The sequence below is a fragment of the Streptomyces sp. NRRL WC-3626 genome (genome assembly GCF_000718785.1).
Taxonomy (GTDB): Bacteria; Actinomycetota; Actinomycetes; order Streptomycetales; family Streptomycetaceae; genus Streptomyces; species Streptomyces edwardsiae.
On the sequence record NZ_JOCA01000006.1, the window covers coordinates 1 to 113,721 of the forward strand.

Annotated in this window: 97 protein-coding genes, 4 tRNA genes and 1 pseudogene (1 of these 102 only partly in view); 40 read left to right on the plus strand and 62 right to left on the minus strand. The window is 70.0% G+C overall.

Annotated features, from left to right (window positions below):
• Positions 1-219 precede the first annotated feature (219 nt).
• Positions 220-999 (minus strand): HAD-IIA family hydrolase, encoded by a 780-nt coding sequence (locus IF28_RS0110660; RefSeq protein ID WP_030216950.1) that lies wholly within the window; start codon positions 997-999, stop codon positions 220-222.
• A gap of 135 nt (positions 1,000-1,134) precedes the next feature.
• Between IF28_RS0110660 and IF28_RS0110665 the strand changes: the two genes are divergently transcribed.
• Both IF28_RS0110665 and IF28_RS0110670 read left to right on the plus strand, forming a co-directional pair.
• Entirely contained in the window at positions 1,135-1,746 is a 612-nt protein-coding gene (locus tag IF28_RS0110665) for a sortase domain-bontaining protein (RefSeq protein WP_030216952.1), read from the plus strand.
• A gap of 273 nt (positions 1,747-2,019) precedes the next feature.
• Entirely contained in the window at positions 2,020-3,021 is a 1,002-nt protein-coding gene (locus IF28_RS0110670) for a glycoside hydrolase family 6 protein (protein ID WP_030216955.1), read from the plus strand.
• Between the two features lie 136 nt (positions 3,022-3,157).
• Here IF28_RS0110670 and IF28_RS0110675 read toward each other — a convergent pair whose 3' ends face one another.
• The 3 genes from IF28_RS0110675 to IF28_RS0110685 form a co-directional block, all read right to left on the minus strand.
• On the minus strand, positions 3,158-5,098 hold the full coding sequence (locus tag IF28_RS0110675; RefSeq protein ID WP_030216957.1) for a kelch motif-containing protein: 1,941 nt from the start codon (positions 5,096-5,098) through the stop codon (positions 3,158-3,160).
• A complete protein-coding gene (locus tag IF28_RS0110680) occupies positions 5,095-7,203 on the minus strand; it encodes a glycosyltransferase family 2 protein (RefSeq protein ID WP_030216964.1) in 2,109 nt (702 codons plus the stop codon). The genes IF28_RS0110675 and IF28_RS0110680 overlap by 4 nt, the downstream gene beginning before the upstream one ends.
• Before the next feature lie 466 nt (positions 7,204-7,669).
• Positions 7,670-7,743 (minus strand) — tRNA-Lys (locus tag IF28_RS0110685).
• A 206-nt stretch (positions 7,744-7,949) separates the two neighbouring features.
• Between IF28_RS0110685 and IF28_RS0110690 the strand changes: the two genes are divergently transcribed.
• The 3 genes from IF28_RS0110690 (at position 7,950) to IF28_RS0110700 (ending at position 11,236) form a co-directional block, all read left to right on the plus strand.
• A complete protein-coding gene (locus IF28_RS0110690) occupies positions 7,950-9,263 on the plus strand; it encodes a peptidoglycan-binding protein (RefSeq protein WP_030216966.1) in 1,314 nt (437 codons plus the stop codon).
• Between the two features lie 89 nt (positions 9,264-9,352).
• Positions 9,353-10,510 carry an SPFH domain-containing protein gene (locus IF28_RS0110695; RefSeq protein WP_030216969.1) on the plus strand — a complete coding sequence of 386 codons (1,158 nt, stop codon included), beginning with the start codon at positions 9,353-9,355 and terminating at the stop codon, positions 10,508-10,510.
• A 120-nt stretch (positions 10,511-10,630) separates the two neighbouring features.
• Positions 10,631-11,236, plus strand: coding sequence for a lytic polysaccharide monooxygenase auxiliary activity family 9 protein (locus IF28_RS0110700; protein ID WP_030216972.1), 606 nt, complete (start codon positions 10,631-10,633; stop codon positions 11,234-11,236).
• 50 nt (positions 11,237-11,286) lie between these two features.
• Here the strand turns inward: IF28_RS0110700 and IF28_RS0110705 are convergent.
• The 6 genes from IF28_RS0110705 to ehuB all read right to left on the minus strand — a co-directional run bounded on the left by IF28_RS0110705 (position 11,287) and on the right by ehuB (position 15,457).
• Positions 11,287-11,360, minus strand: a tRNA-Lys gene (locus IF28_RS0110705).
• Between the two features lie 87 nt (positions 11,361-11,447).
• Positions 11,448-12,206: an IclR family transcriptional regulator gene (locus tag IF28_RS0110710; RefSeq protein WP_030216977.1), complete on the minus strand. Its 759-nt coding sequence runs from the start codon at positions 12,204-12,206 to the stop codon at positions 11,448-11,450.
• 195 nt (positions 12,207-12,401) lie between these two features.
• Entirely contained in the window at positions 12,402-13,193 is a 792-nt protein-coding gene (ehuA, locus tag IF28_RS0110715) for an ectoine/hydroxyectoine ABC transporter ATP-binding protein EhuA (protein ID WP_030216978.1), read from the minus strand.
• Positions 13,183-13,833 carry an ectoine/hydroxyectoine ABC transporter permease subunit EhuD gene (ehuD, locus tag IF28_RS0110720; RefSeq protein ID WP_030216979.1) on the minus strand — a complete coding sequence of 217 codons (651 nt, stop codon included), beginning with the start codon at positions 13,831-13,833 and terminating at the stop codon, positions 13,183-13,185. The genes ehuA and ehuD overlap by 11 nt, the downstream gene beginning before the upstream one ends.
• Positions 13,830-14,546 (minus strand): ectoine/hydroxyectoine ABC transporter permease subunit EhuC, encoded by a 717-nt coding sequence (ehuC, locus tag IF28_RS0110725; protein ID WP_030216983.1) that lies wholly within the window; start codon positions 14,544-14,546, stop codon positions 13,830-13,832. The genes ehuD and ehuC overlap by 4 nt, the downstream gene beginning before the upstream one ends.
• Positions 14,543-15,457: an ectoine/hydroxyectoine ABC transporter substrate-binding protein EhuB gene (ehuB, locus tag IF28_RS0110730; RefSeq protein ID WP_030216984.1), complete on the minus strand. Its 915-nt coding sequence runs from the start codon at positions 15,455-15,457 to the stop codon at positions 14,543-14,545. Before ehuB ends, ehuC begins: the two co-directional genes overlap by 4 nt.
• A gap of 97 nt (positions 15,458-15,554) precedes the next feature.
• On the opposite strand from ehuB, the gene IF28_RS0110735 reads away from it, so the two are divergent.
• Positions 15,555-16,052: a DUF3830 family protein gene (locus IF28_RS0110735; RefSeq protein WP_030216988.1), complete on the plus strand. Its 498-nt coding sequence runs from the start codon at positions 15,555-15,557 to the stop codon at positions 16,050-16,052.
• A gap of 155 nt (positions 16,053-16,207) precedes the next feature.
• Here IF28_RS0110735 and IF28_RS0110740 read toward each other — a convergent pair whose 3' ends face one another.
• On the minus strand, positions 16,208-17,590 hold the full coding sequence (locus IF28_RS0110740; protein ID WP_030216990.1) for an amidase: 1,383 nt from the start codon (positions 17,588-17,590) through the stop codon (positions 16,208-16,210).
• 24 nt (positions 17,591-17,614) lie between these two features.
• Positions 17,615-18,562, minus strand: coding sequence for a D-2-hydroxyacid dehydrogenase (locus IF28_RS0110745; RefSeq protein WP_030216991.1), 948 nt, complete (start codon positions 18,560-18,562; stop codon positions 17,615-17,617).
• Between the two features lie 161 nt (positions 18,563-18,723).
• Between IF28_RS0110745 and IF28_RS0110750 the strand changes: the two genes are divergently transcribed.
• The 4 genes from IF28_RS0110750 to IF28_RS0110770 all read left to right on the plus strand — a co-directional run bounded on the left by IF28_RS0110750 (position 18,724) and on the right by IF28_RS0110770 (position 22,781).
• Positions 18,724-19,566: an aspartate/glutamate racemase family protein gene (locus IF28_RS0110750; protein ID WP_030216994.1), complete on the plus strand. Its 843-nt coding sequence runs from the start codon at positions 18,724-18,726 to the stop codon at positions 19,564-19,566.
• Positions 19,563-20,300: an aspartate/glutamate racemase family protein gene (locus IF28_RS0110755; RefSeq protein ID WP_030216995.1), complete on the plus strand. Its 738-nt coding sequence runs from the start codon at positions 19,563-19,565 to the stop codon at positions 20,298-20,300. The genes IF28_RS0110750 and IF28_RS0110755 overlap by 4 nt, the downstream gene beginning before the upstream one ends.
• Positions 20,301-20,402: 102 nt before the next feature.
• Entirely contained in the window at positions 20,403-21,206 is an 804-nt protein-coding gene (locus tag IF28_RS0110760; RefSeq protein WP_030216996.1) for a hypothetical protein, read from the plus strand.
• Positions 21,207-21,689: 483 nt separating this feature from the next.
• Positions 21,690-22,781: an LLM class flavin-dependent oxidoreductase gene (locus IF28_RS0110770; RefSeq protein ID WP_030216999.1), complete on the plus strand. Its 1,092-nt coding sequence runs from the start codon at positions 21,690-21,692 to the stop codon at positions 22,779-22,781.
• On the opposite strand, the gene IF28_RS0110775 is transcribed toward IF28_RS0110770, so the two are convergent.
• Positions 22,757-24,613, minus strand: coding sequence for a putative bifunctional diguanylate cyclase/phosphodiesterase (locus tag IF28_RS0110775; protein ID WP_030217002.1), 1,857 nt, complete (start codon positions 24,611-24,613; stop codon positions 22,757-22,759). The two genes, IF28_RS0110770 and IF28_RS0110775, sit on opposite strands and share 25 nt — an antisense overlap.
• Positions 24,614-25,169: 556 nt before the next feature.
• Between IF28_RS0110775 and IF28_RS0110780 the strand changes: the two genes are divergently transcribed.
• Entirely contained in the window at positions 25,170-26,387 is a 1,218-nt protein-coding gene (locus IF28_RS0110780; protein ID WP_030217010.1) for a M6 family metalloprotease domain-containing protein, read from the plus strand.
• Between the two features lie 46 nt (positions 26,388-26,433).
• Here the strand turns inward: IF28_RS0110780 and IF28_RS0110785 are convergent.
• From IF28_RS0110785 to IF28_RS0110820, 7 genes are all read right to left on the minus strand, one after another.
• A tRNA-Lys gene (locus tag IF28_RS0110785) sits at positions 26,434-26,507 on the minus strand.
• Positions 26,498-27,076 (minus strand): bifunctional DNA primase/polymerase, encoded by a 579-nt coding sequence (locus IF28_RS37255; protein WP_030217013.1) that lies wholly within the window; start codon positions 27,074-27,076, stop codon positions 26,498-26,500. Before IF28_RS37255 ends, IF28_RS0110785 begins: the two co-directional genes overlap by 10 nt.
• Before the next feature lie 104 nt (positions 27,077-27,180).
• On the minus strand, positions 27,181-27,558 hold the full coding sequence (locus IF28_RS0110795) for a hypothetical protein (RefSeq protein WP_030217018.1): 378 nt from the start codon (positions 27,556-27,558) through the stop codon (positions 27,181-27,183).
• Between the two features lie 224 nt (positions 27,559-27,782).
• Positions 27,783-28,151: a helix-turn-helix domain-containing protein gene (locus IF28_RS0110800; protein WP_030217023.1), complete on the minus strand. Its 369-nt coding sequence runs from the start codon at positions 28,149-28,151 to the stop codon at positions 27,783-27,785.
• Entirely contained in the window at positions 28,148-28,522 is a 375-nt protein-coding gene (locus IF28_RS0110805; protein WP_030217026.1) for a type II toxin-antitoxin system RelE/ParE family toxin, read from the minus strand. The genes IF28_RS0110800 and IF28_RS0110805 overlap by 4 nt, the downstream gene beginning before the upstream one ends.
• A gap of 271 nt (positions 28,523-28,793) precedes the next feature.
• Positions 28,794-28,997, minus strand: coding sequence for a DUF397 domain-containing protein (locus tag IF28_RS0110815; protein WP_030217029.1), 204 nt, complete (start codon positions 28,995-28,997; stop codon positions 28,794-28,796).
• An 8-nt stretch (positions 28,998-29,005) separates the two neighbouring features.
• Positions 29,006-29,857, minus strand: a complete 852-nt coding sequence (locus IF28_RS0110820; protein ID WP_030217031.1) for a helix-turn-helix domain-containing protein — start codon at positions 29,855-29,857, stop codon at positions 29,006-29,008.
• A gap of 211 nt (positions 29,858-30,068) precedes the next feature.
• Here IF28_RS0110820 and IF28_RS0110825 point away from each other — a divergent pair, with 211 nt between their 5' ends.
• The 4 genes from IF28_RS0110825 (at position 30,069) to IF28_RS0110840 (ending at position 42,667) form a co-directional block, all read left to right on the plus strand.
• Complete coding sequence (locus tag IF28_RS0110825) at positions 30,069-30,503, plus strand: ATP-binding protein (protein ID WP_051713702.1); 435 nt, start codon at positions 30,069-30,071, stop codon at positions 30,501-30,503.
• A 626-nt stretch (positions 30,504-31,129) separates the two neighbouring features.
• Positions 31,130-35,074, plus strand: coding sequence for a LamG-like jellyroll fold domain-containing protein (locus tag IF28_RS0110830; protein WP_234325129.1), 3,945 nt, complete (start codon positions 31,130-31,132; stop codon positions 35,072-35,074).
• 130 nt (positions 35,075-35,204) lie between these two features.
• Positions 35,205-42,095 (plus strand): polymorphic toxin-type HINT domain-containing protein, encoded by a 6,891-nt coding sequence (locus tag IF28_RS0110835; protein ID WP_051713703.1) that lies wholly within the window; start codon positions 35,205-35,207, stop codon positions 42,093-42,095.
• Positions 42,096-42,262: 167 nt separating this feature from the next.
• Positions 42,263-42,667: a hypothetical protein gene (locus IF28_RS0110840; protein ID WP_030217043.1), complete on the plus strand. Its 405-nt coding sequence runs from the start codon at positions 42,263-42,265 to the stop codon at positions 42,665-42,667.
• 165 nt (positions 42,668-42,832) lie between these two features.
• Here the strand turns inward: IF28_RS0110840 and IF28_RS0110845 are convergent, their stop codons facing one another.
• The 7 genes from IF28_RS0110845 to IF28_RS0110875 form a co-directional block, all read right to left on the minus strand.
• Positions 42,833-44,113, minus strand: a complete 1,281-nt coding sequence (locus IF28_RS0110845; protein WP_030217045.1) for a tyrosine-type recombinase/integrase — start codon at positions 44,111-44,113, stop codon at positions 42,833-42,835.
• A complete protein-coding gene (locus tag IF28_RS0110850; RefSeq protein ID WP_030217048.1) occupies positions 44,113-44,337 on the minus strand; it encodes a helix-turn-helix domain-containing protein in 225 nt (74 codons plus the stop codon). Before IF28_RS0110850 ends, IF28_RS0110845 begins: the two co-directional genes overlap by 1 nt.
• Positions 44,337-45,767: a replication initiator gene (locus IF28_RS0110855; protein WP_030217051.1), complete on the minus strand. Its 1,431-nt coding sequence runs from the start codon at positions 45,765-45,767 to the stop codon at positions 44,337-44,339. Before IF28_RS0110855 ends, IF28_RS0110850 begins: the two co-directional genes overlap by 1 nt.
• 150 nt (positions 45,768-45,917) lie before the next feature.
• Positions 45,918-46,652 (minus strand): DUF2637 domain-containing protein, encoded by a 735-nt coding sequence (locus tag IF28_RS0110860; protein WP_030217055.1) that lies wholly within the window; start codon positions 46,650-46,652, stop codon positions 45,918-45,920.
• 36 nt (positions 46,653-46,688) lie between these two features.
• Complete coding sequence (locus IF28_RS0110865; RefSeq protein ID WP_030217060.1) at positions 46,689-48,080, minus strand: cell division protein FtsK; 1,392 nt, start codon at positions 48,078-48,080, stop codon at positions 46,689-46,691.
• A 1-nt stretch (position 48,081) separates the two neighbouring features.
• Positions 48,082-48,270 (minus strand): hypothetical protein, encoded by a 189-nt coding sequence (locus IF28_RS0110870; RefSeq protein WP_030217062.1) that lies wholly within the window; start codon positions 48,268-48,270, stop codon positions 48,082-48,084.
• Entirely contained in the window at positions 48,267-48,620 is a 354-nt protein-coding gene (locus tag IF28_RS0110875) for a hypothetical protein (RefSeq protein WP_030217065.1), read from the minus strand. Before IF28_RS0110875 ends, IF28_RS0110870 begins: the two co-directional genes overlap by 4 nt.
• A gap of 155 nt (positions 48,621-48,775) precedes the next feature.
• Here IF28_RS0110875 and IF28_RS37695 point away from each other — a divergent pair, with 155 nt between their 5' ends.
• From IF28_RS37695 to IF28_RS37705, 7 genes and pseudogenes are all read left to right on the plus strand, one after another.
• Positions 48,776-49,639 carry a GntR family transcriptional regulator gene (locus tag IF28_RS37695; protein WP_051713704.1) on the plus strand — a complete coding sequence of 288 codons (864 nt, stop codon included), beginning with the start codon at positions 48,776-48,778 and terminating at the stop codon, positions 49,637-49,639.
• Between the two features lie 560 nt (positions 49,640-50,199).
• Positions 50,200-51,447, plus strand: a complete 1,248-nt coding sequence (locus IF28_RS0110890) for a helix-turn-helix domain-containing protein (RefSeq protein ID WP_030217069.1) — start codon at positions 50,200-50,202, stop codon at positions 51,445-51,447.
• 157 nt (positions 51,448-51,604) lie between these two features.
• Positions 51,605-51,943, plus strand: a complete 339-nt coding sequence (locus IF28_RS0110895; RefSeq protein ID WP_051713705.1) for a hypothetical protein — start codon at positions 51,605-51,607, stop codon at positions 51,941-51,943.
• A 460-nt stretch (positions 51,944-52,403) separates the two neighbouring features.
• Positions 52,404-52,751, plus strand: coding sequence for an EndoU domain-containing protein (locus IF28_RS40365; protein ID WP_078621055.1), 348 nt, complete (start codon positions 52,404-52,406; stop codon positions 52,749-52,751).
• A 5-nt stretch (positions 52,752-52,756) separates the two neighbouring features.
• Positions 52,757-53,170: a hypothetical protein gene (locus tag IF28_RS39160; RefSeq protein WP_158713671.1), complete on the plus strand. Its 414-nt coding sequence runs from the start codon at positions 52,757-52,759 to the stop codon at positions 53,168-53,170.
• A gap of 145 nt (positions 53,171-53,315) precedes the next feature.
• Positions 53,316-53,831 (plus strand): winged helix-turn-helix domain-containing protein, encoded by a 516-nt coding sequence (locus IF28_RS0110910; RefSeq protein ID WP_030217089.1) that lies wholly within the window; start codon positions 53,316-53,318, stop codon positions 53,829-53,831.
• A 296-nt stretch (positions 53,832-54,127) separates the two neighbouring features.
• Positions 54,128-54,511 (plus strand): annotated as a pseudogene (locus IF28_RS37705) (DUF4265 domain-containing protein); the annotation flags it as partial.
• An 811-nt stretch (positions 54,512-55,322) separates the two neighbouring features.
• On the opposite strand, the gene IF28_RS0110920 reads toward IF28_RS37705, so the two are convergent.
• From IF28_RS0110920 to IF28_RS0110935, 4 genes are read right to left on the minus strand one after another with little or no spacing between them, the layout of a single operon-like run.
• Positions 55,323-56,672 (minus strand): AAA domain-containing protein, encoded by a 1,350-nt coding sequence (locus IF28_RS0110920; protein ID WP_030217092.1) that lies wholly within the window; start codon positions 56,670-56,672, stop codon positions 55,323-55,325.
• Positions 56,669-58,270 (minus strand): hypothetical protein, encoded by a 1,602-nt coding sequence (locus tag IF28_RS0110925; RefSeq protein WP_030217100.1) that lies wholly within the window; start codon positions 58,268-58,270, stop codon positions 56,669-56,671. Before IF28_RS0110925 ends, IF28_RS0110920 begins: the two co-directional genes overlap by 4 nt.
• Positions 58,261-59,400 (minus strand): hypothetical protein, encoded by a 1,140-nt coding sequence (locus IF28_RS0110930; RefSeq protein WP_030217103.1) that lies wholly within the window; start codon positions 59,398-59,400, stop codon positions 58,261-58,263. The genes IF28_RS0110925 and IF28_RS0110930 overlap by 10 nt, the downstream gene beginning before the upstream one ends.
• Complete coding sequence (locus IF28_RS0110935; RefSeq protein WP_030217108.1) at positions 59,351-60,310, minus strand: phosphatase PAP2 family protein; 960 nt, start codon at positions 60,308-60,310, stop codon at positions 59,351-59,353. The genes IF28_RS0110930 and IF28_RS0110935 overlap by 50 nt, the downstream gene beginning before the upstream one ends.
• Positions 60,311-60,497: 187 nt before the next feature.
• Here IF28_RS0110935 and IF28_RS0110940 point away from each other — a divergent pair, with 187 nt between their 5' ends.
• Positions 60,498-61,094, plus strand: coding sequence for a histidine phosphatase family protein (locus tag IF28_RS0110940; RefSeq protein ID WP_030217109.1), 597 nt, complete (start codon positions 60,498-60,500; stop codon positions 61,092-61,094).
• 242 nt (positions 61,095-61,336) lie between these two features.
• Here the strand turns inward: IF28_RS0110940 and IF28_RS0110945 are convergent, their stop codons facing one another.
• Positions 61,337-62,788, minus strand: coding sequence for a hypothetical protein (locus tag IF28_RS0110945; protein WP_030217110.1), 1,452 nt, complete (start codon positions 62,786-62,788; stop codon positions 61,337-61,339).
• A 256-nt stretch (positions 62,789-63,044) separates the two neighbouring features.
• On the opposite strand from IF28_RS0110945, the gene IF28_RS39795 reads away from it, so the two are divergent.
• Both IF28_RS39795 and IF28_RS0110955 read left to right on the plus strand, forming a co-directional pair.
• Positions 63,045-63,431: a hypothetical protein gene (locus tag IF28_RS39795; protein WP_234325136.1), complete on the plus strand. Its 387-nt coding sequence runs from the start codon at positions 63,045-63,047 to the stop codon at positions 63,429-63,431.
• Positions 63,432-63,562: 131 nt separating this feature from the next.
• Entirely contained in the window at positions 63,563-64,426 is an 864-nt protein-coding gene (locus IF28_RS0110955; protein WP_030217117.1) for a spermidine synthase, read from the plus strand.
• Between the two features lie 195 nt (positions 64,427-64,621).
• Here the strand turns inward: IF28_RS0110955 and IF28_RS0110960 are convergent, their stop codons facing one another.
• Positions 64,622-65,173, minus strand: coding sequence for a hypothetical protein (locus tag IF28_RS0110960; RefSeq protein WP_030217128.1), 552 nt, complete (start codon positions 65,171-65,173; stop codon positions 64,622-64,624).
• A 109-nt stretch (positions 65,174-65,282) separates the two neighbouring features.
• Here IF28_RS0110960 and IF28_RS0110965 point away from each other — a divergent pair, with 109 nt between their 5' ends.
• The 3 genes from IF28_RS0110965 (at position 65,283) to IF28_RS0110975 (ending at position 68,963) form a co-directional block, all read left to right on the plus strand.
• Positions 65,283-65,990 carry a response regulator transcription factor gene (locus tag IF28_RS0110965; RefSeq protein ID WP_030217132.1) on the plus strand — a complete coding sequence of 236 codons (708 nt, stop codon included), beginning with the start codon at positions 65,283-65,285 and terminating at the stop codon, positions 65,988-65,990.
• The gene (locus tag IF28_RS0110970; RefSeq protein ID WP_030217135.1) at positions 65,987-67,399 is read left to right on the plus strand and encodes a sensor histidine kinase; all 1,413 of its coding nucleotides are present in this window, start codon (positions 65,987-65,989) and stop codon (positions 67,397-67,399) included. Before IF28_RS0110965 ends, IF28_RS0110970 begins: the two co-directional genes overlap by 4 nt.
• 109 nt (positions 67,400-67,508) lie before the next feature.
• Positions 67,509-68,963 carry a cellulose binding domain-containing protein gene (locus IF28_RS0110975; protein ID WP_030217138.1) on the plus strand — a complete coding sequence of 485 codons (1,455 nt, stop codon included), beginning with the start codon at positions 67,509-67,511 and terminating at the stop codon, positions 68,961-68,963.
• 188 nt (positions 68,964-69,151) lie between these two features.
• On the opposite strand, the gene IF28_RS0110980 is transcribed toward IF28_RS0110975, so the two are convergent.
• The 4 genes from IF28_RS0110980 to IF28_RS0110995 all read right to left on the minus strand — a co-directional run bounded on the left by IF28_RS0110980 (position 69,152) and on the right by IF28_RS0110995 (position 73,995).
• Positions 69,152-70,591: a GH1 family beta-glucosidase gene (locus tag IF28_RS0110980; RefSeq protein WP_030217145.1), complete on the minus strand. Its 1,440-nt coding sequence runs from the start codon at positions 70,589-70,591 to the stop codon at positions 69,152-69,154.
• 111 nt (positions 70,592-70,702) lie between these two features.
• A complete protein-coding gene (locus tag IF28_RS0110985; protein ID WP_030217149.1) occupies positions 70,703-71,608 on the minus strand; it encodes a carbohydrate ABC transporter permease in 906 nt (301 codons plus the stop codon).
• Between the two features lie 12 nt (positions 71,609-71,620).
• A complete protein-coding gene (locus tag IF28_RS0110990) occupies positions 71,621-72,631 on the minus strand; it encodes a carbohydrate ABC transporter permease (RefSeq protein ID WP_030217152.1) in 1,011 nt (336 codons plus the stop codon).
• 5 nt (positions 72,632-72,636) lie between these two features.
• Positions 72,637-73,995, minus strand: a complete 1,359-nt coding sequence (locus IF28_RS0110995; RefSeq protein WP_030217159.1) for an ABC transporter substrate-binding protein — start codon at positions 73,993-73,995, stop codon at positions 72,637-72,639.
• Between the two features lie 342 nt (positions 73,996-74,337).
• On the opposite strand from IF28_RS0110995, the gene IF28_RS0111000 reads away from it, so the two are divergent.
• On the plus strand, positions 74,338-75,393 hold the full coding sequence (locus IF28_RS0111000; RefSeq protein WP_030217162.1) for a LacI family DNA-binding transcriptional regulator: 1,056 nt from the start codon (positions 74,338-74,340) through the stop codon (positions 75,391-75,393).
• 63 nt (positions 75,394-75,456) lie between these two features.
• Here IF28_RS0111000 and IF28_RS0111005 read toward each other — a convergent pair whose 3' ends face one another.
• A complete protein-coding gene (locus IF28_RS0111005; protein WP_030217165.1) occupies positions 75,457-76,338 on the minus strand; it encodes an NAD(P)-dependent oxidoreductase in 882 nt (293 codons plus the stop codon).
• 97 nt (positions 76,339-76,435) lie between these two features.
• Here IF28_RS0111005 and IF28_RS0111010 point away from each other — a divergent pair, with 97 nt between their 5' ends.
• Positions 76,436-76,801: a winged helix-turn-helix transcriptional regulator gene (locus tag IF28_RS0111010; protein WP_030217168.1), complete on the plus strand. Its 366-nt coding sequence runs from the start codon at positions 76,436-76,438 to the stop codon at positions 76,799-76,801.
• Between the two features lie 53 nt (positions 76,802-76,854).
• Here IF28_RS0111010 and IF28_RS0111015 read toward each other — a convergent pair.
• From IF28_RS0111015 to IF28_RS0111025, 3 genes are all read right to left on the minus strand, one after another.
• Positions 76,855-76,927 (minus strand) — tRNA-His (locus IF28_RS0111015).
• 119 nt (positions 76,928-77,046) lie between these two features.
• Positions 77,047-77,649, minus strand: a complete 603-nt coding sequence (orn, locus tag IF28_RS0111020; protein WP_030217170.1) for an oligoribonuclease — start codon at positions 77,647-77,649, stop codon at positions 77,047-77,049.
• Between the two features lie 118 nt (positions 77,650-77,767).
• A complete protein-coding gene (locus IF28_RS0111025; RefSeq protein WP_030217173.1) occupies positions 77,768-78,991 on the minus strand; it encodes a helix-turn-helix domain-containing protein in 1,224 nt (407 codons plus the stop codon).
• 802 nt (positions 78,992-79,793) lie between these two features.
• Between IF28_RS0111025 and IF28_RS0111030 the strand changes: the two genes are divergently transcribed.
• Positions 79,794-80,321 (plus strand): universal stress protein, encoded by a 528-nt coding sequence (locus IF28_RS0111030; protein ID WP_030217176.1) that lies wholly within the window; start codon positions 79,794-79,796, stop codon positions 80,319-80,321.
• 330 nt (positions 80,322-80,651) lie between these two features.
• Here the strand turns inward: IF28_RS0111030 and glmS are convergent, their stop codons facing one another.
• The 11 genes from glmS to IF28_RS0111085 form a co-directional block, all read right to left on the minus strand.
• Positions 80,652-82,469: a glutamine--fructose-6-phosphate transaminase (isomerizing) gene (gene glmS / locus IF28_RS0111035; RefSeq protein WP_030217179.1), complete on the minus strand. Its 1,818-nt coding sequence runs from the start codon at positions 82,467-82,469 to the stop codon at positions 80,652-80,654.
• 12 nt (positions 82,470-82,481) lie between these two features.
• Positions 82,482-82,739, minus strand: a complete 258-nt coding sequence (locus tag IF28_RS0111040) for a hypothetical protein (RefSeq protein ID WP_030217181.1) — start codon at positions 82,737-82,739, stop codon at positions 82,482-82,484.
• 85 nt (positions 82,740-82,824) lie between these two features.
• Positions 82,825-83,709: a DUF4429 domain-containing protein gene (locus IF28_RS0111045; protein ID WP_030217185.1), complete on the minus strand. Its 885-nt coding sequence runs from the start codon at positions 83,707-83,709 to the stop codon at positions 82,825-82,827.
• Between the two features lie 179 nt (positions 83,710-83,888).
• A complete protein-coding gene (locus IF28_RS0111050; RefSeq protein WP_030217188.1) occupies positions 83,889-85,661 on the minus strand; it encodes an IucA/IucC family protein in 1,773 nt (590 codons plus the stop codon).
• A complete protein-coding gene (locus IF28_RS0111055) occupies positions 85,658-86,197 on the minus strand; it encodes a GNAT family N-acetyltransferase (RefSeq protein ID WP_030217191.1) in 540 nt (179 codons plus the stop codon). The genes IF28_RS0111050 and IF28_RS0111055 overlap by 4 nt, the downstream gene beginning before the upstream one ends.
• Positions 86,194-87,486 (minus strand): lysine N(6)-hydroxylase/L-ornithine N(5)-oxygenase family protein, encoded by a 1,293-nt coding sequence (locus tag IF28_RS0111060; RefSeq protein WP_030217203.1) that lies wholly within the window; start codon positions 87,484-87,486, stop codon positions 86,194-86,196. Before IF28_RS0111060 ends, IF28_RS0111055 begins: the two co-directional genes overlap by 4 nt.
• On the minus strand, positions 87,470-88,912 hold the full coding sequence (gene desA / locus IF28_RS0111065) for a lysine decarboxylase DesA (protein WP_030217206.1): 1,443 nt from the start codon (positions 88,910-88,912) through the stop codon (positions 87,470-87,472). Before desA ends, IF28_RS0111060 begins: the two co-directional genes overlap by 17 nt.
• Positions 88,913-89,065: 153 nt before the next feature.
• Positions 89,066-90,112 (minus strand): ABC transporter substrate-binding protein, encoded by a 1,047-nt coding sequence (locus IF28_RS0111070; protein WP_030217209.1) that lies wholly within the window; start codon positions 90,110-90,112, stop codon positions 89,066-89,068.
• Between the two features lie 203 nt (positions 90,113-90,315).
• Positions 90,316-91,074 carry a twin-arginine translocation signal domain-containing protein gene (locus tag IF28_RS0111075; protein ID WP_030217212.1) on the minus strand — a complete coding sequence of 253 codons (759 nt, stop codon included), beginning with the start codon at positions 91,072-91,074 and terminating at the stop codon, positions 90,316-90,318.
• Complete coding sequence (locus IF28_RS0111080; RefSeq protein WP_030217219.1) at positions 91,071-91,562, minus strand: hypothetical protein; 492 nt, start codon at positions 91,560-91,562, stop codon at positions 91,071-91,073. Before IF28_RS0111080 ends, IF28_RS0111075 begins: the two co-directional genes overlap by 4 nt.
• Positions 91,563-91,569: 7 nt before the next feature.
• Positions 91,570-93,816 carry a glycoside hydrolase domain-containing protein gene (locus IF28_RS0111085; protein ID WP_030217220.1) on the minus strand — a complete coding sequence of 749 codons (2,247 nt, stop codon included), beginning with the start codon at positions 93,814-93,816 and terminating at the stop codon, positions 91,570-91,572.
• Positions 93,817-94,142: 326 nt separating this feature from the next.
• Between IF28_RS0111085 and IF28_RS0111090 the strand changes: the two genes are divergently transcribed.
• Positions 94,143-94,382, plus strand: a complete 240-nt coding sequence (locus IF28_RS0111090; protein ID WP_030217221.1) for a LuxR C-terminal-related transcriptional regulator — start codon at positions 94,143-94,145, stop codon at positions 94,380-94,382.
• 119 nt (positions 94,383-94,501) lie between these two features.
• On the opposite strand, the gene IF28_RS0111095 is transcribed toward IF28_RS0111090, so the two are convergent.
• From IF28_RS0111095 to IF28_RS0111110, 4 genes are read right to left on the minus strand one after another with little or no spacing between them, the layout of a single operon-like run.
• Positions 94,502-95,662 carry an acyl-CoA dehydrogenase family protein gene (locus IF28_RS0111095; RefSeq protein ID WP_030217222.1) on the minus strand — a complete coding sequence of 387 codons (1,161 nt, stop codon included), beginning with the start codon at positions 95,660-95,662 and terminating at the stop codon, positions 94,502-94,504.
• 6 nt (positions 95,663-95,668) lie between these two features.
• Positions 95,669-96,616, minus strand: a complete 948-nt coding sequence (locus tag IF28_RS0111100; protein WP_030217224.1) for a hydroxymethylglutaryl-CoA lyase — start codon at positions 96,614-96,616, stop codon at positions 95,669-95,671.
• Positions 96,613-98,544, minus strand: coding sequence for an acetyl-CoA carboxylase biotin carboxylase subunit (locus IF28_RS0111105; RefSeq protein WP_030217227.1), 1,932 nt, complete (start codon positions 98,542-98,544; stop codon positions 96,613-96,615). The genes IF28_RS0111100 and IF28_RS0111105 overlap by 4 nt, the downstream gene beginning before the upstream one ends.
• Positions 98,545-98,558: 14 nt before the next feature.
• Entirely contained in the window at positions 98,559-100,175 is a 1,617-nt protein-coding gene (locus IF28_RS0111110) for a carboxyl transferase domain-containing protein (RefSeq protein WP_030217230.1), read from the minus strand.
• A gap of 87 nt (positions 100,176-100,262) precedes the next feature.
• On the opposite strand from IF28_RS0111110, the gene IF28_RS0111115 reads away from it, so the two are divergent.
• The 3 genes from IF28_RS0111115 (at position 100,263) to tesB (ending at position 103,106) form a co-directional block, all read left to right on the plus strand.
• Positions 100,263-100,862 carry a TetR/AcrR family transcriptional regulator gene (locus IF28_RS0111115; RefSeq protein WP_030217234.1) on the plus strand — a complete coding sequence of 200 codons (600 nt, stop codon included), beginning with the start codon at positions 100,263-100,265 and terminating at the stop codon, positions 100,860-100,862.
• 185 nt (positions 100,863-101,047) lie between these two features.
• A complete protein-coding gene (locus IF28_RS0111120; protein WP_030217237.1) occupies positions 101,048-102,205 on the plus strand; it encodes an acyl-CoA dehydrogenase family protein in 1,158 nt (385 codons plus the stop codon).
• 34 nt (positions 102,206-102,239) lie between these two features.
• Complete coding sequence (tesB, locus tag IF28_RS0111125; protein WP_030217245.1) at positions 102,240-103,106, plus strand: acyl-CoA thioesterase II; 867 nt, start codon at positions 102,240-102,242, stop codon at positions 103,104-103,106.
• Positions 103,107-103,166: 60 nt separating this feature from the next.
• On the opposite strand, the gene IF28_RS0111130 is transcribed toward tesB, so the two are convergent.
• Positions 103,167-103,955: a phosphatase gene (locus tag IF28_RS0111130; RefSeq protein WP_030217248.1), complete on the minus strand. Its 789-nt coding sequence runs from the start codon at positions 103,953-103,955 to the stop codon at positions 103,167-103,169.
• A 99-nt stretch (positions 103,956-104,054) separates the two neighbouring features.
• On the minus strand, positions 104,055-105,656 hold the full coding sequence (locus IF28_RS0111135; protein WP_030217253.1) for a PucR family transcriptional regulator: 1,602 nt from the start codon (positions 105,654-105,656) through the stop codon (positions 104,055-104,057).
• Positions 105,657-105,774: 118 nt separating this feature from the next.
• On the opposite strand from IF28_RS0111135, the gene speB reads away from it, so the two are divergent.
• Entirely contained in the window at positions 105,775-106,743 is a 969-nt protein-coding gene (gene speB, locus IF28_RS0111140; protein WP_030217256.1) for an agmatinase, read from the plus strand.
• On the plus strand, positions 106,740-108,425 hold the full coding sequence (locus IF28_RS0111145; RefSeq protein ID WP_030217259.1) for a thiamine pyrophosphate-binding protein: 1,686 nt from the start codon (positions 106,740-106,742) through the stop codon (positions 108,423-108,425). Before speB ends, IF28_RS0111145 begins: the two co-directional genes overlap by 4 nt.
• 9 nt (positions 108,426-108,434) lie before the next feature.
• Here the strand turns inward: IF28_RS0111145 and IF28_RS0111150 are convergent, their stop codons facing one another.
• Positions 108,435-109,274 (minus strand): helix-turn-helix domain-containing protein, encoded by an 840-nt coding sequence (locus tag IF28_RS0111150; protein ID WP_030217262.1) that lies wholly within the window; start codon positions 109,272-109,274, stop codon positions 108,435-108,437.
• Between the two features lie 114 nt (positions 109,275-109,388).
• Between IF28_RS0111150 and IF28_RS0111155 the strand changes: the two genes are divergently transcribed.
• Positions 109,389-109,985: an NADPH-dependent FMN reductase gene (locus tag IF28_RS0111155; protein WP_030217265.1), complete on the plus strand. Its 597-nt coding sequence runs from the start codon at positions 109,389-109,391 to the stop codon at positions 109,983-109,985.
• 10 nt (positions 109,986-109,995) lie between these two features.
• On the opposite strand, the gene IF28_RS0111160 is transcribed toward IF28_RS0111155, so the two are convergent.
• Positions 109,996-110,352, minus strand: a complete 357-nt coding sequence (locus tag IF28_RS0111160; RefSeq protein ID WP_030217267.1) for a peptidase inhibitor family I36 protein — start codon at positions 110,350-110,352, stop codon at positions 109,996-109,998.
• Between the two features lie 369 nt (positions 110,353-110,721).
• Here IF28_RS0111160 and IF28_RS0111165 point away from each other — a divergent pair, with 369 nt between their 5' ends.
• The gene (locus IF28_RS0111165; RefSeq protein ID WP_030217269.1) at positions 110,722-111,999 is read left to right on the plus strand and encodes an AAA family ATPase; all 1,278 of its coding nucleotides are present in this window, start codon (positions 110,722-110,724) and stop codon (positions 111,997-111,999) included.
• Positions 111,999-112,679: an RloB family protein gene (locus tag IF28_RS0111170; protein ID WP_030217272.1), complete on the plus strand. Its 681-nt coding sequence runs from the start codon at positions 111,999-112,001 to the stop codon at positions 112,677-112,679. Before IF28_RS0111165 ends, IF28_RS0111170 begins: the two co-directional genes overlap by 1 nt.
• A gap of 238 nt (positions 112,680-112,917) precedes the next feature.
• On the opposite strand, the gene IF28_RS37715 is transcribed toward IF28_RS0111170, so the two are convergent.
• Complete coding sequence (locus tag IF28_RS37715; protein WP_078621069.1) at positions 112,918-113,139, minus strand: DUF397 domain-containing protein; 222 nt, start codon at positions 113,137-113,139, stop codon at positions 112,918-112,920.
• Positions 113,132-113,721, minus strand: the 3' portion of a protein-coding gene (locus tag IF28_RS0111175) for a helix-turn-helix domain-containing protein (protein WP_030217274.1). It continues 202 nt past the right edge of the window; the window shows 590 of its 792 coding nt (coding positions 203-792); its start codon lies off the right edge, out of view — the gene reads right to left on this strand; the stop codon is at positions 113,132-113,134. The genes IF28_RS37715 and IF28_RS0111175 overlap by 8 nt, the downstream gene beginning before the upstream one ends.

Here is a 113,721-nt window from a genome sequence, read left to right on the forward strand (position 1 = left end):
GGGGTGAGGGCTGGGCGGGGGGTGTTCGCGCGGTCCGGCGCTTGCGGGGTGCCGTCGCGCCCACCCGTGCGGCGGGGGTGGGCGGTGGCCCGGTGTTGCGGTGGGGCGGGGGGTGTTCGCGCGGCCCGGCGCTTACGGGGTGCCGTCGCGCCCACCCGTGCCGCCCCAGCGGCACGACTGCCCGCGGATGGGCGCGGATGGGCGCGGAGTGCGAGGGGGCTAGATCAGGTCGACCAGGTCTGCGATCGAGTTGACCACCTTTGTCGGGCGGTACGGGTACTGGTCGATGTCTGCTTCGGTGGTCAGGCCGGTCAGGACCAGGAACGTTTCCATTCCCGCCTCCAGGCCGGCCAGGACGTCCGTGTCCATGCGGTCGCCGATCATGGCGCTGGACTCGGAGTGGGCGCCGATGACGTTCAGGCCCGTGCGCATCATCAGGGGGTTCGGCTTGCCGACGAAGTACGGGTCCTTGCCCGTGGCCTTCGTGATCAGGGCGGCGACGGAACCCGTCGCGGGCAGCGCGCCCTCGGGGGAGGGGCCGGTGTTGTCCGGGTTGGTGGCGATGAAGCGGGCGCCCGCGTTGATCAGGCGGATGGCCTTCGTCAGCGCCTCGAACGAGTACGTACGCGTCTCACCGAGGATCACGAAATCGGGATCGGCGTCGGTCATGACGTAGCCCGCGTCGTGCAGGGCCGTCGTCAGGCCGGCCTCGCCGATGACGTACGCGGTGCCACCGGGGTGCTGTGTGTCCAGGAACTTCGCCGTGGCCAGTGCGGACGTCCAGATGTTCTCGACCGGCACCTCGAGCCCGATCCGGTTGAGGCGTGCGTGCAGGTCACGGGCCGTGTAGATCGAGTTGTTCGTCAGGACCAGGAACGGCCGCCCCGAGTCGCGCAGCTTCTTGATGAAGGCGTCGGCGCCGGGTACCGGGACACCTTCGTGCATCAGTACCCCGTCCATGTCGGTGAGCCAGGATTCGATGGGCTTGCGCTCAGTCATGGGTGCTGACTCCTGCCGTACGTGGGCCATGGGACGCCTCATGCTATGCAGTCACCCGTACGGAGTAACCCCCGCACCTGCGAGGATGCGGCGCCGGAGCAGCCGCGGGACGCTCCAGATGTCTGGAGGTTCACGATGGGTTCCCCCTTCAACACACTCCGTACCGGCATCCGGTCCGGCGTCGGACGTCTCCTCGCCGGTGTGGTCTGGGTGGTCCTGCTGCTCGGCCTGTGGCTGTGGGGCGGCGCGCGGGCCGACGTACCCGCCGGGCTGTCCGGTACCGCGACCGGCGACATGGCGGCGGCCGGACGGCCGCCCAAGGTCGAGCTGCCCCCCGCGCACGACCCGCTGCGCGCCGCCGTACCGCGGCGCCTCGGCATCCCCGCCCTCGACATCGACCTGCCGGTGACCGACGCCGAGCGCGCGAAGCCGGACACGGTCGCCTGGTTCGCGGACGGGGTGACACCGGGCGAGTCCGGCATCGCGCTGATGGTGGCACCCGTCGCCCTCCCGCGCATGGAGACCCTCCAGCCCGGCCGCACCCTCCGGGTGGAGCGCGCCGACGACCGGACCGCCGAGTTCACCGTCGAGGAGGTCCAGGTCGTCGCCCCCAGCGAACGGCCCGACGCGCAGCGGGCCCGCGCGTCACGTCGTGCCGAACTCCGGCTGATCGCCTGCGCCGACGACGCCTGCACGGGCGGCGTGCTCGTCTCGGCGTACCTCACCGGAGACGCCAGGACTCCCTGATCCCCACCCCGCCGGAGTGACCCGGTGACCGCCGCGGGAGGCGGCGGTGCCCGGTGGCGCGCACGACTCCGGAGCGACAGCCGTGCCGCCAGCGGAGGTCGGACAACGTCAAGTTCCTTACCGGTCGCGGTCCGTGATCGTCGCAGGTTGCTCGGTGTCGGGCGCGCTGTGACAGCCTGCGGACAAGGTCCGGTCGGCCTCGTGGGCCTCGCGGGACGTATGTCAGGATTGGGGCTCGGAGCACATGGAACAAGTGCGCCCAAGGGGGGCTTGATGTACGGCAACAAGGGGGTCGGGGCGTCCGCGGTGGTGCTGGGGGCGGCGCTGCTGATGACCGGGTGTTCGTCCTCGGACGACAAGGGGAGCGGGGACGCGGGGGCGGGGATCACCCAACAGCCCAAGGGCGCCGACCCGTTCTGGGTCAACCCGGACGGCACCGCGGCACGGCAGGTCGTGGCACTGGAGGAGGACGGCAAGAAGTCGGAGGCCGACCACATCCGCCGGATCGCCGAGCAGCCCGTCGCCGAGTGGATCAGCCCGGAGAACCCGGAGGAGCAGGCCCGCGGTTTCACCGAGGGCGCGGAGGCGGCCGACCGCACCGCGCTGCTGGTGCTCTACAACATCCCGCACCGCGACTGCGACCAGTACTCGCGCGGCGGCGCCGCCGACGGCGACGCCTACCGCGACTTCGTGGACGGTGTCGCCAAGGGCATCGGGGACCGCGCGGCGACCGTCATCCTCGAACCCGACGCCGTACTGCACCTGGTGGACGGCTGCACGCCGGACGAGTTCCACGAGGAGCGCTACGACCTCCTCAAGGGCGCCATCGCCCAGCTGAAGGGCCTGAAGAACACCAAGGTCTACCTGGACGCGGGCAACGCCGGCTGGGGCGAGCCCGACCAGATCCACGAGCCCCTCAAACGGGCCGGCATCGACCAGGCCGACGGCTTCTCGGTGAACGTCTCCAACTACTACTCCACCGACGACTCCATCGCCTACGGCAAGCGGCTCTCCGCCAGAATCGGCGACAAGCACTTCGTCATTGACACCAGCCGCAACGGCAACGGCCCCTACACCGACGGAAACCCCGACGAACGCTGGTGCAACCCGCCGGGCCGAGCCCTCGGCGAAACCCCGACCACGAAGACCGCCGACCCCCTGGTCGACGCCTACCTGTGGGTGAAACGCCCAGGAGAATCGGACGGCGAATGCAAGGGCGGCCCCAAGGCGGGCGACTGGTGGCCCCAGTACGCCCTGAAGCTGGCGCAGGGGTAGAGGGGCCGGGTCAACTGCGCAGCGGGGGCCCGGGACCAACCCCCCAGGGGCGCGGGGCTGTGACAGGTGCGGCTACCGCCGCGCGGGCGCGACCAGCCACAGCGCGCCCGCGCCCGAACACCAACCCGCAAAAGGGCTACGGCACCCGCACCCACTGCGCCTTACTGGGCACCCCGGAACCGTCGTTCACGAACAGCATGTACCACCCGGACTGAACCAGGTTCTTGTTCTTGGGCACCGTCACGGTGATCTCATCCCCCTCGGCCTCGAAGTCCAGCGCGATGGACCGTTGATCGACGTCCGTGACGTGAGTGGAAGCGCTGGGCCGGATCAACCGCACGCTCTCCACGGACGCCGCGTCCGCCGACGTGAACGTCGCCGACCCGCCCCGCTCGACGGTCTTGGGCCCACCGGACAACTCGGGCTGCTCGTTGTCCCCGTAGAGGTACGGCGGCGTGTAGATCTCGATCCGCTGCTCGAACTCCCCCGGCTTCGTGTTCGCCTTGTCCGCGTACAGCGAGTCGGAGCCGAAGAACATCAGGCGCCCGTCGGGCAGCAGGATCGACCCGGAGTGGTAGTTGCGGCCCACCAGTGGATCGGCGACCCGCTTGAACTCGTTCTTCTCCGTGTCGTAGATCCGCGCCTCGAGGATGTTGGAGTCACCGCGGCCGCGGTAGTCCTCGGAGCCGCCGGAGACGAGCACGTCGTCGTTGGGCAGGACCGAGGCCTGCGGATAGCGCGTGCCCTTGTCCATGGACGGCCCGTCGGTGAACTTCGGTTCGTCGGCCTTGAGATCGACGATCCGGGTCTTCTCGCTGGCCTTCTCGGACTCGCCGACCCCGCCCCCGCCGATCACCATGTACTTCTCGTCCTGCGCGGGCGGCAGCAGCACCGTGCCGGACGTCTCCATCAGGTCCGCGTCGCTCAGCCCGGGGACCTTGGTGAACCGGTTGGTCTCTACGTCCCAGACGCCCGGGTCGCGGCCCACGTCGTCCGGTCCGTAACCCGCGTTGGAACCCGAGTAGAAGACCTTGCCGTTCTGCATCAGGAACAGCGCCGGGTACGTCGGGAACTGGCGGACCTTGTCGGTGTAGGTCCACTCCTTGGTCTCGGGGTCGTAGATCTCGTTCTTGCCCGGGACCAGCTGGCCGATGTCGTCGAGCCCGGAGACGCTGAGGATCTTCCCGTCGCTCAGGGTGGTGAGCGTCGGGTACCAGCGGGCCTCGTTCATCGGGTCGACCTTGATGTACTTCTCGGCGACCGGGTCGAACTCGTAGGCGTCCCGGATGCCCTGGAAGTCCTTCTTGTCCAGGGCGAGTTTCTCCGCGATGCCGTACGTGTTGCGGCCGTCGGCGCCGGACAGGCCCTGCACCTTGTAGTTGTCCTGGGTGCCGGTCTCGTACTCGGCGCCCTCCTTCTGCGCCTCCACGTAGATACGGCCGACGCCCGCGCTGTTGCCGAGGTACTCGCCGCTGACCGGGTCGTACTCCTTCTCGGCGCGCGGTACGAGCACCGGGTCCTTCGAGACGAAGGTCTTGCCGTTCTCCTTGCCGGTGAATCTGGTGCCGGCCGGGAGCGTGATCGGCTTGTCCGGGTTCTCGTTGTGGACGAGCATCAGGCCGCCGGCCTTCTTCACGTCACCCTTGAGCTTCTCGTACCGCTTGGTGCCGCCCGCGATCAGCAGATTGCCGTTGGCGAGCTGCGTGTGCCCGGTGCAGAACAGGTCCGTGGGCGTCGGCACCTTCTTGATGGTCCCCTTGACCGGGTCCCAGATCCGGGTGTCGTACCTCTTCGCGTCGAAGTTGTCCTGGTTGTTGCCCGACCCGGCGACGAGCAGCACCTTGCCGGTGCGCAGCAGCGCCGCGTGAATGGTGTTCTGCCGGTACTCCTCGGGGAACTCGACGATCTCCCACTTGCCGTTCTCGGCCTTGTACTCCGGCTGGTCGATCTTGTACTGGTGATATTTCTCGGTGCTGAAGCGGTACAGCCACGGCCCGTTCATTCCGGCCAGCGCCAGCACCACCGCCGTGCCTATCGCGACCCGACGGGCTCGACGGCGGCCTGCACGGTCCTTCATTCCTTACGTCCCCCAAGTCCACCAAGGGCGATCTGCATGGTCTGGTCGTCTCCGGGGTTGCCGCCCCCGGGTCCGCCCGGGCCTTCGGGGCCCCCTGTTCCGCCCGGCGCGCCGGGCGAACCGGCCCACTGGGCGCGGTCCTGCGGCTGCCGCGGGGCGTACCGCTGCTGCGGCATCTGCGGCGGCAGCTGCTGTGTCCGGTCATCCTGTGCCGGCGGCTGCTGTGTCCGGTCGTCCTGCGGCGGCGGCTGCTGTGTCCGCGGTTCCCGTGCGGCGGCCGGCCGGCCGCCCGCGGCGTGGGCGCCGGTCTTCCTGCGGTCCTGCCGCATGCCGTGCCGCCAGGCGAACATCGGCGCGGCGGTGATGAGGAGCGCGAAGGTCGCCCAGATCACCATCGCCGGGTGCGAGTGCCCGTAGACGAAGCCCGCGGTGATCGAACCGGCGAAGATCAGAATGAAGTACCAGTGGTACCGGAAGGTGCCGAACCAGGTGTCGGGGCTGGCCGAGTCGCCCTTCGGGGTGACGACGAACTTGCTCTTCCTGCGCAGGACGGAGTCGATCAGCGCCTTCGCGTACAGCGGCGCCGACAGCGCGGACATCACCATGCCGGCCACACCGCCGGAGCCCTCCGGCTCGTGCGGCGACACGTTGTGCCGCCGGTTCCAGACGTACAGGCCGATCTGCAGGGCGGAGGCGTTGCCGTAGAGCATCAGCCAGACCGCCGGGTCGATGTTCACACCCGAGGCGCCCAGACCCAGGAACAGCGCACAACTGACCGCCGCCAGGATCCAGTTCAGGGCCGACATCGGGTAGAAGATGATCATCATGGTGTAGTTGAAGAGCTTGCTCGGCGGAAGCGAGTAGAAGCCCTTCCAGTACTGCCCGATGATCGTCTCGTACGTACCGCGCGACCAGCGCATCTGCTGGGTGAAGAAGTCGGTCCAGGCGTTGGGGCCCTCACCGACGGCGAGTACGTCCGGGGTGTACACCGAGCGCCACTTCTTCCCCGTCTCCGGGTTCCTGTGGCGGTGCATCTCGAAGCCGGTCGCCATGTCCTCGGTGATCGAGTCGTACAGACCGCCGATCTGCTTGAGCGCCTTGATGCGTACGGCGTTGGAGGTGCCCACGAACATCGGTGAGCCGTAGCGGTTGCCGGCCCGCTGGATCAGCGCGTGGAAGAGGAACTGCTGGGACTCGGCGGCCTTGGTGACGAAGTTGTCGTAATTGCCGTACACCTGGGGGCCGATGACGAAGCCGACGTCCGGGTCGCGGAAGAAGCCGAGCATCCGCTCCAGGTAGTTGGGCAGCGGCACATGGTCGGTGTCGACGGAGGCGAAGTAGTCGTAGCGGTCGCCGTGCGCGTCCAGCCAGGCGTTGTAGTTGCCGTGCTTGGTCTTCGCGCGGTGTGCGCCCTTCTTCTGGTTCCACTTCGCGACGCCCTTGCGGGAGAAGTGGTGCACACCGAGGCGGGCGCAGACCTGCTTCACCTCGGGGTCGTCGCCCTCGTCGAGCAGCCAGACGTGCATCAGGCCCCGGTGGCGGATCTTCACGGCCGCCTCCAGGGTCTTCGTCACCATCTCCAGCGGCTCCTTGCCGGGCACGAAGGAGGTGAGGAAGGCGACCCGGGTGCCGGTCTCCGGCACGACGGGGATGGGGTCGCGGGCGACCAGGGTGGCGTGCGCGTTCGACAGCACGTTCATACAGCGGAAGAACTCGATCAGACCGATCGAGACGAGCATGACGATGTCGAGGGTCGGCAGCCACTCGAACTCGACGTAGTCCCGCTCGGTCCAGTGCGACGGCTGCAGCAGCCAGAACAGCAGCACCAGTGACAGCACCGGGGCGGCGGCCAGCATCAGCCCGATCCGGATACGGTGCGGCTCCTGCCCGATCAGCGAGCGGTACTGCACCGTGTACGGCTTGTTCGGATCGGGCTGGGTGAGGGGGCCCGAGAGCCGGCTGTAGTGCTCGTAGTCGTACTTCGGCAGCGCCGTCCTGATCCGGCGGAACGTCCCCGTGTTCCAGTTCCGGTGGCCTGGCACCCGGAGCTGGGTGGTCTGGGACGGGTCGTCGTCCCGCTGGGCGCCCGTCGGCGTCGACGTCATGAGTAATCCCCCCAACACACGGCGGCCACCGCGTGTTTCGTCGCTTCTTTAACGTGCGCTCGGCCCCCTCGACCGCCACAGACGTGTCAGTGGTCGACCACAGTCACCACGCCACCCACACCTTATAGACACGGCGTGGCGCTGTTCCGGTTGCATGATGCCCGCCCCGGCACCGCCCCAGGAAAGCGGGACCCCCCCTCCCGCATCATCGGTAACCGGTTTCTTGCCCGCCAACCACCATGAAGACTCCGGAACTCGAAGAATCCGGGTCCTACGGTGCTCATCGTGGTCGCACGCTGCGAAACACGGTGTTGTCCGGGCATACGGGTCCATGGTGAACAGGGGCGGAGGTCGCTGGGGGCCGCTGGTGCATACGTGCGCCGAGGGCGTCGCGTTCATCGGGGCGCGCGGCTCTCCGGCCGAAAACCGACGGGCCCCCCGCTTGCGCGAGGAGCCCGTCCGTCGGTGCGCCGCCAGGGACTCGAACCCCGGACCCGCTGATTAAGAGTCAGCTGCTCTAACCAACTGAGCTAGCGGCGCGCGCTGACGGCGTCACTCTACAGGACCCCGGAGGGTGCTTCCGGCCCCGGCCCGCCCGGCCGCCGTTCGGGCCACGAGTCCGGTGCGGGCCCGGTCCGGCGCCGTACATCATTCGGACCGTCAACATGCGTGCGCGCGGGACGGTTGTGAGAATGACCTTCGTGCAGGCACGTGGTGAATTCGAGCGGGAGTGTGAGGGGAATCGCATGGAGTCTCCGGTATTCGCGGAGATCGAACCGGCGGACGACTGCGACTGCCCCGGCTGCGCGCATTGGCGCGGCGTTCTGCCGCATTCCCGCACCGGCCGCTTCCCCGGCCATCCGGCCCGGCATCGGACGGCCGTCGTCCTGGCCGCCGTCACCTCGGCCGCGATCGGTGCCACCGCGGCCCCGGTGATCGCCGCACCGCATGCCGAGCAGCCCGCCGGTCCGGACGTTCTCGCAGGTGAGGAGCCCGGAACTCCGCAGGGGGTACGGGCTCCGCTGTACGGCCCCGGTGGCCAGGCGGGTCCGCCCGCGAGCCCGGAGCCGTCCGCGCGGGTGCCCGCGATCACCCGCGCGGAGATCATCGAGCGGGCCAAGAGCTGGGTCACCCGGAAGGTCCCGTACGGGGTGAGCTCGTACGGGGCCGACGGTTACCGGCAGGACTGTTCGGGTTATGTCTCGATGGCCTGGCGGCTGCCCGGGAACGAATGGACGGGCAGCCTCGGCGCATACGCCGAGAGAATCACCAAGGACGAACTCCAGCCGGGTGACATGCTGCTCCATCACAATGCGGCCGACCCGTACGGCGGATCGCATGTGGTCCTTTTCGGCGGCTGGGCGAACACCGCCCGATCGAAGTACGTCGCCTATGAACAGACCGTTCCGCACACCCGCCGCAAGACGACTCCGTACGCCTACTGGAACAACTCCGCGCGCTATGTCCCGTACCGCTACAAGGGGGTGGGCGACGGTGCGGCCGGGGCGGGGGCTTTTGTCGCGACGGTCCGGATCCCGTTCCCCGGAGTGGCCTATTTCGGTCCCGGCGCGGACAACACCTACGTCGCCGAACTGGGCCGGATGCTCGCCGCCCGCGGCGCCGGACACCTCTACCCCGCCGCCCCCGGACCGCAGTGGACGGACGCCGACCGCAGGGCGACCCGGGCGTTCCAGGAGGCTCAGGGGTGGCGGGGCGCGGCGGCGGACGGGCTGCCGGGGCCGTTGACCTGGGAACTGCTCATGACCGGCGGAGGCAGGGACGTCCAAAGCGGAGGTTCCGCTTCCGCCCCGGACGGTGTGCCGGGCTATCCCGGACGGGCGCTGCTGCGCCCCGGCGCCGTCAACGACCATGTCACGCGGCTCGGGAGGCAACTGGTGCGAAAGGGGTTCGGCCGGTACTACACGAAGGGCCCCGGACCCCGCTGGACCGAGGCGGACCGCCGCAACGTGGAGGCCTTCCAGCGGGCCCAGGGCTGGCGCGGGGGAGCGGCGGACGGCTTCCCCGGACCGGAGACCTGGAGGCGGCTCTTCCTCACCTGACCCACCCGGGCGTGCCGCGTCCCCCGACGCCCACGCCCTCCCGCGAAGTGACCGGTGTGACGCATCTGGCGCGGAGGCTGGAGGCACGCATGACCACGACGGCATCGCCCGTCCCCGAGGACATCCCCGAGAACGTTCCCGACCACATCCCCGAACCCGGCGGTCCGGTGGACGCCGGCCCGATGGACGGAGTGGCGGCGGCCGCCCGGCCGGTCCGGCTGATCCACACCGGGGCCACCACCGAGATCCCCGTCCATCTGCTGTTCCGCGACGCCCCCGAACCGGCGCCGGTACGGCTGAGCCCGGCCGTCGTCACCCGCCGCCCCGACGAGAGCGGCCGGAACACGGCGGAACGCCCCCGCCCGCCCGCCGTCCCCCGGATCGACCCCGAGCTGGTGGAGCGCCCGGCCCGGGTGCTGCCCGGCCTCGCGGGGGTGCTCGCCGGAATGTGTGGGGCGGCCGGCTGCGTCGCCACCTCGTGGTGGGCGGGCGTACTGCCCTCGCCGCTGCCCGGGACGTTCGGTTCGGCGGGGCTCGGTTCCGCGCGGTGGGCGGCGTACGCCGGGGCCGGGGCGCTCGCGCTGTTCGGGTTCGGCGGGCTGGCCCGGGGGCGGACCGGGCGGGCCTGGGTGCTCGGTCTGTTCGGCCGCTACCGGGGCACGGTGCGGCGCACCGGACTGCTGTGGGTGAACCCGCTGCTGCTGCGCCGCCGGGTCGACGTACGGCTGCGGCACTGGCGCGGGGAGCCGATGCGGGCGGCCGACCGGAGCGGGGTGGCGCTGCGGGTGACCGTCCTCGTGGTGTGGCGGGTGCGGGACACCGCGCGGGCGACGCTGAGTGTCGAGGACCACGAGGCGTATCTGCGCGCGTGCGTCGAGGCGGCGCTGGTACGGGTGCCGGTGGCGGCACCGGGCGCGGGCAAGGGCGCGGTGGAGGCGGCGCAGGACGCGCTGACCCGGCTGGTGGCGGCGGACACCGCGCCGGTGGGGGTGGAGGTGTTCGCGGTGCGGCCGGTCCGGGTGGAGTACGCGCCCGAGGTGGCCGCCGCGATGCACCGGCGCCGGATCGCCGCGCTGGACGCCCAGCACCGGGCGAGCGTGCTGGGCTCGGTCGTGGATTCCGTGGAGGACACGGTCACCCGGCTGACCATGCGGGGGCTGGTCGAGCTGGACGACTACGAACGCAAGGTGCTGGTGAAGGATCTGACGGTGGCGTTCTGCGCGGGACGGGGTGAGGCGGGGCCGTGAACGGCCGGGGAACAGGCCCTGCTATTGGTATGGACATGTTCAACAGGCGGCAATAATCTGAACTTGGTCTAGACCTACCTGCACGGCTCACTGAAACCCCCACACTCCAGGAGCAGCAGCATGCGCACACGGACCCAGATGTACGCAGCCGCGGTGGGGCTGGCCACGACCGGAGCGCTCGTGCTCTCCTCCGGTGGTGCCAGCGGCCACGGCTACACCGATCTGCCGGTCAGCCGGCAGAAGCTCTGCCAGAACGGCTCGGTCGCCAACTGCGGATCCATCCAGTGGGAGCCGCAGAGCGTCGAGGGCCCGAAGGGTTTCCCCGCCTCCGGACCGGCCGACGGGCAGCTCTGTTCCGGCAACAACACCCGGTTCGCCCAGCTCGACAGCCCGAAGACCCCCTCGGGCGGCGCCTGGCCCACCACGAGCGTCTCGGGCGGCCAGAACTACACCTTCCGGTGGCAGTTCACGGCCATGCACGCCACCACCGACTTCAAGTACTACGTCACCAAGCCGGGCTGGAACCAGAACCACAGCCTGTCCCGGTCCGACCTCAACCTCACGCCGTTCTTCACCGTGCCCTACAACGGCCAGCGTCCCCCGTCGACCCTCTCCCACACCGGCCGGCTGCCGTCCGGGCTCAGCGGACGCCATGTGATCCTCGCGGTGTGGACGGTCGCCGACACGACCAACGCGTTCTACGCCTGCTCGGACGTCACGTTCTGAGGCCGACGCACGCAAAAGGGCCTCTCGCTCCCACGAGAGGCCCTTCGGTGTGCGCCGCCAGGGACTCGAACCCCGGACCCGCTGATTAAGAGTCAGCTGCTCTAACCAACTGAGCTAGCGGCGCGTGACTCCCGCCGTCCGCTTCCGCGGTCGGCGACGAGGAAAATACTACCCGGTCCGCAGGAGTGCTCCGCACCACCGCGGGCGCCCTCTAGATCGCCAGCGACAGCAGTACCGGGGCCGCGCCGCGGTTGAGGGTGTCGGCGGCCTCGCGCAGGCGGTGGGCGTGCTCGACCGGCAGGGAGAGGGCCAGACAGCCCACCGAGGAACCGGCCGTGATCGGGACCGCCGCGCAGACCGTGCCGACCGCGTACTCCTGGAGGTCGAGCACCGGCACCGTCGGCGGCTGCGACGCCAGCCGGGACAGCAGCAGCGTGTCACTGGTGATGGTGCGCGAGGTGAGCCGGGCCATCCTGTGGCGGGCGAGATGGTCGCGCCGGCCGTCGTGGTCCAGCTGGGTGAGCAGGCTCTTGCCCACCGCCGTCGCGTGCGCCGAGCAGCGGAAGTCCACCCACTCGTTGACCTTCGGGGCGGCCGGGCTGTCGGCGTACTGGGTGACCTTGACCTCGCCGTCGACGTACCGGCTCATGTAGACGGCGGCGCCCACACTGTCGCGGAGCCGGTCCAGGGTGCGCTGCAGCTTCTCGCGCAGCGCCTCCTCGTGTCCCTCGGCGGCACCCAGGCGGGCGAAGGCCGCCCCGGTGACGTACGCGCCGTCGGCGATCTGCTCGACGTAGGCCTCGCGGCGCAGCATCCGCAGGAGGGCGGTCAGCCGCTCACTGCCGAGTCCGGTCTCGCGCGCCAGTCCGGTGTCGGTGACTCCTGTGGTGTGCCGCGCCACCGCCTCCAGCACGCGCAGGGCGTCCTGGACCGAGTGGTACGACGCGGTCGGCTCGTGCCTCAGCGCCACGGTTTCCCCCTGCGCTCGTACTCGGGGCCGCAATCCGGTCAGCGAATCCCTTCCACGATAGCCGCGAAACGGGCCCCGGGAAGCGGGTGTTGACAAGATTGCGGCCCCCTCATCTGCGGCGCGGGCCCCCTGGCATATGCCAGAGGGATGCCCCATGCCGTGGACCTCGGGCGTTGCCCCGTTGACGGTCCGTGGCTACAGGACCGCGCTGAGGAATTCCCGCGTACGGTCGTGCTCCGGCTCGCTGAAGATCTTCTCCGGGGCGCCCGCCTCGATGATCCGCCCTGAGTCGAACATCAGCACCTGGTCCGAGATGTCCCGGGCGAAGTTCATCTCGTGGGTCACACAGAGCATGGTGATGTCGGTGGAGCGCGCGATGTCCCGCAGCACGTCGAGGACGCCCGCGACCAGCTCCGGGTCGAGCGCCGAGGTCACCTCGTCCAGCAGCAGCACCTGCGGCCGCATCGCCAGCGCCCGCGCGATCGCCACCCGCTGCTGCTGACCACCGGACAGCTGAGCGGGGTGCTTGCCGATGTGGTCGGTCAGCCCGACCATCTCCAGCAGCTCCCGCGCCCGCTCCTCCGCCTCGTCCTTGGACATGCCGAGCACGGTGACCGGAGCCTCCGTGATGTTCCGCAGCACCGTCATGTTCGGGAACAGGTTGAACTGCTGGAACACCATCCCGATCTTCTTGCGGACCTCGCGGACCTGCTTCTCCGGCGCCGGGAACAGCTGCTCCCCGGCCACGGTGATCGTGCCCTCGTCGGGCTTCAGCAGCGTCATCAGCAGCCGCAGGATCGTCGTCTTGCCGGAACCGGACGGGCCGATCAGCGTCACGTGCTTGCCCGCGTCCACGGAGAAGTCCAGGTGGTCGAGGACGGTGTGGTCCCCGAACCGCTTGGTGACCTGCTCCAGACGGATCAGCTCACCGCTGCCCGCCGGGGTCTCGGGCTTCTTGTCGAACGGGGCGTGGGTGTCAGTGGACAAGGCGTCGCTCCAGGGCTCGCAGGGCAAGGGAGGCCAGGTAGGAGATGACGATGAAGGCGAAGCCGATCACCGTCAGGGGCTCGGTGAACTGGAAGTTCTGCTGCGAGAACAGCCGCGCCTCACCGAGCATCTCCAGCACGGTGATGGCCATCAGCAGCGGTGTGTCCTTCAGCATCGAGATGACGTAGTTGCCGAGCGCGGGCACCACCCGGCGCACGGCCTGCGGCAGGATCACCGCGGTCCACGTCCGGCGCAGCGGCAGGTTCAGCGCCGTCGCCGCCTCCCACTGGCCCACCGGCACGGCCTCGATGCCCGCGCGGTAGACCTGCATCGTGTACGTCGAGTAGTGCAGCCCGATGGCGAAGACACCGGTGGTCAGCGCGGAGAAGGTCACGCCCCACTCGGGCAGCACGTAGAACAGGAAGAACAGCTGCACCAGCAGCGGTGTGTTGCGGACGAACTCCGTCACCGCGCCGACCGGCCAGGTCACCCAGCGCGTCGGCACCCGCATCAGCAGCGCCCACACCAGACCCAGCGCGAACGAGATCAGCGAGCCGAGGACCAGGATCTGCAGGGTGACCAGCAGACCGTCCCAGAAGTGCGGCATGAAGTCGGACACCGCGCTCCAGTCCCACTTCATCGGACGGCACCTCCCACGTTGGTCGTCTCGGCCGGCTTCGGCTCCACGTCCGTCTTGGGCGTGGGCGTCCTGCCGACCCCCGCCTTCAGCTTCTTCTCCAGACCGCGCATGATCCGGGTGAGCAGGAAGGCGATCACGAAGTAGATGATCAGGATGTACGTGTAGATCTCCGCGCTCTCCTGCAGCGCCAGACGGATCAGATTGCCGCTGAACGCCAGATCGCCCATGCCCATGATCGACACCAGGGCGGTGCCCTTGAGCAGCTCGATCAGCAGGTTGGAGAACGGCGGGATCATCTCCGGCACCGCCTGCGGCAGCAGGATCAGCTTCATCCGCTGCCAGGGCGTGAAGCTGAGCGCGATACCGCCCTCACGCTGGGCCGGGTCGACCGCGGCGATCGCACCGCGCACGATCTCCGAGCCGTACGCCCCGTAGGTCAGACCGAGTGCCAGCGTGCCCGCCCACAGCGGCACCAGCTGCCAGCCGAAGGCCGGGGGCAGCACGAAGAACACCCAGAAGATCATCACCAGCGCGGAGGTGCCGCGGAACACCTCGGTGTAGAAGCCCGCGAGGAAGCGGACGATCCACAGCCGGTGGGTGCGCGCGACGCCGACCACGAAGGAGACCGCGGTCGCCAGCAGCGAGCTGAGCACGAGCAGCTGGATGGTGACCCAGACGCCGTGGAGTACGAGTTCCCAGAGTCCCGATGTCATCCGCCGCAGAGCTCCTTCGCGGTCAGATCCGTCATCTCGTCCTCGGTGAAACCGAACGGCTTGAGGATGCGGAGCAGTTCGCCGCTCTTCTTCAGCTTGCGCAGTTCGGTGTTGAAGGCGTCCCGCAGGTTCGTCTCGGTCGGCCGGAAGGCGAAGGCGCCGCCGTCGACGTGCGGCTCGCCGCCGACGATCGGTTTGAAGGGCTCCGTGACCTCCGCCTTGCGCGACTTCTTCACCACCTCGCGGGTGGTGAGCGCGGTGCCGGCGAAGACATCGGCGCGTCCGGCCTCGACGGCGTTCAGGCCGGCCACCTGATCGGGGACGATCAGGATGTCGCCCTCCTTGTACCCGGCCTCGACGGCGTACGCGATCTCCGCGTACCCGGTGCCGGTGGCGAACTTCGCCTTCTTCTCGACGACGTCCTGGTAGCTGCGCAGCCCCAGCGGGTTGCCCTTGCGCACGATGAACGAGTCGAGCATCTGATAGTCGGGATCGGAGAAGATGACCTGCTCACAGCGTTCGGGATTGACGTACATCCCGGCGGCCACGACATCGAACTGCTGCGAGTTCAGCCCGGGTATCAGCGAGCCGAACTCGGTGGGCACGGGCTGCACCCGGTCCACGCCGAGCCGCTTGAAGATGACCTTGGCCAGCTCCGGCGCCTCACCGGTCAGATCGCCGTTCCTGTCGATGTAACCGAACGGGATCTCGCCGGCTATCCCCAGCCGGACGACACCCGCCGCCCTGAGCCGGGACAGCAGGTCGCCGCCGCCCGTGGCCGCCGCCGTCGGTACGCGGGAACAGCCCGCGGCGCCCAGTGCGCCGAGCGCCGCGACCCCCGCGAGCAGCGATCGACGTGAGGGCCCGGAGGTCTCTCGGAATCGTCTGAGTGGTTGCAGTGGTGGAGCCATGGCGGCGCGGCTACCCGAAGCGATGCGAGTTATTCCGGCCAGTTTCGGCCCCGTTCGGCGGTCGGGCGGTCTTGACCGGCGCGGGACGATGGGCCACATGGCAGACCGATACCTTGAGATCTCCCTGGTCAAGCGCGGAATCTCCTGCACGGCCCGGCTGCTCGACGACAGGGCGCCGATCACCTGCGAAGCCGTCTGGAAATCTCTCCCGCTGTCCGGCGACGTCTACCACGCCAAGTACGCCCGCAACGAGATCTACGCCCTCTTCGCGCCCTTCGCGGACCGGGAACCACCTCTGGAGAACCCCACGGTCACCCCCATCCCGGGCGACCTGTGCTACTTCTCCTTCGCGGGCGCGGAACTGGGCACGAACGCGTACGGCTACGACCGCGAGGCCCACCCCACCGCAACGGTCGTGGACCTGGCCCTGTTCTACGAACGCAACAACCTGCTGCTCAACGGCGACGTGGGCTGGATCCCCGGCACGGTCTGGGCCGAGGTGGTGGAAGGCCTCCCCACGATGGCCACAGCCTGCAACGACCTGTGGCGCACAGGAGCGGCAGGCGAAACCCTCACCTTCCGAAGGGCACCATAACCCCGCCACAGCAACGACCAGACGCCCCGCAGCAACGACCGGACGCCCCGTAGCTGCGGGCAATCGTGCCGCTGGGGCGGCACGGGTGGGCGCAGCGGCACCCCGCAAACGCCGGGCCGCGCAACACCCCCCGCCCAGCCCCCCACGCCGGGCCACTACGCAGCAGGCGCCCCGCACAGCGCCTGCGCAGCCCGCAGCACCAGATCATCCCGATGCCGCGCCCCCACCACCTGCAACCCGATCGGCAGCCCACCCCCATCAACCCCCACCGGCACACTCGCCGCCGGCTGCTGCGTCATGTTGAACGGATACGTGAACGGCGTCCACCCGGTCCACCGCCGGCACCCGGAACGCCGAGGCACCTCCACCCCCGCCTCGAACGCCGTGACCGGCACGGTAGGCGTGACCAGCAGGTCGTAGACGTCATGGAACCGCCCCATCCGCCGCCCCAGATCCATCCGTACATCCACCGCCGCCAGATAGTCCAGCGCCGAGTACCGGACCCCCGCCCCACAGATCTCCCGCAACCCCGGATCCAGCAACTCCCGCTGCTCCCGCGTCAGATGCTGAACCACCCGAGCCGCCCCCGCGAACCACAGCGTGTGGAAGGCCTCCACCGGATCACTGAAGTCGGGATCGACCTCCTCGACGTACGCCCCCAGCCCCGCCAGCCGCTCCACCCCCCGCCGCACCGCGGAAGCGACCTCCGCGTCCACCCGCACCTGCCCGCCGAGCGACGGCGAGTACGCCACCCGCAGCCCCCGCACCCCGCCGGCCAGTCCCTCGGAGAAGGACCCGGAGGCCGCTCCCAGCGAGGACCAGTCCCGCGAGTCCGCCCCGGAGATCACGTCCATCATCAACGCCGCATCCGCCACATCCCGGGTCAGCGGCCCCACGTGCGCCAACGTCCCGAACGCGCTCGCCGGATACAGCGGCACCCGCCCGTACGTGGGCTTCAGCCCGAAGACCCCGCAGAAAGCGGCGGGAATCCGCACACTCCCCCCACCGTCCGTGCCCAGCGCCAGCGGCCCCGCCCCCAGCGCCACGGCCGCCGCCGCACCCCCACTGGACCCGCCCGCCGTACGCGCCGGATCGCGCGGATTGCGGGTGACCCCGCTCAGCGGCGAGTCCGTCACCCCCTTCCAGCCGAACTCGGGGGTCGTCGTCTTGCCCAGGAACACCGCCCCGTGCTCCCGCAGCCGGGCCACCGCCGGCGCGTCCTCGTCCCAGCGGCCCGCCGCCGGGTCGATCGTCCGTGACCCCTTCAGGGTCGGCGCACCGCGCAGCAGCAGGATGTCCTTGACCGTGACCGGCACCCCGTCCAGCAGCCCGCACGGCTCCCCCCGCCGCCACCGCTCCTGCGACGCGGCGGCCCGCTCCAGCGCGTCCCCGGCGAGCAGCCGTACGAACGCGTTCACCTCCGGCTGCACCGCCTCCGCCCGCTCCAGCGCCGCCCGGGTCACCTCCACCGGGCCGAACTCGCCCCTGCGGTATCCGTCGAGGAGCCGTACGGCGGTCAGCTGGGTGAGCTCGGACATACGGCCTCCTGGAGACGTCGGACGTCAGTGACCCGGTACATACCCGCGCTGCTTGTCGACCACGTTCGGCAGCGGCCGCCCCGCCGCCCACAGCTCGTACAACTCCACGAACTGCTCCCCGAGTTCGTCCCGCCAGCCGACCGTGTCCCCGCTCATGTGCGGTGACACGATCAGCCCGGGAAGGTCCCACAGCGGACTGTCCGGGGCGAGCGGCTCGGTCTCGAACACGTCCAGTGCCGCGCCCGCGATCCAGCGCTTCCGCAGTGCCTCCGCGAGCGCGTCCTGCACGACGAGCTGCCCCCGGCCGACGTTGACGAAGTGCGCGGACGGCTGCATCACCCCGAACCGGCGGGCGTCGAACATGCCGCGCGTCGACGACGTCAGCGGCGCCGCGGCGATCACCCAGTCCGCGCGGGCCAGCAGCCGGTCGAGATCGTCCGGCCCGTGCACACCGGCCCGCGCGGTACGGCCGACCAGGGCCGTTCTGACACCGAGCGCGGTGAGTGTGCCGGAGACCGCCCGCCCGATCGGTCCCGAGCCGACCACCACGGCACGGGTCCCGGCGACCTTGCGGGACTCCCGGTGCCGCCAGGTCCGCTCCCGCTGGAGGGCCAGCGTCCGCGGCAGGTCCTTGGCGAGGGCGAGGACGAGGGCGGCGACGTACTCGGCGATCGGCCGGTCGAAGATGCCGCGCGCGTTGGTGACCACGGTGTCCGAGACGGCGAGTTCCGGACAGAGCAGATGATCCACACCCGCGCTCGCCGTGTGCACCCAGCGCGGCCGGGGCCCCTCGCCCGGCCATGCCTCACGCACCGCGTGCGAGGCGAAGTCCCACACCAGCAGCACGTCGGCGGCCGGCAGCAGCCCGGCGAGCGTCGAGGCGTCCGCGTGCTCCACCCGCACCCGGCCGGTGAGCCTGCCGAGCCGGGGGAGCGGATCGGCGTCGAGGACGAGGAGCGTGGGGAGGGTCATGAGCCGCCGTTTCTCCGGGTCGGCCGGGGTTCCCGGTAAAGGAATGGCCGGAGTCTGAGATGCGCGGATTGACCACGCTCGCACCCGAACCTACCGTCGTCAACACGGGCGTTCCCGCGATCCGTTGTGTGCTCGTCTCCCAGCGTGAGGCCGGTGCTGACATGGACGTCTCCTTTCTCGGCGGCCCCGGCCCGCAGCGCGGAGTCGGGGTCGTGGCCCCCTTCGACTTCGCGCTGGACCGCGAACTGTGGCGCTGGGTCCCGGACGAGGTGTCCCTGCACCTGACCCGGACGCCGTACGTGCCGGTCGAGGTGAGTCTCGACCTCGCCAGGATGATCAGCGAGCACGAGACCCTCGGCGACGCGGTGCGCACCCTCACCGAGGTCACGCCCGAGGTCGTCGCCTACGCCTGTACGTCGGGCAGCTTCGTCGGCGGGATCATGGGCGAGCGCGCGATGTGCGAGGCGATGAGCAGGGCCGGCGCGGTCCCCGCCCTCACCACCTCCGGCGCACTCCTCGAAGCCCTGGTGGAACTCGACGTACGCCGGGTCGCCCTGGTCACGCCGTACACGGTTTCGGTCACCCGTTCGCTGGAGAACTACGTCGCACGCGCCGGGGTCACCGTCACCGGCTGCGCGTACATGGGCCTGACCCGGCGGATCTGGCAGGTCACCTACCGCGAGGTGGTCGACATGGCCCGGCGGGCGGCGGTCCGCGGCCGGCTCGGCACGGCCGACGCGCTGTTCCTCTCCTGCACCAACCTGCCGACGTACGACGTCATCCCGCAGCTCGAAGCCGAGCTGCGCATACCGGTCATCTCGGCCAACCAGGTGACCATGTGGGCGGCGCTGCGCCGATTGGGTACCCGAGCGGTGGGACCGTATCAGGCGCTGATCGACGCGTCGGCGCGCTCCGGGACCGTACTGCCGGGCCAGGCGTCCGGCTCCGTACTGCCGGAGGTGCCGCGAGCGTCGGAAGAGAAGCAGCAGGAAGGCTGGACATGACCGCACTGGGATTCCTCTACCCGGGCCACGCCGCGGAGGACGACTATCCGCGTATCGAGCAGTTGCTGGGCAGCGACATCCGCGTGGATCTGGTGCACACGGACATCGGTGAGGACGCGCACCGGGTGGACGCGCTGCGGGAGATGGGCTCGCCCGAGCGGCTGGCGGCCGGGCTCCAGCAGTTGCGGCTGTCGGGCGCGGAGACGGTGGTGTGGGCCTGCACCAGCGGCAGTTTCGTCCACGGCTGGGAGGGCGCGCACGAGCAGGTGCGGAACCTGGCGCGGGCGGCCGGCATGCCGGCGTCGTCCACCTCCTTCGCCTTCGTGCACGCGCTGCGGGAGGTGGGCGCGCGCCGGGTCGCCGTCGGCGCGACCTACCCGGACGACGTGGCCGAACTCTTCGCCGGTTTCCTGCGGGCCGGCGGCGTGGAGGTGGCCGGGGTGCGCGGCGCCGGGATCATCACGGCGGCGGAGGTCGGCACCTGGGGCGAGGAGGAGGTGCTCGCGCTGGCCCGCGCGGCGGACACCCCCGACGCGGACGTGCTGCTGCTACCGGACACGGCCCTGCACACGATCGCCCATCTCCCCGCCCTGGAGAAGGAGCTGGGCAAACCGGTCCTGACCGCCAACCAGGTCACGGTCTGGGAGGGCCTGCGGCTGGCGGACCGCAGGGTGAACGCCCCGGGGCTGGGGGCGCTGTTCACCCGGGAACCGATCGTCCAGGTGCGGACCTGAGTACAACCTTGATCCACTTTCGGTGGTCTCACTCCTGTGAGCCCCGCGCCGCGTCTCGGCGCAGGGCCGTCGGAATCTCGGATCCAGGGAGTCGTCATCACTGTGAGAGCCACCGTCGTCCGCCGTACCGCCCTGTCCGCCTCGGCGGTCACCCTCGCCCTGCTGGCCACCGCGTGCGGCGGCGGTGACGAGAAGGGCGGGAGCGGCGGGGACAAGGCGGCGAAGGGCGACACCGCGGCCGGTGCTCCGGCCGCGAAGGCGCTGACCGCCGCCGAGCTGGAGAAGCTCGTGATCGCCGCGCCCGACCTCAAGGACCACAAGGTGACCGAGCCGGGCAAGGACGAGGTATCCGACCCCGGCTCCCTCTCCGTCGAGCAGGCCGAGTGCGAGCCCGTCGCGCAGGCGCTGTCGTCCGTGCCGACGGGCAAGCCGGCGGCGAGTGTGCAGCGGCTCGTCACCCTGGAGTCCGAGGCGGCCAAGAAGGGCATGCCGGACCTCGACGGGCTGTCGGAGAAGGAGGCCGAGGAGGCGATGATCGACTCGCTCGACATCACCAAGACGATGGCCTCCCTGCGCTCCTACGACGCCGACGGCGCGAAGGAGACCCTCGCCGCGCTGCGGGAGGCCGGCAAGAAGTGCGCCGGGGGCTTCACCATGTCGGCCGACGGTGAGAAGCAGCAGGTCACCAAGGTGACCGAGGAGAAACTCGCGGCCGGCGAGGACGCGGTCGCCTGGACGGTGGGCACCAAGCTGGACGACACCACCGCCGAGACGAAGGTCGTCGTCTTCCGCCAGGGCACCACGCTCGCCGGATTCTCGTCCTTCAACATCGCGGCGGTCACCCGGGGCGAGACGTTCGAGCAGCCGACGGCCGTCATCGAGGCGCAGGAGGCGAAGCTCGGCTGACCCGTGCGGTGGACCGGGCTCTTCCGGCCCGGTCCACCGTGGGGTGCCGTGCACACGGAAGAACCCCGGTCCCGCTTCCGCGGGCCGGGGTTCTTCTCTCTGGAGCGCCGGGCAGGCCTTGCACCTGCATCTCCCCGCAGGAAGCGGGGCGTCTTTCCTTGGACCACCAACGCATGTTCACTTTCGGGGGCGACCCCCTCAGCGAGCAAGATGATCGTATCCCATGATCGCCCACCCCGCCATCCACTCCCGCTTCCGCCCACCACGGCCAGCCGCGCCGCACGCTTCCGCACTCCGCGGGCAGTCGTGCCGCTGGGGCGGCACGGGTGGGCGCGACGGCACCTCGCCAGCGCCGAGCGGCGCAACACACCCCCGGCCCGCACCAACGCCGGGCATGCCGCCGAGCACCGGGAGGGAATAACCGGGGACTGTCCCCTGTTACGTCGCGAAGCGACCGTCACACCCCACAGGAGGCACTCCAGCATGCCCGCAGACGACATCCGAGGCACAACCCCCGGCACCGCCCCCGTCCCGCTCTCCGTGCTGGACCTGGTGACCGTCGGCGCGGGCCGGACCGCCGGCGACGCCCTGCGGACCAGCGTGGACATCTCCCGCCTCGCAGAGTCCCGCGGCTACCACCGCTACTGGGTGGCCGAGCACCACTCCATGCCCGGTGTCGCCTCCTCCTCGCCCGCCGTGATCCTGGCCCACCTCGCCGCCCACACCGAGCGCATCCGCCTCGGCTCCGGCGGGGTGATGCTGCCCAACCACGCCCCGCTGGTCATCGCCGAACAGTTCGGCACCCTGGAGGCCATGGCCCCCGGCCGTATCGACCTCGGCCTCGGCCGCGCCCCCGGCACCGACGGCGCCACGGCGGCCGCCCTGCGTCGCAGCGACCGGCTGAACGAGGGCGCCGACGACTTCCCCCAGCAGCTCTCCGAGCTCACCCGCTTCCTCGACGACGACTTCCCCGACGGCCACCCCTACGCCCGCATCCACGCCGTCCCCGGCCCGGTGCAGGCCACCTCGCCCGGCGGTGTGCAGTCCCCGCACCGCCCGCCCGTCTGGCTGCTCGGCTCCTCCGGCTTCAGCGCCCGGCTGGCCGGCATGCTCGGCCTGCCCTTCGCCTTCGCCCACCACTTCTCGGCGCAGAACACCGTCCCCGCCCTGGACCTCTACCGCGAGACCTTCCGCCCCAGCGCGGTCCTCGACGCGCCCTACGCCCTCATCGGCGTCTCCGCGCTCGCCACGGACGACGAGAAGGAGGCCCGCCGCCAGGTGCTGGCCGCCGCGCTCAACATGGTCCGGCTGCGCACCGGCCGCCCCGGTCTCGTCCCCACCCCCGAGGAGGCGGAGGCGTACGAATTCAGCGCGATGGAGCGGGAGTTCGTCGACACCTGGAACGCCAACGTCATCCACGGCACCGCCGACGAGGTCCGCACCGGTCTCGACGAGCTGCAGAAGCGCACCGGCGCCGACGAGTTGATGCTCACCGCCAACGCCCACGGCGGCGACGTACGCCTGCGCTCCTACGAACTGATCGCCGACGCCTACGGTTTGCCCACGCCCGCCTGAACCCCGGGGCCGCCCAGCAGTTCGGAGATGCGGTCCGGCGACACCGGGCGGGAGTACAGCCAGCCCTGACCGGTGTCGCACCCGATCCGGCGCAGCCGGGTGGCCTGCGCCGACGTCTCCACGCACTCCGCGGTGACTGTCAGTCCGAGCCGGTGGGCGAGCTGCACCATCGCCTCGACGATGACCTCGTCCGCCGGGTTCGGCGGGGCGGCGGCCCGCTCCTCGTACTGGAAGCCCCGTACGAAGGAGCCGTCCAGCTTGAGCACCGACACCGGGAGCCGGCTGAGGTAGGCCAGGTTCGAGTAGCCGGTGCCGAAGTCGTCGATGGCGATGCGTACGCCCATGTCGCTGAGCGCCTTCAGGGTCTGGATCGGCCGCCCGGAGGAGCCCATCACGGCCGACTCGGTCAGCTCCAGCTGCAGCAGCCCCGGCTCCAGGCCCGTCTCCTCGAGCGTGTCGGCGACGTCCGCCACCAGGTCGGAGTCCCACACCTGCCGGACGGCCACGTTCACACTGACGAAGATCGGCGGCTCGCCGGGGTGCTGCAGCTGCCAGTCGCGGGCCTGCCGGCAGGCCGTGCGCAGCACCCAGCGGCCGAGGGGGACGATCGAGCCGTCCTCCTCCGCGAGCGAGATGAACCGATTCGGCGTCAGCGTGCCGAACCGGGGGTGGTTCCAGCGGATCAGCGCCTCCACGCCGTGCACCCGGTCGTCCTCCATGCCCACCAGCGGCTGGTACTCCAGCGCGAACTCGCCCCGGTCGATGGCGGGACGGAGCGTGGAGGCGAGCGCCTGGCGGGTCACCCGTGAGGCGTTGCGCTCCGGGTCGAACAGCGTCCAGCGGGCCTTGCCGTCGGCCTTGGCCCAGTACAGCGTGGTGTCGGCGGCCTGCATCAGCGCGGTGGGCGTGGTCCCGGCGGCATGCCGCTCGACCACCCCGATCGACGCCGACACCGACAGCAGCCGCCCGGAGAGGTCGAAGGGGGCCTGGATCGCGTCGAGCAGCGACTCGGCGAGGTCGGCGAGCTGTTCGGTACCGGTGGAGTCCTCGACCAGCAGCGCGAACTCGTCCCCGCCGAGCCGGGCGACCAGCGGCGTACCGGTCCTGGCCGCGTCCTTCGCGCACCGGTTGAGCCGCTCCGCCACGGCGGACAGCAGCTCGTCCCCGACCCGATGGCCGAGGGTGTCGTTGATGGCCTTGAACCCGTCCAGGTCGAGGTAGCACAGCCCGATCCGGCCCGTGCCGCTCTCCTCGTACGAGTCCGCGTCCAGCGCGGCCGTCAGCCGCTCGAAGAACAGGGTGCGGTTGGGCAGCCGGGTCACCGGGTCGTGCATCCGTACATGCCGCAGCTGTGCCTGGAGTTCGCGGTGGTCGCCGATGTCGGCGACCGACAGCAGCACGCCCCCGTCGTCGGCGGGCAGCGGGGAGACCGTCACCCGCACCCAGAGCGCGTGCCCCTCCGGGTGCTTCAGCCGGCGCGTGCGGCGCAGCCGGGCCCGCTTGCCGCGCAGCAGCTCGCGGTACGCGTGCCAGGTGCGGGCGTCGGAGGCGAGGTCCACCAGATCGGCGGCGACGGCGCCGGGCAGGGACTGCGGGTCGCGGCCCAGCAGCCCGGCGAAGGCCGCGTTGGCGCCGGTGACCAGACCCTCACGGTCGACCACGGCCATGGCGAGCGGCGCGGCGGTGAAGACGGAGCGGTACGACGGGGTGGGCGGGGCGGCGGACTCCCCAGGTCCGGATTCCGTACGGGGAGAGGTGCTGATCTCACTCTCCGTGACGGTCGGGGGATCGAGTTCTGTCGCGGGTGCCGACCCTTCGGACGTTCCTCTCACCGCTGCTCCCGCAGTGCACTAGATGGCTGTCCGTGCAGAAAGTCTCAGAAAAATACAGGAAAGTGTGCCGATCATAGAGGCCCGGGTCGGGGCCTTCCAGTCACTGTCCGGTCTTCTGTGCGGATCCGCATCTCTGCCCGATCGTTTCTGCTCAGGGGTGGACGGCTTCTGCGGGCCTCCGACCGGTTGTGACGTTCCGTGAGTGCGGGCGGTGTCGATGACGCCGGGTCCCGCTCGAATCCCTACGTTTCTCACTCGTCCGGTGCAGCCGAACAGGGCGTAGTACGACAAATCAACACAGTCTGGGTGCGGTGTCCCGTGAACCGTCTCCCGGAGGTCCCCCGTGCCGCGTCAGCTCACCCCGAGAGGACTCGGCCGTGAGGCGCTGCGGCGGAGGCTCGGACGACTGAGCCGATCGGGTGGACCGGAGGCATCGGGTGCATCGGGGGCACCGGGTGGTGCGGATGGGGGCGCGCCGGGCGGCCCGGACGCGCTGCGCGGTCCGGGTGCGCCGGGCCTCGCGGGCGTCCGTCCCCGGCTGCGCAGCACCGCCGCGATGTGCACCACGATGTCGGCGCTCGCGGCGACCTCCATGGTGAGCGTCCCGTCCGTCGCCGAACCCTTCTCCCCGGAGCCCTGCGCCCTCACCCGCACCACCGCCCACCACTCCGAGGGCCTGGACACCTGGAACACCGCCTACCCGCGCCCCACCCGGAGCATGGACGCGGTGATGGTGTTCCTCTCCTTCCCCGACTCCCACCCCCTGACCACGCCGGACGAACTCACCGCCGACCACTTCCCCGCCACCAGCCGCTTCTTCCAGCGCGCCTCCTACGGCAGGTTCACCCTCCGCCCGCACCCGCTCCGCCAGTGGATCCGCATGCCCCGCCCCTCGACGTCGTACGCCATACAGCGCGACTGGACCGTCGCGCACCGCGGCGCCTATCTGCGCGACGCGCTCGCCGCGGCCGATCCGCACGTCGACTTCTCGCGCTACGACATCGTGTACTTCGTCGCCGACCCGGACGCGCCGGGCGTGGACTCCGACGCCACGAAGGTCGTGAACCTGGACCGTCCGCTGCGCGCCGACGGCACCGATATCCGCCGGGTCGTCACGGTCTTCGAGAACCACCCCCCGGACCGCCTGGTCCTCGCCCACGAGACCGGGCACGTCTTCGATCTGCCCGACCTCTACCACCGGCCCGTGGACGGCAAGGGCGACTGGGACACCCATGTGGGCGACTGGGATCTGATGGGCAGCCAGTTCGCGCTCGCACCGGATCTCTTCGGCTGGCACAAGTGGAAGCTGGGCTGGCTGGACTCCCGGCAGGTGCGGTGTGTGCAGGAGGCGGGGCCGGTACGGCTGACGCTGGAGCCGCTGGGGGCGGGTCCGGGCATCCCGGTGACGGGTGCGGCGGGGGCGCCGAGCTTCGGCCTCGGGCGGGGGACCAAGCTGGCGGTCGTACGCACCGGCCCGGACAGTGTGCTGGCCTTCGAGGCCCGGGGCCCGGTCGGCAACGACCGCGCGGCCTGCCGGCAGGGGGTGCTGGTGTACCGGGTGAGCGGCGGTACCCGCTCCGGGCGCGGCCCCATCGAGGTCGTGGACGCCCATCCGCACACGGAGGCCTGCTGGTCGGACTCGGTCTACCCACCCCTTGCCGACGCCCCGGTCGCCCTCGGCGAGAGCTTCACCGTGCCGGGGGAGTCCGTACGGGTCGAGGTGGAGGACCGTACGGCGTCCGGCGCCTGGACGGTGCGGATCACCACCGGATAGACACGACGAAGGCCCCCCGCTTCCGCGAAGGGCCTTCACCGTGTCGTGCGCCGCCAGGGACTCGAACCCCGGACCCGCTGATTAAGAGTCAGCTGCTCTAACCAACTGAGCTAGCGGCGCCTGCTGACGTCGTAGACATTAGCATCACGGTCCGCAGGAGGAAAAATCGATATCCGCACGGCCGCCCGAGCCGCCCGCACGGCCGCCCACAGCAGCACCTCCGGGCCCGGCAGCCAGGGGTGACGCGTGTCGGGCGCGACGAGCCAGCGGGCCCCGGAGCGGGGAGTGGGCGCGGGCACGGTGACGGCGTCGCCGGTGCCATGACAGAGCAGGGGCGGCACCCCGTCCGTCCGCGTGCCGTGCGCGGCGCCCCACTCCTCCCACTCCATGAGCGCGGGGAGCCGCTGCGCCGTACCGGGCGCGGCGAACAGCAGCATCCGCCCCCGGAACTCGGCGACCGGCCCCGACCCCGGGCCGTCCTCCCACAGCCGGTCCAGCATCCGCCGCCCGAAGATCGCGGGCGCGCTGACCACATCGAAGACCACACCGCAGGGCAGTACGACCGGGGCGTCCGGCCGCTCCGCCCAGTGCGAGAGCGTGCTGCGCGGATACGTCCCCGCCGAGGCGAGCCAGGAGACACCCTCGGGGGTGACGCCGCTGGCGTCGGAGTCATTCCGTGGACTGCTCATACCCAAAGATCTACCTGCTGTGAGGGAACGGTTCCGCAGAGTTGCCGAAACCGACGGTGCGGAGCAGGGGGAAGGGGTATCGTGCGACCCCCGCGGCAGCCTGCCTACACGGGATCGACGCCCCCGAGACCGCCGGCGCCACCGTCTCCGCCCCGCAGCAGATCCCGTCCGAACTCGACCATCTTCTTCGCGTAGTCCTCGGTCCACTCCGCACGCTCGGCGATGTCCGCCGGCGTCAGCCGGTCGAAGCGTCGGGGGTCGGCCAGCTGGGCCGCCGCCATCGCCTGGAACTCCGTCGCCCGGTCCGCCGCGGCCCGGAAGGCGAGCGTCAGCTCCGTCGAACGCTCCAGCAGCTCACGCGGATCCTCGACCGACTCCAGGTCGAAGAAGTGCTCGGGATCCGAGGCCGCCTCCGCGGGCTCGAACAGCAGGGGCGCGGGGCGTAGCCGCGGCTGCTCCCGGCGCGGCGTGTGCTCCGCCATGACTTCTCCTCCATACGTCGCGATCACCCCTCCCCGACGGGCGGGCCACCGTCCATTGTCCCGCGCCCCCGCAAGGGGCCCCGAATCCCCGCCCTTCAACACCGCGAGAATGGCTTCCCAGCGGGCGGGGCGGTATGCATCGGCTGCTCCTCCCTGCCGGAACGGGGTGTCGGACTGGCGCCGCCGAACGGCCGAGGTGGCGCTTTCGCCGTCGTGCGCTTGGTTCAGGCCACTGAGGAGGGTGCGTCCGGCGATACCTTGCTTGGCCGGTGGTCCTTGTGTGCGGTGAAGACGAAGGCCGACTGGTCACCGTCCAGATCGATGGTCAGCGACGCGTCCAATGCCTTGGCGAGGCGGGTGAGCAGCGGCAGGGTCGGTACCGAGTCGCCGCCCTCGATGTTGGAGATCTGGGGCTGGGTCATGCCCGCGCGCCGCGCCAGCTCGCTCTGCGAGAGGCCGAGCGCCGTGCGCCGGTCGTAGACGGCCTGGCCGAGGGCGAACGCGTACCCGGCCTCCGTGTAAGCAGGGGATTCTTCGACCCGTTCACCCAATAGCTCCCGGGTCCGGCGTGTTTTCCACTGGGAGTGGTTCACGAGCTCTCCTCCTCAGTCCGGTCGTAACTGTGCTCGGCGCGGCCGTGGTCTGCTTCACACACCTTCAGTGCGTGTTGAGCGCGCTCGACCTCGGCGCCCTCGCGCTGTCTGGTCTTACGGAACACCGTCAGGAACACGATTCGCCGCTCGGGAGCAAGCCAGTAGGTGATGCGGACCGCGTTCCCGTCCATGGTGAAGCGCAGCTCGCGGAGCTTGCCGCCGAGATGGCGAGAGTACGGCTCTCCGAGAGTCGTCGGCTGAGCGGCAAGCATGTCAGCGGCACGCTCCGCCTTGTCGTAATGCGGATCAGAAAGGAGAGCCAGCCACTGCCGGACCTCCGGTTCGATCTCGATCTGCCAGGTGTCCCTCACACCTCGGACTATACAGATATCTATATGGGCTGAGTGTCCCGCTGAACGAGACGGCGCCTCAAGAGGCCGTGCGTGCGAGTGCGGCCTGGATATCCCCCTTGCGGCGCGTACCTGGCCGTGAGGGCGTCCGCGAAGGGGAGTCCGTCGTCGATCGTCACGCGGATCGTGCACGTCACCTTCGGCATCATCAGAGACGCCGACCTGTGACGAGCGCGAACACCCAGGACGCCGGTGAGGGCCGAGCCGGGGCTGCCACGGCCCGTTGGGCCCCCTACTTGCCGCCGACGGCCTCGCACGTACCGAGATGTCCGGTGAACGCGGCGAAGGCGTGCGCGGGGAAGCTGAGCACGGCCCGCTCCGGGGCCTTGGAGTCGCGGACGGCTATACGGGGGTGGCGGTGGGCGACCTCTACGCAGGCGTTGCCCTCCCCGCCGCCCGAGTAGGAGGACTTCTTCCAGGTGTCCGAGGTCGTCATGGCGTACCTCACAGCTCCTTCGCCAGCCGGTGGATGAAGTCGCGCGAACACTTCGGTTCGAGCGACACCGCTTCCACCCTACGGAAAAGCGTTCGAAATCGGCTCAGCTGTGCTGCGGCATCGACGAAGACCGTGCCGTTCGGGCCATCACGTACGACGGTGTCCAACTGGGGGACGGGACCGCCCGCGTAGACCATGGCACTTCCCGCTCCGCCGAAGTCGTTCAGGTTGAAGGGGATGACGCGTACGGTGACGCTTCGAGCCTCCGACATCTCCAGGACACGGGCCAGCTGCGCCCTCGAAGCGGGACGGGCGCCCACGCGGATGCGCAGGGCTGCTTCATGGATCACCGCCACGTATGGAACCGGATCGGGCCGCTCGATGACCACCTTGCGCCGCATGCGGTGCTCCACGCGGCGCTCCCTCTCGCTGTCGGGAAAATCCGGGTTCACGTAGGCGAAGAGCGCACGCGCGTAGTCCTCGGTCTGCAGAAGCCCCGGAACATGCAGAAAGTCGACGTCCCACCGGAAGCAGGCGTGATGCTCCAACTCCGAGAGATCCAGGAAGGTGTTCGGTAGCGCGCCTCGGTACTCCTCCCACCAGCCGCGTGCGCGGCTGGTGGTCATCCCCACGAGAGCCGACAGCAACTCGGCGTCGGCGCACGCGTAGTGAGCGGCGAGGCGGCGTAGCCGTTCCTCGCTCACGCCGGCGATGCCGGACTCCATCTGGCTCATCTGCACGGAGTTCACGCCGAGCAAGCTCGCAGCTTCGGTGGCCTTGAGTCCCGCCGCCTCGCGCAATTTCCGCAGCTCCGCACCCAACCGTGCCTGACGTGCCGTGGGTTGGCGTCTGGGCGGCATGGCTTCCTCCTCGCCTCAACGGCTGTGACGCAGCACCCCGTTCGGGTTCAGATTACGCGACCACGTTGCAGCGTCATAAATCTATGCCTTACCGTCGGTGATGAAGTAATCGCATACCGCGATGCCGGAAGTGCACCGCTCTGTCCTGTCATGACGGACGCGCCAATGACACCGGCCGACCTCAACTCCTCTGGTACCGGAAGGAATCCGCATGCTCGAAAACGACCCGTGGGAGTACTCCCTCTCCGTCCCCAACGACCCCCGGGCGGTCACGATCTGCCGCCGCACCCTCCGCCTGATCCTCACCATGCACGGTCTGATCCGCCTGGTCGACGTGGCCGAACTCCTGGCCACGGAACTGGTGTCGAACGCCGTACGCCACACCAAGGGGCCGGCCGCCCTGCGCGTCCGCTGGTCGGGCACGGGTGTCCTGCGGATCGGAGCCTGGGACGCCGACCCCCTCCCGCCGCAACCGCCCCAGCCACTGGCCCTCACCGTCGACCAGGAGGACGGCCGGGGACTGGCCCTGGTCCGCGCCTGCGCCGACGTATGGGGATGGCAGCCGCTGACGAGGGAGGGCAGCCGGGGCAAGTACGTCTGGTGCGAACTGGATGAGCAATCGGCGCCCGCGAGACGTACAGCCTGACTGGGTGACGTCGGGTCGATCGCAGCCGCATGGGCTCCGGCCGCAGGGTTCGCTCCTCCCTCGGCGAGTGACGCATCGCACCCCGTGTCAAAGCGTGATCAAGCCTCACATAGCCCATGTCAAACGTAAGGATCATCACGCGCGCTAGCGGATCCTGTGACGTCATTGTCCGTTTGCTGCCCGTTGACCTCCCTGCCTGATGAGGCGTTAGTTACAGATGGCAACTGTGAGGGCGCTGTGGGTGGGGTGTGTCAGGGGTGTGGAGCAGAAAGCGGGCCAGAGGCAGGGTGGTTGGCGCCCTGGTGGCCACGGTGGCGTTGTCCGTCGGCTTAGTCCCGGCGTTGACCAGTGAGGCGGTGGCCGGTGCGCCGGCATCGCCTGAGAGCGGGACGCAGCGTGCGGGTGATGACGCCGAAGGCCTGACCGAAACCGAAGCGCTGGCCAAGGCCAAGAAGACCGGCGAGACGGTGGAGATCGCATCGCTGCGCGGTGAAGCGAGCGAAGTTTTCGCGACTCCGAACGGCGATCTGGAGGCGCGTGAGTATCTGCGCCCCGTCTGGACCCGGACCGGGGGTGCCTGGAAGCGGATCGACACCGACCTGGCAGTCGCTGACACGGGCACCGTCATGCCCAAGGCATCCACGATGGACATGGAATTCTCGGGCGGAGGAGAAGACCCGCTGGTGCGGATGCGGCGGGCCGGGCGGGAGTTGAGTCTGTCCTGGCCCACGCCTCTGCCGAAGCCCGAGGTGGAAGGGGCCGTCGCCACTTACCCGTCGGTCCTGCCGGACGTCGATCTGCGCATGACGGCACAGGAAGACGGGTTCACCCAACTGCTGGTGGTCAAGTCGGCCGAGGCTGCCGCCAACCCGGAACTGAGCGAGCTCCGCCTGGAGTTGGACACCCGGGGACTGTCGGTGCAGGAGACAGCCGACGGCGGTCTGCAGGCGCTCGACGAGGGAGCCGAGGGCGCGGTTTTCGAGGCACCGAAGCCGATGATGTGGGACTCCAGTCCCGGCGACAGTCCGGCGACTGCCGCCCAGAGCAGGACTACCGCGTCCGGAGAGACGGCAGGAAACGGTGCGTCGGCCGCCGGTGCCGAGGAACCGGACAAGGAACCAGCGGCAGGGGAGTCCGGGAAGCTCGCCCCGGTCGAGGTTGAGGTGCCGGACGGCCAGGGCGAACTGGTTCTGACACCGGACGCCGACGTACTCAAGGGCGAGGACACCGCGTACCCGGTCTTCATCGACCCGCAGTGGCACTCACCGAAGGCGACGGCGTGGACGATGGTGTCCAAGTACTGGGCCAACTCGCCGCAATGGAAATTCAACGGCAAATCCGACAGTGGTATGGGCTTCTGCAATTGGGACTATTGCGCACCTCACGACACCAAGCGCCTTTTCTATCGTATCTCCACATCGAGGTTCGCGGGAAAGTCGATTCTGTCGGCCGAATTCGTGGTGCGTAACACCTGGTCGGCATCCTGTTCTGCTCGAAAGGTGAACCTGTACAAGACGAAGGCCATCTCGTCATCGACGACCTGGAACGATCAGTACGACAATGGATTCTGGCTCAAGGAGCTGGCTTCTGAATCGTTCGCCTACGGATATACGGGATGTGCGGCGAAGGATGCAGAGTTCAATGTGAAGTCTGCAGTGCAGGACGCCGCTGATGCCAAGTCCTCCACGATGACGTTCGGGCTGAAGGCGGACAGCGAGTCGGATCCGTACGGCTGGAAGCGGTTCTCGGACGACGCGTACCTCCGAGTCGAGTACAACCGTCCGCCACCGCAGGTCAAGATGTCGCAGCTGACCATGGAGTACGGCGGCACCTGCAAGAAGCCGTCGTCGGCAGCCCGGGTGCGCACCTTGGGCAAGATCTACGCCAACAATGTCACCGACCCCGACGGCGACAACATCTCGATCCAGTTCCAGGCCAAGTGGGACACAGGAGACGGCAAGGGCCTGATCGTCCGCTGGAATCCTGCCCGGACCTCGGCGAAGAAGTCGGGGTCCAGCTTCGCCATCAGCCTGCCCTCGTCGATACCCAAGGACAAACAGGTCCACTGGTATGTGCGCAGCCACGACGGAGCCCAGTATTCGCCGTGGTCGACCACTGGAGATCCCACGGCCTGCTACTTCGTCTTGGACACGAAAGTTCCCAAAGCTCCCGCCATCTCCTCCGGAGAGTACCCGGCCTCCGATCCAGAGAGCCCGGACGACCCTTGGTATGACGGTGTCGGCAAGTATGGCTTCTTCAGCATCAAGGCAGCCGATACCGATGTGACCAAGTATTGGTTCGGCATCAACAGCGATCCGACTTCGAAGAACGCCTTGACCACGACATCGGGTGCGGAAAAGACGGCCGCGGTACTGCCGTCGAAGCCCGGACTGAACTTCGTCACGGCTCAGGCGTTCGACGCTGCCGGCAACGGCAGCGAGGTCCGCACGTACCAGTTCCGGGTGAAGGCCGGGCAGCCAGAGCGTGCCACGTGGCAGTTCGACGAAGGCGCGGGAGCAGCTCAGGCCGAAGGCCGGACACCCGCGCGCAGCGCCGCGCTGCATGGCGGGGTGACGGCCGGGATCGCGGGCGCCAAGGGGACGGCTCTCGAGTTCAACGGCACCGACGGCTACGCAGCGACGGACATCCCGGTTCTGGACACCAGCGGTGGGTTCGCCGTGTCCGCCTGGGTGAAGCTGTCCCGAATGCCTGACAGCGCGGCGATCATCGCAGCTCAGCCTGGCAACCATTCGCCTGGATTCGAGCTGTACTACTCCAAGTCCCTGGACCGGTGGGTCTTCAATCAATACGCGTCGGACTCTCCGGGCGCGCCCATTGTGCGTGCCATGGCGGAACAGCCCGGTGGCGTGACAGCAGGGACATGGACCCATCTCGTAGGTAGTTACTCGACCAGCGACGATGCGCTGCAGTTGTACGTCGATGGCGAACTGGTCGGTCAGACGGTCTACAGCACCCCCTGGGACGCACGTCGCGGGCTGCAGATCGGCGCGGGGTCGTACAGCGGGGCACCTGGTTCTTTCTTCCCGGGAGCAATCGACGAACTCCAGCTATTCGACAAGCCGTTGGCAGCAAGCGAAGTCGCGAAACTGCGTGACCACCAGCCGGTCGGAGACCCGGGACGGCCCGCGGTCGCGATCTTCCCGCTCGACGAGCAGGCCGGTACGACCCAGGTCACGGGGCGGGGCGGAGTTCTGCCGGCGATGTACAACGGCGGTGTGACCACTGGTGTGCCAGGCGTCGCAGGCAAGTCTGTGCGCTTCAACGGGACCGACGCCTACGCGAAGATCGGCCAGGACAGCGGTGCGCACATCAACAGTTCCCGCAGCTTCACCGTGTCGGCCTGGGCAAAGCTCGACAGCAAGCCGACCCGTGCCGCGATCATCACGGCACAGGCAGGCAAATACAGTCCGGGATTCGAGCTGTACTACTCGGCCGCGTACGACCGGTGGGCCTTCAACCAGTACTCGTCCGACAGCCCGGACGCCGTTCCGGTGCGTGCCCTGCAGCCGAACGGCACGGTGGCGCGGACCGGCGAGTGGGTCCACCTGACCGGTGTCCACGACACGGTCGCCGACACGCTGACCCTTTACGTCAACGGCGCGTTCGCAGGCTCGACCACGCTGGAAGGCTCTTTCTACGCCGACCAGTCGATGTACATCGGTGCCGGCTCCTACACCGACGGCGCGATCGCCAACCACTTCCCGGGCACGATCGACGACGTACGTCTTCTGGACCGTCCGGCCTCGGCGGATGAGGTCCGGCAGATGTTCCGGCAGCGACCGCTTGTCAAGGGCCGCTGGCTGCTGGATGAGGCCACAACGACTGACTCGGTCACCAGTCCGGATGCCTCCGCGGGGAACCGGGCGCTGACCTTGGGGGGCGGTGCGAAAACGGGGCTCGGCTGGGTGGACGACGGTGCCCTGGAGTTGGACGGCGTCGATGACCACGCTGCGACTGCTTCGACTGTCGTCGACACGAGCGCCAGCTTCACAGTGATGGCCTGGGCCCAAGCCGCAGGTGCGCCTGTCGACAGTGCGGCCGTCCTGAGCATGCCTGGAACGAACAACAGCGCCTTGGCGGTGCGACATGTGCCCGAGCCTGGAGGTGAGGAGAGCGCCGGACGCTGGCAGATCTCGATGCCGGATTCCGACGCGACGGGTGCCGCTGTCGTACGGGTGGAGAACCAACGGTTCTACGACGCACGGGACTGGAACCACCTCACGCTCGTGTACGACGGCTTCACCAAGGAAGCCCGGCTGTACGTGAACGGAGAGTTGGAAGAGGTCGCTTGCGCTGACGTGGATGGCGACGGCGAGGCTGATGACACCACCTGCGCTGACCGGATCTCATGGGCCGAGGACGTGCTGTCCTACAAGGCCACGGGCGGACTTCAGATCGGCCGGTCCAGAAACGCCGGGGAGTGGGGCGAGTACTGGCCCGGTGCAGTCGATGACGTGTGGGTTTTCCAGGGTGTGCTGAGCGAGTTGCAGATAGCGCATCTGTCGCTGGGATGGCCGGGGGTCCCCACAGAGGTACCCGGCACCGAATGAGCAGGAAAGAGTGCCGGGCCCGTAGCGACCTCGGCCGGAATCCGGTAACGCCCGCCCTGGCGACGGCACCAGCCGTCGGCCTCCTACGTAGCCGCATTCAATACTCCGCCCCGTATGACGAAGGACGAGGATGAACGGTAGACAGCGGACGCGTGTCCGTGCCCTGCGCCGCCGAGTCGCCCTGGCCTCGGCCACGGTCGTGATCGGTACGCTGCTCCAGGCCGTGGTCCAGCCCGCCTCGGTCGCGGCAGACCGCGGCACCGGCCGCCCCGATCTGGCTGCAGCGGAGCAGCCGGTTGAGGTCTCGGCAGTGCCGGTGGTCCCGCGCACCCTGGCGAAGGGCTCGCACACCCCGGCGAAAGCCCCGCGCGCCACTTGGCCCCTGGCAGGCACGGCGACCGTCGACCCGCCCGAGAGTTCCTCGTCCGTCGTCCAGGCGAAGGGGCTGCCGCTGGCGGTGGGTGGGAAGCAGGCGCCCGAAAGCGTGCGGGCCCGTCTGTTCGACCGCGAGACCGCGGTGCGGGCGGGTGCGGACGGCCTGGTGTTCAGCCTGGAGGCCGATGGACCGGTCGCGGCTGCGAGGAAGAGGGGCACCGCTGTACGGGCGCGGCTCGACTACTCATCCATCGCCGAGGCGTTCGGTGGCGGTTATGCCGGTCGGCTGCGCCTGGTGGAGCTGCCGGCCTGCGCGCTGACCACCCCGGACAAGGACATCTGCCGCGAGGCCACGCCCCTCGACGCCGTCAACGACACCGAGGCGAAAACCCTCACCGCCCCGAGCGTCTCCCTGAAGGCGTCCGGCGCCACCGTCCTCGCGGCCGTCGCCGACGACGCGAGCATGGGCGGCGACTACAAGGCCACCCCGCTGTCGCCGTCCGCGCAGTGGAGCACCAGTCTCAACACCGGTGACTTCGCCTGGTCGTACGGGATGAATGTGCCGGACGTGCCGGGCGGACTGCTGCCCAGCGTCGGGATGTCGTACTCCTCGGGATCGATCGACGGCCGTTCCGGTAACTCCAACAACCAGGGGTCCTGGGTCGGCGACGGGTTCGACATGTGGCCCGGGTTCATCGAGCGGCGCTACAAGTCCTGCGCCGACGACGGGGTCGAGCACGCCGACGGCGGCAAGCCGGCCGATCTGTGCTGGGCGTACGACAACGCGTTCATCTCCTTCAACGGCAAGGGCGGCGAACTGGTGCCGGACGGCACCGACACCTTCCGGCTGCGCGACGACGACGGCACCAAAGTCCAGCGGCTGCGGGGTTCCTCCTCCGACGTGCGCTCCAACGGCGCCCGCGACGACGAGTACTGGAAGGTCACCACCCCGGACGGGGTGCAGTACTACTTCGGCTACAACCGGCTGCCCGGCTGGACGGACGGCAAGGAGACCACCGACTCCACGTGGACCGCGCCGGTCTTCGGTGACGATGCCGGCGAGCCCTGCCACGCCTCGGCGTTCGCCGATTCCTGGTGCCGGCAGGGCTGGCGCTGGAACCTCGACTACGTCGTCGACCCGCACGGCAACGCGATCGCGTACTACTACGACAAGGAGTGGAACTCCTACGGCCGCAACCTGGACGAGAAGGCCAACACGCGTTACGTGCGCGGCGGTTCACTCGACCGGATCGAGTACGGACTGCGCTCCACCGGCATGTACTCGGCGCGGCCGCTGGCGAAGGTCGACTTCACCAGTGGAGAGAGGTGTCTGCCCGACGCGGACACCACCTGCGCCGACATCGGCAAGGACGCCTTCTACTGGTACGACACCCCGTGGGACCTGAACTGCGACGAGAGTGCCACCTGCGACGAGGGCCGGCTCTCCCCGGTGTTCTTCACCCGTATGCGGCTCACCTCGGTCGCCACCCAGGTGCTGAAGTCCGGATCCTATGCGGACGTCGACTCCTGGAAGCTCGTCCACCGCTGGGGGACGGCCGACACCGACTACCAGCTGTTGCTGGACTCCGTGCAGCGCACCGGCCACAGCACCACTCCGGCGGCTACCCTGCCGAAGACCACCTTCGGGTACAAGCAATTGGCCAACCGGCTCGACCGGACCGGCGACGGATTCGCCCCGTTCATCAAGGACCGTCTGGCTACCGTCGCCGACGAGTCGGGCGGCCAGATCGATGTCGACTACTCGGCGCCGGTCTGTGACGCGGGCGCCCTGCCGGCCCCGCAGACCAACACCACCCGTTGCTTCCCGCAGTACATCGGCGGCAGCAGCACCGACGACCCCGAACTGCACTGGTTCAACAAATACGTCACCTCCACCGTCACTCTCACTGACCGCACCGGCGGTGCACCGGACCAGGTCACCTCGTACGAGTACCTGGGCGGCGCGGCCTGGCACTACGACGACGATGACGGGCTGACGAAGGAGAAGGAGAAGACCTGGTCGCAGTGGCGCGGCTACGGCCATGTCCGGGTGAAGGCCGGCGGACAGGGCGGCGCGGAGGCGATGAAGTCGCAGGCCGACACCTACTTCCTGCGCGGCATGGACGGCGACCGCCTCGCGGCCGGCGGCGGCACCAAGGCGGTCGACGTCACGCTCGGCAGCGGTGAGGGCGATCCGATCACCGATCACGAGTCGGCCGCCGGCTTCGCCTACAAGACCGTGCAGTACTCCGGTCCCGGCGGCCGGGTGCTGGGCAAGACCGTGAACCGGCCCTGGCACCACGAGACCGCGAAGAAGGTCCGCTCCTGGGGCACGGTGACTGCCAACCTCACCGGCACCGCCCAGGAACGCTCCTGGACCTCGCTGGATGACGGCGCGGGCACCAAGTGGCGCACGACCACCGTGAACAACTCGTTCGACACCGTCGCCGGACGCATCACCCGCACCGACGACCGCGGCGACGACGCCACCACCGCCGACGACCGGTGCACCCGCACCTCCTACCCGGCGGCCGGCGCGATCCTCACCCTGCCCGCCCGCGCGGAGACGGTCGCCGTGAACTGCGCAGGCACCCCGGACCGCACCGAGGACGTCATAGCCGACCTCCGCACCGCCTACGACGGCCGGGCCTACGACGCCGCCCCGGCCAAGGGCGACGCCACGGCGACCGCGGTTCTCAAGTCCCACGACGGGACCACGGCCACCTACACCGAGAGCGGCGCCACCTACGACGCCTACGGCCGCGAACTCACCAACACCGACCTCACCGGAACCGTCAAGGTCACCGTGGCCTCCGACTCCCTGACCCGAACCGCGCGCACCGACGGCCTCACCACCACCACCGCCTACACCCCGACCACCGGCTTCCCCACCTCCGCCAAGGTCACCACACCGCCCGCGACACCCGGTGACAGCAGCACCGCGCAATCCACGATTACGACGAACGATCCGGCGCGCGGAGTGCCGCTGACCCAGACCGACACCAACGGCAAGGTCACCAGCTTCGCCTACGACGCTCTGGGCCGCACCACCAAGGTCTGGCTCGCTGACCGGCGTACGAGTGATGTTCCGACGTACGAGTACACCTACAAAGTGACCGGGGACGACCCGGTCGCCGTCGGCACCAGAATCATCGGCGACAACAATGCCCAGATCACCTCGTACGTCCTCTACGACGGCTCTCTGCGGCCACGCCAGTCCCAGACCCCGGGCCCAGATGGCGGACGACTGCTCAGCGACACCTTCTACGACGAACGCGGATTGACGGTCAAAGAGTTCCTTCCCTACTACGCCACCTCGGTGCCCTCCACGACCCTGGTCGAACCGGAGGACGCGCTCAGTGTGGAAACCCAGAACCGCTACACCCATGACGGCCTCGGCCGGCAGACCGAGCACCGGCAGATTTTCGGCAACGGCGACGGCGGCAAGGTCCTCAACGCCACCCGCACCCTCTACGGTGGCGATCGCATCACCGTGATCCCGCCCGAGGGCGGCACCGCCACCACCACGCTCACCGACGCCCACGGGCAGACCACCGAACTGCGCCAGCACCACCAGCGCGCGGCTGAGGCCTCGTACGACACCACTCGGTATACCTTCAACCCGGCGGGCGCGCTGTCCGGGGTGACCGATCCGGCGGGCAATGAGTGGGCCTTCGCGTACGACCCGCTCGGCCGGATGACGCGATCCGACGACCCCGACAAGGGCACCAGCCGTTACACCTACGACGACCGGGGCCGGCTCACTTCCACGGTCGACGCCCGCGACACCACCCTCGTCAACGTCTACGACGGTCTCGGCCGCAAGACGGAGCTGCGCTCCGGCTCCACCACCGGCCCGCTGCACGCCAAGTGGACCTATGACACGGTCAGCGGCGCCAAGGGACACCTTGCCCAGTCCACCCGCTACGCGGACGGCGGTCTGGCCTACACCTCCGAGGTGGTGGCCTACGACCGGCTGTACCGGCCACTGCGCACCTCGGTGACGATCCCGGAGTCCGACGCCAACACCGGACTGTCCGGCACGTACCTCTCGGGCACCTCGTACAAGGGGTCCGGACTGGTTGCCGCTGTGGGACTGCCCAAGGCAGGCTCCCTGACCGCGTCCACTGTGGCATTCGAGTACGAGGACGACACGCTGCGGCCCATAGCCGTGGACGGCCGCGAAGGCCTCAAGGCCACGGCGTCGTACAGCCTGACCGGCAAACCGTTGCAGTACGAACTGTCGGACAGCGGCGGGAAGAAGGCTTGGGTCACCAACGAGTACGAACCCGGTACCCAGCGGCTGTCGTTCACCCGGGTCGACCGTCAGGACGTCGCGGGCGTCGACCAGGCCTCCACCTTCCGCTACGACGAGGCCGGCAATGTCCTGGCCGTCTCCGACACCTCCCGCTCCGGCACGGACACCCAGTGCTTCACCTATGACCATCTGCGTCGCATGAGGGAGGCCTGGACCCAGCCCACCGCCGCCTGCGCGAGCACACCCGACGCCTCGGTGCTGGGCGGCCCGGTCCCATACTGGACCTCCTACGGCTACGACAAGACCGGCAACCGCAGCACCGAGGTCCAGCACGACACCACTGGTGACACCACGAAGAACGTCACCAGCACTTACGACTACCCGGCCCCGGGCGCGACCGCGGTCCGCCCGCACGGCCTGGAGACGGTCACCCGCACCGGACCCGGCGTCACCGCCGGCGACTCCTACACCTACGACGCCACCGGCAACACCGACACCCGCACCCTGGGCAACGGCACCACGCAGAATCTCGACTGGGACGCCGAGGGCCGGCTCACCAAGGTCACCGAGCCCGTCGAAGGGGGCTCTCCCAAGGTCACGGAGTACGTCCACGACGCCGACGGAAACCGACTGATCGCCCGGACACCCACCGAGACCACGCTCTACCTCGGCGGCACCGAGATCACAGTCGCCAAGGGCAGCGCCACGCCGAAGGGCACCCGTTACATCGACCTCGGCGGCGGCCACACGGCCGTCCAGGAGGACGACGGGACCGTCTTCTTCACCACCGCCGACCACCACGGCACGGCACTGCTCGCCATCGACGCGGCGACGCAGAAACTGACTCAGCGCCGCACCAGCCCCTTCGGGGGGACCCGGGGCGAGGAGCCGGCCGACTGGCCCGGAACCAAGGGCTTCGTCGGCGGCACGCAGGACGTCTCCACCGGCCTGACCCACCTGGGCGCGCGGGAGTACGACCCGTCCACGGGCCGCTTCCTCTCGGTCGACCCGATCATGGACTTGACCGACCCGCAGCAGATCAACGGCTACACCTACAGCAACAACAACCCGCTGACCTTCTCCGACCCATCGGGCTTGTACTGCGACGGATGCAGCGTGAACAACCCGGACTCTGTCTGGGCCCCGAGTAAAGGCAACGGGCCGGGCTGTACGACATACACCTGCTACGACCACGACGGCAACGTCGACTATCGGGTGGGCAGGTCCGGGACGTCCAAGCAGTCCACCAGCTCGCCGACGGTGACGGTCAAGGTCACCGAGAAAGAGGGCGGGATCTTCATCGAGAACATCCGTGTGCCGACTGCTCGCGAGTTGGCGGCGATGTTCCCGCAGTACGAGGGCGAGAAGCAGCTCGAGGCGTGGGCGGAACGCAAGTGCTTCCAGATGGACGCCGGTCTCGACGCGTTCTGTGGCGCGGCTGAGGCGCTCGGCATCATCAACTACGAGCAGACCCTGTTCGAGAAGATCGTCGTGTCCCTGGTGACTCCCGACTTCGACGCCTGGAAGAGCTGTCTGAGCGGCGACAGCCTCACGGCGTGCGGCTGGGCGGCGACGGATCTGCCCTGGGCGCGGGTGTTCAAGGGGCTGAAGGTCGTCAAGGCGGCGGATCCGCCGTGCAACAGTTTCGCCCCCGGCACCGAGGTCCTGATGGCCGACGGGACGACGAAGCCCATCGAGGACGTCGAAATCGGCGACAAGGTCCTGGCAACGGATCCGGTAACGGGGAGAACCGAGACCGAGACGGTCACCGCCGAGATCCTTGGCGAAGGCCCCAAGGCTCTGGTGACGCTCACTCTCACGATCGATGGTGAGCAAGTAGGCGTGACCGCGACCGATGGCCACCCGTTCTGGGTGCCAGGTCTCGATGCGTGGGTCGACGCGGGCGAACTCACCATCGGACAGGAATTGCGTACCGCCGCGGGGCAGCGGGTCGCGATCGCCGACATTGACCGCTGGTCGCAGCCAGCGAGAGTGCACAACCTGACGGTCACGGACTCTCACACGTACTATGTGCTGGCTGGGCAGACGCCGGTCCTGGTTCACAATTCCGGTGGATGCCCTGACTTGGATGCTCTTTCGCAGAGTGGGATGCGTCCGGCTAAGGGGAATACGACTCATGCGGGACGTGAATACCAGAAGCATATGAACCGCGGGGATCTTCCTGTGGTGCCGGGTAAGCAGCTGAAATCCGCCGGTCAAGATATGCTGGACGACATCCTGACCAACCCGGGAACCGTTACGTCTCCTGTGAATTCTGGAAACTTCGCTGGCGGAACGCGGTACATCATGCCGGATCCTGCTGGTGGGCGCGGGATCGGTGCGACCTTCGATGCAAATGGTCAGTTCCAATACTTCGGGCGGTATTAGGCATGTTGGTGATCAATCCGTGGGCCGCCCTGGCCGATGGCAGTGCGGGGCTTACTGAACTCCGGGAGGCTGTCGCGGGTGATGCCGTGAGAACGGTTCGCTACGTGGCTCTGCGGGGGGAAGGGTGGCCAAATGGGCACAGGGAAGATCGAGCCCACGAAGTCGACATGGCCGTTGAGCTGGGCATGGAGAGCGGGGCTGCGCTCGTTCTGTCCTGGGCGATGGATGGCGTCAACGAAGGAATGGCGATCGAATTCAGGAGTCCCGGAGATGTGGGCGGAAGCCTGTCCGGGGATCCCATCGATGTGAGCAGCCACGTCGATTGGGAGAGCTTCTTGGGTGTGTCGATTGTAGGTATCGGCATCGCTTGGCACGTCCCTAATGAGGGATGCCCGGAGATGCCTTGGGCCTACAACTTCAGATTCTCCAATGAGTTGAGTCTAGTAATTGCGCTAGGCGAGTCCGAGGGTGCGGGGTTCACGTATATGCCTGATGCTCTTCTCGTGATCTTCGATAAGAGCCTTGCGGCTGAATACAAGATTCCAGCGAGCGCCACGCCTTCGTGCGGATAGATTGAGCCGGGGTGCCCGATTCGACGTATCCAGGCTTGGCGTGTTCGTCTCTTCTAATTCCTGGGCGGTGCAAGTCCTAGGGAATGTGGGAGAAGAATGGGGCCCCACCGGAGTGATCTCCGGTGGGGCCCCATTCGCGGTTTGACGGCAACGCTGACGGCAACGTCAGCGGACGACGGCTGCGGTGGGTGGGTCGTCGAGGGTGTCGGTCGGGTTGAGGGCGTTGCCGAGGGTGTCGATGGCTTGGCGTTGGAGGCGGAGTCGGACGTGGGCGTAGACGCCGGCGGTGACGCCGATGTGGGCGTGGCCGAGGAGTTCCTTGATGACGACGAGGTCGACGCCTTGTTCCAGGAGCAGGGTCGCGGTGGAGTGGCGGAGGTCGTGGAAGCGGATCGTCCGGAGTTCCGCGCCGTGGAGGAGGCGGCGGAAGCGGCGGGTGAGGTTACCGGGGTCGAGTGGTCTGCCCTTTGGGGTGGTGAAGACGAGGCCGTTGTGTGTCCAGCTCGTTCCGGCTGTCTGGTGCTCTTCCTGCTGCTGTTCCTGGTGGATCTTGAGGGAGTTGATGCATTCGGTGGGGAGGGCGATGCGGCGTTCGGAGGCGAGGGTCTTGGTGTGCAGGACGGTCAGGCCCTGGCTGCGGGTGCGCTGGAGGGAGCGGTGGATGGTTGCGGTGCCGCCGTGGAGGTCGAGGTCTTCCCAGTGGAGGCCGAGGAGTTCGCCCTTGCGGAGTCCGGTGCGCAGGGCGAGTTCGTACAGAGCATGAAGCCGGTCATCGTCGGCCGCTTGGAGGAGTTGCCGAGCTTCGGCGGCGGTGAGCGGCTGGAACCGCCGGGGGCGGGGCGTGGTCGTCTTGACGTTGCGGGCGACGTTGCGCGGCAGTTCGTCCTCGCGGACGGCGTGCTCCAGGGCGGACTTGAGGACCGCGTGGACGTACGTCACGGTCAGCGGTGAGAGCCGCTTCTCGCAGCACTGGCCGATGGCGCAGCAGCGCCGCCGGTCGGTGTCCCGTTCCTGGGCGCAGCACTGGCAGGTGGTGCGGAGTCCGTCGAGGAAGGTGCGGACGTCGCGGGTGGTGAGCCGGGCGAGCTTCTTCCCGCCGAGGCCGGGGTTGAGGTGGAGGCGGATGGCGGCGCCGTAGCGGGTGTGGGTGTTCTCCCGCAGGTGGTGCACGGCGACGCCGTCCAGCCAGTACATGAGGTAGGCGCTCACGGTGCTGTCGGCCGTCGCGACGGGGAGGCCGCGGTTGCTGGCGGCGATCTTCTCGGTGAGCTTGGTCATCGCGTCATTGCGGGTGGTGCCGTAGACGCGGACGCGCTTGCGGGTGTTGCCGGGGGCGAGGACGTATCCGGCGGCTTCCCAGCGTCCGTCCTTGCGCTGGTAGATGGTCCCGTCGCCGTTCGCACGGGTGCGGGAGCGGCGGGACGAAGCGGGGCGGGCTGTGGTCATCAGGCGGCGTCCTGTTCGAGGCGGGTGTGGATGAAGTCGGTGAGGGCGTGGGTGGGGATGCGGCGGGCGCGGCCGAGGGTGATCGAGGCGAGTTGGCCGGTGCGGAGCAGGTCGTAGACGGCGGAGCGGCCGAGCTGGAGGCGGGCCATCACCTGGGGCACCGTGAGCAGATCCAACGCCGGGACCGCTTCCGTGTGGAGGGCGGCGGGCGGGAGCGAGGTCATCAGCTGCCCCCTTCGGCCGTGAACTGCCGTTCCTGTTCCTTGCGGTGCCAGACGTGGGCGGCGAGGAGGCTCGCGCCGGGGCTGTAGCCCGAGCCGAGGTAGTCCCAGTGGCCGACGACGAGAGTCGTGTCCGCATCGGAATCGGGGAGGCCGGCGTGGGCGCGGGCCTGCTCGGTGCGCCAGGTGCGGCGGGCGTCGCGCAGCGCGCCGAGTGTGACGGAGTAGGAGCGGGATTTGGTGGAGAAGTGGCCCCGGAAGCCGAGCATGTGAGCCCACTTCCAGAGCTTGAGGTCGGCGAACTCCGGCAGGCGGCCCAGTTCCCAGCAGGTGCGGATCATCTGCCGGACGTGGCGGGCGACGGCGAGCCGGGGCAGCGGCCGGGCCTGTCCGGTGCCGTCGCAGGCGGTGCACGGGAGAGGGGTCCCGTGGGCCAGGAGGGTGGCTCCGCGTCCCTGGCAGAGGCGGCAGAACAGGGAGCGGTCGAGGGTGCCGGAGTCGTCGGCGGACTTGGTGGCGTACTTGGCCACGTAGGCGGCCACCGCCTGGTCGGTGAATTCGCTGTCGGTGCCGAAGGCGGCGATCTCGCGTACGTCGAGCTGCTGGCCCCAGGAGAGTTCGCGTTCCCCGATCGCGTCCGAGGTGACCGAGATGCGGGCGCGTGGTGCGGCGGAGCGGATGGCGTCGGTGAGTACGGCGGCGGTGGCGTAGGACGGTGGGGGCTGGGTGTTGCCGTCCGGGCCGTCGAGGCGGATCACGGCGTGGAAGTGGACCAAGCCGCGCTTCTGGTACTCGGCGACCTTGGCGAAGGACACCCGAAACACTGCGCGGGCGGCCTTCTGCGTTATGCCGAGCCGAATGGCGAGCTCCCGCCGCAGGTAGATCGCGAAGCGGGCCCACAAGGCTCCGGCGTGGGCATTGAAGAGGACCGCGCCGACGTAGTCGTACGTCGCCGGATTGAGCGGCGTACCGAGCAGCGCATCTGTGGGTTCGTGCCGGGTTCCGCAGCGGCAGGGCCGGGCGTCGGGGCGGTTGTGGACGGGTCCGAAGGAGGGGGCGGTGAGGGTGGCGAAGACGCGGGGGTGTGTGCGGACGGTGTCGGGGACAGTCTTGCCGCCGGAGAGGCCGGCGCGGATGAGGTGGTAGGTGTCGGCGGCGTAGAGGCGGGAGCAGGCCGGGCAGCGGGAGGCGCGGCGGTTGCCGCACGTGGTGAGCAGGCTGCCCGTGGGTTCGCCGGAGGTGGTGTAGGAGCGCAGGACTTCGCCGGTTGTGGTGTCGAGGGTGGTGGTGTGGCCGGTGAGTCGGACGGGTTCGGTGCAGCCGCCGAGGTGTTCGATCTGCTGCTGTGCGCGGTCGAAGTCGGGGTGGTTGACGAGGTGGAGCAGGTCCCGTACGGCGGGGCTTGCCACGTGGCGCAGGTCCAGGGTGATCATTCGGGGCGTGTCCCTTGTGTCGGGTGGGTGGCCCCGCGCAGCAACCAGCCAGGAGGGGAGGCGTGGTGGTGCTGCTCGGGGCATGACGAACCAGCCCGAGGGGCGGGCGTGGGGTTGAGCGAGGGGGATGCGGCCGGTGAGGGCCGGGGCTCAGAGCTGAGCGAGGGCGGCCGTGGCCACCGGCAGGGCGACGCCCATGCGAGTCCCCAACTGGGCTGCTGTGATCGGCGCTTCGTGCTCGGCGCGGTGGGTGTCCGCGATGCGCCGGGCCGCGTCCAACAGAGCGGCAGGCAGGGCCGGGCCGGAGGCGGAGCGGGCCGTCTTGGCGACGGTGGTTGGAGCTGGGATGGGCTGCGGTTCTTCGGCCGGCGAGGCGGCGATGACCGGGACGGGGACCGTGGGTGCTGATTCGGGTGCGGGTGCTTCGTTGGGCACCGGCTCGGAGAGTGGAGCGCCAGCTGCCTCCGGGTGCGGGGTGGGATGGGTGAGGGTGTGGAACTGGGCGAGGAAGGCGGGGCCGACGTGGCCCCAGCCGAGGAGCAGGAGCGGGGCGACGGTGTCCAGGCAGGCCCGGCCGTAGCGTCCGGCCAGCAGGGGTTCGGCGGTGTTCAGGGCGAGGGTGAGCAGTCCGCACAGGTGCAGTAGGCGGGTACCGGCCCGCAACTCCGCCTTGGGTACGCCGTGCAGGGCCAGGAACCGCAGTGCGACCAGGAGTCCGACGACGGACAGGTCCACCATGGGCGCGATCAGCGGCGCGATCGGGCGGGGGACACCAAGGCGCAGGGCGAGTGCCCAGACGTTGCCGAAGGAGAAGACGAAGGCCAGGGCCGCGATGACCGCCATGACCACGGTCACGGTGCGCCGGGTGAACCGTTCCTCCGCCATGATCTCAACCTCCTTTCTGGAGTGGGCTGTTCGGGATCACTTGATGAGTGAGGGCGCGGGCGTTGCTGTCCGGCCGGTCGAGCGAAGGAGGGTATCCAGGCACAGGTCCGGGTCGGCGGTCAGATGCGAAGTGTCTTCGGCGACGTGGGCGGCGTCGGTGTCGGAGACGTAGGGGGTGCGGATGCGGGTGTAGCCGGGGCGGCCCTGCATCGCCATCACCGCGACGCCGACGTATGCGGGGTCCTGCAAGGTGACCGGGCTGGCGTCGGGCCAGTTGCGGATGTCCTCACCCAGCGCGGCCACCGCGGCCTCCACGGTCTTCTGCGCGAACGACAGCCCGATGGGGCACACGTCGCGGATGAAGGTGGGGATGGCGTCGCCGGTGGTCTTCTGGCTGATCAGGATCACCAGGATGCCGACGCTGCGGCCCTTCTTGACCAGGTCCTCCACCAGCCGGGCATTCTCCGCCGTCAGCGCGGCCAGGCGCTTGGTGGTCGCGTCGCTGCCCTTGTACTCGCGGAAGAACGTGTGCGCCTCATCGATGATCAGGACCGTGAGCGGCCACTGTGGCGAGGGGCCGACGTGCCACATGTTCTTCACACCCAGCACGTCCCGGATGGTCGCCGAGCGCCGCTTGCGCAGCTCCACCAGCCGCTTGAACAGCGCGTTCGCTTCATCCAGGTCGTCACCGCAGAACGCGAACATCCGCTTGACCAGGTCGGCGTAGTCGCCCTCCGAAGCCCGCGACACCTTCCCGTCCGCCGTCGCGATCTGCACGGACGGGGACGGCGCGAAGTCGCAGACGAACTTGTTGACCCCCGAGGTCTTGCCCGCACCTGGGACGCCGGCCACGGTCACCCCGGGAACGTTGGCCAGGGACACGCACACCCGGGCGGCGTACTCGTCCACGCCCAGCTCCCAGCGCGTCAGATCCCCGGGCGGCCGACAGGTGGGCCGATGTTCGGTCGGCGTGGTCAGCGGGTCGGAGCGCACGCCCCGGATCACCACCCTGCCGGGGCCGTCCGGCAGCACGGACACCCGCGTGCACCGCCAGGCGTCCGCCAGGAACCGCGCCGACTTCTGGTACTCCTCCAGCCCGACCTGCGGCAGTGTCCGGGCCCGCACGATCACCCCGAACTGGTCGGGCTTGACCTTGATCTTCGGAGTCAGCACCCGGGGCGCGGGGCCGGGGCCATCCTTCTGGGCGGTGATCTGCGCCAGCAGGCTCGGCGTCTTGTCGGTGACCGTCAGCTTGGCCATCCGCGCGAGGCGTACCCAGCCCCAGCGCACCCGCACGGCCTGTCGCATGCTGACCCGCGTGCCCTTGTCTGCGCGGACGTAGCGCACCACCGTCATCAGCAGCCACGCGCCGACCAGCACGACTGAGATCAGCAGCGCAACCGTCGCGTATCCCGTGATGGCTTCCATGTCAGGCCCCCTCTTCGTGTATCAGGTGGAGCACGTGGGCCAGGTCGAGCCGGGCCGCCTGCTCCGGGCTGAGGCCGAGCAGATCGAGCACGGCGGCCGAGACGGCGAACGTGGCCTTGCCCTCAGTCCCCGGCAGGGGCTGGAGCGGGGACAACTCCCGCTCCAGCGTGCGGTGTTCGAAGCGGATCACTGGATCGCCTCCACCGTCACCAGCTCCAGGCGGGCGGCCCGGTAGGCGACGCCGTCCGAGAGCTGCCCGTTGAAGATCCGCGCCCACGGAGTGGCGAACAACTCGACCGGCCGCACCATCGCACCCGGCTTCAGCCCGGCGGCCAGGCCCGTCTCCGGGACGGTGATCTTCAGGACCTCGGCCCGGCCGTCTTCCATGAGCATCACGGTCACCGTGTACAGCGACGCACCGGTCTCCCGGTCGGTGGCGACCTCCCCGGTCTGCTGGTCCTTGATCTTCAGCACCGGTTCGGTGCCCGCGATACACACCGCCGACGGCAGCAGGGCAACACGGATACGGGTCATGGCCATGCCATCACATCCTTGTTCGATGGAGTCGCTTGATCGACTCGATGATGACCATAGCGCTACGGCGATACGGATGCAACGCACGCATAGGCGGGACGGTCGATAAGGATGGTGGTGCGGGCGTGTGCGGCAGGCGCTACGGACGCTACGGTTGGCCCATGACCCTGCCCTTGGACGACGACCCGCGGCCCCCCTACCTCCAGGCCGCCGAAGTGCTGCGGGCCGCCATCCTCAGCGGCGAACTCCAGCCCGGCGAGCGCCTGCCGTCGGCACGTGAGCTGCAAGAGCGGTTCGGCGTCGCCAGCTCCACGGTCCAGAACGCCCTGCGCGTGCTGCGACAGGAGGGGCTGGTCTACTCCGTCCTCGGCCGGGGCAGCTACGTCAGCCTGCCCCTTGACCAACAGGACACCGGAGAAAAGGACGGCGACGAAGGCGCGGCAGGAGACGGCCCCTTCCCTCCTGGGTGGCGTTCGGCCCGCGCAGAGGACAACCGCCCCCCCTTCGTCCGGACCGCGGACACCCTGCGCGAAGAGATCAAGGAAGGACTCTTCCCCCCGGGTAGCAAGCTGCCCTCCGCGCGTGAGCTGCAAGAGCGGTTCACCATCGCCAACTCCACCGCGCAGAACGCCCTTCGCCTCCTCAAGAGCGAGGGGCTGATCTACGCCGTCAAGGGGCGCGGCGTCTTCGTCCGTACCGCCCCGACACCCGGCAAGAACTACAGCTCCAAGGTCGTCCAGCACCTCCAGCGCGAGGAGGTCGAACGCCAGGCCCACAGGGCTGCCGGCGAATTCGCACATCTCGCCGACGCCGAGCTCAAAGCGCTTGCCGACCAAATCCATGACGAGCTCAACCAGACCCGCACGGCCTACCAAGCAGCGGTCGAGAAGGGCCGGAAGATCACCCGCGAACTGGCCCGCCGTGGCCAACTCGCGCCACCGCTCCACGACGATCCCGCAGCCGCCCGCAAGGAACTCGAAGAGAGACTCGCCGACGCGAAGAAGCGCCGCCAGCAGGGCCCCTGACGGACAGGCTGACAGCTCGGCCCGTGGGTGAGCTGTTCAGAGTTTCTTTACTTGATCAAGGCGGCCCGCTGGCGCGGCCCGCGCGCGCCCGGCCCCTCGGGGCCGCCGCCCGCTCCTGTCTCCGCCCCGCTTGCCGACGACCCCGCCGGACCGGGCGCGCAACAGTGAGCACAACGAACCTTTCCAGGGGCTCCGCCCCAGACCCCGGCCCTCCCTCCGAGGGGGTGGGGCATGTGGGTCGGGTGCGGCTTCGTCGTGGTGTGGGGTTCGGGGGGCGCGGGAGGGAGTCCCTCGCCGCCCGGTCACCGGAGGCGTACCAGGAACCCCCGGGGGCCGCCAAGGCCGAGCGCACGCGTCACGAAGTGAGCCTTGGCGGCCCCCGAGGAACCCTGGCACGGCGAAGCTGCCCGACCGACGAGGGACCCCCTCCCACTCAGGCCGCGATCTTGCCGGAGCTCGGCCCGCCACATGGTGGGGCACCCCTGTCGGTGGGTGTCTGCCGGATCGCCCCCGGTCGAGGTGCCGGCCGGGCGTACCGTGGAGTGGGAGGTGGTGAGTTGATGACTACGGAGCTGGCCGACAACGTCCGCAAATACCGGCGTCGCGCGGGGATGAGCCAGGAGGAACTGGCCCACGCCGCAGGCGTATCGCCGGGCACGGTACGCAAGGCCGAGCAGGGCGGCACTCTCCGCATGGAGACCCTGCATACGCTCGCCCGCGCACTGGGCGTGACCACGGCCGCGCTGATGGCCTCGGATGCCCCGGAGCCCGTCGGGCGGACCGAGGAGCCGAACCGCGTCAACCTGATCCAGCTCCGCGCCGCCCTCACCCCGGCCGTCGGACTCGTGGACCAGGACGCCGAAGCCGTGGGCGAGGAACCGAACCTGCGCACCTTCCGGCGGTCGCTGCAAGACGCACGGGTGCTGTACTTCTCCGACAGCTACAAGAGTGTCGCGGCCCAACTGCCGGTCCTGCTGCGTGATGCCGCACAGGCCGTCGCCTACTACGACAGCGGGGACGAGCACCGGCAGGCCCTGCTGGCCCGCGCCGAGGCGCTGCGTCTGGCCGGCACCTACCTCACCCAGGTACGGCAGTACGACATCGCGTACGCCGCTGTGCGCGGCGCCATCATGGATGCCCGCCAGGCCGGTGACATGCTTGCGGCGGGCTCCGGTGTCGGCTGCATGTGCTGGCTGCTGGTGAGACAGGGAAGGCTGGACGAGGCGGAACAGGTCGCCGCCCGGAGCATGGACGCGGTGGAGCCGAAGATCACCGGGGCCGAGCCGGACCACTATGCGGTGTGGGGCGGCCTGGCGATGGAGGCCGCCGCCGCAGCCGCGAGGAACAACCGTCCCGACGAAGCGAAGGCGTACCGTCAGGCCGCCCGGGTCGCGGCAACTGCTGTCGGGACAGCGCATCGCAACGTCTCCCGGCACTGGTCCGTCTTCGGGCCGGTCACCGTCGCCGTCAAGGCACTTGAAGACTCTCTGGTCATCGGCGACGCCCGTGCGGTGGTGCGCAAGGCAGGCGAGCAGGAGGAGTTGTCGCCCAAGGCGTGGAAGCGCCTGGGCAGGCCCAGCACCAACGACGGGAACCGCTTCACCCTCGATGTGGCGCGCGCCCACACCCGGACCGGCGACCTGTCCGCCGCCATGGACGAGTTGACCCGCGCCAGGGAAGCCGCCCCGCAGTGGCTGCGGCACCAGAACGGGGCCGCCGAGACCATGCAGGAGATCCTGGGCAAGCGCAAGCGCACCCTCACGACAGAGATGCGCGAAATGGCCGACTACCTGGGCGTAGTCGGGTAGCTGCCACGCAGCGTGGCAGTTCGTGAACCAAGAGTCGCGAACTGCCATGGCTCCCACCTGGGGTGACGGCCAGTCAGTGCCTACGGTCGGTGTGTCCACCATCAGTGACCCAGGCCGGGGGTGCCCAGTGAGCCAGCCCAGGAGCGATGCCGACCGCATGCGTCGCAGAGAGCTGTACGACGCCGCGTCGGGTGGGGGAGGCCCCCGCCTACTGCCGTGGACCAGCCCGGAAGGGAAGCCCTGTTACCTGAGCACCGACGGCCGGGGCTACCTCTCCACCCTCGCCGACAGCATCGAGACGGTACAACTTGGCATGGGTCAGGAGCTGCTGGAGTACGCCCGCGACACCACGGCACCCGGCACGAAAACCCTGTCGGCCACCGAATACCGCTGGTTGGCCCGCCGGTTGACAGAAGCCCTGACGGACGCGCTCAGGGTCGCGGAATCGCGCGGACAGCGCATCCCGGATCAGGAAGAGGCGACCGAGGATGCCTGACTCTCCGAACGCCGGCACACCAGCACGCAACGCCTCTCGGGGGCGCTACCGCTTCCGCGAATACCACGTGGCCACCGTCCCCGACCCCCTGGCGCTGCCGACCATGGAGGCGGTCTGCGTCACTGGCGAAGAGCGGAGCTGCGGTGCCACGTCAGGCACGCTGCATACCTCGGACGAGCTGACCCATTGGATCGCCGGACACTGCGCCCAGAGCGGCCACGAACTGTATGAGCAGACCGTCCGAGCCCTCGTCCGTGCCGAGCCTGGCGCATGGCAGTGAAGTCCCCGGGGGTGACGCCACGCCAGCGGCAACGCGACCGCGGGGCCGGAGCCCTTGACGGCAGTACCGACGGCAACACCCACGGACTCCCCCGTACAGCCACGGACACCAGCGGAACCCGAAACCGCCGCTGATCTGCGAAAACGCAGATAGGGAGGGTCTGCGTAGCACACGTACTATGTGCTGGCGGGGGAGACGCCGGTACTCGTTCACAACAGCAACTGCACGAAGCCGGTCAACCTTCCAGGGTGGCGGAAAGTGGACATTGATATGGATCATGTCCTCGACCGACACACCGCTGCAGGTAAGACGTACAAGCAGAGCGGAATCAAGACGAAGTTCCCGGACTACATGTCTCAAGGGGAGATTGAGTCCACGATTCGCCAGGCGTACAGGTCGTCTTCGGTTGCAGGGCGTTCTCAGGGGGATCGAGTCTTCCTGCGAGGCTCGGCAAATGGGCTTGACGTCGAGATGTGGGTGAACAAACAGACGCGCACGATTGAGACCGCGTACCCGGTTTGGAGGTGAGATTGATGGAGTTCGAACTGTTCTGTGACGTGGAATCTCTCGATCTTGCTAGATCGGGCTCGATCTGGGGTAACGTCTGGATCGGTATCTCCGGGTGCCCCTTTCCGGAATCGAACTGGAACGACATGCCAATCGCATTCATCGTGGAATTGATCGACGCGGTTTCCTTTGTTCGCCAGGCTGAGGGAAGACGCAGGAGAGTCAGGTTCTTCGACGGCCCATTCTGGATCGATCTGGTCGGTCGGGGTGATGGTGCCGTGAATGTTTCGGCTAACGCCCACGGCGCAGACAAGAAGGTGACGGTCAGCGTTCACGACATGGCTCGATCGTTGACATCGGTTCAAACTGAGTTGGTCCGTGCGTGCCTGGAGCGTGGATGGGGTGAACAGATGGATGTTCGCCGCTTGCAAGCTCAGTAACAGGCGTCCGACGAGACTCCTGATGGATTCAGAAGTGCAAATCTGAAGCCCTGCCAGGTACGTCCTGGCGGGGCTTCTGCACGGGGTGACGCTGAGGTTGAAAGAGTGGGGTGACAGCGGGCGTTGGCGGTGCTACATCCTCGTCATGAGGTACGCGGATGGCGGCGGTCTGACCGCTGCGGGGCGGGCGAGGCGTGAAGTGGTGCGTTTCGAGGCCGCGGAGATGTTCGGGCAGGGGGTGCGGCCGCCGGAGGTGGCCCGCCGGTTACGGGTGTCGCGGAAGTCGGCGTACGCCTGGTACGCGGCCTGGCGGGACGGTGGCAGATCAGCTCTGGCCTCGAAGGGGCCTGGTGGCTTTCCGTGCCAGCTCAGCGATCACCAGACCGAGCGTCTGCAGGCCGAGTTGGAGGCCGGCCCGGCCGCACACGGCTGGTGCGAGGACCAGCGGTGGACTCTGACAAGGGTCGCAGAGCTGATCCATCACCTGTTCGGCTACCGGTACACCCCACGCGCGGTCTCCTACCTGCTGCACCGGCTGGGCTGGTCACCGCAGGTCCCCGCCCACCGGGCTGTCGAGCGCGACGAGCAGGCCGTGGAACGGTGGCGGACGGAGCAGTGGTCACGGGTAAGAGGACGGCCCAGCTCCTGGGCGCATGGATAGTCTTCGAGGACGAGGCCGGCCAGGACCTGAAGCCCGGCAAGGGGCGAACCTGGTCACCGCGCGGGCGGACGCCGCTGGTCAAGGTAACCGGGAAAGGCTCGGGCCGGGTCCTGATGGCTGGGATGATCTGCATCAGACCGGGCCGCGAGACCCGTCTGATCTACCGGACCCAGACCTACCGGGGCCGTACCGAGACCGGACTCGGCCTGGAGCCCCCGTAGCCCTGTCACCCCACCCTTTCAACCTCAGTTGCAGCGAAGAAGACTTCCGGCGAACCAGTCTTCGAGCAGGTTCTAGTCGAGGCCCTGGAGGGATTTGGTGAGTTCAGATTGATTGCAACACCGGGCCTCGTTCTGGGTGTCGCAGCCGGAGATATTCTGAAGGTGTACCACGGTACGGGTCTGTTCGAGATCGTTGCCCGTGGGGGGAATCTCTCAGTCCATCTCTACGGTTCAAAGTCGGCATGCGACTTGCTGCTTCCAAAAATTGAAGCGCTGGGTGGAAGGCTGGATGGTCACACCTCCAACCTGTGGATCTTCACCCTTCCTGCGGCGGGTGGATTTACGGAATTGGAAAAAATTCTGAACTTTGTGATCGAGAAACACCCTGAGGCTGAATGGTATTACGGAAATGTTTATGATGAGAGGGACGGCGTCACGCCGCTGAACTGGTGGCTGTGAGGGAGATCCTTCAGGCCAACTTCAACCTTGGTTGAAAGGTCGTCAGCCTGCTGACGGGCCCGGAGCGTGGCCGGCAGGGCAAACGCCTCGACTGCATATGGGGCTGAGATCACCAGGCCTGCCGTTGTGCGTGCCAGTCGCCTCGCTTGGAGCCAGTTCCAGGCGGCGGTGGCCGGTCAGACGGGCGTCCGGGCGGGTCACCGACGCCACCGGGTTGTGCAGGGGTTCCGGTGATTGTGGCAGTTGCATCGCGGGTGGCCGCCTCGGATCGCAATCGAACGCACTGAGGATCGGTGTCAGGCGCTTGGTGGCGGAACAGTCAGCCTTCGGCCGCGCGAGACCAGCACTCGTGGATCGTCACGAACTTCGCGTCGAAGTCGGCGTCCCGTCGGCTGCTGCTGAAGGTACCCGGAATGGTGAGTGACCGTCCATGGAGGCGGACAGCGCGCACGTCCCACCACTCGCCGTTCCTGGTTCGGTGGCGCCGTTTCTCGATTCGGGCGATCTCGTCCCACCGGATACTTCTGCGACCGGTGAAGGTGTGGAGCTACATCCCCTGGGGCGTGAGGAGCGCCCGCCCGTGGCCACGGTTGGCCATGCGAAGAACGCGGTCAGCCAGTAGACCCGTACGCCGCCAACCCACCACCATCGGTTTGTGGCCTGCGCGGGCAGTGTCATGGCCGACGCCGCACCGGCGCAGACGAGCGTTGGGAAAGCGGTCCACCACCAGTTCCCGCGCCGGGGATGCGCATCGAGGCCGATCCAGATCTCGGGCACAGCCGCGATGCTGTAGACCTCTGGTGAGTCCTGGTCAGGTTCGCCACTCCACCCGGTGTTCCGCCAGGTGCGCCAGTACCGCGTGGTTCGCTTCCCAGCCGTCCGGGAATTTGACCAGTGTTCCCAGCTGGACCGGTTCCGTGGACGGGTAGTCGTCCAGGAGGTCCGTTACTCCCTCTCGGCAGACCACGATGCAGGCGTGGCGGTGGCGGGAGGTCAGGACGCAGAGGCGGCCGGTTTCCAGGTGGAAGGCGGTGGCGTCGGGGCGGCCGGAGAGGGGGTGGAGGACGACCGTGACGTCGTACTCGCGGCCCTGGAGGCGGTTCGCCGTGTCCACCGTGACGTCTGTTACGGCCAGTTCCGTGAGGGCCGCGCGGACCGCCGCCGCTTGGTCCCGGTGGGCCGTGCCCACGGCGATGCGGTCCGCCGTGAGGGGGGTCGGGTCCGGGGAGCGTTCGGAGGTCGCCGCGCCGCCGCGGTCCAGGAGGCGGCGGACCAGCAGGGCCACCGCCTGGATCGCCTCCGGGTCCGTGCGGGGGGTGTGGCGGGCGGGGAGTTGCAGGAGGGACCAGCCGGAGGCCGCCGCCTCGTCGATCACCCGGTCCGGGGGTGTGCCGTCCGACGGGACCGAGAACGAGAGCGCGCGGTCGTCGTGCGTCGTGCCGCTGCGGAACGGCGTGAACGGGTAGAACGCGTCCGACACCAGGGGCGCCGCCGAGGCCGGGAGGCGCCAGGAGACCGGCAGCCGGTGCTGGGGCAGGCCGGGGTTGTGGGCGAGGAGGGTCGTGACCGCGGACGCCGAGGGGTCGTACGACAGGCCCGCCCACTGTTCGCTGCCCACGATCGAGAACGGGTCCAACTGGCCCGGGTCGCCGACGAACAGGGCCCGCTCGAACAGGCCCGCCACGGCGAGCAGCGAGTCCGAGCGCATCTGGTACGCCTCGTCGACGATCGCGTGCTCCCATGGCTCGACTCCCTTGACGTGCGCCCACTTCGCCGCCGTGGAGATCACCACGGGCAGACCGGTGAGATCGCCCGCCTTCGCCGACTTGCGGACGTTGTCCAGCGCGTCGAGGGCCTTGTCGTAGGGGTCCGTGTCGCTGCTGTGGAGGCGGCCCACCGGCAGGTCCGGGTTCTTCTCGGCGAGGCGCAGGACCAGGTCGTCGACCTGGGCGTTCGTCTGCGCCACCACCATCAGCGGGCGGCCCGCATCCGCCAGCTCCAGCGCCGCGCGCACTACCAGCGTGGACTTGCCGGCGCCGGGCGGGGAGTCGACGACGACACCCCGCGCGGTGCCGCGCAACGTGTCGCGCAGGATCGCGTCGGTGGCGCGGGTCGCCTCCGCGCCCGGGTCGAACACGGCCTGCCGGGCAGGGGCGGTCACAGTACGTCCTCCTCGGTCACCGGGTCGGCGGGCTCCGGTACGGCCTCCTCACCGGGCGGGCCGCCATGGGTCCACGGGGTCTCCTCCGGGTCGGGCAGCTTCGCCCCACCGCGCGGTTCGTGCTCGAACAGCGTGAAGCACACGCGGTCGCCCTTCTCCGGGACCGAACCCTCCTCCGGCTCCTTGCCCCGGCCCATCTTGTCCATGACGCGCAGGACCAGCAGACCGCCGTCCGGGCCGTCCTCGTAGCCGACGAACTCCGCCGCCTGCGGCTTCCCGCCCAGCGAGCGGTACGTCCGCACCCGCTCACCGAGGTGCGGGCGGTCGTCCGTGCGGACGGTGACCAGCGGGCGCGGGCTCGGGCGCTTGCTCTCGCTGTACGCCATCACCACGTCGACCACCTCGCCCGCGAACGCCTCTCCGGACAGCCGCCGGGCCGCCATCGCCAGCGGGTCGTCGAGCGCCTCCTGCGCTTCGAGGCGGGCCTGCTCCCGCTCGCGCGTGGCGAGCTTGTTCGCCGCCGTGACCGCGTCGTCGCGGCGCGGCTGCGGCGGCTCGCCCGCCGTCACACGGTCCCGGTGGCCGGTGAACGACCAGCGGTCACGCGTCCAGCGCTCCTCCACGCGCGCGCCCTCCGGAAGCCCCGCCAGCAGATCGAGGCCTCGCCACACCGCGTCCCAGGTCGGCCTCGTACGGCTCTCCACCAGCGCGCGGATCTCCCGCTCGGCCCCGGTCAGCGCGCCCAGGCGGTCATCGGCCTCCAGGCCGTCCTCCGCCGCCGCGAACGCCGTACGCGCGCGGTCGTAGCGCTCGATCGCCGGGGCGAGCAGCCTGTTGTCGAACGCCGGATCGGTCGCCGGGCCCGCGGGCGGGCAGAGCAACTGGCCGTCGGCGTCCCGCGCGAGCTCCGCCTCCTGCGCGGCCTCCGCGCCCGAACGCCCCTCGGGCGGGTCGATCCACGCGAGCAGCGCCCCCAGGTGCTGGTCCTCCAGGGAGGACTGACCGGTCGCCCAGTGCCGTGACAGTACGTCCGTCATGGCGAGCAGCAGGGACGAGCCGGGCACCCGGGACCGCTCCCCGAAATGCGTCAGCCACCGCCCCAGCAGCGGCACGTGCGGCGGCGCCGGGAACGGGGCCTCCGGGTCCTGCTCCGCCGTCCGCCTGAAACGCGTCGACCGGCCGAGCAGCCGTACGAGGTCGATGCCGGCCCGGGACGGAACGATCAGCTGGGGCGCGTCCGCGCACAGCTCGACCTCGACCTTGACCCGCTTGCCGGTCTCCGGGTCGGTCTCCGAGCGTTCGGCGGCCTCCACCAGGTCCGCGAAACCGTCCAGGTACGGCAGCACCACGTCGGCCAGCTCGGCCAGGAACGCGAACCGCAGGTCACGGTCGCGCGGCTGCGGTACGGCCAGCAGGCGGGGCGCGTCCCGGTCGGTGCCCACCAGCGCGCCGAGCGGGGCGCCCGCCTCACCGGCGGTGATGAGCGGCACGAACACCAGGGGCCGCTCGGACAGATGCCGGTGCCTGACGGTGGCCGCGGGCTGGGCGCGGCCGGTGCTGACGGCCTCGAGGCGGGCGAGGGTGGCGATCAGGGACAAGGGGCCACCTCCGGGGCGGCCGTCGCCAGCGCCTCCGCGCGCAGGGCCGCCGCGCGCCGCAGCGCCGCGACCGCCGGATCGTCCGGGTCACCGGCCTCACCGCGGGCGGCCGCCAGCACGTCCCCGATCGTCGTCAGCCCGCCCAGCTCCGCCCGCACCGGACGGCCCAGACGGGTCACCATGTCCTCGGCGCGGGAACGGTCCCGGCAGTGGAAGGCCAGCTCGCACGCGGACAGGCACTCCGGCGCGTAGGACGCCGGGACCGACTCCACCGCCTCCGCCAGCTGTTCGGCGGGCAGCTCCGGCGAGAAGCACGTGCCCTCCGGGAGCGTGTCGGCGATCTCCTCGATCCTGGTCAGCCGGTCCAGCTGCCGGGAGGTCACCGCCCGCTGCTTGCGCACGTCCACGGCGGACGCGGTGGGCAGGTTGGAGAAGTCCTTCGGACACACCAGCAAAATCCGGTGCCGTACGCGCGGGGCGGACTCGAGCCGCGCGGCGACCTGCTCGAGCGCCAGCACGTACACCGCCGCCTGGCGGGCCGCCGCGCCGACCTTCGCCGGGTCCGCGGCGCCGTCCAGCATCGGGAACGACTTGATCTCCACGACCGTCCAGCTGCCGTCCGGGTGCACCACCACCGCGTCCGGCTCCAGGAAGGCGGGGGACCCGGCCACGTCCAGCGCGAGCATCGGGTGGTCGAGCAGCGTCCAGACGCCGGGCGACTCGGTGGCCTCGCGCAGCGCCAGCTCCGTACGGGCCGTACGCCCCTGGGGGCCCTGCGCGGCGAGGTCGGGTACACGGGCGCCGGCGGGCGGTTCGGCCGAGCGGTCCAGCTTCTCGTGAGCCAGGCGCAGCAGCTCCGTACCGCCGTCCGCCTTGACCTTCGCCTCGAACGCGTTGCCCCGCACGAACGCGAACTGGGACTGGCCGAAGACCGACGGCGAGCCCAGCGCGTCCGCCAGCACCGCCTTGTTCACCCCGGCGCCGTCGAGGATCGCGCGCCGTCTGCACCCCGGGTTGGCGGCGAGGGCGGCCAGGGCGCGCGCGTCCAGCGCCTTGGCCTGCACCTCCGGGCCGCGCAGCTCAGCGAGCCGGTGCCGCAGCGCCTTCTCCCGCGTCCGAGGGGGAGGCACCCGGTTCGGATCCTGATCCGTACCGCGACTCGGGGTACCGCTGCCGTGGAAATCGCTCACCCGGGGAAGTCTGGCATCCGGCACTGACAATCGGGGCGGGAGTGCCCTCGGAGTCCGCCGGGACGGGTGTGGCGCCGGGCAGGAAGCGGGCCTTCAGCCGGTCCGCGCCCCGCGTCACGAACGGGGCCAGCAGCAGGCCGGCACCCATGACGGCGGCGCCCGCGGCCGCGTCGAGGAAGTAGTGGTTCGCGGTGCCCATCACCACGATCGTCGTCACCAGCGGATAGACCACGGCGGCCGTCTTCGTCAGCCGCGTACGGCCGTACCGCCACAGGATCACACCGCACCACAGCGCCCAGCCCACATGCAGGCTCGGCATCGCCGCGTACTGGTTCGTCATCCCGCCCAGCCCGCGCGGGGCGCTCGCCTCGCCGCCCCACCAGCCGTACGAGCTGTAGTGCGCCATCGTGTCGACGAAGCCGTAACTCGCGTCGAGCAGCCGGGGCGGGCACGTCGGCAGCAGGGTGAAACCGATCAGGCCGATGAACGTCGACGTCATCAGCCACGTCCGCGCGGCCCGGTAGCGCACCGCGTGGGAGCGGAACAGCCAGATGAGGACCGCCGGGGTCACCAGGTAGTGCAGTGACGCGTACCAGAAGTCGGCGGGTATGCCGATCCATGGCTCACGCGTGAAGAGGCGGTTCAGCGGGTGTTCGGCGTTGAGGTACAGCGCCTTCTCTATGCGCAGGATCGCCAGGCCGTGGTCGACGGCGTCGGAGACGTCCCCGCGGACGACGAGCCGGCCGGCCGAGTAGCAGGCGTACACCAGGACGATGAGCGGCAGCTCCGTCCACCAGCGCAGCCGGGTCGCCGGGGCAGCCTCGGTGCCTGGTGTCTCGGTGTGCGGCATCCGATCGCTCCCCCTTCTTCGTTCTTGTGGCGCCCCGGTCGGCGGCCAGCCACTCTACGGTGTGGACGCGTCCCACGTGACATGCCCTCGGCCCTGAGAGACGCGGAGATCGCCCCTCGGGTTGCCCCTGACCAGCGTGCGCGATGATGGATGCGTTCCGCCTGCGATTTTTCCCGGAAGGTCTCCTATGGCACCGCGCATCCTGCTGGCCCGGCACGGACAGACCGCATGGTCACTGTCCGGCAAGCACACCGGCAGGACCGATGTGCCGCTCCTCGACGAGGGCCGGCAGGGGGCCAAGCTGCTCGGCGAGCGGCTGCGGCGGACGCCGTACGACGGGCTGGCGGGCGTCGAGGTGCGGACCAGTCCGCTGGTGCGCGCGCGGGAGACGTGTGAGCTGGCGGGGTTCGGTGAGCGGGCGGACGCGTGGGACACGCTCATGGAGTGGGACTACGGGGCGTACGAGGGGCTGACACCGGCGGAGATACAGGCTGTGCGGCCGGGGTGGCTGATCTGGCGGGACGGGGTGCCGGAGGGGGAGACGCTCGCGGAGGTGACCGCGCGGGCGGATGAGGTGGTCGCCTGGGCGCGGTCTGCTTCGCGGGATGTGCTGGTGTTCGCGCACGGGCATGTGCTGCGGGCGATCGGGGCTCGGTGGTTGGGGCTGCCGCTGTCGTTCGCGGCGCGGATTCGGTTGAATCCGACGTCGCTGTCTGTGCTGGGGTGGGCGTACGGGGAGCCCGCTCTTGAGTCGTGGAACGAGACGGGGCACTTGGCGGGCTGATTTCGGGCTGACGGGGGTCGGCGTTCACGGGTGCGCCGTGTGGGGCTGGGCGGGGGGTGTTGCGCGGCCCGGCGTTTGCGGGGTGCCGCTGCGCCCACCCGTGCCGCCATGGCGGCACGATTGCCCGCAGTTACGCGGCGCGGGCATCGGCGTGGGGGCTGGGCGGGGGTGTTGCGCGGCCCGGCGTTTGCGGGGTGCCGCTGCGCCCACCCGTGCCGCCATGGCGGCACGATTGCCCGCAGCTAGGGCACTCGGGGTAGGGAGGCGTGGCGGTCCAGGAATGTGGAGACCTCTGATGTTCTGCGGTGGGGGAGGAGGACTCGGGACGTGCCTGCCAGCATCGTGCGGACTCGGGAGGACTGGACCTCGTTGAGCAGGTCCAGGACGCGCATGCCGGCCGTCGCCGCCTCGTCGGGGCGGCCGCCCCGGGCCAGGTCGTCGGCCAGTTCCGCCGTGTACAGGGCGATGTTGCGGGTGAAGTGCGGATCCTGGAGTTCCGCCGCCCTGCGCGCGTGCCGCGCAGCCCGGGGCCAGTCGCCCAGCGTCGACCAGCACTGCGCCTCCAGGCCCTCCAGCTCCGCCTCGCCGTAGAAGCTCATCCACTCGGGGTCCGCCTCCGCCCGACCGCGCTGGAAATAGGCGTGCGCGCGGGCCAGCGCCTGCTCGCAGCCCGCGCGGTCGGCGAGACCGGCCCAGCCGCCCGCCTCCCGCAGCGCCAGCAGCGACATCAGCCGTGGGGAGCCCAGCGGACGCGCCGCCCGCTGGGCGGCCTGCGCCGCCCGTACCGCCTCCCTCGGCCGGCCCGCGTCCCGCGCGAGGAACGCCGTATTGCAGAAGGCGTGCGCCTCGACACCCGGATCCCCCGTCACCCGCGCGGTCGCCAGCGCCTCCGCGTAGTGCGAACGCGCGTCGTCGAAACGGCCCGAGTCGTGCGCCAGCCAGCCCACCGAGATGGCCAGCTCGCCGGCGCCCGCGTACAGCCGGTCCGCCGTACGCTGCCGGGTCGTCCCCGCGTCCAGCAGCGCGTACGCCGCCCGCAAGGGGGCCGCCGCGCGGCGGTACAGCCCGTCGGCCCCGTGCCGGTCGTCCAGCAGCCGGATCCGGCGTACGGCTTCCTCCAGCGCGCCCGCGTCGCTCGCCCCGGGGCGGCGCACGGCGCGCTGCGCGGCCGAGGCGTCCGTGGCGAATCCGTACGGGCTCAGCGAGGCGGCCGCCACCGTGGCGCCCCCTCCGGTCATGAATGCGCGACGCAGCACGTCGCTCTCCTCGTGGTCGTGCGTGTCGTACGTGTCGTACCGGTCCTGCGTCTCATACGGCTCGTACGCCTCGCTGTTCTCAGTCGTGGCGTTCGCCGGGTTCTCGGTGCGGGCCGGGGGTCGGTCGTCCCCCACGGCCCGCGTTCCGCGCCCGCGCACCGACGAGCGGGGCGCGAAGCCCAGGTCGGTCAGTGCGCGGCCGGGGAACATGTGCAGGAACACCCGCTCATAGGCGTAGTTCGGGCAGCGGATCTCACCCGCCTCGACCCGGTGCACATACCGAGCGTCACAGCTGACCCGCTCGCCGATCTCGCGGGCGGCCCGCCGGACCACCGCGGCGAACTCGGCCGGCGAGCGCGCTCCGCGCAGTTGCCGGAAGACGAGATTCGGCCGTGGGGGCCGTGGGGGCTGGGACGAGGGCACCGTTGACGACGCCATGGCCGGGTCCTCTCTGCGAACCGTCGAACCATGCCGGAATCAGGATGAGTTGTCCGAGTGCTGCCCTGTTTCCGGCGGGCTAGAACGTACCTGCTGTGACGAAGCCGCTACGCGAAGTTTGGCAACAATCCGGATATGTCATCCGTGATCTGCCATGAACTGCCATCCTTTGCGGCGGACTTTCGCCGTAGCCGTTGACGTATCGGCTCGTTGTGCCTTTCGTACCGAGGGCCCTGTGCGTGTGGTGGAGGCCGGGATGATGACCAGTCGAAGCAATGATCCGTTGGAGCTGCCGAATACGGAGTGTGACGTGGTCACGGTCCCGGCGCGACAGGGTCTGGAGGCGGTCGACATCCTGCGGAGGGGGGCGGGGGACGCGGTGGGGCCCGTGCTGCATGACGACGGGTGCGACACGTTGGGGTTTCTGGTGCCGCCGGGGACGGCTGCGGGGTGGGACGTGCCGGGGAGTACCTGTACGGATACCGACGGGTGCGGGCTGAGCGTGGTGCCGACGGCGTCCGCGGAGGGGTCGGAGTGGCTGCTGCCGCCGGGGGAGGTCGAGCCGGCGACGGATCCTGTGGTGCTCCGGGAGGCGTTGGACGAGGCTCAGCGGTTGATCGAGGCCGCGGATGGGTGTGCGTGAGGTTGTCGGCCGGGGAGGGGTTTTCGCCCCCGCCGCCCCTACCCGTTCCCGTCCTCACCAGGGGCTCTGCCCCTGGACCCCGCTCCTCAAGCGCCGGAGGGGCTGGGAGTAGCGCCTGGGACAATGGCGGGATGGGCAGGGCAAGGGGTAAGCAGGCCGGCGGTGACGGTGTTGTCGAGGAGCGGGTCGATGGTGGCGTCGCCCGGCTTGTCGCTGATCGGGATCGGGGGCGGGGGTGGACGTTGTTGATCGACGACGCGCCTCAGTCGCACGTCGATCTCGATGACCCCGCGTATCTGTCCTTCGAGTACCAGCGGCGGTTCGGGCATGTCGTCGATCTCGTCGCCCCGCCCGGTAAGCCGCTGCAGGCCGTCCATCTCGGCGGTGGTGCCTTCACCCTCGCGCGGTACGTCGCCGCCACCCGCCCCCGTTCCACCCAGCAGGTCGTCGAGCGGGACGCGGCGCTGGTGTCACTGGTCCGGCGTGAACTGCCGCTGGACCCGAAGGCCCGCATCCGGGTGCGTTCGGTGGACGCCCGGGAAGGGCTCGCCAAGGTGCCGGACGGCTGGGCCGGGCTCGTCGTCGCCGACGTCTTCAGCGGGGCCCGTACGCCCGCCCACCTGACCTCGGCCGAGTTCCTCGACGACGTCCGCAGAGCCCTCGCCCCCGGCGGGGTCTACGCCGCCAACCTCGCCGACGGGCCGCCGCTCACGCATCTGCGCGGCCAGATCGCCACCGCCGCCGCCCGGTTCGCCGAACTCGCCCTGATCGCCGATCCGGCGGTGTTGCGCGGCAAACGCTTCGGCAACGCCGTCCTGGTCGCCTCCGACGCGCCCCTGCCGATCGCCGAACTGACCCGCCGGGCCGCCTCCGACCCCCACCCGGGCCGGGTCCAACACGGCCGCGAACTCGTCGACTTCACCGGCGGAGCCGCCCCCGTGACCGACACGACGGCAGTCGCCTCCCCGGCACCACCGGCTTCCGTGTTCCAGTGACCGGGCGGGCCCCGGGCTCCGATCTCCCGGTGCGCAGGGGCCCTTGGGCAAACGCTTCACCCGTGCCGGCGTCGATCGGGCGGGCCGTGGGCGCGGGCTTTCGGGTGGTGGTGGGCACAGGGCGGCACGGTCGCGTGCCGGGCGCCCGCCGCTTCCCGGCCCGGAGCCGGGTCCGACACCCCGCGGCGGAGCCCCTCAGTACGTCTGGATCTCCACCCGTGGCGGGCCGTCGTGCCAGGTGCAGAAGACCGTCACCCGGTCCGCGCCCGCGCTGAACTCCACCCGGATCCAGGTCTCCGTCTTCCACACCTGCATCGACCAGCCCGCCCCCGGAGTCGCCGACACCAGCGACGCGGACGTGTCGCCGAGGTCGAACACCGCCCGGCCGCCCTTGGTGTCGTAGCCCTTCACCTCGCCGGAGGCGGCCGGAGCCGCGGGGGAGGAGGCGGCGGGCGGGGGCGTCGTGGCCCGGGAGGTGGTCGGAGCCGGCGCCGGGGCCGACGGTTCGGCGGGCTTCTCCGACGGCTTCGGCGGCTGCGTGGACGGCTTCGACGGCTTCGGTCCCGACGGCCGGTGCGTCGACGACGACACCGCCTGCGACTGCTCGTGCGCCGCCGCGATGGGCAGGGCGCGGGGCGGATCGTAGGCGGTGCCCGTCATCACCGTGCTGACGCCCCACCACGACAGCGTGACCGCCGCGCCCGTGGCCAGCAGCCAGGCCAGTACATGTACGAGTCCTCTGCGCATCGTGCGCCCATACTGCCCCATCCACCTCAGGAGTGTCGCGGCTGCGGAGGTTTCCGGAGTTATCCACAGGCCCGCACGAGGGTGCCCGGCATGGCGTACGGTGCGGCGCATGGCAAGTGTTCTCGTGGTCGAGGACGACCAGTTCGTACGCTCGGCGCTGATCCGGCAGCTCACCGACGCCTCGCACACCGTGCGCAGCGTGGGTACGGCGCTGGAGGCGCTGCGCGAGGTCGCCCACTTCCGTTTCGACGTGGTCGTCCTGGACCTCGGGCTGCCCGATCTCGACGGCTCCGAGGCACTGAAGATGCTGCGTGGCATCACCGACGTACCGGTGATCATCGCGACCGCCCGGGACGACGAGACGGAGATCGTACGACTGCTCAACGCGGGCGCGGACGACTACCTGACCAAACCCTTCTCGGTGGAGCACCTGTCGGCCCGGATGGCGGCCGTGCTGCGCCGGGCCCGCTCCGGCGGAGGCGAGGCGGCGCCCTCTCCCGTGATCCGCGTCGGCGGCCTGACCGTCGACCCGCTGCGCCGCCAGGCCGAACTGGACGGCGTACGACTCGACCTGACCCGGCGTGAGTTCGACCTGCTCGCCTTCCTCGCCGGCCGGCCCGGAGTGGTCGTCCCCCGCAAAGAGCTCCTCGCCGAGGTGTGGCAGCAGTCCTACGGCGACGACCAGACCATAGACGTCCATCTGTCCTGGCTGCGCCGCAAATTGGGGGAGACCGCCGCACGGCCCCGCTATCTGCACACCCTGCGGGGCGTCGGCGTGAAGCTGGAGCCCCCGGCCGGGACGGAGCAGCCGCGATGAGATGGGCCCTGGTGAAGGTGTCGCTGGCGGTGACCGCGATGGTCGTGGTCGCGTTCGCGGTGCCGCTCGGACTGGTCATCCGGGAGATGGCCCGCGACCGCGCCTTCTCCAACGCGGAGCGGGAGGCGGCGGCCGTCGCCCCCGCGCTGTCCATCACCACCGACCGCGAAGAGCTCGAACGCGTCGTCGCCTCCGCCGGCTCCGACGCCGCCATGGCCGTGCACATCCCGGCCGGCCAGGGCGGCGAGCCCCTCGACATAGGGAAACGGCGGGCCGCCGAGAAGGACATCGAGGCGGTACGGAAACTGGGGCGCGCCTCCACGGCCACGGTGGCCGGAGGTTCCACGCTGCTCCAGCCGGTCGCGCTCAGCAGCGGCGAGATCGCCATCGTCGAGGTGTTCGTCCCCGAGGCCGAGGTCACCAACGGCGTCGGCACGGCCTGGGCGGTGCTCGCCGGAGTCGGCGTCGCCCTGATCCTCGGCTCCGTCGCCGTCGCCGACCGGCTGGGCGTACGGATGGTGCGGCCCGCACAGCGGCTGGTGGAGGGGGCGCACGAGCTGGGGGAGGGCAAGCTGGGCGCCCGCGTGCCCGAGGAGGGGCCGACCGAACTGCGCCTCGCGGCGGTCGCGTTCAACTCCATGGCCGACCAGGTCGTCCAACTCCTCGCCAACGAGCGGGAGCTGGCCGCCGACCTGTCCCACCGGCTGCGTACGCCACTGACCGTGCTGCGGCTCAACGCCGCCTCGCTCGGCGACGGTCCGGCCGCCGAGCAGACCCGGGCGGCGGTCGAGCAGCTGGAGCGGGAGGTCGACACCATCATCCGCACCGCCCGGGACGCCAAGCCGCAGACCGCCGCCGCCGGACCGGGCGCCGGCTGCGACGCGGCCGAAGTGGTGCGGGAGCGGATGTCGTTCTGGTCGGCGCTCGCCGAGGACGAGGGCCGCAAATGGCGGATGGCCGGCGCCGACCGGCCGGTGCGGATACCCGTGGCCCGTACGGACCTGGCCGCCGCCCTCGACGCGCTGCTCGGCAATGTCTTCCGGCACACCGCCGAGGGCACCGCCTTCGCGGTCGACGTGCACAACGGCGAGGACGCGGTGATCGTGCTGGTCTCCGACGCGGGCCCCGGCATACCCGACCCGGAGACGGCGATGGCGCGCGGCCGGGGCTCCGGCAGCGACGGCTCGACCGGGCTCGGCCTGGACATCGTGCGCCGGCTCGCCGAGTCCACCGGCGGGGACGTACGGATCGGCTCGTCGGTGCTCGGCGGGACCGAGGTGCGGATCTGGCTCCAGCTCGACGGACGCGAGCGGGCACCCCGGCGGCGCGGACACCGGGGGACCGTGCGCCGCCGTCGCGGACCCGGCCGGCTGGTCGCCTCCTTTAACCGTCCCCGATCCCTTCCTTAAGCGCACCCTAAGATCCTCAACCGCCTTCCGGATCAGGAACTTTGTCCGATTCGGGCTCGCTAGCGTGCTGCCGCACACCCCCTCGAACGGCAACGAAGGCAGGCACGCGATGAGCACGCACCGGCGCAGGGTCAGCGGCAGGAACAAGGCGATCGGCGCGGTGGTCGCGGCGGCCGTGGCCGGCGGCGGGGCGTTCCTGTTCACCAGCACCGCCCAGGCGGCCGGCGTCGGCGCGGCGTACACCAGGACCAGCGAGTGGACCACCGGGTACACCGCCCAGTACGTGGTCACCAACAACAGCGGCGAGCGGAACCAGGACTGGAAGCTCGAGTTCGACCTGCCCGCCGGCACCGAGCTCGGCTCGCTGTGGAACGCCGAGTCGAGTGTCAGCGGCCGGCACGCCACCGTGCGGTCCGCGAAGTGGGACACCGACGGCCTGGCCGCCGGCGAGTCCGTCACCGTCGGCTTCGTCGCCAAGGGCACCGGCGACCCGAGCGGCTGTCTCGTCGACGGCGCCTCCTGCGGCGCGGAGACCGCCCCCACGCCCGAGCCCAGCGGCCGTCCCACCGACGCCCCGGCCCCCACCGAGGAGCCCGCCCCCACCGAGGAGCCGACGAAGACCGAGGAGCCGACCGCCGAACCCACCCAGAGCACCGGCACCGGCACCAAGGCCGGCGCGGGCTTCGCGCCCTACGTCGACACCTCCCTCTTCCCCGCCTTCGACCTGGTCGCCACCGCCGAGGCGACGGGTGTGAAGAACTACAACCTCGCCTTCATCACCGACGGCGGCGGCTGCACCCCCAAGTGGGGCGGCGTCAGCGACCTCGGCGGCAACGCGGTCGCGGGCCAGATCGGCGCCCTGCGCGCCAAGGGCGGCGACGTCCGGGTCTCGTTCGGCGGCGCCACCGGCTCCGAACTCGGCACCACCTGCGCCTCGGCGGACGCGCTGGCCGCCGCCTACACCAAGGTCGTCGACACCTACAAGCTCACCAAGGTCGACTTCGACGTCGAGGGCGGCGCGCTGCCCGACGCGGCCGCCAACACCCGCCGCGCCCAGGCCATCGCCAAGCTCCAGCAGGGCCACCCGGACCTGGACGTCTCCTTCACCCTCCCGGTGATGCCGGAGGGCCTCACCCAGGACGGCGTGAACCTGCTCGCCGACGCCAAGAAGAACGGCGTACGGATCGACGCCGTCAACATCATGGCGATGGACTACGGGCCGGCGTACAGCGACGACATGGGCACCTACGCCGAGCAGGCCGCCACCGCCACCCAGGCCCAGATCAAGGGTGTCCTCGGGCTCAGCGAGGCCGACGCCTGGAAGACGGTCGCCGTCACCCCGATGATCGGCGTCAACGACGTCGTCACCGAGATCTTCAAGGTCGAGGACGCCACGCAGCTGGTGGACTTCGCCCGGTCCAAGGGCCTCGGCTGGCTGTCCATGTGGTCCGGCACCCGTGACCAGCAGTGCGCCGGCGGCACCAAGCCGTCCGCCGACCCCACCTGCAGCTCGATCCTCCAGGACCGGTTCGCCTTCTCGAAGGCGTTCGCCGCCTACAACTGACCCGCACCACGACAAGCCACCACGAGAAACGGGGAAGCGCGTGCCCCGGCCGGTCCACCCCCCACCCGGCCGGGGCACCCGCACGTCCGGTGGCAGCCGGACACGCGAACGGGGCGCGGCACCCCCCCCAGGGCACCGCGCCCCGCCCCCCGTACCCCGCGTCCCCCGTTACCCGGACCCGGAGCAGGTCAGATGCTCTCGGGCTCCGGGAGTACTCCCGACTTCGCCGCCCGCGCGTACCACAGGGCGCTGGACTTCGGGGTCCGCTGCTGGGTCGCGTAGTCGACGTACACCGCGCCGAAGCGCTTGTCGTAGCCGTACGCCCACTCGAAGTTGTCCATCAGGGACCACAGGTAGTAGCCGCGCACGTCCGCGCCGTCGGCGATGGCCCGGCGCACCGCCGACAGGTGGCCGTGCAGATAGGCGACGCGCTCGGGGTCGTGGACCTTGCCGTCGGCGTCGGGCTTGTCGTCGAAGGCCGCGCCGTTCTCGGTGATGTACAGCGGCAGACCGGGCGACTCGCGGTTGTAGCGCATGATCAGCTCGTGCAGGCCGGTCGGGTCGACGGACCAGCCCATCTCGGTCTGCTCGCCCGGCGACTGGTGGAAGGCGACGTCGTCCGCGGCGGGCCACGGCGAGTGCTCGCTCGCCCCGTGACCGTCCGCCCGCGGCCCCTTGGCGTCCGGGTCCGCCGCCGAAACCAGCGTGGGCGTGTAGTAGTTGAGGCCGAGCGCGTCCAGCGGCTGGTGGATCAGGTCCAGGTCGCCGTCGAGGACGTACGACCAGTCGGTGAGCGACGAGGTCGCCTCCAGCAGCGTCCGGGGGTAGGCGCCGTGCAGGATCGGGCCGTGGAAGACGCCGCTCGACAGGTCGTCGATCTTGCGGGCGGCCGCCACGTCCGCCGGGTCGTCCGGCGACAGCGGGCGCACCACGGAGGAGTTGAGGCTGAGCGCGACCGAGTTGCGGGCCGGCATCACCGAACGCAGCGCCTTGGCGCCCAGGCCGTGCGCCAGGTTCAGGTGGTGGGCCGCCTTCAGCGAGGCCGCCGGGTCGGTGCGGCCGGGGGCGTGCACCCCGGAGGCGTAGCCCAGGAAGGCGCTGCACCACGGCTCGTTGAGGGTGATCCAGTTCTCTACGCGGTCGCCGAGCGCCTCGCCCACGATCTGCGCGTACTCGGCGAAGCGGTAGGCGGTGTCGCGCTCGGGCCAGCCGCCCGCGTCCTCCAGCTCCTGCGGCAGATCCCAGTGGTAGAGGGTGACGGCCGGCTTGATGCCCTTGGCCAACAGCTCGTCGACGAGGCGGCGGTAGAAGTCCAGACCGCGCTGCACGGCCGGGCCGCGCCCGGTCGGCTGCACCCGCGACCAGGAGACGGAGAAGCGGTAGGCGCCCAGATTCAGGCCCGCCATCATCGCCACGTCGTCGCGGTAGCGGTGGTAGTGGTCGTTGGCGATGTCACCGGTCTCGCCGCCGGCCGTCTTGCCCGGCGTATGGCTGAAGGTGTCCCAGATGGAAGGCGTGCGCCCGTCCTCCCGCACCGCCCCCTCGATCTGGTACGCGGAGGTCGCGGCGCCCCAGAGGAAGGCGGGAGGAAAGGTCACCGGGGTCGCCGGCGTTGCGGAGTCAGACATGGAAGCGCTCCCATAGGAGGTCGTGGAAGACCGACGAGTACGAGGAACAAGGGGGTGAGGGGCCGGAGCGGCGGTGACCCGGCCCCCAGGGGTACGAAGACGAACGCGGGGTCAGCCCTTGACGGCGCCCTGCATGATGCCGCCCACGATCTGCTTGCCGAAGATCGCGAAGACCAGGAGCAGGGGCAGCGTACCCAGCAGCGCACCCGCCATGATCAGGGACTGGTCCGGGGTGTACCCGCGGCCGAGCCCCGCGACCGCCACCTGCACGGTCGGGTTGCCCGTCTGGGTCAGCACCAGGAACGGCCACAGGAAGTCGTTCCAGGCCTGTACGAACATCAGCATGCCGAGCACGGCCATCGCCGGGCGCGCGGCCGGGAACACCACGTGCCAGATCACCCGCCAGCTGCTCGCGCCGTCCACCCGCGCGGCCTCGATCACCTCGTCCGGCAGCGCCTGGATCAGGTACTGCCGCATGAAGAACACGCCGAACGCGCTCACCAGCGACGGGAAGATGACCGCCTGCAGCTGGTCGGTCCAGTCGAGCTTGGCGACCATCATGTACAGCGGGATGATGCTGAGCTGCGGCGGGATCATCATCGTGCCGATGACGATCAGCATCAGCATGTTGCGGCCCTTGAAGCGCAGCTTGGCGAAGGCGAACCCGGCGATCGTCGACAGCACGACGATGGTCACCGCCGAGATGCCCGCCACGATCGTGGTGTTGAGGAACGCCTCACCGAGGTTGGCCTCGGTCCAGGCGATCTCCAGGTTCTTGAACAGGTTGGAGCCGAACCAGAACGGCGGCGGGGTCTCCGCCAGGCGCTGGTTGTCCCGGGACGCGGCGACCGCGGTCCAGAACAGCGGGAACAGCGATACGAGCATGAACACGATCAGGATCACATACGCGATCGGACCGCCGTGCAGCGTGCCGCCCGCCCGTGCGGACTTCGGCAGACGCGGACGTTTCGGTGCCTTGGCAGGCGGTGTCTCGGGGGGCGTCACAGTCGTCGTCACGGCCACAACTCCTTAACTGCTGGCGCGCAGCCGGCGCGAGATGACGTGGTTGATGATGCCGATGACGATCAGGATCGCGAACATCGTCCAGGCGATCGCCGAGGCACGGCCCAGATGCTGGTTCACCCAGCCCTGCTCGTACAGATACAGGCCGAGCGTCTGGAACTGGTGCTCCGCGCCGCCGGACGCCCCCTTGTTGGGGTCGAACAGCAGCGGCTCACCGAAGACCTGGCTGGCGCCGATCGTCGAGACGACCACCGTGAACAGGATCGTCGGACGCAGCGAGGGCAGCGTCACATGCAGGAACTGCCGCCAGCGGCTGGCGCCGTCCAGCGCCGCCGACTCGTACAGGTCCTGGGGGATCGCCTGCATCGCGGCCAGGTAGATCAGCGCGTTGTACCCGGTCCAGCGCCAGATGATGATGCTCGAGACGGCGAACTGGCCGGGCCACTTGTCGTCCTGCCAGCCGATCGGGTCGATGCCGAAGATGTCCAGCACCCAGTTGATCATCCCGTAGTCGCGCCCGAAGAGCAGCACGAAGACCAGGGTGGCGGCGGCGATCGAGGTGGCGTACGGGGCGAGCATCGCGACCCGCCAGAAGGTCGAGGCGCGCAGCTTGTAGTTCAGGATGTGGGCGATGCCCATCGCCATCATCAGCTGCGGGACCGTCGAGATGATGCCGATGGTCAGGGTGTTCTTCGCCGCGTTCCAGAAGAAGTCGTCGTCGAAGATCCGGGTGTAGTTCCGCAGCCCGACCCATTCCATGTCGGTCGGGGCGGTCAGCTCCACCTGGTGCAGCGATGCCCAGCCGGTCCACAGCAGGGGGAACAGGCCGAAGGCGGCGAACAGCAGGAAGAACGGCGTGACGAACGCGTACGGGCTCCAGCGCGCGTCGCGCTGCCAGCGGCGGGACAGCTTCGCCCGGCGCTTCGCCTCCTTGTCCGGGGCGGAGCCCCCGGGCGCACTGCCCGGGGCCGCGCCCCCCTTGACGGGGGACGCGGCGGTGTCGGAGCGGGTGGCCATTCGGGTCACTTGTCCAGGTTGTTGTCGATGGTCTTGGTGGCCGTCTCCCAGGCCTCCGCGGCCGACTTGCCCTTGGTGACCAGGATGACGCCGTTGTCCGTCAGACCCTGCTGGATGATCTGGTCCTTGGCACCGATGACCTGGACCGGGATCTGCTTGGCGGCCTCGGAGAAGATCTCACCGATCGGCGAGTCGCCGGTCATCTCGTTCTTCGCGCCGGTCACCTCGGGGCTGTCGTACGCGGCCGGGGCGCTCGGGAAGCTGCCCTGCACCTTGAACAGCTTCGCCTGCTGCTCGGGCGCGGTCAGCCAGGCCACCAGCTTCTGCGCCTCCTCGACGTTCTTGCCGCTCTTCGGCACGCCGAGGAAGGAGCCGCCCCAGTTGCCGGACTTCGGTGCGACGGCCACGTCCCACTTGCCGGCGTCCTCCGGCTTCGCCTTGCCCTTGATGGTGCCGAGCATCCACGGCGGGCAGGCGACGGTGGCGAACTTGCTGTTGGCGATGGTGGTGTCCCAGGCCGGCTGGAACTGCGTCTGCGCCTGGACCAGGCCCTTCTTGGCGGCCTCGGCGGTCAGGTCGAAGGCGTCCTTGACGGCCGGGTTGGTCTTGTAGATGACCTCGCCGTCGGCGTCGTAGAACTTCTCCTCCTCACTGCTGAGGACGGCGTTGAGCAGGCCGCCGGGGGAGTCCATGAAGAAGGAGTCCTTGGCGGCACCCTTCTTGTACTTCTCACCGGCCTCGATGAACTTGTTCCAGTCACCGGCCCACAGCTTGCCGACCTCGGCGCGGTCGGTCGGCAGGCCGGCCTTCTCGAAGAGGTCCTTGCGGTAACAGATGGCCATCGGGCCGACGTCCGTGCCGAGACCGATGGTCTGGCCGTCCTTGGCGGTGGCCTGCTCCCACTTCCAGGGCAGCCAGCCGTCCTTCTTCACACCCTCGACCTTGGACATGTCCGCGAACTTGTCCGCCTGGGTGCCGACGACCTCGGCGATGTTGGCGACCTCGATCGCCTGGACGTCCATCAGACCGCTGTTGGTGGTCAGGTGGTTGACGAGAGCCGGGTAGTAGTTCTCGTTCCGCTCGATCACGTTCTCGGCGATCTTGATGTCCGGGTTGAGCTTCTCGTACTCGGCGTAGAGGCCGGCCTCCTTGAAGCCCATGGTGCCGAAGAGACCCAGGGTGATGGTGGTCTTGCCTTCACCACCGCCCGACGAGGAATCGGAGTCGTCTCCACCGTCGTCGGCACAGCCGGCCAGCAGCCCGGTGCCCAGCGACACCACGGCCGCGATGGCCAGTGCCTTACGGGCGATGGGCTTCCCCCCGCCCGACCGCTGACGGGAGAGGGGGAGGGTACGTGCTCGCATTGCGTCCTCCTGTTGCCCTGACGTGCCGACCCCCCGGACAACGGCTTTGTTGAACCCGTATCTTGCGCGTTGCGGCTCGGGCGGGGAACGTGCGGGTTGTGTATGTGTCAGGTACTGTGGGAGCGCTCCCACAAGTGATGTGTTGAAGAGTCGCGGGTCCGGGCGAGGGTGTCAAGGGAACAGACGCGGCAAAGTGCCTTCAGTTATCGGGCTGTTAACTGGACGGCCGGGACCCGCTCCCGGAAGCCCGCAGTCCGCCGGAGGCCTCCCGGCGGTGGCCGCCGTCACCGACGGGGCTGTTACATTCCAGGCCAGCGTGACATACGACGGAAGGCGGAGCCGATGGCAAGCCACGGAGCGCGGGGCCGCGGCGGCGGCCGCCCCACCCTCGAAGAGGTGGCCGCCCGCGCCGGCGTGGGCCGAGGCACGGTCTCCCGCGTGATCAACGGCTCCCCCAGGGTGAGTGACGCCACACGCGCCGCGGTGGAGGCGGCGGTCGCCGAACTCGGTTACGTCCCGAACACGGCCGCCCGCGCGCTGGCCGCCAACCGTACCGACGCCATAGCCCTCGTCGTGCCCGAGCCGGAGACCCGCTTCTTCGCCGAGCCGTACTTCTCCGACATGCTCCGGGGCGTCGGGGCGGCGCTCTCCGACACCGAGATGCAGCTGCTGCTGATCTTCGCGGGCAGCGACCGGGAGCGGCAGCGGCTCGCCGAGTACCTCGCCGCGCACCGGGTGGACGGCGTCCTGCTGGTCTCCGTGCACGCCGACGACCCGCTGCCCGAACTGCTGTCCCAGCTGGAGATCCCGGCCGTGATCAGCGGCCCCCGCTCGGCCGCCGAGACGCTCGCCTCCGTGGACTCCGACAACTACGGCGGCGCCCGCCAGGCCGTCGAGCACCTCCTCGGCCGGGGCCGGCGCACCATCGCCCACATCACCGGCCGCCTCGACGTGTACGGCGCCCAGCGGCGCATCGACGGCTACCGCGACGCCCTGCGCGAGGCGGGCCACGCCGCGGACGAGCTGCTGATCGAGGCGGGCGACTTCTCCGAGGACGGCGGCCGACGCGCGATGGCGGCCCTCCTGGAGCGCCGCCCCGACCTGGACGCCGTCTTCGCCGCCTCGGACGTCACCGCGGCCGGCGCCCGGTACGCCCTGCGCGAGGCGGGCCGCCGCATCCCCGACGACGTGGCCCTGGTCGGCTACGACGACTCCGCGATCGCCCGCCACATGGACCCGCCGCTGACCAGCGTGCGCCAGCCCATAGAGGAGATGGGCCGCGCGATGATCGACCTCCTCCTCGCGGAGGTCGCCGACCGCCGCCCCACGGCCACCCGCGAACTGGAACGCCGCCAGATGGTCCTGGCGACGGAACTGGTGGGCCGCGCCTCGTCGTGACGCCCGCGGCGAGTCGGCGCGACCGTCACGGGTCATGAAGAAAGCCTGGTGTGAGGGTGCTGGTCAGTGGACCAGCAGGTCGATCACGCCGGTCAGGTCCTCCTTGCCGCCGCCCTCGGCCAGGCGGTGGCGCATCAGCTCGAAGTAGGGGCTGAGCAGTTCCGGGCTGACGCCCTGCTGCTCGGCGGTGCGCAGGAAGGTCGGCGTGCCGGCCACCTGCATGGCGAGGTGGGAGACGACGTTCTTGGTGTAGTCGCCGCTGCGCAGCCGGTCGGCGGTCTGGTGAACCGCCGGGGCCATCGCGACGAGCCAGTCGGCGAGCAGCGGGGCGAGCGCCGCGGGGTCGATGTCCTCCTTGCGGATCAGGGCGAAGGCGTGCGCGGCCCCGGCGAACATCCCGTACATGGCGCTGAGCAGGGCCACGTCGTACAGGGCCGCGAAGCCCGCGTCCTCGCCGACGTAGGTGGTGCCGGCCGGGACGGCCAGGGTTTCCCGGTGCCGCTCGAACAGCTCGTGCGAGCCGCTGTAGAGGACATAGCCGCCGGCCTGCGGGACGCCGATCATCGGAGGGACGGCCATGATCCCGCCGTCCAGGTAGCGCGCGCCGCGCTCGCGGGCCCATCGGGCACGGGCGCGGGCCTCGGCAGGGGTACCGGTGGTCAGGTTGACCAGGTCCCGGTCGGCCAGGTCGGTGCCGGCCAGCACCTCGGCGACCGAGGCGTCGTCCAGGAGGCAGACGACGACCAGGCCGTTCGCCGCGACCGCCGCGGCGGGGGTGTCCGCGACCCGTGCACCCTCGGTGGCGAGCGCCGCGGCGCGGGCCGGGGTGCGGTTCCAGACGGTGAGCGGGTGGCCGGCGGCAAGCCAGGCGCGGGCCAGCGCGGTGCCCATCGCGCCGAGGCCCAGCAGGGTGACGGGAGTCTCCTCAACAGCGTTCTGTGTCATGCCGATTAGGCTGGCCGCCGGCCCATGGGTGATCAAGTACGCACTTGGGAGTGGGTGGTTACCCCGGGGTGAGCGAGCACGTCGGAAGGGGTGGGACATGGTGACGCCCAACCGGCCGGGCACACCGGACGGACATGTCTGCGGGATCGACACCGCGATGGAGGTGATCGGCGGCAAGTGGAAGGTGCTGATCCTCTGGGCGCTCCACGAGCAGCCCTGCCGTCGCTTCGGCGAACTGCGCCGACTGCTTCCGGGAATCACCGAGAAGGTGCTGGCCTCCCACCTGCGTGAGCTGGAGGCGGACGGCGTCGTGTGCCGTGTCTCCTACGACGAGGTGCCGCCCCGGGTGGAGTACTCGCTGACAGAGAGCGGCCTGCGCCTCAACGACGCCCTCGAGCCGCTGGCCGCCTGGGGGCGCGAGCGGCCGCGCGGGACCGTGGCCGCCCCCCGCCTGCGGACCTGACACGGAAGAGGCCGGTGACCTTCGTACCGAAGGTCACCGGCCTCTTCCGAGAGGGTGAGTGACGGGACTCGAACCCGCGGCATCCTGGACCACAACCAGGTGCTCTACCAGCTGAGCTACACCCACCATGGCCTTGTCGGCGGGAGTCTGTGACTTCTCCGACCGGCCGAGAAAAAGTGTACAGGGTCCGAAGGGGTGCTCGCGCCCGGCTTTGGGGGGCACCCTCCTGCGACCCCCCGATCCGCCTACTGAGCAGGCAGAACGTGCTTCGCGGCGATCTTCTTCGCGGTCTCCGAGTCGGGGCCCGGCTGGGGTACGAAGACGGCCTCGCGGTAGTAGCGCAGCTCCGCGATCGACTCGCGGATGTCGGCGAGCGCGCGGTGGTTGCCGTTCTTCTCCGGGCTGTTGAAGTACGCCCTCGGGTACCAGCGGCGGGCCAGCTCCTTGACGCTGGACACGTCCACGATGCGGTAGTGGAGGTAGCCCTCCAGGGTCGGCATGTCCCGCAGCAGGAAGCCGCGGTCGGTGCCGACGGAGTTGCCGCACAGGGGGGCCTTGCCGGGCTCCTTGACGTGCTCCCGCACATAGTCGAGGACCTGCCGCTCGGCCTCCTCGAGCGTCGTGCCGCCCTCCAGCTCGGCGAGCAGCCCGGACGCGGTGTGCATCTCGCGCACCACCTCCGGCATCGTCTCCAGGGCCCGGTCCGGCGGGCGGACGACGATGTCCACACCCTCGCCGAGCACGTTCAGCTCGGAGTCGGTGACGAGGGCGGCCACTTCGATGAGCGCGTCGTCCGACAGCGAGAGGCCGGTCATCTCGCAGTCGATCCACACCATGCGATCGTTCATGTGTCTCACCATAAGGGGCGCCGGCCTCGCGGTGACGTGCCGGTGTTCGTGTGAACGTCACAGGGGCCGTCGCCCGCCACGGGCCGGAGACCGCGTGGTCTCCGGCCCGTCGCTCAGCTCACGGTGCGCTGCGCTGGCCCGGCAGGGCCGAGGCCGAGGCCGTCAGGGACGGGCCCAGGGAGCCGGCCGCCGCCGTGCGGCGGGACTGGTGCGGGAGCGGGCTGTCCGGGTGCAGGGCGGGCGGCACCTGGTGTCCCGGGTGGCCCGGACCCGTCGGCGGAAGCGCGCCCGGCGCGCCCTCGGTGTCCTGGTTCCGGTCCGCCTGCGGGCGCCGCGCGCGGTACGCGGCCCGGTAGGCGGCCGGGGACGAGCCCAGCTGGCGCCGGAAGTGACCGCGCAGCGCGACCGGCGAGCGGAACCCGCAGCGGCCGGCCACCTCGTCCACCGAGTAGTCCGACGTCTCCAGCAGGCGCTGCGCCTGCAGCACCCGCTGCGTGATCAGCCACTGCAGCGGCGCACTGCCGGTCAGCGAGCGGAACCGGCGGTCGAACGTACGCCTGCTCATGTACGCGCGTGCCGCCAGCGTCTCCACGTCGAACTGCTCGTGGAGGTGCTCCAGCGCCCAGGCGACGACCTCGGCGAGCGGGTCGGCGCCGATCTCCTCCGGTAAAGACCTGTCCAGGTAGCGTTCCTGGCCTCCGCTGCGCCGTGGCGGCACCACCAGCCGGCGGGCCAGCGCACCGGCCGCCTCGTTGCCGTGGTCCGTGCGCACGATGTGCAGACACAGATCGATTCCGGCCGCGGTGCCCGCGGACGTCAGCACGTCGCCGTCGTCCACGAACAGCTCCCGCGGATCGACGTGCACCGACGGATAGCGTTTCGCCAGCGTCGGCGCGTACATCCAGTGTGTGGTCGCGGGACGGCCGTCCAGCAGGCCCGCCGCCGCGAGGACGAAGGCGCCGGTGCACAGCCCTACTATGCGGGCGCCCTCCTCATGGGCCCGGCGCAGTGCCTCCAGGGCCTCCTCCGGCGGTGGCGAGGTGATCGAACGCCAGGCCGGCACCACGACGGTGCCCGCCCGGGATATCGCCTCCAGGCCATGCGGCGCGGTGAGTTCCAGGCCTCCCGTGGTCCGCAGCGGGCCCTCTTCGCCCCCGCAGACGAGCAGGCGGTAGCGCGGTACGCCGGCGTCCTGGCGGTCAACCCCGAACACCGACAGCGGTATGGAACTCTCGAAGATGGGGCCGCCGCTGAACAGCAGCACCGCGACGATCTCCTTGCGGCGGCGCCCGGAGAGTTTCCGGGCCGTCGTCTCCGGCGCGGCAGTGGAGTCGTGGCTCATGCTGCTAAGCCCCCCTCGGTGGTCGCGGCGCCCTCTACCCTTACCTTTCGGGTCTGTCGCTCCTGCACGTTTCCCCTCGGTCCTGCACGAGTCCCCCGCCGTAAGACATCAAGATCGAATCTACTGCGTCCCGTCGCGCGCCGGTGGCCGGTTCGGCACCCGGCGCATTGTCGACTTGGCAACTTGGCGTGAAGCATTCGATCACGAAGCGTTGCACTCGTGGGCCGTGCGGGGAAGTGCGCCTTGTCGCGGTGGCCAATCCACGTAGGGCGTGCGGGGCCCCATGGACCCTTTCCGCGCAGGTCGAACGGGGGTTGGAGGGTGCTCGTGGCGGCAGATGCACACCGGCCAGAAGTTGGCTGAAAAGATACGGGCGAGGGCATGGAAACCGGTCAGTTGACCGGTGTGTCCGCGCCGCCGGGGCGCCGGGCCCGTCACGCTCCGGTTCCGGGCCGGTGGTCAAGCCGTTCGCGCCGGCCCCGCAAGGGGTCCGGTGCCCCGTACGGCGTTCCGTATGGCCTGTGATGTGGGTCACGGGGTGCGCGGTGCGGGCGGTCCGGAACGGGTTCACTCTCGCCGTCAAGCGAATTCTGCGCAAACCGCCTGTACAAGGCAGCAACCATTGCGTGGCGGGCGGCCCCTCGGGCATGCTCCGGGGGACCCGCGTGCCGGTTGCGCGGGATCTGGGCGAAGGAGGCGTGCCGCCGTACCCTTGGGGGTATGGGGTTGGGAAGATAATTCCCGGACACAGCTCCGCCGCACACTGTCGTCCCCCACAAAGGATCACAACCCCGAGACAGCCATGGCCGGTCACGAATTCTTCGAACCCGCGGACCGCAAGCGGCCGGTCGCCGATCCCACGGCGTCCGAACCCCTGGCGGCGGAGGAACCACGCCATCCCTGCGACCCGGCGTTCCTGCACGGAGTGGTCGTCGGCTTCGACGGCTCCACGTCGAGCGAACGGGCCCTCGCCTACGCCATCGGCATGGCGCGGCGCTTCGGGTCGGGGCTGATCATCGTCCACGTCGCCAATCGGTTGCCGACCACGGTGTGGGCGGGGTGCGAGCCGCCGGTGTTCGTGGACGTTCCGGACCACCGGACCGAGGTGCTCGGGCTCGAACTCGCCTGCGCGGACTATCTGGCGGAGGTGCCGTGGATTCTCGTCGAGCGGGGTGGGGACATCTGCCATGAGCTCGAGGAGGTGGGGCGGGAGTATGCCGCCGACGCGATTGTCGTGGGTTCCACCCACGGGCTCGTGGGGCGTCTTTTCGGGTCTGTTGCGGGGCGGTTGGCCAAGCGGGCGCAGCGGCCGGTGGTGGTGATTCCGTAAGTCGGGTACGGGGCCGTTGTGTTGCGTGGCAACGGGTGGGGGCTTGTACCTGTTCGTTGGCGTGTGCGGCTCGGTGGGGGCTGGTCGCGCAGTTCCCCGCGCCCCTTAAAAGCAGGGTGTTGCCTCTGGTGTGGGGTTGGTCGCGCCCGCGCGGCGGAGCCGCGGGTTGGTGCAGGCCCGCGCCCCTTAAAGGCAGGGTGTTGCCTCTGGTGTGGGGTTGGTCGCGCCGCTTGGAAGCAGGGTGTTGCCCCCGGTCGGTGCAGGGTCGCGTTCCTGGGAGCGGGGGGCGGGGCCGCTTGTTGGGGCGGCCCCGCGTTCCTCGGGGGCGGGCTACTCCACCGTTACCGACTTGGCCAGGTTTCGGGGCTTGTCGATGTCCCGGCCGAGGGCCAGGGCCGTGTGGTAGGCGAGGAGTTGGAGGGGGATGCCCATGAGGATGGGGTCCAGCTCGTCCTCGTTCTTGGGGACCAGGAGGGTGTGGTCGGCCTTTTCCTGGAGCTGGTGGGCCACCGCGAGGATCTGGCCGCTGCGGGCCTTGATCTCCTCCATGGCCGCGCGGTTCTTCTCCAGCAGGTCGTCGTCGGGGACGATCGCGACCGTGGGAAGGGCCGGCTCGATCAGCGCCAGCGGGCCGTGCTTCAGCTCCGACGCGGGGTAGGCCTCGGCGTGGATGTACGAGACCTCCTTGAGCTTCAGGGAGGCCTCACGGGCCACCGGGTAGCCCCGGACACGGCCGATGAAGAGCATCGAGCGGGCCTCGGCGTACCGCAGGGCCAGCTCCTTGATCTCCTCCTCCTGCTTCATGATCTCGGCGATCTGGCCGGGAAGCCGGCGCAGGCCCTCGATGATCCGCTTGCCGTCGCGCACCGACAGGTCACGCGTGCGGCCCAGGTGCAGGGCGAGCAGGGCGAAGGCGACGGTCGTGTTGGTGAAGCACTTGGTGGACACCACGCACACCTCGGGACCGGCGTGCACGTACACACCGCCGTCCGCCTCGCGGGCGATCGCGGAGCCGACGACGTTCACCACGCCCAGCACCCGCGCACCCTTGCGCTTCAGCTCCTGCACGGCCGCCAGCACGTCGTACGTCTCACCGGACTGCGACACCGCGACGTACAGCGTGTCCGGGTCCACGACCGCGTTGCGGTAACGGAACTCGGAGGCCGGCTCGGCGTCGGCGGGGATCCGCGCCAGCTCCTCGATCATCTGCGCGCCGATCATGCCGGCGTGGTACGAGGTGCCGCAGCCGAGGATCTTCACCCGGCGGATCCGGCGCGCCTCACGGGCGTCCAGGTTGAGGCCGCCCAGGTGCACGGTGGAGAAGCGGTCGTCGATCCGGCCGCGCAGCACCCGGTCCACGGCCTCGGCCTGCTCGTGGATCTCCTTGTGCATGTACGTGTCGTGGCCGCCCATGTCGTACGACGCGGCCTCCCACTCCACGGTGGTCGGCTCGGAGGTCGTACGGGTGCCCTCGGTGGTGTACGTGCGGAAGTCGTCGGCCTTCAGCGTCGCCATCTCGCCGTCGTCCAGCGTGACGATCTGACGGGTGTGGGCGACCAGGGCGGCGATGTCCGAGGCGACGAACATCTCCTTCTCGCCGATGCCGAGCACGACGGGCGAGCCGTTGCGGGCCACCACTATGCGGTCCGGGAAGTCGGCGTGCAGCACGGCGATGCCGTACGTGCCCTCGATCAGGCGCACCGTCTCGCGGACCTTGTCCTCCAGCTTCTCGGCCGTCGAGCGGGCGATCAGATGGGTGAGGACCTCGGTGTCCGTCTCGGAGAGGAAGACGACACCGTCCGCCTCCAGCTTGCGGCGCAGGTCGGAGGCGTTGTCGATGATGCCGTTGTGGACGACGGCGACCTTGCCCGTGGCGTCCAGGTGCGGGTGGGCGTTCACGTCGGACGGGGCGCCGTGGGTGGCCCAGCGGGTGTGGGCGATGCCGGTCGTGCCCTTGAAGCGCGCCGGGACCTTCGCCTCCAGATCACGCACCCGGCCCTTGGCCTTGACCATCTTCAGGCCGGCCGCCTTCGGGGACGTGACGGCGATGCCCGCCGAGTCGTAGCCGCGGTACTCCAGCCGCTGCAGGCCCTCGAGCAGCAGGGGAGCGACCTCGCGCCTGCCGATGTATCCGACGATTCCGCACATATACGTAGGTTCCTAGCCGTAGACGATGCGGCGCAGCTGCCGGAGCGAGAGCTCGGGCGGCGCCACCGCTCGGTATCTGAGGTCCGCCTCGATCCGTTCGAAGATCGTCGCGTTCACCAGGCCCTGGGCCTGGAGCTCGCGGTGGCGGCGACGGACGTACTCCTCGGTCGTCTCGTCGAAGTAGGCGAGCACGTCCTGGACCACGCGCAGCGCCTCGCCCCGGCTGAGGGGCGTGGACCGCGTCAGATGATCAACAAGTTCGTCGTGCACCCGATGATCCTGGGGTACCGGCAGCCGATGCGCAAGAATCGTGCCCGATATCGGGCAGGCCGACCGCCAAACTGTCCGGGTGCGGTCACATACGCTTCAGAATCGCCTGTTTGGCGAGGGTGAACTCCTCGTCGGTGAGCACGCCGGACCGGTGCAGTTCCCCCAGCTCCCGCAGCCGGCGGAGCAGGGCGTCGTGACCGTCCTCGGCGGGGGAGGGGGCCGGCTGCGGGGCCGCCTCCCCTTCACGCGACGCGCCGTCGTCGAAGGGTGCGGCCGGGTGCGGGAGCCGGGCCTGCACGGCGGCGGCGACCAGCACCATCAGCGGGTCCTTCTTGAAGCCCCACAGTTCCACCGAGTTGGGGTCGTATTTGGCCGGGGCCTTGGTGGGGGCGTGCCGCACATGGAAGCGGAGGTGCCCGTTCTCCAGTCCGGACGCGGGCTGCCACTCCACGGCGGTCAGATCCGTCACCGAGAGCGTGCGGGTGCCGGCGGCGGCCTTGGCGTCCTCCGTCTTCCAGTTCCACTCCAGCCGGACGCGCTCCCCGTCGAAGCTCACCGTGCCGTCCCCGGCGGAGACGGACAGCGGCACGGACGGGCCGGGCAGCAGGTACTCGCCGACCGGGTCGGAGGGGACCTGGTCCAGCAGCAGGGCGGTGCGAACCTCCTCGGTGAAGTACTCGGCGACGCCGTAGCGGTCGGATTCGACGATCAGCTGGTAGGGGTCGTGCGGCTCGGTGAGCCGGCCGGCGGCGGCGTGGAGGAGGGGGTCGGCGCCGTCGCGCAGGCGCAGGCGAAGGCGGCCGGACCTCTTTCCCTGTTCCAGGGAGATGCGGGATATCGCCGCGAGCGGCACGGTCGTCTCACCAAGGGTGCTGCGGAGGAGGCTGACGTTCTTGTCCCGGCCGGGGGTGAGCCGGAGGGTGTCGCCGTCGAAGGTCCAGGTGCCGTCCTTCTGGATGATTTCCGCCATGGGGTGGATTGTTTCATTGGATCCTGCGGGCCGGTGGGGGCTTGTCGCGCCCGCGCGGCGGAGCCCCAGAGTGGTACTGCCCCGCGCCCCTTGAAGGCAGCGCGCTGCCCCGGCGTTGGTCCGCGGAAGAGACGGGCGCCCCGGGGGACCGTACTCCGGGGCGCTCGTCGGTCGTCGGGTCAGAACTCCGCTATCGGGTTCCTCAGGGTGCCGACCAGCTGGAGGGCGCCGGACGGGTCCGTCAGGTCGACCATCTGCCTGTTGTCGCGCAGTTGGAGGCGGTTCAGGCAGGAGAGGGGGAACTCCGGGGTGAACATGTCGTAGCGGGCGAACTTGTCCGACAGTTCGGGGACCGATGTCTGGTACTCGCGGGTGGTCTCCGCGACCGTGCGCCAGAAGCCGTCCTCGTCCAGGACGCCCTCCTCGGCGAGGTCCGCCGCGAGGAAGCGGAAGAAGCAGTCGAAGACGTCCGTGAAGATCGACAGGAGCTTCGTGTCGTCCGGGACCTCCACCCGGATGCGGGAGACCTCCGGGGGCAGCACCGCGTCCGGGTCCATCACCGCGATCTCCTCGGCGATGTCCTTGTAGACCGCCCGCCGCACCACCCCGTCCTCCAGTACGAGGATCACGTTCTCGCCGTGCGGCATGTACACCAGGTCGTAGGCGTAGAAGCTGTGCAGCAGCGGGACGTAGTACGCCCGCAGATAGTGCCGCAGCCACTCGGCCGGAGCGAGCCCCGACTGCTCGATCAGCGCGCCCGCGAAGGACTTCCCCTCGTGGTCGACGTGGACCAGCGACGCCATGGTGGCGAGCGACTCCCCGTCCTTCAGGGAAGGTACCGGGCTCTCCCGCCACAGCGCGGCCAGCATCTTCCGGTACGGCGAGTAGCGGTCCGTGGCCTGCTCGTACTCCAGGTGCCGGTAACCCACGGCGGCCCGCTCGCGGATGATGGACAGCCCCGTGGCCCGCAGCACCGCGTCGCCGTCGATCAGCCGGGCCAGCCAGTCGTTGATCGCCGGGGTCGCCTCCATGTAGGCGGCGGACAGCCCGCGCATGAACCCCATGTTGAGGACGGACAGGGCCGTCTTCACGTAGTGCTTCTCGGGGTGCGAGGTGTTGAAGAAGGTACGGATGGACTGCTGGGCCAGGTACTCGTCGTCGCCCTCGCCCAGGCAGACCAGGTGCCCGCGCGCCACCTCGGCGGCGAAGGTGACGGACAGCTTGTTCCACCACTGCCAGGGGTGGACGGGGATCAGGAGGTAGTCGCCGGGGTCCAGCCCCCGCTCGCGCAGGACGCCGTGGAAGCCCTCGACGGTCTCCTCGCCCAGCTCCTGCCGGATGAACGACTCGTACGCGATCCCCGCCCCCGCCGTGAACGCGGCCCGCGAGCGGTGCGCGGCCAGCCACACCAGCTTCACCGGGTTCGCGGTCTCCGGCGCGTACGACAGGTACTCGTGGACGCCGAAGCCGAGCCGCCCGTTGTTGGCGACGAAGCAGGGGTGGCCCTCGGTCATCCCGGTCTCGATGGCCTGGAAGCCCGCGTCGACCAGCTCGGCGACCGGGACCTGCGGCTTGGTGAGCTTGTAACAGGTGCCGGAGAGGGTGGAGGAGATCTCCTCCAGGTACACCGGCAGGATCTCCTCGCTCAGGCCCAGCGACTTCTGCAGCTCGATGAAGAAGTCCAGTGCGGCGAGCTCGAGTTCGGCGTCGTCGCGGTGGCGGATGATCGAGTCGGCGTCCACCTGCCAGTGGTCCAGGGCGCGCCTCGTCGCCGTGAACGTGTACCGGGTCAGACCGTCGTCGCTGCGGACGACCCACCCGCCGTCGCCGGTGGCCTCCGGCGTGATGAGCCGCTCGTGCGCGAACTCGGCGAGTGCCTTGCGGATCAGCAGGCGGTTGGCCCGCGCCCAGCGGTGGGGGGACAGATGCGCCACGGCGTCGGACAGGGTCATACGGCTACTCCTCGGGCGGCCACGAACTGCTCGCGCGTGCAGAAGCTCAGCAGCGCGCGCTTCTCCGGCTTGTCGATCTCACGTACGGGTGCGAAGCCCACGGCCTCGTTCAGCGCGTGCACGGCCTTGTTGGTCACGTCCGGCTCGACCACGACCCGCCGGGTGTCCGGGTCGGCGAACAGCGCCTCCATCACGGCGGTGATGACGGCGCGGGTGAAGCCGTGGAGCGGCCGGTCGGTCGGCGCGACCAGGAAGTGCATGCCGACATCGCCGGGCTCGGGGTCGTACAGGCCGACGAGTTCGACGTACCGGGGGTCGTACTTCTCCATCAGGAAGGACGGTTCGCCGTCGTGCAGGCCGAGGTAGGCGTGGTGGTGCTCGTGGGCGGCGATCCGCATGTACTCGCGCTCGACGTCCTGGAGCCTGGCGTCCTGCATCATCCAGAACGCCGCCTTGGGGTCGGTGACCCAGCGGTGCAGCAGCCCGGCGTCCTCGAGGGGGTCGAGGGGGCGCACCGTGAACGTGCCGATGCTCATACCGCGAACTCCTGGAAGGCGATGGTCTTCTCGACCGGGTAGTACTCGGTGCCGAGCAGTTCGCGGATGATGGTCGCGTTCCGGTACGGGCCCATGCCCAGGTCGGGGCTGGTGACGCTGTGCGTGTGCACGCCCGCGTTCTGCAGGAAGACGCCCCGGCCGGTGACGTCGACGGCGTAGTTGCGGGCGATGTCGAAGCGGCCGTGGCCGTCGAAGCGGAGCCGGTCGCGGACCGGGTCGAGGAAGGCCGGCGGCTCGTAGTGGTAGCCGGTGGCCAGGACCAGGCCCTCGGTGCGGATCTCGAAGTCCTTGTCCTGCTCGTCCTGGTGGAAGCCGAGCAGGTAGCCGCCGTCCTCGTGACGGGCGCTCGTCAGCGAGGAGTTGCTGAGCAGCCGGGTGGGCACTCCGCGGTCGCCGCTCTCCACGTTCTTCTGGTACAGCAGGTCGAAGATCGCGTCGATGAGCTCCGAGTTGATGCCCTTGAACAGGCCCTTCTGCTGCTTCTCCAGCCGGTAGCGGGTCTCCTCCGGCAGGGCGCGGAAGTAGTCGATGTAGTCCGGGGACGTCATCTCCAGGGTCAGCTTGGTGTACTCCAGCGGGAAGAACCGCGGGGAGCGGGTGACCCAGTTGAGCCGGTAGCCGTGGACGTCGATCCCGGAGAGGAGTTCGAAGTAGATCTCGGCGGCGCTCTGCCCGCTGCCGACGATCGTGATGGACTCCTTGTCCAGCAGCTCCGCCTTGCGCCGCGTGTACTGCGCGTTGTGGAACAGGCCGCCGTCCAGCCCCCGGCAGGGCTTCGGGACGTAGGGCACGGTGCCGGTGCCGAGCACCAGATGCCGGGCGCGGTACGTCTCCCCGGCCGCCGTCGCCACGGTGTACAGCCCGTCGCCCTCGTCGTACGTCACCTCGGTGACCGTCGTGCCGAAGCGGACGCTGCTCAGCTTGCCGGCGGCCCAGCGGCAGTAGTCGTCGTACTCGACGCGCAGCGGGTAGAAGTTCTCGCGTATGTAGAACGAGTACAGCCTCCCCTTCTCCTTCAGATAGTTGAGGAAGGAGTACGGGGACGTCGGGTCGGCCAGGGTGACCAGGTCCGACATGAACGGGGTCTGCAGATGGGCGCCGTCGAGGAACATCCCGGCGTGCCACTCGAAGTCGGGCTTGGACTCCAGGAAGACGCCGTTGAGTTCACCGATGGGCTCGGTGAGGCAGGCGAGGCCGAGGTTGAAGGGGCCCAGTCCGATGCCCACGAAGTCGTGGGCGGCGTTCGTGGCGTCAGGAAGCGCGGTCAAGGGACTCTCCCAGGTACTGCTCGGCGTGGCCGGCGATCAGATCGAGGACGGCGGTGATGTCGCGCGTCGTGGTCTCGGGGTTCAGCAGGGTGAACTTCAGGTAGTGGCGCCCGCCCACCTTGGTGCCGGCCACCACCGCGTCACCGGAGGCGAACAGCGCTTTGCGGGCGTAGAGGTTGGCCCGGTCGATGTGGGCGGGGTCGGTGACGGCGGCCGGGATGTAGCGGAAGACGAGCGTGGACAGGCTCGGCTCGACCACCACGTCGAAGCGGGGGTCGGCGGCGAGCAGCCGCCAGCCCTCGGCGGCCAGTTCGCACACCTCGTCGAAGAGCTGTCCGATGCCGTCGGCGCCCATCACCCGCAGGGTCATCCACAGCTTCAGCGCGTCGAAACGGCGGGTGGTCTGCAGGGACTTGTCCACCTGGTTGGGGATGCGCTCCTCCACCATCCGGCGCGGGTTGAGGTACTCCGCGTGGTAGGTGGCGTGCCGCAGGGTGGCCGCGTCGCGGACCAGGACGGCCGACGAACTCACGGGCTGGAAGAAGGACTTGTGGTAGTCGACCGTCACGGAGTCGGCGCGTTCGATGCCGGCGATGCGGTCCCGGTGCCTCAGCGAGGCGAGCAGGCCGCAGCCGTAGGCGGCGTCCACGTGCATCCAGGCGCCGTACCGCGCGCACAGTTCTGCGATACCCGGCAGCGGGTCGATGGAGCCGAAGTCGGTGGTGCCGGCGGTGGCGACGACGGCCATCGGGACGAGACCCTGCTCGGCGCAGCGCTCCAGTTCACGGGCGAGGGCGACGGTCCGCATCCGCTTGTCGTGGTCCACGGGTATGGACACGACGGCGTCCGGTCCGAGGCCGAGCAGTTTCGCGGACTTCTGCACGCTGAAGTGGCCGGCCTCGGAGGCGAAGACGCGCAGCTTCCCGAGATCCTCGGTCTTGGACTCCTCGCGGGCCAGGAGCAGTGCCTGGAGGTTGGACTGGGAGCCGCCGGAGGTGAACACGCCGTCGGCGGCCGGTCCGAGGCCGATACGGGCCGTCGTCCAGTCGATGAGCTTGCGCTCGATGAGGGTGCCGCCCGCGGACTGGTCCCAGGTGTCCAGGGAGGAGTTGACGGCACAGAGCACGGCCTCGCCGAGTACGGCCGGGATGACGACCGGGCAGTTGAGGTGGGCGAGGTAGCGGGGGTGGTGGAAGTAGACGGCGTCCCGGAGGTAGACGTCCTCCAGTTCGTCCAGCGCGGCGGTGGTGTCGTACAGCGGCCGGTCGAGGTCGATGCCGTCGACGCGCGGGGAGAGTGCGTCGACGGTGACTCCGGTGAACGGCCGTTCGGTGGTGGCGATTCGGGCCGCCACCCGCTCGACTCCCAGGGTCACGGAGCTGCGGTAGTGCTCCGCGGTGGTGTCGTTGAGCAGGTGCGAGCGCATGTGGGGGTCCTCCGGTGGGGACGATCCGGTGCGGAAAGCCGACGGCGTGTTACTTAGGTAAGCCTAACCTAAGTAACACGCCGTGAATCAAGCCCCTCCCGTGACCGTGATCACTCCTGTGCCGGAAGCGGTCGGGGCCGGGGGAGTCCGGGGTCAGCCGACCTTCTTGGCCTTCTCGATAGCCTCCGCCAGGTTGTCGAGCAGAGGCGTGCACTTGTCGTACGACAGGATCGGCTCCGGCGAACGGGCGATGACCTGGCCGGCCTTGACCGCCGGCAGCTTCTTCCAGGTCGCCTCGGTGACGTCGGCGGGCTGGATGGTCGAGGCGCGGTCGTCCATGATGATGACGTCGGCCGGGTACTTGTCGACGTTCTCCCAGCTCAGCGTCTCGAACCAGCCGCCGGTGTCCTTCTTCGCCTCCTCCGGGGGCTCCACGAGGTTCACGCCGAGGGCCTTGAAGTACTCCAGGTCGATGGAGTAGTTGGAGCCCGAGACGTAGAAGACGTCCTGCGCGGCGGAGCCGGCCAGCACCCGGATCTCCGGGCGGGCCTTGGCGGCCTTGCGCAGCCGCTCGGCGGCGGCCTCGAACTTCTTCTTCGCCTCGACGTTCTTCGCGGACTTCAGGTCGGCGCCCAGCGACTCGGCCAGCTCCGCCATGCGCTGCAGCGGCTCCGGCATCTGACGGTCGTAGACGGAGACGGCCACGCTCGGGGCCAGCTTGGCGATCTTGTCCGCCGAGGCCAGCGGGACGTACCAGAGCGACCCGGCGTCGTCGAACGTCGTGCTGATGAGCACCTCGGGCTGGAAGGCCGCGTACTGCTCGACGTTGAAGCTGTCGAACTTGTTGCCGAAGATCGTCAGCTTGCTCACGTCCATGTCACCGGCCTGGACGTCGGCCTTGCCGTCGGTCGTCCTGGTCGGGCCGAAGACGCCCTTCACCTCGATGCCGTAGTCGAACAGCGCGGCGGCGACACCGGTGAACGCGACGATGTTCGTGGGCACCTTGTCGAGCTTCACCGTGGTGCCGCGGTCGTCCTTGAAGGACCAGGGGCCGGACTTCGCGGGATTCGTTCCCTTGTCCGCGCCGCTGTCTTTCGCGTCGCCGTCCCCGCAGGCCGCGAGTACGGCGCCGAGGCCGAGCGCTCCGCCCGCGGCCAGGATGCCGCGTCGGGTGAGGTGGGTGGCACGGGCATGGGACATGGCTACGCTGCTTTCGAACGGGGCGGATCACTCGCAGGAGAATTCGAAGGTAGGTTAGCCTAACCTCAATGGATGTCCAGGTGTGGGGCCGCTCACAGCCGGAAACGTGAGCTGTGCAGGTGGTTCCGCCACGGCATGACGCGGGGCCCAACTCCCATGCGGGCATGGGAGTTGGGCCCCGCAGCCGGGCTGTGCGAAATCCCCTACGCGGCCGCCTGCTGCTTCCGGGCCAGGGACTTGGCGGCGCTGCGGCGCTTGTCGGACCGCACGTCCACCGGGCCGCCGGCGCCCTTCCCCGGCACCTTCTCCCAGCCGCGCAGCTTGCCGGCCACCTCGGCCAGCAGCGGGCTGCCCGGCTTCACGGCGAGGTAGAACAGCGACTCGTCGGGCTTCCTGTCGTCCCCGCCCCAGCGGACGACGCCCCCGAGCTCGGCGAGGATGTCGCGGATCACGAGCTGCTGGGGGGCGAAGAAGCCGCCCTTGACGCCGCTCGGGTAGTGACCGGGCCGGATCTGCACCGCGGTCCCGGACGCCTGGTTGGCCTCCGGCAGTGTGCGGCGCACCGTGTCCGGGCTGCGCCAGCCGACCACGTCCCCTCTGCGGAGCTCGTCCACCTCGTAGTGGAACCGGCGGACGACATGGACCAGCACGGTCTCCACGTCACCGATCCGTACGGCGACACCCTCGATGGGCGTACCGGGCACCGGGCGCGTCCACACGGCCCCGCCCTGGTCGGCGGCCAGCTCCATCTCCCAGCCGTTCGGGCCCTGTTTCCCGGAGCGGGTGCGCTCGCGGCGGGCCAGGGCGCGGCGGGCCGCCTCCCTGACGTGCTTCGGCTCGGCATACCGGCCGGCCGCGTAGGCGGGAGAGGCGAGGTATTCGGAGAAGGGCAGCGTGGCCGCTGCCGCGGCACCCGCGATCACTGCGGTCCGGGTGAGGAAGGTACGGCGGGAGGTTGTCATGTACGCCTTGTCTCTCTCTTGAAGTCCCGGGTGGCCCGGCGTTCGGATTCCAGCAGGCTGAAGCCGCCCATCGCGACGGCCGTGAAGGCGAGAGCGCCCGCCGCGGGATTGAGGTAGCCGGGCACGCCCGTCGAATAGGTGGTGCCGCTCCTGACGTGGCAACCGAGACCGAGCGGGATGTACGTGGGCCGGTAGGAGTCGATCTCCATGACGTGCGCCGGTCCCACCGCCTCCTTGCACGCGAGGTCCCGCCTCGTCTCGTCCAGTGTCAGCAGGTGCAGGGCACCCCATACGTACAGGCACGCCGCGCCGGCGCCCGCGAGGGCGGCGCACGAGCGCAGCACCACCAGCGGGCCCGCGCGCCGGACACCGTGGCGGGCGAGCGTCGTACAGCCGTAGACCGCCAGAGCGGCGGCCACCGCCAGACCGACGAGGAGGACGAGAAGCAGGACCAGCGGATTGTGTCCCGCGTACGGATCGGTTTCCACGATGCTCCTAGTACATCCGGGAGAGTCCGTCGTACTTCTCGAAGAGCTGGTAGAGCGCCATGCGCTTGGTGGCGTGCGCCTCGGCCTCGTCACCCCAGCCCTGGTAGCGACGCAGGACCTCGAAGATCTCCTTCTGGGTGTAGTCCAGTCTCATGGACCGCAGCACGGTCTCGCCGCCGGGGCCGTTGTTGCCGCCGGGCTTGCCGCCCGCGTCCCACAGGTGGATGAGGGACACGGTCCGGACCGAGTAGGCGTTCTCCTGGTTGATCTTGTGCCACATCGTCCAGATGTCGGCGTCCTTGGCCGGGTCGAGGACGGTGCCGGTGGCCAGGCCCTTGCCGATGCAGTAGTTCCACGCCCGGATGCCGACGTCACCGCTGATCTGCGCGATACCGGTGGAGGAGTCCCGCACCGGTGATATGTCGTCACCCCCGACGCCGGTGTGGTAGTAGGTCACGGCGGCGTCCACGCCCAGGTCGATCACGTCGTAGTGGCGCATCTCCCAGTAGGCCGACGTCTGGATCAGCGCCTTGCGCATGTTGTACGTGTGCGACAGGGACGTGATCAGATCGTCGTGCGCCATGATCGTCTCGAGGCACTCGGTGTGCGTGAAGATGCGGCTGGAGTCCGAGTCCGGGAACCCGATCGACTTCATGTACGTACTGATGTCGGTGTGCATCGCCTGGTAGTACGACGTGAAGTCGAACGCCACGTCGGGCTCGTCGTCCAGGCGTGAGGGGTTGAAGGAGCCCTCGCCGATGTCGCGGCCCGAGGCGATGTTGTGGTCGATGTTGATGGCGCCGTCGCCGGAGCCGACGGTCCGGGTGACGACCTGGTCGTAGGCCCAGTTCGCGGGCAGCGGGTAGCCGTAGTTGCCGGAGAAGCCGCTGGACATGTCGGAGACGAAGCTCGCCGTGGCGTGGCCCGCGTCGGACACCCGGATGCACACGTTGCGCGGCCCGTAGACACCGATGCGGTAGGGGTTGCCGGACAGCGCCATGGCGTCCTCGACCCCCTTGAAGTAGGGCAGGATGTCGTCGGTGACCTCGTAGTCGTAGGCGTCGAAGTCGACCGCGAAGAAGATACGGGCACCGTTCTTGAAGCCGTGGCGCTGGGCGGCGGAGACGGCGGCGAGACCGTCCGCGTTCCCGGCGGGGTAGTTGAACCCCTCGGCGTCCCGGCCGTAGGTCTGCCAGATCGGGAAGCAGCGCAGCCCGTTGTCGGCGAGGGTCTGGAGCTCGCCGGCCTGGATCTCCTTCTCCAGCGGGGCACCGCCCGTGGGGTTGATCAGATAACGGCCGACGTACTTGATGCCCTCGGCCTTGAGCGTCGCCGCACGGGCCGGGGTGACCTTGGTGACGCCGTCGCAGGCCTCCCCCCGGCGGTTCTGGTCGCCGTACGACACCAGGAGCGACGCCCACGTGGAGTAGTCGCCCCGGCCGGTGACCGGGAGCTTCACGAACGCCTGGAACGCGGCGGTCTCGCTCGCGACCGTGCTGTCGAAGACGGAGGTGAACGGTGTCGCCGCACGCTGGTTGAGGATCAGCGCGCCGCTGTACAGCTGCGCCCAGGTGCCGGAGGAGCCCTCGGACAGCGTGTGGTCCGCCAGACCCGCCTTCGTTCCCGGCCCGAAGTTGCCGTTGGCGACACCGTCGGCCATGCCGAGCTCGTACTGGATGGCGTACAGCATGGACGAGGCCACGGTCCGGGAGTGGTGGCCGTCGCACGGCACGATGAAGAAGTCCTGGCGGCCGATGTACCGGCCGTTCAGCCACTGCTGGATCTGGCGGATCTTCGAACTGCCGCCGTTCACCGTGACATAGGGGTCCATGTTGAGGAGCCCCTTGACCACCTTGGGATAGAGGCTGCCGGAGTCCGGGAACGCCGCCGAGACGCCCATGTCGCTCATCATCGTGCTCACCGAGGCGGCCACCCGGGAGTTGTACTTTCCGTCGATCTCACCGCCGTCGTACCCCTTGCAGTAAAGGGCGGACTGGATGATCCGGGCGAAATTCGCGGATGGAACGGTGCCGTCGTTCAGTACCGGGTATTTCGACTGCAGGGTACTCAGGGTGGTGGGGCCGAAACTGTTGGAAAGTGAGCTGATGCCCAATTCGAGCTGGAGGGCTCGCGTGAGCGCGTACATCACGGTCCAGCTCGTCTGGCCGTTCTCCTCCAGTGGGGAGATGCCCAGCATATTGGGATAGGTCGTGTTGATGAACCGCTGGGCACGGAGCACCATCTCGTCGGCCATGGACGACTCTCTTTCGCCGGGGAACGTCGCGGCAACTGCCGGTCAACAGGGACACGTTAGGGACGTCGACGGCGTGGTGACAGGCACCCTTTCCCTGGTCAACCGGGCAAAGGGTGCGAACGTGAAGGCGTATTTACGCCTTTCCTTCCCCCGGGGGCGAGATGGTGCGGGCGCCAATGGCGCATTGACTCCGGGAGTGCGGGAAGCGGCCGGCGCCGATATCCGTGGCACTCCGGATGATCAAGGGCATAGGGTGCCGTGAGGGCTGCCCAAAAGGCGGCACCGGTTCCGTTTCATGGGAGTTTCGGGTGACCCGGGCAACGACGTTGAGCCAGACGGATCGTGACATCGTGCGGCTGCTGTACCAGGGGCTGGGGGACGCGGCGATCGGCCGTCGTCTGGGACTCGGCCACCGGACCGTGCAGCGGCGTGTCCAGCAGTTGATGAGACGCTGGGAGGCTCCGGGACGGGTCGCGCTGGGAGCCAGGGCGCAGGAACTCGGCCTCTTCGACGACCGGGAGAGCGGGCAACGGCACGGGGGTGCCGGGCCGTCGGTCGCGGCCTGAGACAGCGGGACGCGGGCCGGAGTTCGTCTCCGGCCCGCGTCCCGAAAGCGATGGTTCGTCGCGTGCGCGCGACATCACGGCGGCGCCGGCGGTTCACACCGGCGCCGGCCGTGAACGGCTCAGCCCGTCAGCCCCAGTTCCCTCGCGATCAGCATCCGCTGGACCTCGCTCGTGCCCTCGCCGATCTCCAGGATCTTGGAGTCGCGCCACATACGGGCCACCGGGTACTCGTTCATGAAGCCGTAGCCGCCGTGGACCTGTGTGGCGTCACGGGCGTTGTCCACGGCCACCGTGGACGAGTACAGCTTCGCCAGCGCCGCCTCCTTCTTGAACGGCTCCCCGGCCACCAGCCGGCTCGCCGCGTCCCGCCAGGCGAGCCGGGCCGTGTGCGCCTTCATCTCCATGTCGGCGATCTTGAACTGGATCGCCTGGTTCGCGCCGATCGGACGGCCGAAGGCGTGCCGCTCCTTCGCGTACTTCACCGACTCGTCCACACAGCCCTGTGCGAGACCCGTGCCCAGCGCCGCTATGGCGATCCGGCCCTCGTCCAGGATGCGCAGGAACTGCGCGTAGCCGCGCCCCTCCTCGCCCAGCAGGTTGGCGGCCGGGACCCGCACGTCCTGGAAGGACAGCTCCCGCGTGTCCGACGCGTTCCAGCCGACCTTCGAGTACGGGGCCGCCACCGTGAACCCCGGCGTCCCGGACGGCACGATGATCGCCGAGATCAGCGGCCTGCCGTCGGGCTTGCGACCCGTCACCGCCGTGACCGTGACCAGGCCGGTGATGTCCGTGCCCGAGTTGGTGATGAAGCACTTCGTGCCGTTGACGACCCACTCGTCCGTGGCCTCGTCCAGCCGGGCCGTCGTACGGGTCGCCCCCGCGTCACTGCCGCCGTCCGGCTCCGTCAGCCCGAACGCGCCCAGGATCTCGCCGGAGCACAGCCGGGGCAGCCACGCGCGCTTCTGCTCCTCGGTGCCGAAGAGATGGACCGGCATCGCGCCCAGCGACACCCCCGCCTCCAGGGTGATCGCCACCGAGGAGTCGACCCGCGCCAGCTCCTCCAGGGCCACGCCGAGGGCGAAGTAGTCGCCGCCCATGCCGCCGTACTCCTCCGGGAACGGCAGCCCGAACAGCCCCATGCGGCCCATCTCCCGCACGATCTCGTACGGGAACTCGTGCCGCTCGTAGAAGTCGCCGATCTTCGGCGCCACCACATCGTGCGCGAACTCCTCGACCGTGCGGCGGAGTTCTTCCAGTTCGGGGGAGAGCTTGTGGTCCATGGTCGGTCACGACTCCTGGTGGGAGAGGGCTCGTACGGTGCGGGACGGGCTGGGTCGGCCCAGATGGGCGGCCATCCAGACGCTCGTGGCGACCAGACGGCCGAGATCGACTCCGGTGTCGATGCCGAGACCCCGCAGCATCCACACGAGGTCTTCGGTGGCGAGATTGCCGGTGGCGGACTTCGCGTACGGGCAGCCGCCCAGTCCGCCGGCGGAGGCGTCGACCGTGGTGACGCCGTGCTGGAGCGCGGCCAGCGTGTTGGACAGGGCCTGGCCGTAGGTGTCGTGGAAGTGCACGGCCAGCGCGGACACGGGCACGTCCGCCGCGCCGAGCGCCGTGAGCAGCGCCGACACATGGCCCGGGGTCGCCACCCCGATCGTGTCGCCCAGGCTCAGTTCGTCGCAGCCCATGTCCAGCAGGGCCCGGCACACCTTCACCACCTGGGCGAGGGGGACCGCGCCCTCCCACGGATCCCCGAAGCACATCGAGAGATAGCCGCGGACATGGACGCCCTCCGCCTTCGCCCGGGTCACCACCGGCTCGAACATCGCCAGCGCCTCGTCGACCGTACGGTTGAGATTGGCCTTGGCGAAGGACTCCGTGGCACTGGCGAACACCGCCACCCGCCTCGCGCCCAGCGCCAGCGCGCGGTCCAGTCCGCGCTCGTTCGGCACCAGCACCGGCAGGGCGACCGGCAGGTCGGACACCGCCGGGTACAGCTCCTCGGCGTCCGCCAGCTGCGGCACCCACCGGGGGTGCACGAAGCTCGTCGCCTCGATGGTGCTCAGACCGGTGCCGGCCAGCCGGCGGACGAACTCCGCCTTGACGGCCGTCGGCACGGTCGCCTTCTCGTTCTGCAGTCCGTCGCGCGCGCCGACCTCGTGGACACGGACCCGCGCGGGCAGCCCCGCGGCCGGTACGGCCATGGGCAGGCCCAGTTCCGGGGCGTTCATGCCGTCTCCTCCTCCACCGGTGCGATGACCGCCAGCACCTGGTCCATCGCGACCGTCGTGCCCGGGGCCACGTCCAGTTCCGTGACCGTGCCGGCGTGCGGGGCGGAGATGACGTGCTCCATCTTCATCGCCTCCACCACCAGCAGGCTCTGCCCCGCGCTCACCTCGTCGCCGACGGCGACCTTCACCACTGTCACCGTGCCGGGCATCGGCGCGGTCAGCGAGTCGGCGCCCGCCTGGCCGGCGCGGGTGAGAGACGCGGCGACCGGGTCGTGGTCGCGGACGTGCCAGGCGTCGCCGTCCCGGCCGATCCAGTCGGCGGCGCGGTGGAAGGTGTGGCGTACGCCGTCCAGGGTCACCGCCACGCGGTCGCCGGTGACCGTGTGGACGCCGCGCGGGGTGTGCGCCACCGGGTCCGTGACGCGCAGGTGGAACGCGGCCGGTTTCGGGGTGCCGCCCAGACGCCAGCCGTCCGGCACCGAGAACGGATCCGTCCACCCGCCCGCGGCCGGCCTCAGCGCCTCCAGACGTACGGCCGCGGCGGCCTCGTACACCTCCTCGGGCACCTCGGTGGAGACGAGGTTCTCCACCTCGCGCTCCACCAGCCCCGTGTCCATGTCGCCCGACACCACTGCCGGATGCGCCAGCAGCCGCCGCAGGAACCCGGCGTTCGTCTGCACGCCCAGCGTCACCGTCTCCGCCAGCGCCGCCCGGAGCCTGCGCAGCGCCGTCGCGCGGTCGGGGCCGTACGCGATCACCTTCGACAGCATCGGGTCGTAGAGGCTGCCGACCTCCGTGCCCTCGCTCAGCCCCGAGTCGGTGCGCACACCGTCGCCCCGCGGCTCGCGCAGCCTCAGCACCGTGCCCCCGGAGGGGAGGAAGCCCCGCGCGGGGTCCTCCGCGCAGATACGGGCCTCCACCGCGTGCCCGGTGAGCGTGACGCCGTCCTGCCCGAAGCCGAGCGGCTCGCCCGCCGCGACCCTCAGCTGCCACTCCACCAGATCGAGCCCCGTGACCAGCTCGGTGACCGGGTGCTCCACCTGGAGGCGGGTGTTCATCTCCATGAAGTAGTACGACGACGGATCGCCGCCCGGCACGATGAACTCCACCGTGCCCGCGCCCCGGTAACCGCACGAGCGGGCCGCCTGGACCGCGGCCTCGCCCATCGCCGCCCGGGTCTCCTCGTCGAGGAGCACACTGGGCGCCTCCTCGATCACCTTCTGGTGCCGGCGCTGGAGCGAGCACTCGCGCTCGCCCAGATGGACGACGCCCCCGTGCCCGTCGGCCAGCACCTGGATCTCGATGTGCCGGGGACGGTCGATCCACCGCTCCACCAGCAGCGTGTCGTCACCGAAGGAGGCGCGGGCCTCCCGTCGTGCGGCGGCGATCTCGTCGGCCAGCGCCGCGACGTCCCGCACCAGCCGCATGCCCTTGCCGCCGCCGCCCGCCGACGGCTTCAGCAGCACCGGCATCCCGATCCCGCGGGCCGCCCCGGCGAGCTCCTCGTCCGTGAGACCGCTGCCGCTCGACCCCGGCACCACCGGCACCCCGGCCGCCCGCACCGTCTCCTTCGCCCGGATCTTGTCGCCCATCAGCGCGATCGCGTCCGCCGGCGGCCCGATGAACACCAGCCCCGCCTCCGCGCACGCCCGCGCGAACCCGGCGTTCTCCGCGAGGAACCCGTACCCCGGGTGAACGGCCTGCGCTCCGGTGCGGGCGGCCGCCTCCAGCAGCCGCTCCACCGACAGATAGCTCTCCGACGCCGCCGCCGGACCGATCCGTACCGCCGTGTCGGCCTCCCGTACATGACGGGCGTCGGCGTCCGCGTCGGAGTACACCGCCACCGAACGCACGCCCATCGACCGCAGCGTACGGATGACACGGACCGCGATCTCGCCCCGGTTGGCCACAAGCACTGTCTCGAACATCGTTGTCCGTCCCCTCACATCCGGAAGACGCCGAACTGAGGGTCGCTCAGTGGCGCGTTGGCGCACGCGGTCAGGGCCAGGCCCAGGACCTGCCGGGTCTCCATCGGGTCGATCACGCCGTCGTCCCAGAGGCGGGCCGTCGCGTAGTAGGCGTTCCCCTGATGCTCGTACTGCGCGCGGATCGGCGCCTTGAAGTCGTCCTCGTCCCGCGCGGACCACTCCTCGCCGCGCCCCTCCAGCTGGTCCCGCTTCACGGTCGCGAGGACGGACGCGGCCTGCTCACCGCCCATCACCGAGATCTTGGCGTTCGGCCACATCCACAGGAAGCGCGGCGAGTACGCCCTGCCGCACATCGAGTAGTTCCCCGCGCCGTACGACCCGCCGACCACCACCGTCAGCTTCGGCACCCGCGTGCACGCGACCGCCGTGACCATCTTGGCGCCGTGCTTGGCGATACCGCCCGCCTCGTAGTCCCGGCCCACCATGAAGCCCGAGATGTTCTGCAGGAACACCAGCGGGATGCCGCGCTGGTCGCACAGCTCGATGAAGTGCGCGCCCTTCTGCGCCGACTCCGAGAACAGGATGCCGTTGTTGGCGACGATCCCCACCGGATGCCCGTGGATCCGGGCGAAGCCGGTGACCAGCGTCTGCCCGAACTCCGACTTGAACTCGGCGAAACGGGAGCCGTCGACGACCCGCGCGATGATCTCGCGTACGTCGTAGGGGGTGCGGGAGTCGACCGGCACCGCCCCGTACAGCCCCGCCGGGTCCGCCTTCGGCGCGACGGCGGGCTCGACCGCCCAGGGGAGGGAGCCCCGCGCGGGGAGCGTGGAGACGATCGTCCGCACGATCCGCAGCGCGTGCGCGTCGTCCTCCGCGAGATGGTCGGTCACGCCCGACACCCGCGAGTGGACCTCGCCGCCGCCCAGCTCCTCCGCCGTCACCACCTCACCCGTGGCCGCCTTCACCAGCGGCGGGCCGCCCAGGAAGATCGTGCCCTGCCCCCGGACGATCACCGCCTCGTCGCTCATCGCCGGGACGTACGCCCCGCCCGCCGTGCACGAACCGAGCACCGCCGCGATCTGCGGGATGCCGGCGCCGGACATCCGGGCCTGGTTGTAGAAGATCCGCCCGAAGTGGTCCCGGTCCGGGAACACCTCGTCCTGCATCGGCAGGAAGGCGCCCCCCGAGTCCACCAGGTAGACGCACGGCAGCCGGTTGTCCAGGGCCACCTCCTGCGCGCGCAGGTGCTTCTTCACCGTCATCGGGTAGTACGTGCCGCCCTTGACCGTGGCGTCGTTGGCCACGACCACGCACTCGCGGCCGCTCACCCGCCCGATCCCGGCGATCACCCCCGCCGCCGGGGCCTGTCCCTCGTACATCCCGTCGGCCGCCAGCGGGGCCAGCTCCAGGAAGGGCGAGCCGGGGTCGAGGAGCGTGTCCACCCGGTCGCGCGGGAGCAGTTTCCCGCGCGCCGTGTGCCGTGCCCGCGCCCGCTCGCCACCGCCGAGCGCCGCCGCGGCCAGCTTGCCGCGCAGCTCCCCGACGAGGGCGCGGTGCGCCTCCTCGTTGGCCCGAAAGGCCTCCGACGCGGGGTCTGCCGCGCTGTGAAGCTCCGGTGCCTCATGCATCCTGCGGGTCCCCTCACCTTGTTAATGAGCGTTAACGCATTTCCTCCAGGTTAACGACCGCTAACCCCGCTGTCTAGAATCGTCTCCATGGCCACCAGAACCGACGCCCCGACCCGCCGTGAGCAGATCCTCAAGGAGGCCGCGCGGCTCTTCGCCGAACGCGGTTTCCACGGCGTCGGGGTCGACGAGATAGGCGCCGCGGTCGGCATCAGCGGCCCCGGGCTCTACCGGCACTTCGCGGGCAAGGACGCGATGCTCGCGGAACTGCTGGTCGGGATCAGCGGCTCGCTGCTGACCGGCGCGAAGCAGCGCCTGAAGGAGGCCGACGGGGTCGCGGCCCCCGAGGCGGTCCTCGACTCGCTGATCGAGGGGCACATCGACTTCGCGCTCGACGACCGCCCGCTCATCACCCTGCACGACCGTGAGCTGGACCGCCTCCGGGACAGTGACCGCAAGCTGGTCCGCCAGCTCCAGCGGCAGTACGTCGAGCTGTGGGTGGGGGTGGTGCGTGAGCTGTACCCGGAGCTGACCGAACCGGCCGCCCGCTCGGCGGTCCACTCGGTGTTCGGCCTGCTCAACTCCACCCCGCACCTGACCCGCCCGGGGTCGCTCCCCGGGCGGGCGACGACGGCCGGGCTGCTGCACCGGATGGCGCGGGGGGCGTTCGAGGCGGCCGGTGCGCGGTGACCCCGGGGGAGTGACGAGTGTTACGGGGGCTCCGCTCTGGACGGCTGTAGATACTCGCCGGTATCTTTGATCTGAGCGAGCGCTTAGACACGTGGGACCGTAACCATCAATTGAGGAACCCCCACGGCGAGCAACCACGTACGCGAGAGCGGCGCCGGCTTAGGCGCAAGAAGGGGTGGCGGACAGTGCGCCGTACGGTTTTCAACGAGGATCACGAGGCGTTCCGGGAGACCATCCGCGCCTTCATCGAGGCCGAGGTCGTCCCCGTCTACGACGAGTGGTTCGCGGCGGGCCAGGCACCCCGCGACTTCTACTACAAGCTCGGTGAGCTGGGCATCTTCGGCATCAGCGTGCCGGAGGAGTTCGGCGGCGCGGGCATGGACACCCACAAGTTCGAGGCCGTCCTCTACGAGGAGACCGCCCGCGCGGGCGTCCAGTTCGGCGGCTCCGGTGTGCACGTGCTGCTCGCCCTGCCGTACCTCAAGATGCTCGCCACCGACGAGCAGAAGAAGCGCTTCCTGCCGAAGTTCGTCTCCGGCGAGGAGATGTGGGCCATCGCGATGACCGAGCCGGGCACCGGCTCCGACCTCGCGGGCATGAAGACCACCGCCAAGCTCAGCGCGGACGGCACCCACTACGTCCTCAACGGCGCCAAGACCTTCATCACCGGCGGCGTCCACGCCGACAAGGTGATCGTCTGCGCCCGCACCGACGCCCCGTCGGCCGAGGACCGCCGCCACGGCATCTCCCTGTTCGCCGTCGACACCAAGTCCGAGGGCTACTCCGTCGGCCGCAAGCTCGACAAGCTCGGCCTGAAGACCTCCGACACCGCCGAACTGGCCTTCGTCGACGTCAAGGTCCCCGTCGAGGACCTTCTCGGCGAGGAGAACAAGGGCTTCTCCTACCTCGGCCACAACCTCGCCTCCGAGCGCTGGGGCATCGCCTTCGGCGCCTACGCGCAGGCCAAGGCCGCCGTCCGGTTCGCCAAGCAGTACGTGCAGGAGCGCACCGTCTTCGGCAAGCCCGTCGCCCACTTCCAGAACACCAAGTTCGAACTGGCCGCCTGCCAGGCCGAGGTCGACGCCGCCGAGGCCGTCGCCGACCGCGCCACCGAGGCCCTGGACGCCGGCGAGCTCACCCCCGCCGAGGCCGCCTCCGCCAAGCTGTTCTGCACCGAGGTCGCCCACCGCGTCATCGACCGCTGCCTCCAGCTGCACGGCGGCTACGGCTACATGAACGAGTACCCGATCGCCCGCCTGTACGCGGACAACCGGGTCAACCGCATCTACGGCGGCACCAGCGAGATCATGAAGTCGATCATCGCGAAGGACATGGGTCTGTAAGCCCCGCGAAACCCCTGCCGTATACAACTGACCCATGAGCCAGGCACTCCAGGAACTCCTCGATCTGCTCGACCTCGAGCAGATCGAGGAGAACATCTTCCGCGGCCGCTCGCGCAGCGCCGTCGTCCCCCGCGTCTTCGGCGGTCAGGTCGCGGCGCAGGCGCTGGTCGCCGCCGGGCGGACCGTCCCCGAGGACCGGCCCGCCCACTCCCTGCACGCGTACTTCCTGCGCCCCGGCGACCCCGGCGCGCCCATCGTCTACACCGTCGACCGGATCCGCGACGGCCGCTCCTTCACCACCCGTCGGGTGGTCGCGGTCCAGCACGGCAAGCCGATCTTCCACCTCTCCGCGTCCTTCCAGACGTACGAGGAGGGCCTGGACCACCAGGACCCGATGCCGGCGTCCACCGACCCGGACACGCTCCCCACCTCGGAGGAACGCCTGCGCGGCTACGCCCACCTCGCGCCCGAGGTCGTGGACCGCTTCCTGGAGGCACGCGCCGCCGTCGACCTGCGCTACGTCGACGAGCCGCCGTACGGCCGCTTCGGCGAGCCCCGCGAACCCCACTCCCAGGTGTGGTTCCGCACCAACGGCAAACTCGCCGACGACCCCCTGCTGCACGTCGTCCTCGCCACGTACGTCTCCGACATGACGCTGCTCGACTCCGTCCTCCTCGCCCACGGGCGCGGCGGCTGGGCCGTCGGCGACGTCGTCGGCGCGTCACTGGACCACGCCATGTGGTTCCACCGCCCGTTCCGCGCGGACGAATGGCTCCTGTACGACCAGCAGTCCCCGACGGCCCACGGCGGCCGAGGCCTCGGCCAGGCCCGCATCCACACCCAGGACGGCCGCCTCGCGGTCACGGTGATCCAGGAGGGCGTCGTCCGGGTTCCCCGGTGAGGCGGGCAGCCCCGGGAAGGCCGTGCCCGCCGTACCGGGATCGGAGCACGGCCCGGTTGCCTAGAGGAGGCCCGCCTCCGTCAGGAGGTAGGCCGTCATCGGGTCGTAGTGGCGGGGGCTTGTCACGTGGTCGTCGAGGGGGACCGTGACCTGGACCGTGCCCTCGGACTCGGCGACGAACAGGGCCGGGTCGTTGCAGTCGGCGTAGCCGACGGAGTCGACGCCGTACTGTCCCGCCGCACCCGCCCAGCCGTGGTCCGCGACGACCAGGTCCGGCAGCGGGCGGCCCTCGCGCTCCAGCGTCGTCAGGATCGCCTTCATCGGCTCACCCGAGTGCGTGTGCCACAGGGTCGCGCCGTGCTCCAGCATCGCCACGTCCGCGAACTGCATCACATAGCCCTCGTCCGTCGTCAGCCCGTCCGGGATGACGACGATCTCGCAGCCGGCGCCCCGCAGCGCGGCGGCCGTCGCCCGGTGCACATCCAGCAGCCCGCCCGGGTGACCGGTCGCGAACAGCACCCGCTGCTGCCCGTCCGCCGCCTTGCGCAGCCGCCCCGCCATGCGTTCGAGCCCGGCCACCGTCAGCTCCGGGTCGATGGTGTCCTGCCCGTACCGGTACTGCGGGTCGTCGTTGACGCCGACCCGCTCCGCCATCACCGCCAGCACGTCCTGCTCGTCCGTCCAGCGGTCGCCGAGCTCCAGGCCGAGCCAGAAATGGCGGTCGCCGTTCGCCAGCTTGCGGTAGTGGGAGAGGTTGTTCTCGCGCGGCGTCGCCACATCCCCCGCGATGCGGGTGGCGACCAGGTGTTCGAGAAGTTCGGCGCGGCTGGGTGTCCCGGGTATCGGCATGCCCCCATTGTGGGGCAGCGGCCTGTGGGCGTCCCTGGCGTATCGCGCGCTGGGACGTGCGTCACGTACTCAGACGACTGCGTACCGCTACTCAGATCCTCAGGTGCGGCGCAGCGCGAACCACAGTTCCATCCGTACGTCCGGGTCGTCCAGGTCCGCCTCCAGCAGCGCCGCGCAGCGGGCGACGCGCTGCCGCACGGTGTTGCGGTGCACGGACAGGGCCACCGCCGTACGGTCCCAACTGCCGTGCAGGGAAAGCCAGGTGCGAAGCGTGTCCATGAGGGCGGGGGCGGCCGCTATCGGCGCGAGCAGGGTCCGGGCGTGGACGTCCGCGTCGTGCGGTTCGACGAGGTCGGCGAGGGCGGGGCGGTCGCCGTGCCGGAGCAGGGGTGTGCGGAGGGCGCGGGCCCGGGAGAGGGCGCGGGCGGCCTGGGTGTCGGCGGCCGGCCAGTCCTCGGGCGTGACGGTCGTGCTGACGCCGAGGGTCCAGCCGGGGAGCGGGTCCACGGGGCGGTCGGCCGGCACCAGGGCGCGGACGGTCTCGCCCGTCGGGTCGATCAGGGGGGAGCCGAGGGCGGTGGCGAGGGCGGCGGTGGCGAGGGGCTCGGGGGGTTCCTGGGTGTTCGGCCGGGCGTGCACCACGTGCCAGAGCTTCTCGCCGAGGAGGGGGGCCACGTCCTCGGGCGAGGCGCCGAGGAGGAGACGGACGAGGGCGGAGGCGCCGGCTTCGGTGGTGCGGGATTGGTGGGGGGCGGTGAGGAGGGTGAGCAGGACCGCCGCGGCGGAGGCGATGGTGTGGTCGCCGGGGGTGCGGTGGGGGGCGGCGATGCCGAGCACGTGGCCGTGGGGGCCCAGGGCGTAGGCGGTGAGATGGGTGCCGTTCGCCGTGTCGGTGGCTGACGTGGGGGTGGGCCGGGGGGTGTTGCGCGGCTCGGCGCCGCGAGGTGCCGCTGCGCGCACCCTCCCCCACTCTCGGCTTGGCTCGAGCGGGGGGACCCCCGTCGCCCCAGCGGCACGACTGCCCGCAGTTGCGTCGGCGCGGTCGGCCGTAGGCGCGGTGGCGGGGCGGACCACCTGGGTCAGGGTGGTCAGGGCTCGGCGTGCTTCCGGGGCGGGGGGCGGGCCCGCCGTGGCCAGTTCGGTGGAGTCCGGGGAGTACAGGGCGGCCCAGCCGCCGACGCGTTGGGCCAGTTGGTGGAGGAGCGGGGCGAGCGGGTCCGGGCGGGACGCCGCGGCGGCCAGGCTCTGCTGGGCCTCCGTGACGCGCCGCAGCTCGGCCAGCCGGGCCTGGGCCATCAGCTGCCAGACCGCCCGCGCCACCCCCGAGAACGTGGTCCTCGGCGGCACCTCCAGCAGCGGCAGTCCATGCATCTCGCACGCCTCCACCAGCGCCCCCGGCACCGCGTCGTGCACCGGTGCCAGGCCGAACCCGAGCGCCGCCCCGCCCGCCGCCACGATCCGGGAGACGTACGCGTCGAAGTACCCCGCCCCCGCCCCCTGAGGGATGTGCACCCCCGCCGACAGCAGCAGCTCCCCGCCCAGCAGATACGGATACGGGTCCGCCATCTCCGAGGCATGTGCCCAGTGCACGACCGTGGCGGGATCGTCGGGTCCCGCGACGCGGCGCAGACCCAGGTCCGCGCGGGCCAGCAGGGCCTCCAGGGACACGGGTGGCGTGGGCGGCACCATGGGATCCGACATGCTGGACACTTCCTCCAGTCCGCGCGACGGGAATGGAGGAAACGTACACTTCGCAGGTGCGGTCCGCCCCTCTATGGTCGGAACGGACCGGCGAACAGCAGGAAAGAAGGCAGTGCCCATGACCAGCAACGAGACGCCCCGCGGCCCCGTCGACTCCTCCCGCGTCCCGCGCTACGCGGGCCCCGCGACCTTCGCCCGGCTGCCACGTCTCGACGAGGTCGGCCGCACCGACGTCGCCGTGGTGGGCGTGCCCTTCGACTCCGGAGTCTCCTACCGCCCCGGCGCCCGCTTCGGCGGCAACGCCATCCGTGAGGCGTCCCGGCTGCTGCGCCCCTACAACCCCGCGCAGGACGCCTCCCCCTTCGCCCTCGCCCAGGTCGCGGACGGCGGCGACATCGCCGTGAACCCCTTCAACATCCACGAGGCCGTGGAGACCATCGAGGCCGCCGCCGACGACCTCCTCGGCACCGGCGCGCGTCTGATGACCCTCGGCGGCGACCACACCATCGCCCTGCCGCTGCTCCGCTCCGTCGCCAGGAAGCACGGCCCGGTGGCGCTGCTCCACTTCGACGCCCACCTCGACACGTGGGACACCTACTTCGGCGCCGAGTACACCCACGGCACCCCGTTCCGCCGTGCGGTGGAGGAGGGCGTCCTCGACACCTCCGCCCTCTCCCACGTCGGCATCCGCGGCCCGCTGTACGGCAAGCAGGACATCACCGACGACGAGAAGATGGGCTTCGGCATCGTCACCTCCGCCGACGTCTACCGCCGGGGCGCCGACGAGGTCGCCGACCAGCTGCGCCAGCGCATCGGCGACCGCCCGCTGTACATCTCCATCGACATCGACTGCCTCGACCCCGCGCACGCGCCGGGCACCGGCACCCCCGAGGCCGGCGGCATGACCTCCCGCGAGCTCCTGGAGATCCTGCGCGGACTCGCCTCCTGCAACCTGGTCTCGGCCGACGTCGTCGAGGTGGCACCCGCGTACGACCACGCCGAGATCACGTCGGTGGCCGCGTCCCACACGGCGTACGAGCTGACCACGATCATGTCCCGCCAGATTGCCGAGGCCCGCGCGAAGTGACTCACGACCACGACCTGGTGCTCCGCCCGACCGCCGCCCAGACGGAGGCCGCGCTGAACCCTCCCCCCGGCCGCAACGGCGGAGACCTCGTCGTGGAGACCCTGGCCGGGCTCGGCGCCACCACCGTCTTCGGCCTGCCCGGCCAGCACGCCCTCGGCGTGTTCGACGCCCTGCGCCGCTCCGACCTGCGCTACATCGGCCTGCGTATGGAGAACAACGCCGGGTTCGCGGCCGACGCGTACGGCCGTATCACCGGTGAGGCGGCCCCCCTGCTGCTGTCGACCGGCCCGGGCGCCCTCACCTCCCTGGCGGCGCTCCAGGAGGCGGCGGCCGCCTCCGCCCCCGTCCTCGCGATCTGCAGCCAGGTCCCGACGGCCGGCCTCGGCGGCGGCCGCCACGGTCACCTCCACGAACTCCCCGACCAGTCGGCCGCGTTCCGGGGCGTCGTCAAGTCCGTCCACACGGTGCGTACGGCGTCCCAGATCCCGTCGGCGATCGCGGCGGCCTGGCAGTCGGCGCTGACCGTGCCGCACGGACCGGTGTGGGTGGAGATCCCGCAGGACGTCCTCCTCGCCGAGACGATCCTGCCGGTGGTGACGGCGATGGACGCCACCCCGGACGAGTTGCCCCCACGCCCCGAACTGACCGCCCTCGCCGCTCACCTGCTGGCGACCGCCGAACGCCCGGCGATCATCGCGGGCGGCGGGGTGATCCGCTCCGACGCCTCCGGCAAGCTGAAGCAGCTCGCCGAGCGCGTCCAGGCCCCGGTGGTCACCACCCCCGGCGGCAAGGGCGCCTTCCCCTGGACCCACCCGCTGTCGCTCCAGTCCTGGCTGGAGGACCGCCACACCACCGACTTCCTCGAGGACGCCGACGTGCTCCTCGTCATCGGCTCGGGCCTCGGCGAACTCTCCTCCAACTACCACACGTTCAAGCCCCGCGGCCGCGTCGTCCAGATCGAGGCCGACCTCGGCAAACTGGAGTCCAACCACCCCGGCGTCGGCATCCACGCCGACGCCCGCCTCGCCCTCCAGGCACTCCTCGAGACGGTGGAACGACGCGAGGACCCGGCCGCGCCCGAGCGGGTACGGGATCTGCTGAACCGCGTACGCGAACGCATCGCCGCGCAGGAACTCACCCTGGAACAGCAGGTGCTGACGGCCGTCCGCCGCGCCCTGCCCACCAACTCACCGTCCTTCTGGGACATGACGATCCTGGCCTACTGGGCCTGGTCCGCCTTCGACGCCATGGGCCCCAACCACCTGCACTCCGCCCAGGGCGCGGGCGGCCTCGGCTACGGCTTCCCGGCCGCCCTCGGCGCGGCGGCCGCCGACCCCACCCGCCCGGTCCTCGCCGTCTCCGGCGACGGCGGCGCCCTCTACTCCATCGCCGAACTGGCCACCGCCCGCCAGTACGACCTCGACGTCACCTGGCTGATCGTCGACGACGGCGGCTACGGCATCCTCCGCGCATACATGACCGACGCCTTCGGCGAACCCACGGCCACGGAACTCACCCGCCCCGACTACGTCGCCCTGGCGGAGTCCTTCGGCGTCCCCGGCCTGCGCAGCAGCCCCGAAACCCTGGAACAGGACCTCGCGAAATCCCTGGCCGCACCGGGCCCGTCCGTCGTCGTACTCCCCACCGTCCTGCGGATGTTCGCCCCGACACACCTGGACTGAGCCCCGTCGCTACGAGATCGCCCTGAGCCCGCCGTGCCGTGACCCCTCGCGCAGCCGGCCCACGTGCCGGGCCGTCTCCTCGTCCGCAGGCAGCAGCACGAGCAACTGCTGGGCGTCCGAGGCGAGTTCCAGTGTCTCGCGGCGCAGCCGGAGCTCGTACCCGGAGGGGTGGCGGAGCCGCAGCACTCCGCGCGGCGGCACCACGTGGGAGTTGAGGCGCCGGGTGAACTCGGGGCCGGCGGCGGGCGCGAGCTCCGCGGCGAGCCACTCCGCGTTCTCGGCCTTCGGACCGCGCCACAGGTCGAACGCCCGCTCGTCGGCCACGTCGTCCCACTCGGTGAAGTACGCCTTCGCGCGGGCGTCGGTGAACACGTACCGGGTGAGGTTCGGGGCGTCGCTCTCCAGCAGCCCCGTACCCTCCGCCAGGGTCTTGTAGGCGTCGGTCCAGGCGAGCAGATCGCCCAGCCGGTTCATCACCACCGCGATGCCCGGTTCGAGGAGGCGCAGGGTCTCCCGTACGGACGGGCGGACCTCACGGCGGGCCGGCAGGGGCCCGAGGTGCCCGGTGCACTCGTCACCGGTGATCTTCGCGAGGTAGCGCAGGTGTTCGCGCTCCGCCGTGTTGAGGGCGAGCGCGTCGCCGAGCGCGTGCAGCACCGCGACCGACGGATTGCGGTCACGGCCCTGTTCGATCCGAGTCAGGTACTCGACGCTGATCCCGGCCCGTGCGGCGACGTCCGAGCGGCGCAGCCCCGGCGACCTGCGGCGGCCGTGGTCCGGCAGCCCGAGCTGCTCCGGCTGCACGCTGTCGCGCCTGATCCGTATGAAGTCCCCCAGCGGTGTCCCCATGACCCCGAGACTAGGACGGCTCCCCGCCCCGCGCGTAGCGCTCAGGGTGGCCCTGTCGGGGCCAGCCTGAGCACGGTCTGGCTGCACCCGGGACGGGATTCCAGGGTGGAGGGCATGGACAACACCAAGCACAGGCTCGTGGTCGTCGTCGGCAGCGTCCGCGAGGGACGGTTCGGCCCCGTGGCGGGCTCGTGGGTCGCGGAGCAGGCCCGACAGCACGGCGGATTCGACGTGGAGGTCGTCGACCTGGCCGACTTCGACATCCCCACCGAGCTGCCCGCCGTCTCGCCGAAGGCCGCCGGCCACGACTACCCCCGCCCCGAGCGGCTGGCCCCGCTCACGGCCGCCCTGGACGGCGCCGACGCGTTCATCCTGGTCACGCCGGAGTACAACCACAGCTACCCGGCCTCCCTCAAGGCCGCCGTCGACTGGCACTACACCCAGTGGGCGGCCAAGCCGGTCGCCTTCGTCAGCTACGGCGGCGCGGCGGGCGGCCGGCACGCGGTGCTGCACCTGGAGAACGTGCTGACCGAACTCCACGCGGTGACCATCCGCGACGGGCTCGCCTTCCCGCTGTACTACGCCAACTGGAAGGACGGCCGCCCGCTCGACCCCGAGGCCCCCGGCTACGCCAAGACCCTGCTTGAGCAGCTTTCCTGGTGGGCGGGCGCACTGCGCTCGGCCCGCGAGACCGCCCCCTACCCGGGGTGACGTCCGGGCGTCAGCAGGCCCCCGGGCCCACCCCGTCGATGCGGCCGCCGAAGTCGCCGAGGTAGCGGGAGCGCCAGTCGCCGTTGAAGACGTCCCGCTTCTCCACCGGCTGCCAGTTCACGAAACAGGCCCGGGTACTGGCCACGGCCGAGCCGACGTGATCGTGCAGCCGGGGCGGCATGTCGCGGTAGCCGCTGCGCGCGGTCCACTCCCAGTAGTCGCCCTTGAAGCCCTCCTTGCTCCAGAAGCACACCGACCCGTCCGAGCAGGACGGGGGAGCGGCGGGGGCGGCGGACGCCGCATGGGCCGGCAGCAGCAGGGCGGTCAGGGCGAGGGCGGCGGCAAGGGACCAGGAACGAGTCTTCACGGCACTCTCCAGTCGGGCGTCACGGAACACACGGGAGTGCCCCGGCGAACCCGCCGGGGCACTCCCATGTTCATGGCGGGCCGTGGCCGATCGGCCGGGCTTGCGGCCCACACCACCCGATGGAGCGAACCGGAGTCTCGACGGCGTACCACCCCCGCCGTTTGGTGGAGCCGTTCACGCGGGGCGTGCGCGCTCGGCGTCACCGGACCGGTACTCCATGGGGGGCCTACGTTCCCGTCTGCGGAATATTGATCATTCGATCGGCTGCGGAGGCGATCCGGTGAACGATAGGTTCCCTGAGGTCGCAGGCTTCCCGGCCGGGCCGCCGTCAGACGTGGCCATTACGCTGAGCGGGGAGAGGAGGACGGCTTGCTACTGAGATTCCGCGTCGCGAACGTACGGTCCCTGCGGGACGAGCAGGAGCTGTCCTTTGTCGCGCCCGGCGACGGACAGGGCGCCTCGGCGAACCTGGTGGATCTCGCGGGCGGCGGATCCCTCTCCGTGCTCCCGCTGATCGGCATTTTCGGGGCCAACGCCTCCGGCAAGTCCAACGTGCTGACCGCGATGACGGACATGAGCAAGGCGGTCCTCAACTCCTACGCGCACTGGGCCTCTTACGACGGCATCCCGCGCCAGGTCTTCTCCCTGGACCCCAAGAGCGAGAGTGAACCCTCCTTCTTCGAGGTCGATGTCGTCATCGACGGGGTCCGCTGGACGTACGGTTTCGAGCTCGGTGCCAAGCGCGTCGAGTCCGAGTGGCTGCACAGCTACCCGCACGGCCACCGTCAGCAGTGGCTCGACCGTGACGCCTCCCGGCCGGACGTCTTCAAGTGGCCCGGTGGCCGGGTCAGGGACCGCGCCCAGCTCGTACGGCGTACGAGGCCGAACGCCCTGCTGCTCTCCACGGCCGGCACGGACAACCATCCGCAGCTCTCCCCGCTGTTCCACTGGTTCCGCCGCAACTTCTGGATGATCAGCCCTGAGGTCGAGCGGGACGAGCGCGCGCGGTACACCACGAAGGAACTGTCAGGCCCAAGGGCCACCAGGATCCAGGAGCTGTTGAGGGTCGCCGACCTCGGCATCACCGGAGCGACGGTCGTCCAGGACGGCCCGGGCCAGGACACGGTGAAGTTGACGCACCACTCGGGTGCCGGAGACGTGTCCTTCGACTGGCAGGAGGAGTCCTACGGCACCCGGTCCTGGTTCGCCCTCCTGGGCCCTCTCCTCCTCGCCCTGGACGAGGGCGCGGTCCTGCTCGTCGACGAACTCGACGCCAGCCTGCACTCTCGCTTCGCGGCCGAGGTCGTCCGGCTCTTCCACGACCCGTACGCGAACCCCAAGGGCGCCCAGCTGGTCTTCACGTCGCACGACGCGACGGTGCTCACCACCCCGAGCGGCGAGCGGCTCCTCGACCCGGCGCAGGTGTGGCTGACGGAGAAGGACAAGGACGGGGCGACCGAGCTGTATCCGCTCACCGACGCGGAGCCGGGCGAGGATGAGGACCTCACGCAGTCCTATCTCGCGGGGGCCTTCGGCGGGGTTCCGGCTCTCCTGGAGGGGCAGATCGCGCGGAGGCTGCTGGTGGCGCGTGAGGCCGGCGCGTACGACGGGACAGGCGAGCGAGCGGACGGGGCGGGGCGCGACTGATGGGGCGGGCGCAGAAGGGCAGGGACTCGTGGGAGCGTCCGGCCCGGCGGGGCGGGCAGCGTAAGCGCCAGGTCTTCATCTTCACCGAGGGCAAGGTGACCGAGCCCTCGTACTTGGACATCCTCAAGGACCGGGGCGTCCCACTTCCCGACCAGGTTCCGGTGGAGATGCACATCGCCAACCGCAAGGCGGACAGCGGGCGCAAGCCGCTCGACCTCGTCGAGCAGGCGGTCAGGCTGAAGCGCGAAGAGGACCGCAAGGCGAAGCGGGCCAAACTGGAGGCCAAGTACCTGCCTCAGTTCTGGTGCCTCTTCGACCACGACAACTACACGTACGTCCGCGACGCACTGGGTGAGGCGGAGAAGGCGGGCATCGGCGTCGCCTTCTCGCATCCGTGCTTCGAGGTGTGGCGCCTCGCGCACTACAAGCCGGTCAGCGGCTCGTTCGGTGGGGTGTGCGACGGGGCGGCCGGTCGGCTCCCGTTCCAGCGGGGCTCCCAGGACGCCAAGACCCCCAAGGTCGTCCTGCCGGAGCAGGTCCTGGGCCGCTACAAGGCGGCTCGGAAGAACGCCGAGCGGATGAACGGCCAGCACGCGGCGCATGTGGGCAAGTGGGACAGGGACCCTTACACGGACGTGCACGAGTTCGTGGAGAAGGCGCTGCACATCGACGCGTACTGACTGCTCTGGATGTGGGTGTGTGCCGGGGCAGTTGGCGTTCCTTGAAAGGCTCGATGCTGTAGACGGTCAACGACTGGCAGAGACCGCCGAGCTTGCGAAATTGCGCCAACTTAAGCAGGGGCTTGTGGATGACCTGTTGACGGGGTGCGTTGAGGTCTCTGCTATGGCGGCCTGAGCGAACGCCGTCCAGCCCTCGCCGCGGGCGGGGGCCGGACGAGGGAAGAGGGGCGGGGAGTAGTCAGGTGAGGAAGTTCTTGACCTTGACCGCTGTGACGAACGCCGTCCATCCAGTCGACGGGAAGACCAGGGCGGGGCCCTCTGGGGTCTTGGAGTCGCGTACAGGCACACCTGCAGGGTGGTCGTCCAGAACTTCCAGGCAGCTACCGCCTTGGTCGTTGCTGTAGGAGGACTTTCGCCAGCCCCTCAGTGCCTCTGCGTTCGGTATCGCTCGGTCAGCCATGTTCGTAGTCCCTTGCTGTTGCCCTGAGCAGAGCCAGTGATTCCTTGAGCGGCAGAGCGTTGCCCAGTGCGAAATCGTAGCGATGCTGCAGTTCCTGAACCACTGATGGACTGTCGTGGATCTTCCCCATGTACAGGCCTTCGCCATAGGCCACGGGCGGCTGATCCTCGAACCACATCAGCGTGAGCATGTTGCTCATGAGGGGATGCATGCCCAACGTGAACGGGAGAAGGTGCAGTTGGATCCGTTCGGCCTCGGCGAGTCTGATGAGGTGGTTGATCTGCTCCGCCATGATGTCCGGACCGCCGATACAGCGTCGCAACACCGCCTCGTCCAGTAGCGCCCACACTACGGGTGTCACTGGGTCGGCAAGGATCTTTGCGCGTTCCAGGCGTGTGACAAGGCGCCTGTCACGTTCGTGGTCACTCGCCGGAGGGAACGGCATGCTCAGAACCGCACGTGCGTACCTCTCCGTCTGCAGGATGCCGGGGATGAACGACAGGGCGAACTCCCGGATCATCGTCGCCTGCTGTTCGAGCTGAAGGGCGGCCTCGAAGTACCCCGCGACAGCGGTGTCGTCGT

Bases quoted from the DNA above. Each gene is read 5' to 3' on its own strand.
- IF28_RS0110860 (WP_030217055.1), bottom strand. From the start codon at position 46,652: ATGGCGGAGGAACGGTTCACCCGGCGCACCGTGACCGTGGTCATGGCG.
- IF28_RS0111135 (WP_030217253.1), bottom strand. From the start codon at position 105,656: ATGTCGGATCCCATGGTGCCGCCCACGCCACCCGTGTCCCTGGAGGCC.
- IF28_RS0110740 (WP_030216990.1), bottom strand. From the start codon at position 17,590: ATGTCCGAGCTCACCCAGCTGACCGCCGTACGGCTCCTCGACGGATAC.
- orn (WP_030217170.1), bottom strand. From the start codon at position 77,649: ATGAACGATCGCATGGTGTGGATCGACTGCGAGATGACCGGCCTCTCG.
- IF28_RS0110680 (WP_030216964.1), bottom strand. From the start codon at position 7,203: ATGACGTCGACGCCGACGGGCGCCCAGCGGGACGACGACCCGTCCCAG.
- IF28_RS0111010 (WP_030217168.1), top strand. From the start codon at position 76,436: ATGGTGACGCCCAACCGGCCGGGCACACCGGACGGACATGTCTGCGGG.
- IF28_RS0110975 (WP_030217138.1), top strand. From the start codon at position 67,509: ATGAGCACGCACCGGCGCAGGGTCAGCGGCAGGAACAAGGCGATCGGC.
- IF28_RS0110965 (WP_030217132.1), top strand. From the start codon at position 65,283: ATGGCAAGTGTTCTCGTGGTCGAGGACGACCAGTTCGTACGCTCGGCG.
- IF28_RS39160 (WP_158713671.1), top strand. From the start codon at position 52,757: ATGGAGTTCGAACTGTTCTGTGACGTGGAATCTCTCGATCTTGCTAGA.
- IF28_RS0111005 (WP_030217165.1), bottom strand. From the start codon at position 76,338: ATGACACAGAACGCTGTTGAGGAGACTCCCGTCACCCTGCTGGGCCTC.
- IF28_RS0111025 (WP_030217173.1), bottom strand. From the start codon at position 78,991: ATGAGCCACGACTCCACTGCCGCGCCGGAGACGACGGCCCGGAAACTC.
- IF28_RS0110845 (WP_030217045.1), bottom strand. From the start codon at position 44,113: ATGACCACAGCCCGCCCCGCTTCGTCCCGCCGCTCCCGCACCCGTGCG.
- IF28_RS0111055 (WP_030217191.1), bottom strand. From the start codon at position 86,197: ATGAGCATCGGCACGTTCACGGTGCGCCCCCTCGACCCCCTCGAGGAC.
- IF28_RS0110865 (WP_030217060.1), bottom strand. From the start codon at position 48,080: ATGGAAGCCATCACGGGATACGCGACGGTTGCGCTGCTGATCTCAGTC.
- IF28_RS0111030 (WP_030217176.1), top strand. From the start codon at position 79,794: ATGGCCGGTCACGAATTCTTCGAACCCGCGGACCGCAAGCGGCCGGTC.
- IF28_RS0111000 (WP_030217162.1), top strand. From the start codon at position 74,338: ATGGCAAGCCACGGAGCGCGGGGCCGCGGCGGCGGCCGCCCCACCCTC.
- IF28_RS0110990 (WP_030217152.1), bottom strand. From the start codon at position 72,631: ATGGCCACCCGCTCCGACACCGCCGCGTCCCCCGTCAAGGGGGGCGCG.
- IF28_RS0110695 (WP_030216969.1), top strand. From the start codon at position 9,353: ATGACCACGACGGCATCGCCCGTCCCCGAGGACATCCCCGAGAACGTT.
- IF28_RS37715 (WP_078621069.1), bottom strand. From the start codon at position 113,139: ATGGCTGACCGAGCGATACCGAACGCAGAGGCACTGAGGGGCTGGCGA.
- desA (WP_030217206.1), bottom strand. From the start codon at position 88,912: ATGCGCTCGCACCTGCTCAACGACACCACCGCGGAGCACTACCGCAGC.
- IF28_RS0110815 (WP_030217029.1), bottom strand. From the start codon at position 28,997: ATGACGACCTCGGACACCTGGAAGAAGTCCTCCTACTCGGGCGGCGGG.
- IF28_RS0110850 (WP_030217048.1), bottom strand. From the start codon at position 44,337: ATGACCTCGCTCCCGCCCGCCGCCCTCCACACGGAAGCGGTCCCGGCG.
- IF28_RS0110910 (WP_030217089.1), top strand. From the start codon at position 53,316: ATGAGGTACGCGGATGGCGGCGGTCTGACCGCTGCGGGGCGGGCGAGG.
- IF28_RS0110660 (WP_030216950.1), bottom strand. From the start codon at position 999: ATGACTGAGCGCAAGCCCATCGAATCCTGGCTCACCGACATGGACGGG.
- IF28_RS0110945 (WP_030217110.1), bottom strand. From the start codon at position 62,788: ATGGCGTCGTCAACGGTGCCCTCGTCCCAGCCCCCACGGCCCCCACGG.
- IF28_RS0110940 (WP_030217109.1), top strand. From the start codon at position 60,498: ATGGCACCGCGCATCCTGCTGGCCCGGCACGGACAGACCGCATGGTCA.
- IF28_RS0110995 (WP_030217159.1), bottom strand. From the start codon at position 73,995: ATGCGAGCACGTACCCTCCCCCTCTCCCGTCAGCGGTCGGGCGGGGGG.
- IF28_RS0110735 (WP_030216988.1), top strand. From the start codon at position 15,555: ATGGCAGACCGATACCTTGAGATCTCCCTGGTCAAGCGCGGAATCTCC.
- glmS (WP_030217179.1), bottom strand. From the start codon at position 82,469: ATGTGCGGAATCGTCGGATACATCGGCAGGCGCGAGGTCGCTCCCCTG.
- IF28_RS39795 (WP_234325136.1), top strand. From the start codon at position 63,045: ATGATGACCAGTCGAAGCAATGATCCGTTGGAGCTGCCGAATACGGAG.
- IF28_RS0111075 (WP_030217212.1), bottom strand. From the start codon at position 91,074: ATGACAACCTCCCGCCGTACCTTCCTCACCCGGACCGCAGTGATCGCG.
- ehuD (WP_030216979.1), bottom strand. From the start codon at position 13,833: ATGAAGTGGGACTGGAGCGCGGTGTCCGACTTCATGCCGCACTTCTGG.
- IF28_RS0111150 (WP_030217262.1), bottom strand. From the start codon at position 109,274: ATGGGGACACCGCTGGGGGACTTCATACGGATCAGGCGCGACAGCGTG.
- IF28_RS0110875 (WP_030217065.1), bottom strand. From the start codon at position 48,620: ATGGCCATGACCCGTATCCGTGTTGCCCTGCTGCCGTCGGCGGTGTGT.
- ehuC (WP_030216983.1), bottom strand. From the start codon at position 14,546: ATGACATCGGGACTCTGGGAACTCGTACTCCACGGCGTCTGGGTCACC.
- tesB (WP_030217245.1), top strand. From the start codon at position 102,240: ATGAGCCAGGCACTCCAGGAACTCCTCGATCTGCTCGACCTCGAGCAG.
- IF28_RS0111045 (WP_030217185.1), bottom strand. From the start codon at position 83,709: ATGGCGGAAATCATCCAGAAGGACGGCACCTGGACCTTCGACGGCGAC.
- IF28_RS37255 (WP_030217013.1), bottom strand. From the start codon at position 27,076: ATGAGCAGTCCACGGAATGACTCCGACGCCAGCGGCGTCACCCCCGAG.
- IF28_RS0110665 (WP_030216952.1), top strand. From the start codon at position 1,135: ATGGGTTCCCCCTTCAACACACTCCGTACCGGCATCCGGTCCGGCGTC.
- IF28_RS0111050 (WP_030217188.1), bottom strand. From the start codon at position 85,661: ATGACCCTGTCCGACGCCGTGGCGCATCTGTCCCCCCACCGCTGGGCG.
- IF28_RS0111105 (WP_030217227.1), bottom strand. From the start codon at position 98,544: ATGTTCGAGACAGTGCTTGTGGCCAACCGGGGCGAGATCGCGGTCCGT.
- IF28_RS0110820 (WP_030217031.1), bottom strand. From the start codon at position 29,857: ATGCCGCCCAGACGCCAACCCACGGCACGTCAGGCACGGTTGGGTGCG.
- IF28_RS0110960 (WP_030217128.1), bottom strand. From the start codon at position 65,173: ATGCGCAGAGGACTCGTACATGTACTGGCCTGGCTGCTGGCCACGGGC.
- IF28_RS0110690 (WP_030216966.1), top strand. From the start codon at position 7,950: ATGGAGTCTCCGGTATTCGCGGAGATCGAACCGGCGGACGACTGCGAC.
- IF28_RS0110895 (WP_051713705.1), top strand. From the start codon at position 51,605: ATGCGTCGCAGAGAGCTGTACGACGCCGCGTCGGGTGGGGGAGGCCCC.
- IF28_RS0110750 (WP_030216994.1), top strand. From the start codon at position 18,724: ATGGACGTCTCCTTTCTCGGCGGCCCCGGCCCGCAGCGCGGAGTCGGG.
- speB (WP_030217256.1), top strand. From the start codon at position 105,775: ATGACCAGCAACGAGACGCCCCGCGGCCCCGTCGACTCCTCCCGCGTC.
- IF28_RS0110955 (WP_030217117.1), top strand. From the start codon at position 63,563: ATGGGCAGGGCAAGGGGTAAGCAGGCCGGCGGTGACGGTGTTGTCGAG.
- IF28_RS0111170 (WP_030217272.1), top strand. From the start codon at position 111,999: ATGGGGCGGGCGCAGAAGGGCAGGGACTCGTGGGAGCGTCCGGCCCGG.
- IF28_RS0110670 (WP_030216955.1), top strand. From the start codon at position 2,020: ATGTACGGCAACAAGGGGGTCGGGGCGTCCGCGGTGGTGCTGGGGGCG.
- IF28_RS0110780 (WP_030217010.1), top strand. From the start codon at position 25,170: ATGTGCACCACGATGTCGGCGCTCGCGGCGACCTCCATGGTGAGCGTC.
- IF28_RS0110840 (WP_030217043.1), top strand. From the start codon at position 42,263: ATGGCCGTTGAGCTGGGCATGGAGAGCGGGGCTGCGCTCGTTCTGTCC.
- IF28_RS0110980 (WP_030217145.1), bottom strand. From the start codon at position 70,591: ATGTCTGACTCCGCAACGCCGGCGACCCCGGTGACCTTTCCTCCCGCC.
- IF28_RS0110835 (WP_051713703.1), top strand. From the start codon at position 35,205: ATGAACGGTAGACAGCGGACGCGTGTCCGTGCCCTGCGCCGCCGAGTC.
- IF28_RS0110970 (WP_030217135.1), top strand. From the start codon at position 65,987: ATGAGATGGGCCCTGGTGAAGGTGTCGCTGGCGGTGACCGCGATGGTC.
- IF28_RS37695 (WP_051713704.1), top strand. From the start codon at position 48,776: ATGACCCTGCCCTTGGACGACGACCCGCGGCCCCCCTACCTCCAGGCC.
- IF28_RS0110890 (WP_030217069.1), top strand. From the start codon at position 50,200: ATGACTACGGAGCTGGCCGACAACGTCCGCAAATACCGGCGTCGCGCG.
- IF28_RS0111115 (WP_030217234.1), top strand. From the start codon at position 100,263: ATGGCCACCAGAACCGACGCCCCGACCCGCCGTGAGCAGATCCTCAAG.
- IF28_RS0111130 (WP_030217248.1), bottom strand. From the start codon at position 103,955: ATGCCGATACCCGGGACACCCAGCCGCGCCGAACTTCTCGAACACCTG.
- IF28_RS0111100 (WP_030217224.1), bottom strand. From the start codon at position 96,616: ATGAACGCCCCGGAACTGGGCCTGCCCATGGCCGTACCGGCCGCGGGG.
- IF28_RS0110675 (WP_030216957.1), bottom strand. From the start codon at position 5,098: ATGAAGGACCGTGCAGGCCGCCGTCGAGCCCGTCGGGTCGCGATAGGC.
- IF28_RS0110935 (WP_030217108.1), bottom strand. From the start codon at position 60,310: ATGCCGCACACCGAGACACCAGGCACCGAGGCTGCCCCGGCGACCCGG.
- IF28_RS0111110 (WP_030217230.1), bottom strand. From the start codon at position 100,175: ATGCATGAGGCACCGGAGCTTCACAGCGCGGCAGACCCCGCGTCGGAG.
- IF28_RS0110770 (WP_030216999.1), top strand. From the start codon at position 21,690: ATGCCCGCAGACGACATCCGAGGCACAACCCCCGGCACCGCCCCCGTC.
- IF28_RS0111155 (WP_030217265.1), top strand. From the start codon at position 109,389: ATGGACAACACCAAGCACAGGCTCGTGGTCGTCGTCGGCAGCGTCCGC.
- ehuB (WP_030216984.1), bottom strand. From the start codon at position 15,457: ATGGCTCCACCACTGCAACCACTCAGACGATTCCGAGAGACCTCCGGG.
- IF28_RS0111070 (WP_030217209.1), bottom strand. From the start codon at position 90,112: ATGTCCCATGCCCGTGCCACCCACCTCACCCGACGCGGCATCCTGGCC.
- IF28_RS0110795 (WP_030217018.1), bottom strand. From the start codon at position 27,558: ATGGCGGAGCACACGCCGCGCCGGGAGCAGCCGCGGCTACGCCCCGCG.
- IF28_RS0111085 (WP_030217220.1), bottom strand. From the start codon at position 93,816: ATGGCCGACGAGATGGTGCTCCGTGCCCAGCGGTTCATCAACACGACC.
- IF28_RS0110855 (WP_030217051.1), bottom strand. From the start codon at position 45,767: ATGATCACCCTGGACCTGCGCCACGTGGCAAGCCCCGCCGTACGGGAC.
- IF28_RS0110830 (WP_234325129.1), top strand. From the start codon at position 31,130: ATGCCCAAGGCATCCACGATGGACATGGAATTCTCGGGCGGAGGAGAA.
- IF28_RS0110700 (WP_030216972.1), top strand. From the start codon at position 10,631: ATGCGCACACGGACCCAGATGTACGCAGCCGCGGTGGGGCTGGCCACG.
- IF28_RS0110825 (WP_051713702.1), top strand. From the start codon at position 30,069: ATGCTCGAAAACGACCCGTGGGAGTACTCCCTCTCCGTCCCCAACGAC.
- IF28_RS0110755 (WP_030216995.1), top strand. From the start codon at position 19,563: ATGACCGCACTGGGATTCCTCTACCCGGGCCACGCCGCGGAGGACGAC.
- IF28_RS0110745 (WP_030216991.1), bottom strand. From the start codon at position 18,562: ATGACCCTCCCCACGCTCCTCGTCCTCGACGCCGATCCGCTCCCCCGG.
- IF28_RS0111095 (WP_030217222.1), bottom strand. From the start codon at position 95,662: ATGGACCACAAGCTCTCCCCCGAACTGGAAGAACTCCGCCGCACGGTC.